The following is an 84,969-nucleotide window of genomic DNA, read 5'->3' as shown; positions in this document are numbered from 1 at the left end:
AGCGCACCGTGGCGCATGGCGGCGACGACGCGATCGGCCGCAGGGCCGGGGCCGGAGAGCCGGGCGCCCGTCAAGTATTCGGAAAGACCGGCCTCAACGGCGCGGGCGCAATCGGCACTGTCGGCGGAAAAGTCGTACATGGGTCGTTGCTAACCCGTTGGCATGAAGGCTTCAAGGGGACTTCCGGTCTTGGCCATAGGGCTGTCTGCCGCTATCACCATGCCATGGCACGAAAAGCATCCAAGGGTTTTTGGCGGGTACTGCGTTTCCTCGGCACCGCCATTGCGGTGCTGGTCGCCATTCCGCTGGTGCTGACGCCGGTTTATCTGGTGTTAGATCCGGTTTCGGTGCCGATGCTGGAGCGCTATCTGACGGGCCGACCGGTGGTGCGCACGTGGCGCGATATCGATGATATTTCTGACCGGTTGAAGGCTTCCATTATCCTCTCGGAGGATGGGCAGTTCTGTCGTCACTGGGGTGTCGATATCGGTGCCTTACAGGCCGAGGTCGATAACTTCATTGCCGGCGAACCGACACGCGGCGCTTCGACGCTGACCATGCAGGTGGCGCGAAATCTCTTTCTCTGGAACGATCCCGATCCTATCCGCAAGGCGCTGGAAGTGCCGCTGGCGATCTATGTCGATCTGATCCTGCCCAAGAAGCGGATCATGGAAATCTATCTCAACATTGCCGAATGGGGACCGTTGGGGGAGTTCGGCGTGGCGGCTGGGAGCGAGCGGGCTTTTGGGCGGGAGCCGCAGAATTTGGATTGGCGCACGGCGAGCCTTCTTGCTGTGACGCTGCCAAATCCGATCGTGAGGAATCCAGCGCGGCCGAATGCGGGGCTGCTCAGGGTTGCCGGGATTGTCGAGGAGCGGGCGCGCACTTATGGGGAGCGCGCCGCTTGCGTGGGGAACAACGGAAGGTTGGACCTCTAACGTTCCCGCCACTCCATCGTCATTGCCGGGCTTGTCCCGGCAATCCATCCCGCGGCCGGCATGGACCACCGGGACAAGCCCGGTGGTGACGACAACCTAAAGATTGGAGGACAGTTCAGGCGTCGTCGCCGCCGCCGTGTTCGCGGACGATGGTCGTTTCCGGCGCCGGCGGGGCTTCGTGCGGGCGGCCGAAGTCGGGCGCGGCGGTTTCCTGGCCGGCATTGATGATCGAGCGGCGGATGGCGCGGGTGCGGGTGAACATGGCTTCGAGCGCCTCGCCGTCGCCTGTGCGGACAGCGCGTTGCAGCACCGAAAGATCCTCGGAGAAGCGACCGAGCATTTCGAGGACGGCGTCGCGATTGGTCAGAAACACGTCGCGCCACATGACCGGGTCGGATGCGGCGATGCGGGTAAAGTCGCGAAACCCGGAGGCCGAGAATTTGATGACTTCGGACTGGGTCGCGGTTTCGAGATCGGCCACCGTGCCCACGATATTGTAGGCGACGAGATGCGGAATGTGGCTGGTGATGGCCAGCACCATGTCGTGGTGCGCGGCATCCATGCTCTCGACCTTGGAGCCCATGGCGGCCCAGAAGCTGGCGAGCTTTTCGGTCTCGGCCGCGGGTACTTCGGGGCCGGGGGTGAGGACGCACCAGCGGCCGGCGAAGAGTTCCGGGAAGCCGGCGGAGGGGCCGGAATGCTCGGTGCCGGCGATAGGGTGGCCGGGAATGAAATGCACATTGGCCGGCAGGTGCGGGCCGACGACCTTGACCACGTGCTCCTTGACCGAGCCGACATCGGAGACGATGGCGCCGGGTTCCAGCGCGGGCGCGATGGCCTTCGCGAGAGCATCATAGGCGCCGACGGGGGCGCAGAGGATGACGAGGTCGGCGCCGCGCACGGCTTCGGCGGGATCGAGCGTGTAGATGTCGCCGAGGCCCAGTTCGCGGGCTTCATCCAGCGTTTCCTGGCGGCGAGTCGAGATGGAGATGACATCAACCAGACCCTGGCGCCGGGCGGCGAGGGCGATGGAAGAGCCGATAAGGCCGATGCCGATCAGGGCAAGCTTACGAAAATGGGTGCTCATTGGGCTGGTCCCATGGATTTGAGAATTTTGGCGACGCCGCGCATGGCGTCTTCGGAGCCGATGGAAATGCGCAGGCCGTTGTGGATGTCGTAGGATTTTCCGACTTCGCGCACGACATAGCCGCCTGCCATCAGCGTCTCGAAGGCGCGGGTGGCGGTTTCTGCATCGGGGAAGAGCACGAGGATGAAATTGGCCTGGCTCGGCAGCACGCGCATGGCGTTGCCGCTGAGTTCGGACGTCAGCCATTCGCGCCACTTGGCATTGTGCTCGCGCAGTTTTTCGTTGAATTCGACGTCCCGCGTTGCGGCCGCGCCCGCCAGTTGAGCCGGCAGGTTGACGTTGAAGGGGCCACGAATGCGGTGGATGGCGTCGTTGACATGGTCGGGCGCAACCATCCAGCCGATGCGGGCGGCAGCGAGCCCCATCTTGGAGAAAGTGCGGACCATGACGACGTTTTCGGCTTCGCCGACAAGGTCGAGGCCGACAGAATAGTCGGCGGCGGTGACATATTCGGCATAGGCGCTGTCGATGACGAGCAGGATATCGGGGCGCAAGGCGGCATGCAGGCGGCGCACTTCGGCATCGCTGAGATAGGTGCCGGTCGGGTTATTGGGATTGGCGAGCCAGATCACCTTGGTTCGTTCGGTGACGGCGGCGAGGAGGGCGTCGACATCGGCCGTGTAGTCGGTCTCGTCGACCATAACGATTTTTGCGCCGGCGGCCATGGTGATGATCGGATAGACCGAAAATCCGTAGCGGTTCATCACCGCTTCGTCGCCTTCACCGAGATAGGTCTGGGCGAGGAGATGCAGGAGGTCGTCCGAGCCATTGCCGCAGATGATGCGGGCGGGGTCGATGCCATGCACTTCGCCAAGGGCCTCGCGCAGGAGGCGCGAGGAGCCTTCGGGGTAGATTTCGAGGTGCTGGGCAGCGGCGGCGAAGGCGGCGATCGCCTTGGGGCTGGCGCCGAGCGGGGATTCATTGGCCGAAAGCTTTACCGTCTTGCTACCCGGTGCGCCGGATTTGCCCGGCAGATAGGGCGCAATATCGAGAATTCCGGGCTGCGGGATCGGGCGAGTGGGAGCGGTCATGACGCACTTTTATGACAGGCAGGAAAGGCCGCGCGGACCATATGCAAAGCGGGGAATAAAGGAAAGGCTCTCTCAGCTTGAGCGAGCCGTGGCCGCGGAGAGGCCGGGCAGGCGGACATAGCGTTCGGCGCGCTTGCGGCGGGGAACGGCCGGAAAAGCTTCCTTGCGGGCCCTTACGCAGATGACGCCGCTCATCGGCGGGCCGAAGAGGCGGCCGACGCGCTCGAAAAAGCGGGCGGAACGTAGGACGATCGAGGACTGGATCGGCGGCATGAAGAGGCCGTCGCGCCAGGCTTCGGGCACGAAGCTGTGGTCGCGGAGGAGTTTTTCCAGTTGCCCGCCGGAATAGGGATTGCCCTGGCCGAAAGGTGTCGCGTCGCGCTGGGCCCAGATGCCGCGGCGGCGCGGGACGACGATGACCAGGTGGCCATTGGGGGCGGTGATGCGCCAGAGTTCGCGCATCAGCTCCTCGGCATCGGCGACGTGTTCGAGCGCATGGACGGCGATGGTGATGTCGATGGAGGCGTCGGCCAGCGGCATTTCGAGGGGATCGCAGAGGACGGTATGCGACGGGCCCTCGCGCGGCCAGGCGGATGCGCCCTGGCGCTCGGGCATGACGGCGAGGACGCGTTCGGCCGGTTCGAGAGCGAAGCGTAGGTAAGGCGTTGAAAAACCGAGGCCCAGCACGCGGCGGCCCTTGAGGTCGCCGGAGAGGGCAATGATCTGCTCGCGCACCAAAGCGCGGGAAATCCGCCCGAGGGGGGACTTGTAGTAGGAGATCAGGCGGGTGACATCGCTGGTCATGAATCAAGTCTAGACAAAGCTGCGTGGGTTGTCATCGCAGGGTGTCGGTCCTAGCCTGCCGCGACAGAAGAAGAGGAGTTTTAGATGGCCGTGATCGTTGATGTTTTTCCCGCCCGCCAGGATAATTTCGGCTATCTGATCCATGACGAGGCGACGGGCCGCACAGCGGCGCTCGACGCGCCGGAGGCGGCGGCGATCCGGACGGCGCTGCAGATGCGCGGCTGGACGCTCAGCGATATTTTCATCACCCATCATCACCTCGATCATGTTGAAGGCATTGGGGAATTGAAGGCGGCCTTCGGCAGCCGGGTGGTGGGGCCGCGGGCCGAGGCGGACAAGATCGAGGGGCTCGATGAACTCGTGGGCGATGGCGACCGGGTGACGCTGGGGGAAACGGCGTTCGATATTATCGCGACGCCGGGACATACGCTCGGGCATATCGTCTATCATGATGCTGAAAACAAACATCTTTTCTCGGCGGATGCGCTGTTCTCGCTGGGCGTGGGCAGGATGTTCGAGGGGACGCCTGGGCCGATGTGGGCGGGGCTCGAACGGTTGCGGGCGCTGCCGGATGAGACGCTGGTTTATTGTGGGCACGAATATACCGAGAGCAATGCGCGGTTTGCCTTGAGCGTTGATCCCGACAATCTGGCTCTGCAGGCGCGGGCGGCTGAGGTGAAGGCGCTGCGGCTGGCGGGGAGGGCGACGATTCCGTTCGAACTGGGCGAGGACAAGCGGGCCAATCCGTTCCTCCGCGCCGATGCGCCGGAGCTGGCGCGGTACTATGGGCTCACCGGAAAGCATCCGTCCGAAGTCTTTGCAGCGATCCGCAAGGGTAAGGATAATTTCTGACAACCAGTCACATTTTGGGATCCCAAATCGTTAACAGACTGTTAACGTCTGGCACGCGCCTTGCACCTTTACGTGCAGGGGCCAGTTGATCCGTCTCAAAGTGGAACAACTGGCCCTCGATGACACAGGCGAGGGACCAGAATGAGCGAGATTGAAACACAGCGGACGCAGCTTCCCGTACCGGTCACGGTAGCCGGCCCGCGACCCTCGCTTGCCTGGAGCGCACCGAGTGCCGCTTTCGTCAGCCAGCTCATTGCCGCGCGGGAGCATCTGCCGAGCCAGCGCGAGCGCCGGACGGCGAGTGTGGATCGGGCGGTTGGGGCCTATCGGCAGGGGGCCGGGGTTGCCGTCAAGCGGATGCCGGAGGGCTATCGCAAGACTGTCGTCGCCTGATCGGCATAAAAAATCCCCGCCCTTGAGAGCGGGGATTTTGTTTTTGGACTTGCTGTCTTCAGCTCATCGAGACGTCGCGGCTGGCGCTGGTGATCGAAACCGTAAAACCGGCGACGACGTCGATCAGGCTCATGACCATGAGCAGGAAGAAGACGGAGCTCGAAGCGGCGCCGACCAAAAGGAATTCAATCAGGAAGAGCACGAAGAGCAGCATGGAGAACATGTGCTCGAGAATGGAATTGCGTGCGGTCTGGGTCGATTTCAGCACTTCGAAAAAGAGCGCCAGAATGCCGACCACCAGCAGGAGATCGCCGGCGGTGATGGCCCAGGGCATGCCGGAGGGCATGGGGATGGAGAAAAGGCCCGCGCCCCAATTAACGGGATTGCCGCCGAAGAAGACGAACACGGCGATATTGTAGAGCACGAAGGGCACGACCAGCAGCGGCACGATAAAGGTGTTGCCGCGGCGCGGTACGCGTTGATTGGGCAGGACGACGGTTTCCGTCATAAGAGCCTCCGGTTGGTTTTCGGAAGATGCCAGAGGAATAAGGCGGGCGGAAGAGCGCTTAGCTCTATGCCTTTTCAATCCATGGCGCGCCGGAGGCGGCGAGGAGGGTGACCAGCACCTTGTTCATCGGCGTCGGGATGCCGTGCTTTTGCCCGAGGCGGACAATGACGCCATTGCGGGCATCGACTTCCATGGGGTGACCGGCGAGGCGGTCGGCATGGAGCGAGCCGGCTGAACTGCCTTCGGCCATATTGCGGGAATTTGCGATGGCCTGTTCGACGAAGTCTTGGGAAATGGTGGCGCCTTCGGCCCGGCCGACGGCGGCGCATTCTTCAACGACGCCGCGGACGATGGCTTCGAGGTCGGGGTTCCAGACAGGGCCGGTGGCGCGCAGGGTCAGCGAGGGTACTATGGCGATGGAATTGCCGGTGAGTTTCAGCCAGGCCTCGGAGATGAAATCGGCATGGGCCGATGCTTCGATTTCGGTCTTGGCAAAGAGGGTGGCAAACTCTTCGCCGTTTTGTCCGGCGGGCACGGCGATGATGCCGTGGCGGTGCTGGGCGATGCGGCCCGGGGCGCTGCGGGCGGCCGGCAGGTTGATGATGACGGGGACGATGCGGGAGGCGGGCACGAGGTGTGCGAAGAGGCGCTCGTGCTCGACCCCGTTCTGGATGATGGCGACGCGGGTGTGGTCGGCCACGAGGTGGTCGAGCCAGGGCTTTGTGGCGTCGGCGTCGTAGGTTTTGGTAGCGATGAGGACCCAGTCGACAGGGGTGGCGTCGGCGGGGTTGGTGATGATTTTGGGCGTGGCCGTGATCAGGCCCTGGGGTGTTTCGACTTGCAGGTCAGTAAAGGGCGTGCGCGCGCAGACGGTGACTTCAATGTTCGGGTCCTGGGCGAGCCAGGCTGCCACCGTGCCGCCAATGGCGCCGGGTCCGATGAGGGCGATGGTGGTCATGGGAAACTCCGGGGCGGGCTGTGGCGAGATCGGGATCAGTATGCCCGCTAAAGCTGACACTGCAATGCGCAATCCACTGAACGTCACCCTCGGGTGAGGCCCGAGGATGACGCCGATGGTGGGGCGAAGCGCCAAAGGGCGGTGAAATAGCTCGGCTGGAACGGTGCTCCCCGAGACCTCATGGTGAGCTTGTCGAACCACGAGGTTGCGGGAGTGGAGACTTGGGTGCCACGACCTCGTCCTTCGACAGGCTCAGGATGAGGTCTACTGGCGTTTCCGTTGGTTCGTAGAGCGCTTTAGAGTTTTACAGCCAGCCCAGTCCGCACGCTTTCGTCTGCAGCGAGGCAGATGTTGAGCGAGGTGACGGCGTCGTTCATGTGGCGGGTCAGGTCAAAATTTTCGGTGATGGCGCGGTAGACAAAATCCTGCTCGCGGTCGCAAAGGCCCTGGTGGTCGGGTTCGCCGTGCATATCGAGCCAGTCGTCGGGGCGGGCGGGCTTGTTGTTGGCGTCGAGCGCGCCGTGATGGACGAGGATGCGCGAGGTCTGGGTGTGGGCGTTGATATCGGCCGAGGCCGCGCCCTGGTCCATGACGATGGAAACCGAGCCGTTGGGCGAGATGACGTCTTTCACGAAGAAGGCGGTTTCCGACATCATCGGGCCCCAGCCGGCTTCGTACCAGCCGACGCTGCCGTCGTCGAACAGCACCTGGAAGTGGCCGTAATTATACATGCCCTGCGGCAGGCCCTTGGCGAGGTTGACACCCATGCCGCGCACTTCCACCGGCTTGGCGTCGGTGATCTGGCACATGACGTCGACATAGTGCACGCCGCAATCGACGATGGGCGATGTGGTCTGCATGATCGAGCGGTGGATGTCCCAGGCGGGGCCGGAGGACTGCTGATTGAGATTCATGCGGAAGACATAGGGACCGCCGAGGTTTCGCGATTCCTCGATCAGTTTTGTCCAGGAGGGGTGATGGCGGAGGATATAGCCGATGACCACTTTTTTGTTATTCGCCACGGCCGTGTCGACGACGCGCTGGGCATCGGCGACGGTGGCGGCAAGCGGCTTTTCGACGAAGACGTGGGCGCCTGATTCAAGGGCAGCCACGGCATAGTCTGCGTGGGTATTGGTGTGGGTCGCGATGGAGACGACGTCGGGTTTTAGTTCGGCGAGGGCTGCGGCAAAATCGTTGCGGATGGGGTAGCTGGCCAGTTCGGCCGGCAGGGTCGGCGCGGAACGATTGACGAGGCCGACGATCTCGAAGCCGGGATGGGTGTGATAGGCAATCGCGTGGCTCTTGCCCATCTGGCCAAGGCCGACGACCAGGACTTTCAGTTTCTTGTCGGTCATTGTTTTGGTCTCCTGGGTCAGGCGGTGCGGCGGGCTGCGGCGATCTGGCGGGCGCCGAAGGTGGCGAGAGCCGTCGAATAGAGGGTCGGATTGGTCGCGGTGACGGTGGGGATGACGCCATTGCCGGCGACATAGAGATTGTCAAAACCCCAGACGCGGCTGTTGCGATCGCAGACGCTGGTACCGTCGTCCTTTTCGCCCATGCGGACCGTGCCCTGATAGTGGAGGGAACTGCCGACGGGCTGCATGATGGTGGCAAAGCCCGGCGCCGGACGGCCGATAATATTGGCGACGCGGATGGCGACGGCCTTGGCCTCTTCGACGCGGGCCTTGTCGGCTTCGGACGGTTTCCATTTGATCGAGATGGAAGGCAGGCCGCGCCAGTCGGGCTTGGTTTCGTCGAAGACGACGCGATTGTCCCAATCGATATCGGTGGGGCAGAAAACGCCCATGCCGACGGGCTGGCCGGTGAAATCGGGCGTCTTTTCGATCGAAGAAAGGGTGGTGGCGTGGATGGTCACCGAGAAGGGGAATTCATTGGTGGCCGGAATCCAGTTCATGGCGCGCATCGGCGGATCGCTACGCATCTCGGCCATTTGCGAGATGATGAAATGGTCGTTGAGATTGCGGCCCAAAGCTTCGGGGCGGATGCCGGACGCGAAGAGCAGTTGCGGGGTATGCAGGGAATCGCAGGCGACAACGACAGTGCCGGCGGAGAGGAAGAAGGTTTCCGTTTCGCCGGCACGGACCAGGTCGACGCCCACGGCGTGGCCATCTTCATGGACGACGCGGCGGCAGATGGTTTCGGCGAGAATCTGGAAGGTTTCGGCGGGCTCGTTGACCAGCGGACCCAGAACCACGTCGGTGCCGTGATAGCGGAGGCCTTCCGGGCCGGGCGTGGCGGCCAGCGGCATGGCGCGAACCGTGCGGTCCGGGCTGCGGCCGGCATTGAAGGCCTCGCCGAGTTTTTCGCGCAGGGCAATGGCAGTGGTGTCGCCGGCGCGCGGGTCCTTGTTGGTGCCCAAGAGGCCTTCGGCAATGCCGATTGCCGCTTCGAATTCGTCGGCGGGAATGAAGGGAACGCGCTCGGCCTCAGATGGCGTCGGGGTGCCGGTCGACCACTTCGTGCCCATGCCGCCGACATTGGCGGCGGAGAAACCGGCAAAGAGATTTTCCGAGGGGTCGCTTTCATTGGCGATGTAGAGACCGGAGCGGCGCAGGAAAGACGCATCGAAGCCACCGGCGCGACGGGCTTCCCATTCTTCCTTGCTGATCGACAGGCGCGGAGAGCGATCGCCGCCCTGGGCCAGGATTTCGAGCTCGGCGCGCTTTTCGAGATCCAGCACATTGTCGAGATGGCCGCCGACTTCGGGCAGGATTTGCGGGCCTGCTTCCACCATGACGATGCGGGCTTCCGGCCAATCGCGGCGGATCATCCGCGCATAGGCGCTGCCGGTGGGGCCGCTGCCAATGATCACGACATCAGTTGAGGGGGAAGGCATCGCGATTTCCATCCAAAGTGCTGGTATGCAATTGGTATCAATGGTTCTAATTGGTATGTAAAGTCAGAATGCGACGTTGCAAAAAATTCTCATCCAATTGGACGCATGTCCTGGTCGCAAGATCGGTATCCGCTTTCGGCGGACATGTTTTTAGGAGCGCTCGAAATGAAGATTGGCCTGTCCTCTTATAGCTTCCGCCCCATGCTGACCGATGGCAGGCTGACCCTCGAAACCCTGTTCGACTGGCTCAAGGAGCATGGTGCCGAGCACCTTGAAATCGCGACCTTTTCCTTTGCCGGAGCGGGCACGGATGCTGGCTATGACCTGAGCACGGACAAAGCCGTGCTCAAGCGGCTGGAAGCGGCGGTGGCGCGGACGGGCGTGCCGATTTCCGGCTTTTGCCTGGGGGCGAGTTTTCTCGAGGGCGAGGAGCGGCGGGCGCAGATTGATCTCGTGAAGAGACATGTCGAGCTTTGCGCGCGGTTTGGCGCGGGTTTTCTGCGCCATGATGTCGTGCCGTGGGCCTTGCGGCCCAATGATGCGGGCGAGATCGAGGCGGCGTTTTCGTCCATCGTCGATGGCTGCCGGGAGGTGGCGGAATTCGGGGCGCAGCATGGCGTGGTCACGAGCGTCGAGGACCATGGTTTTTTCATGAACGGGGCAGAGCGGCTGTTGCGGCTCGTTCACGCGGTGGGTCATGACAATTTCAAGCTGACGGTGGATGTGGGCAATTTCCTTTGCGTCGATGACAATCCCTATGTCGCGACGCGGCGCACGCTGCCGCAGGCGAGCTTTGTGCATGTGAAGGATTTTTACACGCGTCGAGCGGAGCCGGGGCCGGGCTGGCTGAAGACGGCCGGCGGGGAGTTTATTCGCGGCTCGGTGTTTGGGTTTGGTGATCTTGATACGAAGGCGCTGCTCGAGAGCGTGGTGGCCTCGGGTTTTGATGGGTTCTTGTCGCTCGAATATGAGGGGGCGGAGCCGACGCTGTTCGGGTGCGAGGTGGGGCTCAATAATATCCGGCGGGTGCTCAAGGAGATTGAGGGCTGATCGTCGCCTCTCTCAGTAGCCCTCATGGTGAGGTGCTTTGCGCAGCAAAGCCTCGAACCACGGGGGCGTGGCGCCGAGGGGTCGGGGCACGCCCTCGCCCTTCGAGGCTCGCCTTTGGCGAGCACCTCAGGATGAGGGCTACTGGGAGGGGCGGTAGTGTGAGGGCTTAGAGCGCCACGATCCGATCGAGCCGCGCCTTGATATCTGCGAGGCGCTGGCGATTGCCGCCGGGGACTTCGACCGAGACCCAGCCATTGTAGCCTGACTTGGCGAGGGCGCGGTTGACCTCTGCCCAATCGATGTCGCCTTCGCCCAGCTCGACCTCAAAACCCTTCCAGGGACCTTCGGCGTTCATGCGGGCGAGGCTGTATTCCTTGATGTCGATGCGGAAGATGCGGCTGCCGAGGGCTTCGATCCAGTCCGTCGGGCTGCCATAGCGCATGACATTGCCGACGTCGAAATACCAGCCGAGGCGGGGGTTGTCGAAACCGTCGATGAGGTGGGCGGCTTCGAGGGGGCTCAGGAGGAAATTGTTCCAGACATTTTCGAGCGCGATGGAAATGCCGATTTCCTCGGCATGGGGCAGCAGGCGGTCGATGCCTTCGACGGCGCGGTCATAGGCGGTGGCATAGGAGGTCGTGGCGTTGACGACGCCGGGGACCAGCAGCATGGTTTCGGCGCCGTAGGTTTTTGCCTGCTTCATGGCTTCTATCGAGGCGGCGACGCAGGCTTCGCGCACGGCGGGGTCGGGGTCGGTGAGCGGGGTCTTCCAGTGCGCGGAATTGACGACGCCGGGAATGGCTAGGCCGGTCGCGTCGCGGGCGGCGAGGATTTCGGCCTGGTTCAGTTCGTTGGGCGAGTCGAGTTCAATGCCGTCAAAGCCGAGGTCGGCGATCAGCTTGAACTTGTCGAGGATGGAGAGGTCTTCTTCGATCATCGACCATTTGAGGCTCGTTTTGGCCATGGGCCGGGCGTTGGAATTGGTCATAACGGACATTCACCTCTCTTGTTGAGGGCGATGCTAGACCAGCGCCGTTGCCGGGGCCAAGGCGCGAAATGCCCCATCCCCCAAACAAAAATGCCGCCCGTTGGGGGCGGCATTTTCAGGAGGGGTCTAAAACTTACTTCTTGATCGTCAGCGGACCGACCATCTGTTCGGGCTTCACTTCGGCGTCGAATTCTTCGCCGGTGAGGAGGCCGAGTTCGATGGCGGTTTCGCGCAGGGTGGAGCCGTTCTTGTGCGCGGTCTTGGCGATCTTGGCGGCGTTGTCGTAGCCAATCTTGCGGTTGAGCGCGGTGACCAGCATCAGCGACTGATCGACGAGCTGCTTGATGCGCTTGCGGTCGGGCTGGATGCCGATGGCGCAATTGTCGTTGAACGATTTTGCGGCGTCGGCGAGGAGGCGGACGGACTGCAGGAAGTTGTAGGCGATGACGGGCTTGAAGACGTTGAGCTCGAAATTGCCCTGCGAAGCGGCAAAGCCGATGGCGGCGTCATTGCCCATGACATGGGCGACGACCATGGTCATAGCTTCGGACTGGGTCGGATTGACCTTGCCCGGCATGATCGAGGAGCCGGGTTCGTTTTCGGGAATGGTCAGTTCGCCGAGGCCCGAGCGGGGGCCGGAAGCGAGCCAGCGCACGTCATTGGCGATCTTCATGAAGGCGACGGCGAGCTGCTTTAGCGCGCCCGAAGTGCCGACAAAGGCGTCGTGGCCGGCCATGACGGCATACTTGTTCGGCGCGGTGATGAACTCGTGGCCGGAGAGGGTGGAAATTTCGGCGGCGACGGCGACGGCATAATCGGGATGGGCGTTAAGGCCCGTGCCGACGGCGGTGCCGCCAAGGGCGAGTTCGCGCAACTGCGGGAGGGTCGCTTCAATAGCCTTGATGGCGAGGTCGATCTGGGCGACCCAGCCGCTCATTTCCTGGCCGAGCGTCAGTGGCGTCGCGTCCTGAAGATGGGTGCGGCCGATCTTGACCACGTCCATGAATTCCTGGGCCTTGGCATCGAGCGTATCGCGCAGGATTTTGACGCGTGGGAAGAGGTAATTGACGACCGCCTCGACGGCGGCGATGTGCATGGCCGTGGGATAGGTGTCGTTGGACGACTGGCTCATATTGACGTGGTCATTGGGGTGCACCGGCTTTTTGGAGCCCATGGTGCCGCCTGATATTTCGATGGCGCGGTTGGAGATGACCTCGTTGACGTTCATGTTCGACTGGGTGCCCGAACCGGTCTGCCAGACGACGAGCGGGAAATGATTGTCGAGCTTGCCGTCGATGACTTCATCGGCTGCGGCGACGATGAGGTCGCGCAGGGCCGGGTCGAGAAGGCCAAGCTTGGTATTGGTGATTGCTGCAGCCTTCTTCAAAATGGCGAAGGCGGTGATGATTTCCTTGGGCATCTTTTCCCCGCCAATGTCGAAATTGGCGAGGCTGCGAGCCGTCTGAGCACCGTAATATTTGTCGGCGGGCACGTTGATGGTGCCCATCGTGTCCGATTCAATACGCATGGTCATTTAAGGCTCTCCGAGTTGCTGGCCGCTCTTATCGGCGGAATTCATGACGAAAAACAAAACGGCCGACCCTATGAAGGATCGGCCGCTTAAAAGTATCAGGTCGCGCGCATCAGCGCCGCAAGCCTTTCGGCTTAGCTCTTGACGGCGAGAATCTGCCGGCCGCGATACATGCCGGTCTTGAGGTCGACGTGATGCGGACGACGCAGCTCACCCGAATCCTTGTCTTCGACATAGGTCGGGTTGGCAATCGCGTCGTGCGAGCGGCGGAAGCCGCGCTTCATCGGCGAGGTCTTTCGTTTTGGCACTGCCATGGTCGGTACTCCGAATTCAAAATCGTTGCGCCGCCGAAAGCGGCCCAGAGACACGTCTCTGTTGGGATTGTGGGGCTCTATAGAGCAGTTGCGCGCGCTTGGCAACAAGGGGATGGGTGGATTCACCGGCGAGGTGAAAGTGACGCCGGTGAATGTGTTCGGAGCCTCAGAACAGCGGGGGCAGGGCGGTGATCGGGACCAGGCCCGAGGACAGCGTGCCACCGCGGAAATTGAGCTGGTTGGTGTGGCGACCATCGGCTCCTGGGACGCCGAGGACCAGGGTGCGCCAGGGTTCTTCGATCAGGGGACCGATGCGTTCGGCAACGCCCATGGAATCGATGGCGATGGTGCCGGTTGGAAAACCCTCAGCGTCGAGGGCCAGCTTGCCCGAGGCTTTTAGGTCGGCATTGGCGTCGCTCATGCTGATGCCGACGATGTTGAGTTCGCCGCCGGCGCGCTGCCAGGCGGGCAAAATGGGTTCGAGGCCGATGGCGGCGAGTTCATCGGGGATGTTGCTGACCTCGGCTTCGACCTCGAGGGCGGTGCCGGTCAGGGTGGCGACGGGGAGATTGAGGGCGTCGGCCTTGAGATAGAGCGCGAGCGAGGCAAGGTTGCGTTCGGCGTCATGGGCCTCGGGGATATCGAGCAGGTGCACCTCGGCATGGGCGGCCTTGGCGAGCGTGGTGTCGCCCAGCAGCAGATCGTTCCAGGAGAGTTCGTCGCCGACGACCGAGAGGCGGGCGATGCGATTGTCGGTCAGGCGGAGGCTGCCATTGAGCGCGGTCCAGGAAATGGCCGAGCGCTGGCCGGTAAAGGCGTCGGAAAGCTGGGCCGGGCCCTTGGCCGAGGCGATGACATGGTTGAAGTCATAGACCATGACGCTGAGGCGGAGGCCTGGCACTTCGGCCATGAGATCGCCCGAGACGACGACCGCGTCGGTGCATTCGATATCGAAGGCAAAGGGGAAGCCGCCGATATTGAGATTGGCGCAAGTCAGTTGCGGGCTCGTTTCGCCATCGGCAAAGGCGAGGCGTTCTACCTCCTGGCGCACGATGCCGGAGGCATAGAACCAGGCGGCGCTGACGCCAAGGATGACGAGCAGCACGACGGCGCCCAGAATGATGATTCGTTTCTTCATGGAACGGTTTTAACCTTGGACGGGGCAAAGGCAAAACCGGGTCGCGTCCCTCAGCCTTTGTTCATACAAGTTTTGCCTAAGCTGTGGTTGTGGCCATGGCGAGGCTGGGCCTAGGGTTTTGTGATGGGACGAAAACCGTGGCTCCCGCCCCCCCTCCCCAACCCTCCCCGCGAGGGGGAGGGTGCTGGCCTGGTGGTCGAAAAAGAATTGTGCCCCAAACGCGATGCGGCACCTCCCCCTTGACGGGGGAGGTTGGGAGGGGGTGGTGGTGGGGCAGGGAGCGAGCGGGCGACAGGAAATGCAGGACGAGAATTCGGAAAATCATTGGGTCTTTGGTTACGGATCGCTGATCTGGAATCCGGGCTTTCCGTTCGTCTCGACGCATCTGGGACGGCTCAAGGGTGCACATCGCTCGCTTTCGATCATTTCGCACCATCATCGTGGCACGGTGGAGCAGCCGGGGCTGGTCTTTGGGCTGACGCGGGGCGGTTCGGTGCGTGGCATGGTCTTCGAGGTCGCTGGTGCGGAATGGCCAGCGGTGCGTGCCTATCTTGAAGCGCGCGAGCAGGTGACCATGGTCTATCGCGACGTGATGCGGCCGGTGGTGCTCGATGATGGGCGAAAAGTTTCGGCGCTGACCTTTGTGGTCGACGAGCGGCACGAGCAATTTGCGGGAAACCTGACGCTTGACGAGCAATTGGCCATGGTGCGGGCGGGCGTCGGCATTTCGGGGCGTAATATCGACTATGTGGTCAACACCGCAAAGCATCTCGAAAGCCTCGGGATACGCGACCGGGTCTTGATGGACCTCTTGCGAAAACTCGAAGACGAGGGTCAAGCGGCCTGATATGTTCAGGCGGCCTGATCGAGGGGGGCGGGAACGGCGCCTTCGAGGTCGGCGATGATGGAGAGGCGTTCGCCATCCACGTCCGGGCGCGGCAGGCGGAAGACGCCGTCGGCGCGGCTGAGGGCCTTGCGGAATTTGAGGCGGATCGCTGGTTCGGCAACAAGGTCCAGGCCGCAGCCGACCCAGAGAACGGTATTGCCACGGGCGATGAGATAGAGATCGGCGCCTTCGAGAATGAAGTCACGCAGATTTTGGGTAGCCAGATGATAGGAGCGGCCGGAAAGGCCTATCCACTGGCTGAGCCGCTTCTGTCGCATTGCCGGCTCCAGGCCAGCCTCAATCCACGAAAGCATCAATGTTCCTCCCTGTACGGAGCAGAACAAAAATAGAACAAATGCCGCGAATCAGTCAAGTCGCGTCACGGGACTACAAGATGTGGTGCTTTGTGGCTTTGTTGCGTCAAGATGAGGGGGTGCGTAGACGCGCCGCAGCGATGCGGGCGGCCAGGGCGGGATCCACGGGACGGGAGAGACCCGAATCGACGGCAGCCAGGCTCAGTTCATCGGAGCGGGTCTCGATGGCGCGTTTGAGGCGCTCGGCGAAGACGTCCGGCGCAAGGCCGGGCTCGATGGCCGGGAGCAGCTCGCCGCGGGCGGTGCCGGGCCAGATGATCAATGAATTGCGGCCCCAGAAGAGGCCGGAATTGAGCGCCACGGGCACGACGGGCACATTGAGTTCGGTATAGAGGCGGACAATGCCCTGGCGATAATCGGCGGGGGCGAGGGCGGCCTTGCGGGTGCCTTCGGGGAAGATGACGATGCGGCAGCCGCGCTCAAGGGCCGCATGGGCCTGGCGCATCATTTGCGGAATGGCTTCGGCGCCCTTCTTGCGGTCGATCTCGATGCAATCGAGCGAGCGCGCGGCCCAGCCGAAGAAGGGGATGTTCATCAGCTCCTTCTTGACGATGTAGGCGGGGCGGCCGGTATGGGGGAAAATGGCAAAGACATCCCAATCGGACTGGTGTTTTGAGGCGATGATGCAGCCGCCGGGCGGGATGTTTTCGGTGCCTGATATTTCGGTGCGCACGCCCGTGATGAAGCGCAGGAACTGCACGTTCGACCAGCACCAGTATTTGGCCAGGGCCCAGGTGAAGGGCGTGCGGCCGGCGATGAGGGCGATGACGCCGATGATGATGGCGATGACAGCCGTCTGGCCGATGAAGATGGCGTAGAAAAGCGCCGTGCGGATCGCCTGGATCACGGTTTTCAACTTTATTCGTCCTCCCGCCCCTCAGATCATTGTCACGTTTTCAAACCGGAAAAGTGGCAGCCACTTTCCCGAAAACGCTTTGGGGCTTGCCTCCTCAATAAAGCGGAGAACGCGGAATGGCGAGATGGGTTACCTCAGGAGGCTTCGCTGAGGTAACGCCGGACGGTCAGGCGCGAGGTGATGGCGGTGAGCGCCGCGATAACCGGCACGACGAGGGCGATGAAGATGATGCCGTCCATGCCGAGAACGAAGCTGCCGAAGACATAGCCGACCTGGGCGGTGGCCTCGGTGGGGAGGACTGAGCCGGCGGCCGTGCCGATCAGGAGGAAAAAGAGTGCGGCGAGGAGGGCGCCGAGGAGGCCGCCCTGGAGGCCAATGGACAAAAAACGCCCCTGGAATTCACCGGCAATGAATTTGTTGGATGCTCCGATGAAATGGAGCACATCGACAATTTCGCGGTTGGAGGCCATGGCGCCGCGGGTCGCAAAGATGATGGCAAGGACCGTGGCGACGCCGATAAGGCCGAGGACGAGGAGGCCCGAGACGACGACGGTGCCGGCCATGGTATTGAGCTGTTGTCGCCAGGCGGCGTGGGTATCAAGGCTCGCGCCCTTGATCGCCTGGAGATTGCGCTGGAGCTGTTCGATATCGGCGTCGACGGGATCGGCCAATTGCACGACGACGAGGCGCGGAATTTCGATGGCCGAGAGGTCGAGCCCGGCGCCGAGCCAGGGTTCGAGCAGGGCCTGGCTTTCCTCGATGGTGAGGGCGCGAGCGCCGGCGACGCCGGGGGTGGCTTCGGCCAGCGAGACGGCGGTGCGGAGATTGCTGTCCATTACTTCGCCTTCGACCGGGCGGATCTGGATGGTCATTTCGCGGCCGACATCGGCCGACCAGGCAATGGCCGACTTTTGCACCAGCACCACGCCGCCGAGGGTGACGGCGGACAGGAAGCTCATGATGGTGATGAGGAGGAGCAGGGTGCGGCCGGCAACGGAATGCTCGGGCACGATGGGGGCGCCGCCGCCGCGACGCGGAAAGGGCAGCCAATGGGGCAGACGGGACAGGAGGCTCCTAGTCATGGATGGTCAGAGCCCCCTTGTTGAGCACCATGCGCGGATAGGAGAAGCGATCGAGCAGCGGCAATTCGTGCGTGGCGAGAATGATGGTCATGCCCAAAGTGCGGTTGAGCTCGGCAAAGAGATGGACGAGGCGGCTCGACAGGTCCGGATCGACATTGCCGGTGGGTTCGTCGGCGAGAAGAATTTTGGGGCGGGCGATGACGGCGCGGGCGATGGCGGCGCGCTGTTTTTCCCCGCCGGACAGGACGGTGGGGAGCGCATGCATGCGTTCGCCGAGGCCGACCCATTCGAGCAGCTCGGTGACGTTGGGGCGATATTCGCTTTCAGGCTGGCCGAGGACGCGCAGCGGCAGGGCGACGTTTTCAAAGGTCGTCAGGTGATCGAGCAGGCGAAATTCCTGAAAGACGATACCGATATGGCGGCGCATCTGCAGGAGGCTGTCCTGGTCGAGTTTTCCCACGTCCTCGTTGAACATCGTCACCTTGCCGCGGCTCGGTTTCAGCGAGAGCAGAAGCAAGCGCAGGAGGCTGGTCTTGCCCGAGCCCGAGGGGCCGGTGAGGAAATGGAAGGAGCCGGGCTCGATGGAAAAGGTGAGATCGCTGAGGATTTCAGGACCATTGCCATAGCGCAGGCCGACATCGGAAAAATCGATCAAGAACGGGTGCTCCCCAGCTCGTCCGGTGGTCTCAACGCAAAAAGCGAATCACGAGTGGGCCGCATCATAGCAGCGCTGGCACGCGTTCGCGGCATTGCTCCCCGCTATGCCGGGGGGAAAGCGGCACAATTGTGATTTCTCATGGGTTTGAGGAGTATTAACCCAAGCGGGGATAGGGTCATGGCAATACCCGACACGGTTGCCGGCGCGATGATCATTACCTGCCCCAATTGCCAGACGAAATACCAGGTGACCTATGAGGCCATCGGCTCGGCTGGCCGCAAGGTGCAGTGCGCCTCGTGCCACCAGTCCTGGCAGCAATCGGCGCTGCCCGACCCCAAGCCCGATCTGAAACTGGTGCCGCCGGCCGATCCCGAATCGGATCGGCTGTTTGAATCCATGGCCGAAGAGGCGCTCGATGCCGCCATCGAGGCCGAAGAAAAGACCATTGTCGATGTTGAGCCGCGGGTGATCGAACCGATCGAGCCAAGGCCGGCGAAAAAGCGTGAAACCGCCGCCGAAATGCGGGCGCGGCAAAAGGCGCTGTCGCGCCGGCAGACCGCCATGGTGTCGCGCCTGCCGCTGGCGCGCATGCGGCGCTATGCGAGGGTGGTGGGGGCCGTGGGGCTCGCCAGTATCCTCGCCATTGCCTATTTCGGGCGGGTGCAGATCGTCGAGCGCAATCCTGATCTCGCGGGCCTCTATGAGGCCGTGGGGCTGGGCGTGAATGTCGTCGGGCTCGAGCTGTCGCATCTGCAATCGACGCGCGGCCTTTCCGAAGGCAAGGAAGTGCTCGTGGTTTCGGCCCAGCTCGTGGGGCTGATGCCCAATCCCGTGCCGGTGCCGCCGGTGCTGGTGAGCCTCCTCGATGACACCGGGCACACGATCTATGAATGGAGCGTCACGCCGCGCATTCGCGACCTGATGGCTGGCGAACGCGCAACGCTCGATACGCGCCTGCCGCTGCCGCCGGGCGAAGCGGTCAAGGTGCGCCTGACCTTTGCCGGTAGTCGCTCTGCGGCGGGTGGCGGCGAACAGGCCGGCGCGACTCCAGGCAATAGCGTGCCGCCCGATCCGGCGCCGCCTCCGCCGGCACCACCTCCGGAGCCGCCACCGGCGCATCCGGCGGAATCGCCTGTTGAAGCTGCCGCGCCCGCTGTTCACCACTGATGGGATCGTTCCTATATTGAAGCGAGCGTGTGACCTGTCACCTTTGCCCCTGACAGGTCCGGTCGGTGCCGCAAGGCTGCCGATCCGCCGCCCGGAGACTGCCTATGGCCCGCATTCTTGTCGCTGAAGACGACCCATCCGTTCGAGCGTTCGTCGTGACCGCGCTCACCATGAAGGGCCATGAGGTCGTCGCCGAGGAAGATGGCGGGCTTGCCGCCGAGACCATGGAAGCGGAAGGCGGCCAGTTCGACCTGCTGCTTTCCGATATCAAGATGCCGGTGATGGACGGGATTGCGCTCGCCCTGCAGGTGGGCTCGGCTTTTCCCGATGTGACGATTGTCCTGATGACCGGCTTTGCCGACCAGCGCGAGCGCGCGCATGGGCTCGAGGCGCTGGTTTACGATGTGATCGTGAAGCCGTTTACGCTGGCGGAGCTGTTGGCGAAGGTGGAAGATGCGCTGGAGGGGCGGCCGGTCGAGGTGCTGTCGCTGGCAAGGCAGGCGCGGGAAGAGTAGACTCCAAAACCTTACTCTCAATCTGTCGTCATTGCCGGGCTTGTCCCGGCAATCCATCTCGCCTCCGCATGGACCACCGGGACAAGCCCGGTGGTGACGACAACTGTAAGATTCCGCCTTGCCAAAACGGAGGTTTCCGCTTTCGCGGGAATGACACCGTGGGTGCTAGACTAGGGCCTCACACCCAGTCCGGCACGCTATCCAGCGCCAGCAATTCTTCGATCGATTTTCGCGGGCGAATGACGTGCCAGCGGGGGCCGTCGACGAGGACTTCGGGGATCAGCGGGCGCGAATTGTAGGTGGAGGCCATGACGGCGCCATAGGCGCCGGCGCTCATGATGGAGAGCAGGTCGCCTTCCCTAACGCCTGGAATGGTGCGACCCTTGGCGAGATAGTCGCCGGTTTCGCATACGGGACCGACGATGTCGCCGGTGATCGGCGGCAGGTTGGACTGGTTGACCAGTTCGACATCGTGATGGGCTTCGTAGAGCGTCGGGCGGATCAGGTCATTCATCGCCGCGTCGACGATGATGAAGTTGGACGAGCCTTCCTTCACATATTCGACCTTGGTGATGAGCACGCCGGCATTGCCGACGAGGAGGCGGCCGGGTTCGATGACGAGAGTGCAGCCCAATTGGCCGACCTTGTCGCGGACGACGGCGGCATAGGCCTCCGGGTGCGGCGGGGCTTCCTGATCGTGGTGATAGGGAATGCCGAGACCGCCGCCGACATCGACATGGTGGATGTCGTGGCCATCGGCACGAAGCGCTTGCACTAGCTCGGCCATGAGGCCGAAGGCATTGCCGAAGGGTTCGAGATCGGTGATCTGGCTGCCGATATGCATGTCAACGCCGACGGCGACGATGTTCGGCAATTCGGCGATGCGCTGGTAGACTTCGCGGGCGCGCTTATAGGGGATGCCGAACTTGTTTTCGGACTTGCCGGTCGAGATTTTCGCATGGGTGCGCGCGTCGACATCGGGATTGACGCGGACGGAGACGCGGGCGGTGAGGCCCATGTCCGTGGCGATCATCGAGAGGCGTTCGAGCTCGGGTTCGCTCTCGACGTTGAAACACTTGATGCCGGCCGTAAGACCCTGGCGCATTTCGGCGACAGTCTTGGCGACGCCTGAGAAAACAATCTTCTCGGCGGGGATGCCGGCGGCCAAGGCGCGCTGGAGTTCGCCGCCCGAGACGACATCGGCGCCGCAGCCTTCGCGGGCCATCAGGGTGAGCACGGCCTGATTGGAATTGGCCTTCATGGCATAGGCCATCAGCGTCGGGATGCCTTCAAAGGCTTCGCGGACGACGCGGACATGGCGGCGCAGCGTCGCCGAGGAATAGACATAAAAGGGCGTGCCGACCTTTTCAGCCAGCTCGTTGATATTGACGTCCTCGGCATAGAGGGTGCCGTCGCGGTGGTTGAAGTGGTGGACCATTTTTGCCCTTTTGGTCCCCATCAGAGTGTCACCCCGGCGAAGGCCGGGGCCCATCTCGAGATATGGGACTTTGCTGCATCTCAGGATGGGTCCCGGCCTTCGCCGGGATGACAACCGAGTGTGTGGAAGAACTCGGGGGATGTCCTAAGCCAAGGACCAAAAAAACAAAAGTGAGACTTATCGATCCGTCTCATAAACGGCTTCGATGCGCTCGGCGACGAGGTGTTGCAGGCGCCAGAGATGGGGATCGTGGAGGCCCATCTGTTCGAGGTGTTCTACGGTCGAGAAGAGATACTCAGCCATGGAGCCGCGGCTGCCGACAGCCCTAGCGAGGACGTCGGCTATCTCTGCCTCGGAGAGGCCGGTGACATAGCGACCGGAATGGCGATCGATACAGAAAGTCAGGGCGCGAATGGTGCGCTCGCCGGAGCGGACCGTCACCATGCGCGGTGGGAAAGCGGTTGGCTTCCAGCCCATTTCGCGCTCGAAAAGTTTTATCAGGCTCTCGTCGCGCTTGTGGGGCGGCAGGCGGTAGAGCGCGCCTTTGCAGGCGCCGCCGCGATCGAGCGCCAGCATCAGGCCGGGATTGGCATCGCTGCCGCGAAAGCGATTGTTCCAGCCCAGGCAAAAGGCGCGGTGCCAGCCGTGGAGGAGGCCGGTCCGGATTTCGACGTAGTCGCAGGCCGGTTTCCAGATCAGCGAGCCATAGGCGAAAATCCAGGTCTCGTCGCGGTCGTCGGGTCCGAAGAATTTCGCGATGGTTTCGCGGTGGTCGGCCTCGGTTGCCTCCGTCATGCCTTCGGGAGGCGGCGGCAGGCCTTCAACCACGGTTTCGGGCTGGAGATAGGCGACATGGCGCGGGGTCAGGCGCATCTGTCGAAGAGGCATCGGGCAGGCTCCTTCTCCCCGTTGGGGGAGAAGGAAAAGATTGGGCTAGTTCGCCGCTTTATTCAACACCGCCATCGCCATGGCCGCCATGCTTCTTTGCGGTGAGGGCGCGGGGCTGGTGGTCTTCGCCGGTAAGGGCGGATTTCCAACGGGCGGCCTGGGCGAGGACATTGATCGGCGCGGTGCCGCCATAGGACTTTCGCGCAGCGACGGAGGCTTCGACGGTCAGCACCTTGTGGATGCGGCTATCGATGCGCTCGTCGACGCTCTTGAAATCCTCGATGGTGAGGCCTTCGAGGCCGCAATTTTTGGATTCGGCGAGGGCGACGACCTGGCCGGTGATGTGGTGGGCATCACGGAAGGGAATGTTCAGCTCGCGCACGAGCCAATCGGCGACGTCGGTGGCGGTGGAAAAACCAGCCGAGGCCGAGGCGTGCATTTTGGCGTGGTTCGGCTGCATGTCCGAAACCATGCCGGTCATGGCAGCCAGCGACAGGGAGAGCGCATCGAGAGCGTCGAAGGCGACTTCCTTGTCTTCCTGCATGTCCTTGGAATAGGCGAGCGGCAGGCCCTTCATGACGACGAGCAGGGAATTGAGCGAACCGAGGATGCGGCCGATTTTTGCACGCACGAGTTCAGCCGCGTCCGGATTGCGCTTCTGCGGCATGATGGACGAGCCGGTGGTGAACTTGTCCGACAGCTTGATGAAGCCGAACTGGGCCGAGGACCAGATGACCATTTCTTCGGCGAAGCGCGAAAGGTGCATGGCGCAGATGGCTGCGGCTGCCAGGGTTTCGAGAATGAAATCCCGGTCGGCGACGGCGTCGAGCGAATTGGCGGTGGGGCGGTCAAAGCCGAGGGCATTGGCCGTCATGTCGCGGTCGATTGGGTAGGGCGTGCCGGCGAGGGCAGCACTGCCGAGCGGGTTTTCGTTGAGGCGACGACGGGCGTCGGTCAGGCGACCGGCGTCGCGGCCGAGCATTTCGACATAGGCGAGGAGATGATGGCCGAAGGTTACCGGCTGGGCATTCTGCAGGTGGGTGAAACCCGGAAGAATGGTTTCGGCCTCTTCCTCGGCGCGCTTGACCAGAGCCAGCTGCAGCGTGTGGATCTGGGCGACGAGGTGGTCGATGGTGTCGCGGACATAAAGTTTAAAGTCGGTCGCGACCTGATCGTTGCGCGAACGGGCCGTGTGGAGGCGCCCGGCGGCATCGCCGATCTTTTCGCGCAGACGCGATTCGACATTCATATGGATGTCTTCGAGCGCCCGCGAGAATTTGAACGAGCCGTTCTCGATTTCCGCCAGCACCTCGTCTAGACCGGCAAGGATAGCGTCGCGATCACTCTGCGTCAGAATGCCCGTTGCGGCGAGCATTGTGGCGTGGGCCTTTGATCCGGCAATATCCTGGCGGAACAGGCGCTGGTCGAAACCGATCGAAGCGTTGATTTCTTCCATGATGGCGTCGGGGCCGGATGCAAACCGTCCACCCCACATCTTGTTGCTCATCTTATGCCTTTCGGGAGTAGCCCATGTCGGACACCAACGCAGCCAAGCCAGTAGCACCGCGGCGCTGGCAGCCTTATGCGGCGATGGGGGTTGCCGGATTGGGCGTAGCTATAGCTTCGTGGGTCTATCTCGGCAATGCTGCCTCGGCCAACTCGTGTCCCGTGCAGGCGGCACAGGCGCAGATCGTGGATGCCGCCGCGGTAGGCGAACTGGCGGCGGTCAATGGCACCGGCGAGGGGCGGGGTTATGCCGATCTGGCGTTCAAGAGCGCCGATGGTACGGAGATGACGCTGGGCGATTTTTCGGGCAAGGCGCTGCTGGTCAATTTCTGGGCGAGCTGGTGCGTGCCGTGCCGCGAAGAAATGCCGGCGCTCGATGCCATTGCGACGGAATACAATTCGGACAAGTTCCAAGTCGTGCCGATCAATCTCGATATTGGCGAGGGTGGATTGGCGAAGGCCGAGGAATTTTTGGCCGAGGGCAAGTTTGAAAACCTGCCGCTTTATGCCGACAACACTTTTGCCGCCTTTGACCGGCTGAAGCGCGAGGCGGTGGCCGTGGGTCTGCCGGCGACGCTGCTGCTTGATCCCGAAGGGTGTGAGCTTGCCGTGCTGCAGGGGCCGGCGGAGTGGCACAGCAAGGATGGCAGGGCGGTGGTCGAGGCGCTGATTGGGCTGAGGGGTTAGTTGTCAGTAGCCCTCATGGTGAGGTGCTTTGCAGGGCAAAGCCTCGAACCACGGGGGCGTGGCACTGGAACGTCGGTGGCACGACCCCGTCCTTCGAGGCTACGCTACGCTTCGCACCTCAGGATGAGGTCTACTGATAGTTTGGTGAGCTAAACTATCAGATCCACTTCCGCCCCATTGATAGGATTGCGCACGATGTCGGGCAGGGCTTCGGGCTTTGCCTTGCTTTGTGTGAGCGCCATTTCGCCGCGCATTTTTGCGACCTGCGCTAGAAGCGTGTTGGCCGAGGCGCCTTCGCGGGTGGCGATGCGGTTGATCATGACCGATGTGCTCGTGCCGAGGGCATTACTCATCGGGAAGGTCTCAGGCGGTCTTGTCGACCTGCGTGCCCTGGCCCGGCGGCAGAACGGCCTGGGCAGGCTGCAGGAGCATGTCGAGAAGCTGGGTCTGCATGTCGTGGGATTTTTTGAACACCGCCAACTGCACGGACTGCTGGGTCTGTGCGGTGCGGGCCACCATGAGGCTGGAGGCGAGATCGGTGTCCATAAGAGTCTTCCTGACGCAATACTATAAGACGCCAGGAGCCTAGCAGGGCAGGGTAAAGAAACCTTCTACCGACCGCCTAAAAGCATGACGCCGCGGCGACGCATCAGCGCGGCCAAGACGACACCCGCGACGAAGCCACCGATATGAGCCCACCAGGCGACGGATTCCTGCGATCCTATGACGACATAGAAGAGCTGCGTGGCGACCCAGAAGCCCAGCATCCAGAAGGCGGGAACCGGCAGCGGAATGGGGATGACGATGCGCGCGAGGACGAAGACGCGGGCATGGGGGAACAGAAGAATATAGGCGCCCATGACGCCGGCGACGGCGCCGGAGGCGCCGATGAGCGGGCCATTGCCGTCGAGATTGAAGGCGAGATGGGCGAGGGCGGCGAGCACGGCGCAGAGGAGATAGAAGACGAGGAAGCGCAGGTGCCCCATGGCGTCTTCGATATTGTCGCCAAATACCCAGAGGAACAGCATGTTCGAGAGAAGATGCAGCCAATCGGCGTGGAGGAAGGCGTAGGTGACGAGTGTTGCCCAATCGGGCAGCCAGGGGAGGGGTGCGGGATAGACGTCGCGCACCACGATGGGGATCATGCCGAAATAGATCGTTGCTTCATCAAAGGCTGCAGGCGGCAGCGTCGCCTGGATGATGAAGACCAGAATATTGAGCGCGATCAGCCCGTAAGTGACATAGGGAAATCTGACATGGCGATGCGGATTGACGTCATGCAGGGGCAGGAACAGGTTTCTTCTCCTCGGCGAGCCGAACCATCATAAATGAAGCCCGGCTACGGGATAGGCCCCTCCGTCGTCATTGCCGGGCTTGTCCCGGCAATCCATCTCGCCTCCGCATAGACTACCGGGACAAGCCCGCTGGTGACGAAAGAGCCGAAGGACGGTGTGGGGCCTGTTGGCTTAGCCGCGGCCACCGCCGAAGAAGAACAGCGCGCCGATCAACAAGAGAATGGCGACGGCCTGGCCCATGACGCGCAGGCGCATGAGGCGCTGGCTGGTATTGGCCGAGCCGCCCTTGGTCATGTTCCAGAGGCCCATGCCGAGGACCACGATGACGAACAGCAGGGCCAGCGCGATGCCGATATTGAGAAGAGTTTGCATGGGTTTGGCCTCCTTGCCGGTTCAGCTCTCAATATAGGCGAGAAGGCCACTCGCCAAGGCATCATAAACGGCGCGGATGCGGTGGGAGGTGTACAATTCCCTGTGCGTGGTGAGCCAGACCGGCAGAGGCGGGATGGCGATGTCGATGGGGAGGGCAACAAGGCCCGGCGTGCGGCGCACGAGATTGGCCTGGGCAAAGCCGATGCCGAGGCCGGCACGCAGCAATTCCCATAGGTGTGGCTGGTCGTCGGAGCGGATGATGAAGTTTTCGCGGTTGAGCGAATAGCCGAGTTTTTGTGCGTGGGTGACGATGGCGCTGGAGCGATCGAAGCCGAGCATGTCGTGCTGCCAGAGTTCGGCCAGCGTCGTCGGGCGGCCACGGCGGGAGAGGTAACGCTCATGGGCGGCGGGGACGAGAGGGATGTCCCCGAGGTGCTTTGTCACCAGTTCGAGCTGGGTGGGGCGGAACATGCGGATGGCGATATCGGCCTCGCGCATGAGGATGTTTTCGGCCGAATCCGACGGGACGCTTTCGAGCGCGATGCGCGGATGGAGGGCGCGGATGGGGACGAGGATTTCGGGCAGCACATAGTTGGAGATCATGGCGCTGGCGGTGATGCGCACCGTGCCGCCGGTTTCGTCCTGGGCGCCTTCGGCCATCATTGCTGCCTCGGCAAGGGCGGTTTGCGCCTGTGCTATGGGGCCATAGAGTTTTAGCGCCGTGCCGTTCGGCTTGAGGCCGGAAAGGCTGCGCTCGAAGAGCGGCAGGCCAAGCTGAGATTCGAGGAGTTCGATATGGCGGCCGATGGTCGGCTGGCTCGAATTGAGGGCGCGGGCGGCCGCGGAGAGCGAGCCGTGCTCGATGACACCGGCAAAGCTGCGCCAGAGGGACCAGTCAGGCTCTCTATTCATGATTGAATATCAAATCTCGAAATTTGGCCAATCGCTATAAAAATCTGTAGCGGGCATTTTGGTCTCCAGCAAGTCAAGGAGACGCAGAATGACCAAGGGTAAAGTGACGGTTTTGGGGAGCAATGGCCATATCGGCAATGCGGCAATGATCGCCTTTCGCGATGCGGGCTGGAGCGTAACGGGGCTGGGGCGGACGAACCGCAAGCCGGTCAGCGGCACGGCGTTTGTTGCCGGCGATGCGGATGATGTCGAGGTGGTGCGGGCGGCGATTGCCGATGCCGATGTGGTCGTGCATGCACTGCACCTGCCCTACCATCAGTGGGGCAATGGCGCCTCTGAACGGCAGTTGCAGGTGGTGATCGATGCGCTGGGTAATAGCGGCAAGACGCTGCTCTTTCCGGGGACGATCTACAATTATCGGGCTGGGGATCGGACCGTGTCGCCCGCAACGCGGCAGAGTGCCGAGGCGCCGCGCGGGGAAATCCGCATCCGGCTCGAAACCATGCTGCGCGAGGCTTCGGCGGCGGGGAAGTTCCAGACGATCATTCTGCGCGGTGGCGACTTCTTCGGGCCAGGCAATCGCGGGGAGTGGTTCGAGGCGGCGATGATGATGGATATCGCCAAGGGGAAACTCTACCACATGAGCGACCTGAAGCTGCGCCATAGCTGGGCTTATCTGCCAGACCTTGCGCGCGCCTTTGCGGTGCTGGCGGAGAAGCGGGAGACGCTTGGACGGTACGAAAATTTTCATTTTGCCGGACACTGGGTGTCGCACGGGCAGATGATGGGCGCGATCCAGACGGCATTGCCGGGCAAGGTTGCGGTGTCGCCGCTGCAATGGTGGATGATCCGGGCGGTGGGGCTGTTCAATCCGGTCATGCGGGACATTTATCGCATGCGGTATCTGTGGCTCAACGAGATGGAACTGGTCGATCCACGGCTCGATGCGCTGCTGGGGCTGGATTTCGGGACACCGTTTGAGGAGGCGGTCCGGGCGACGGTGGAGGAGTTGGTGGGTGCGAAAAAGCTCGCGGCCTAACGGCCACTGGGGTCCCGGTTCTTTCGCCTTCTCCCCTTGCGGGAGAAGGTGCCCGAAGGGCGGATGAGGGGTATGGGATTTGTCCCCCACTCCTATGCGGAGGAGGGATACCCCTCACCCTGACCAATTTGCTGAACGCAAAGTTGGTCTGTCCCTCTCCCTCAAGGGGCGAGGGGAGGCCGGTGGGTGGGGCGGGTAACTAGAAGCCCACTGCTCTTCTCACATCATCGGCAGTCCAGCCCTCGCTGCGCAAGTCGGCGAGGGTTTTGCTGTTTTTGGATTTGGCGAGTTTTTGTCCGTCGTCGCCGAGGAGGAGGCGATGGAAGTGGTAGATGGGTGTCGAAAAGCCCAGCAGCATTTGCAGGAGGACGTGGATATCGGTTGCCGCTTCCATGTCGCGGCCCCTAGTGATGTGCGTCACGTTCTGCGCAGCGTCGTCGACGACGACGCTGAGGTGGTAGCTGGTGCCGATATCCTTGCGTTGCAGCACGACATCGCCCCAGCGCTGGGGGCGGGCATAGCGGATTTGCGGGCGATCGCTGAGGGTGGGGCCAATGACGGTGAAGGTCAGCATGCCGGCCTCTTCCACGGCGCGATCGGTATGGAGGCGAAACTGGACGGGATCGCCGCGTTCGAGACGCTCGATGCGTTCTTGATTGGAGAGATGCTTGCAGGTGCGGGGGTAGATGGGCGCGCCATCGGGGTCGGTGTCTTCGGCCTTGGAAGCAATATCGGAGCGGGAGCAGTAGCAGGGATAGATGAGATCGCGCTGGCGCAGGCGATTGGCGGCTTCAGCGTAAATCTCGAAGCGTTCGGACTGGATGAGGACTGGTTCGGGCCAAGAGAGGCCGAGCCAATTGAGGTCCTCGAAAATGGCTTCGGTAAATTCGGGTTTACAGCGCGTGATGTCGATGTCTTCGATGCGCAAAAGCGTCGTGCCGCCGAAAATTTCGGCTGCCTGCCAGGTCACGAGCGCCGAAAGCGCGTGGCCGAGATGCAGGCGCCCATTGGGGCTCGGGGCGAAACGAAGAATTGGTTCTTTCATGATTTTACCGACTAGCACTTTTGCGCCCGGAGCGTCACCGCGGATCGATACGGCCGAGGGCGTCGCGGTGCATCTCGACCATCTGATCGCCATGGTGCCGCAATTGCTGCCGATGCGGGAGCGCGTCGGGGCAGTGTTGCCGCGGGTTAATCCCAAGGGATTTGCCGGCATGGCCAAGGTGATCTGCGGGCAGCAACTTTCGGTACAGAGCGCTGCCGCCATCTGGGGGCGGTTCGAAAAATTGCCGGGAGCGCTGGAACCGGAATCTTATCTTTTGCTCGACGAGGAGACGGTGCGCGGCGTTGGGTTTTCGCGCGGGAAATTTCTGGCGGTACGGACGATTGCCGAGGCGGTTGGGGCGGGGGAGCTCAACTTTGCCGAGGTCGATGCTCTGCCGGCCGAAGAGGCGATCAAGGCGCTGGTGGCGCTAAAAGGGATTGGGCCCTGGACGGCCGAAGTCTATCTGCTCTTCTGTGCTGCACATCCCGATATTTTCCCGGCAGGGGACCTGGCTTTGCTGAAAGCGGCGCATCATGGGCTCGGCCTTGACGTCCGGCCGACGATCAAGGAGATGATCGGCATGGCCGAAAACTGGTCGCCGCATCGGTCGGCCGCGGCGCTGCTGTTCTGGCGATATTTCGCCATTCTGCGCGACAAGGAAGGAATTTTGCTGTGACCAAGCTTTCGGGGCCGATGATGCCGCCAGCCAATGGGCAAGCGCCCGACGCTGCGGTGGTTCTGCTCCATGGCTATGGCAGCGACGGCAATGATCTCATCGGCCTCGCGCCGCATTGGCGGCACCTCCTTCCAGGTGCGCTGTTCGTGTCGCCCAATGCGCCGATCGGCACGGAAATGGGCGGGTTTCAGTGGTTTCCGATAGACTGGACGGGGGATCGGCTGGCGAGCCGGCAAACTGGCGTCATCGAGGCGCGGCCCGTGCTCGAAGGGTTCTTGCGCGACCTCTGGGCGCAGACGGGAATCACGCCGGAGCGGACGATCCTCGCCGGGTTCAGCCAGGGCGCGATGATGGCGTTGCATGTGGGCACGGCTCTGCCCGAAAAGCTCATGGGAATCATCGGTTTTTCCGGTGCCTTTTTGCCGCCCGAGGGATTTGGCAGGGACGCACTCGCGAAGCCGCCGGTCTGCCTCGTTCACGGCGATATGGACGATGTGGTCGATCCCAATCTTTCGAGCGACGCCAATGCTTTGCTCGATGAGGCGGGCTTTGATGTCAGCTATCACGTGAGCCGCGGCGTGGGGCATGGAATTGCCCCGGATGGGCTCGGCTTTGCCGCTGAATTTATCGGGCGTGTCGCAGCGAAATAAGTCCTTCATCCCCGCTTCACAGCCCTGACACAAAGGGCTTATTATAAAGGGGCTATGGACTTAACAGATTCCCGCTTCGGGAGACTCTCGTGACCATCCATGTGTCGCCTGAGGCCTGTCCCGCTCTCGTGCTGAACGCCGATTTCCGGCCGCTCAGCTATTATCCCTTATCGTTGTGGTCGTGGCAGGACGCGATCAAGGCGGTGTTCCTCGAGCGAGTGAACATCGTTTCGCACTACGACACGGTGATCCATTCACCGAGCTTCGAAATGCGTCTGCCGAGCGTGGTTTCGCTCAAGGACTATGTGCGACCGGCGCGGCATCCTGCCTTTACCCGCTTCAACGTTTTTCTCCGCGATCGCTTCCAGTGCCAGTATTGCGGATCGCGCGATGATCTCACCTTCGACCACGTTATTCCGCGCTCGAAGGGCGGTTTGACGACGTGGGAGAACGTGGTGGCTGCCTGTGCGCCGTGTAATCTCAGGAAAGCCAATCGGCTGCCGAGCGAGATAAAAATGTTCCCGCATCAGGCGCCGTTCGCGCCGACTGTGCATGACCTGCACAATAATGGCCGGGCGTTTCCGCCCAACCACCTGCACAAGAGCTGGCTCGACTATCTCTATTGGGACATCGAGCTCGAGCCGTGATCTGTTCGTAGTCGTCCGGACTTGCTGTTGGGTCATCCAATAACTATTATTGGATGAGCTTTGCAGGAGATGGTGACATGGCGATCAGTGCGGATCTGGGTGCGACGCTCGAAAAGGTCGTGAACGATCTTGTCGAGAACGGGCGATATAATTCCAAGAGTGAAGTTTTGCGCGAAGGCGTGCGGCTGGTGCAGGAGCGCGAGGCCAGGCTGCGGGAGCTGGATGCGATGCTTGCCGCGGGGCAGGCCGATATCGACGCTGGCAGGACTAAATCGTTGGAAGAGGTAATGGCTAACGTCCAGCGGCACATCGCTGCAATTGCCGCGAAGAAAGCCTCTTGATGCGAGTCCGGCTTTCCGATCTCGCTGAACAGGATTTGCTGGACATCGCCACTTTCATCGCCGCCGACAGTGTCCTTCAGGCGGAGATCTATACCGATAGACTCTTGCAGGCCTGCGCCGGACTGGCCGAGAGCGCAGAACGTTATGCGCTCATCCCGAGATACGAAGGCCGCGGATATCGGCGGCGGCCATTCGAGAATTACGCGATCATCTATGTCGTGAACCCCGATGAGGTGGTCGTCGTCAGGATAACGTCCTCAGCTCGAGATCTTGATACATTGCTTGACGACTAGCGCTTCCGCTTTGCCTGAAACACGATCGCGCCAATCAGCAGCACAACAATCGCCAGCGAAATCAGTGCGTTATAGCCGGCGAGCGAAATACCGAGGAAGCGGAACTGGACGACGTCGCAGCCGATGACCGGGGTCATGCTGTTGAGCTGGTCGAAGCTGAAACTGTCGCCAACGCCGGTGCAGGCGGTGGGGCCGGGCCAGAAGCCCCATTCGACGCCGGCATGGTAGGAGCCCATATAGGTGCCCCAGGCGAAAATGCCCGTGACGATGACCATGCCCAGATACCAGACTGGCAGCGGCAGACGGTTCCAGAGCACCAGGATCAGCGCCAGAAGCGGCAGGCCCCAATAATAGGCCATGCGCTGTTCGAGGCAGAGTTCGCAGGGGTAGAGCCCGCCGATATATTGGCTGCCGAGCGCCGCGGCGATGGTGGCAAAGCCGAGGAGGAAGGCTGCGCCGGCGGCGAGCTTGTCGAGGGGGGCGCGGGACGCAATGGCCATGGAAATTCTCGAGTGACGCTTGATGGGGCAGGGGCTTAGCGCCGCTTTATGGCAAAAGCCAGCAGGGCACGGTGTCGTGATCAGGCAGAAGGTTTGACGCCGAGTTTTTCCGCCAGGGCCATGGCATGGGCGGGGGCGTGCAGTTTGTCCTCGTGGACGAAATAGGCATAGGTGTCGACGCCCGCATCGCGCCAACCGGAGAGGGTTTTGGCGAGACCGGTCATATCAGCATCTTCATAGCCCGTGGCGCCCGGGCGGGCGGGGCCCTGCAGGCGGCAATAGGCGAAATCGGCGGTGAGGTCGAAGCGCGGGTTTTCCGCGGTGTCGGCGATCACGCGGGCGACGTTGTGCTCGCGGAGCAGGACGTCGACTTCGGGCTTGTTGAAGCTCTCGTGGCGCATTTCCACGGCGTGGCGGAAGGTCTTGTTGCCATTGGCTTCGAGATAGGGCGGGGCCTTGGCGCCGTCGGCTTTGCTCGCGAGCGTGAGGTAGGTGTCGATGTCGTGGGGGAGTTGGGCGAGGAAAGCGGAAAAGCTCGTTGCGTCAAAAGCCAGGTTTGGCGGCAATTGCCAAATGAAGGGGCCGAGGCGATCTCCGAGGGCGAGGGGGCCCGAGGCGAAAAAGCCGGCTAGTGCGTCCTCGCAGTTTTTGAGCCGCTTGATATGGGTGACGAGTTGCGGGCCCTTGATCGAGAACTGAAAGCCTTCGGGCGTTTCGCCGGCCCATTTGGCAAAGCTTTCCGGCTTCTGATTGCCGCGAAAGGTGGCATTGATCTCGATGCTGGTCAGTTGGCGGCTGGCATAGTTGAGCTCTTTCTTCTGGACGAGGTCTGTCGGAAAGAAGGTGCCGCGCCAGGGTTCAAAAACCCAGCCGGCCGTGCCTGTGCGGATTGTTCCAGTCTTGCTCATTGCCGCTCTCCCTCAGGCGCTCAACTTGGCTCTCCCCGATCAAATTGGCAATCTCTCTTGCCTGTGATCGGCTTAGGTCAGCTTCTGGTAATGCTTTTTTGCCTTAATCGTCCCTATGGTGAACGAAGTGTTGCGGGGGCAGATTCTTGCGCGGGACCACGCTGATATCGACGGCCGCCTTTGCCTTGCTCGCCAGCGCCACGCTGGCCTGCGAGGATTTGCGCATGGCGCCGGGCGGTATGGTGGTCGAAGTGACCGATGGCGATACGGTCGTTCTCAATGACGGGCGCAAGATCCGGATGATTGGCACGCAGGCCCCGAAACTGCCGCTCGGGCGGGACGATTTCGAGACCTGGCCGCTGGCGCCCGAGGCGCAGAAGGTGCTTTCCGACCTGGTGCTGAATAGACACGTTCGCCTGGGATTCGGCGGCGAAGAGATCGACCGGCACGAGCGGGTTCTGGCGCATGTCTTCGTCGAAACCGACGAAGGCGAAGTCTGGACGCAGCTTTTCATGGTGAGCGCGGGCTTGGCGCGGGTCTATTCCTTCCCGGATAACCGGCAATGCCTTGAGCCACTTTTTGCGGCGGAAGCGCGCGCACGTGCGGATCGGCTTGGCATTTGGGCCAATCCCTATTACAGCGTGCGTGCGGCGGACCGACCGGGCGAATTGCTGGATCGTGTGGGACATTATGAACTGGTGGAAGGCAGGGTGCTCCTCGCCGACCGCAGTGGCTCCCGCATTTTCCTCAATTTTGGCCGGTTCTGGAAAGAAGACTTCACCGCCGTGATCGAAGCGCCGGCCTTGCGGCTCTTCGAGACTGCTGGACTAGACCCGCTGGTGCTTGAGGGGGCACTGGTGCGCATTCGTGGATGGGTGGACGACCGGGATGGTCCGCGCATCGAAATTACCCATCCCGAACAGATTGAGGTTTTGGCGACGCGATGACGGCGCTTTCTCTGTCCAAAAAAACAATGCGCCTCGGCGCTCTGGCCGTTTCGCTCCTGGCTCTGGGGGCTTGCTCGTCGCTGACCGGGTCGTCGGTGGCGGTGAGCCGCACTGGCGATACGCCCGCACCCATGGTCGTGCCGGAAGGCACCGAGCCCGATGACGTGGTCATCGGCCGTCGCGAGCATCCGCGCATCATCGCCGCCTATGGCGGGGTCTATTCCGACCGCGAAGCCGAAATCATGGTGGCGCGCATCGTCGGGCGCCTCTTGGCCGCAGCCGACCAGCCTAACGCGCAGTTCCAGGTGACGATCCTTGATACGTCCGAGGTCAATGCCTTCGCGCTGCCGGGCGGCTATATCTATGTGACGCGCGGTATTCTGGCGCTGGCTTCGGATACGAGCGAGCTGGCAGCGGTGCTGGCGCACGAAATTGCTCACGTGACGCTGCGCCATGCGCGTGCGCGCACCGACAAGACGCGGACGACGCAGATCGTCGATCGCGTCATCACCGGCATCTTTGGTGGCGACACGTCCACCGACGCGACGGCCAACCGCACCCGCGAATCGCTGGCGGCTTTTGGGCAGAGCCAGGAGCTGGAAGCGGACCGCGAAGGCATCAAGTTTGCCGGCAAGGCGGGCTTTGATCCGCAAGCTGCGGCGCGCTTCCTTGGCGTGATGAGCCGCTTTGCGGCATTCTCAGCGGGCGACCAGGCGGGCGATGACGGGTTCCTGTCCTCGCATCCGTCGACGCCGGCCCGCATCCAGAAAGCCATGGACACGGCCCGGCAGATGTTCGGCAGTTCCAGCGTCGGCGAGACCGATCGCGACGGCTATATGGCGGCGATCTCGGGCATGGCCTTTGGCGACAGCCCGGCGCAGGGTTCCATCGTCGGCAATCGCTTCATCCATTCGGGCTCGAAATTCACCTTCACCGTGCCGCAAGGCTATGCGCTGCAGACGGCGCAGAGCGCCGTTGTCGGCGTGGCGGGTGATGGCGAGGCCGTGCGCTTCGACAGCGCCGATGTGCAGGCCAATATGGCGCTGACCGATTACCTCAAATCGGGCTGGATCGCCGGGCTCAAGGCCGACACGGTCACCTCGCACAATTTCAACGGCATCGAAATGGCCTCGGGCCTGGCGCAGACGGACCAGTGGTTCTTCCGCGTTGCCGTCATGCGGCTCGATGGCTCGGTCTATCGCTTCATCTTCGCGGCCAAGGCGGATAGCCCGCGCTTTGCGGCTGGCGCCGATGCAACGATCAAGAGTTTTAAGCGCGCCGAAGCGGCCGATCTCAACCAGATCCGAAAACTCTCCATGCGTGTCGTCACCGCCAAGGCGGGGGATACGGCGGACAAGCTCGCTGCGCAGATGGCCAATATTCCTGGCGGTCGCGATCTGTTCTTCATCCTCAACAATCTCTATCCGGGCGATGCGGTGAGAGTTGGGGCGAAGTACAAGATTGTCGGGCTGAATTAGGCCAACCACGCCTTCCACTCCATCGTCACTACCGGGCTTGTCCCGGTAGTCCATGCGGAGGCGAGATGGATTGCCGGGACGAGCCCGGCAATGACGGTGACTGCGGTTACAGCGCTAGACCGCCTATAGAAGATCACACAGCGCCGCGATCAGCGGTTCGTCGGCCGGTGGCATGGCGTAGTCGCGCAGGTTTTGCGGGCGGACCCACTTCAATGCCTGATGTTCCTTGGCGACGGGCGTGCCCTGCCAGCGGCGGCAGACATAGAGCGGCATCAAGAGATGCATGTGCTCATAGGTGTGGCTGGCGAAAGAAAGCGGGGCAAGGCAGGCTTCCTTGGTCTCGACATCGAGCTCTTCGCGCAGTTCGCGGATGAGGGCTGCTTCCGGGGTTTCGCCGGGATCGATCTTGCCGCCGGGAAATTCCCACATATTGGCCATGTGCTTGCCCTCGGGGCGCTGGGCGATCAGCACCCGGCGGTCGGTATCGACGAGGGCACAGGCGACGACGAGCAGGATTGGTTTGTCGCTCATTTGGGCGCCCCGGGAATGCGGTAGGAATAGTCGTATTGGTGCTGGTAGCCGAGGCCGGAATAGAGGGCCTTGGCGGCGGGGTTATCCGCCTGGACGTTGAGGGCGGCTATTGTTGCGCCTTTTTCGTGGGCCCAGTTGAGGCCGGTGCGCATCATGGCGGCGGCAAGGCCCTGGCGGCGGCGGCTGGGGTCGGTGATGACATTGCCGGTGATGACGATGCCATTGGAAATGGCCATCAGGCCCGAGGCGACGGGTTCGCCATCGCGCTCGATGACGATGCCGGTGGCCGGTACGGACATGACGGCGAGCAAGGCCTTCATGCGGACCATCATGGCGTCGTCATGGCCCTGCAGCTTCTGCTGGGCAGCGAGGAAGGCGGGATCGAGGAGTGGCAGGAGTTTTCCCTGCGCATCGGGTTCCTGCGCTTCGAGCTTCATGGCGTAGAGATGGGACTGGTCGATCTCGTCCCAGCCGGCGTCATCCAGCGCTTCGTTGAGCGCCGGGGCGGAAAGGGGCGTGATGCGGAAGACGGGCTTTACGCCGCGTACGACGAGCCAGGAGCTGGCGCCGATGATGCGGTCTTCCACATCCTCATCGTCATTGGGGTCAAAGCACTGGGCCGAATTGGCGCGCTTGGTATAGCCGCCCGCAGCCCGTCGGACCCAGTTGCCATCCCACTTCACTTCGATGCCGGGCCAGGCCTCGAGGCCGGCGCGCTCAAAGGTTTCGACGTCTGGGAGGGAGATGGCTTGTTCTGGCATGGTGCTGTCGCTTTACCCGGTGTCATCCCTGCTAAAGCGGGGACCTCCGTTTCCATCCAACAGAGGTTCCCGCTTTCGCGGGAATGACACTGTGGTCGGAACGAGTTTTCCGGCAGGACTATCGGAGCTTTAGCTCCGATAGTCGCCGTTGATGGTGATGTAGCCGTGGGTGAGGTCGCAGGTATAGACCGTGGCCGAGCCCTCGCCGAGGCCGAGGGAGACGGTTACTTCCAGCTCTTCGCCCTTCATATAGGCCGAAGTCGCGGCTTCATCGTAGACCGTGGCGCGTTCGCCGTTTTCGGCGACGAGCAGGTCACCGAAGCGGATGGCGAGGCGGTCGCGGTCGGCGGGTTCGCCGGCCTTGCCGACGGCCATGACGACGCGGCCCCAATTGGCGTCCTCGCCGGCAATGGCGGTCTTCACCAGCGGCGAGTCGGCGATGGCCTTGGCGATGCGGAAGGCCGAGGCGTCCGAAGTGGCGCCTTCGACATTGACGGCAACCTGCTTGGTGGCGCCTTCGCCGTCGCGAACCGTCAGGATGGCGAGTTCGAAGAGAACATCGAACAGGGCTTCGCCGAAGAAGGCTGCGCGCGGATCGGAGAGGCTGGTGATCGGTTCCACTTTGGCCTTGCCGGTGGCGAAGGCGAGAAGCGTGTCCGAAGTCGAGGTGTCGCTGTCGACCGTGATGGAATTGAAGCTCTTCTGCACGTGCTCGCTGAGGAGAGCCTGGAGCACGTCGGCAGCGATGGGCATGTCGGTGACGACGAAGGAGAGCATGGTGGCCATGTCGGGCGCGATCATGCCCGAACCCTTGGCGATGCCATTGATGCGGACTTCGACATCGTCGAATTCAAGCACCGCACCCGCAAGCTTGGGGAAGGTGTCCGTGGTCATGATGGCCTTGGCCGGCTCGATCCACGGCGTTTCGGCAAGGCGCGTGGCGGCTTCGTCGAGGACGCCAGCGAACTTGCTGGCCGGGAGCGGTTCGCCGATGACGCCGGTCGAGGCGAGGAAGATTTCGCTCGTGGAACAGCCGAGGGCCTTGGCGGCGTATTCGGCGGTCAGTTGAACGCTTTCCTTGCCCTTGGCGCCGGTAAAGGCATTGGCATTGCCCGAATTGACGACGAGGCCGCGGGCCTTTCCGCCCGGGAGATTGGCTCGGCACCAGTCGACGGCGGCCGAAGAACACTTCGAGCGCGTCAGAACGCCGGCAGCGGTTGTGCCTTCGTCAAAGGCCATGAGCAGCACGTCGGTGCGGTTCTTGTACTTGATGCCGGCTTCGGCCGTGGCATAGCGCACGCCGTCAATAGCCGGCAGGTCCGGATAGGATTTCGGGGCAAGCGGGGAAACCGGATGGGCAGCCATGGCGCAAAACCTTGAACGGGCAAACGAGGAATTTGGTGTGCCTCAAAGGTGTGGCGGGCGCAAGACGTTGCGCTTTTTCTCCTGATTAAAAGGAAATCCCCGCTCGCGCGGGGATCACAGGGTCTTCTTCCGGCCGTCAGAAGTGGATCAGGCGACGGACTTCTTCTTGCCGGCGATAAAGGCGCCGAAGCGGGTGGTGATGAATGGCACGATGAAGAAGACGATGGTCGACGCCATGAAGGGCACGAGGATCAGGCTGCGCTGCCAGAATTCCCAACCGGGAGTGAGAGCGCCGATGATGGTCGCGTAGACGACGACCACGGGATAGACCGCGAAGGTCATGAGGAAGGCCATACGGGCACGAGCGGAGAAGGGCATGTGAACCTCTAATGAAACGGTACGTTTCGTTATGTATCGAAACGAGCCGTTTCGTTCAAGTCTTTTCTTTGGGAATCTTTTGACCCATATTGTGGGCATGGAAACGAGCACTGAAGACACAGACAACGGCGCCCGGCGCTCTATCGGCGCGCGGCGCAATCCGGCGAGCCAGGAAGCCATTCTCGATGCGGCCGAGGACGTGTTGCGCGAAAGCGGCATTGGCGGCTTTTCGATCGAGGCGGTGGCGCGGCGCGCGCGGGCGGGGAAGCCGACCATCTATCGTTGGTGGCCCAATCGCACCGCGCTGATGCTCGATGTCTATAAGCGCTTCAAGAATGCGCGCGGTTTTCCCGATACGGGCAGCTTGCGCGGCGATCTGGTTTCGCTACTCGAAAACCACCTGCTGGGTTTCTGGAAGGATAGCCTTTGCGGCGTGGTCTATCGGGCGATCATCGCCGAGGCGCAGAGCGATCCGGACGCGGCTGCGGTACTGTTCGCCTATCAGGCCGAGCGCAAGCAGGCGACGGCGGTGATCGTGGACCGCGCCAAGGCGCGCGGCGAGGTGGCTGAGGAAGTCGATGGAGATTTGATCGTCGACATGATCGTGTCCTTCGCCTGGCACCAGCTTCTGATTGGGCGGGTCGATGAGGCGATGAAGGTTATCGATGGCGTGGTCGATGGGGTGTTGATGGGGTGTGCGGGGTATAAGGCAACCCCAGTCCGTCACCCTCGGGCTTGACCCGAGGGCCCTGAACTTACCGTGCCATTTCCAAGTGAAGTGTCCTCGGGTCAAGCCCGAGGATGACGTTCCGTGGCGGGCCAAAACAAAAAGGCCACCCGATCGAAACCGGGTGGCTCAAAAATCCAAAAAGCCCAAAAAGCTTACTGCTGGGCCGCTTCGCCTTCGGCGGGGGCTGCCTGGGCAGCGTCCTGGGCGTCCATGGTGGCCTTGAGTTCGGGGTCGGTGACGTCGATGGTCACGCCGGCCATCAGTTCCTCGACCTTTTCGTTGAAGACGCGCATCAGCACCTGCTGCTGAATCTGCGGGGCAACCTGCTCGAAGGCAGGCGGGGACGACTCGCGCTTTTCTTCGAGCTTGATGATGTGCCAGCCGAACTGGGACTGGACCGGCGCCGAAACGTCGCCCGGATTGGCGAGGGCAAAGGCGGCGGTTTCGAATTCTGGGACCATCATGCCCTTGGCGAAGAAACCGAGGTCGCCGCCATTGGCGCCTGAACCCGGATCGATCGACTTTTCCTGGGCGATAGCGGCGAAATCGCCGCCGGCATCGAGCTCGGCCTTGATGGCGTCAGCCTCTTCCTGGGTTTCGACCAGGATGTGGCGGGCGTGAACTTCTTCCTGCGGCTGGAACTCGGCCACGAACTTGTCGTAGTCGGCGCGGATGGCTTCCTCGGTCACCTGGCCGGCAATGGCATCGGCAAAATAGGCGCGGCGCAGGGCGCGTTCCTTGAGATAGTTGAGGCGCTGGGCGAAGAGCTCGGTCTGGTCCATGCCGGCCGCTTCGGCGGCACCAGCCATGACCTTCATGTCGATGAGGACGCGCAGCAGGAAGGCGCGGCGTTCCTGGGCCGGCATCTGGGCGAGATCCTGGGCGAGGTCCTCGGCGGCAAAGCTGAGATCAGCTTCGGTGATCTCTTCGCCGCCAACGGTCGCGACGACGGTTTCAGGCGCGACGGCAGCCGGTGCTGCAGCTTCCGGGGCCGGAGCCTCCTGAGCGAAGCTGCCGATGGCAGGCGCAGCACCCAAAAGCGCAGCGAGACAGATGGTGCGCAACAGGCGCGAGGAAAGCTTCATCATGAACGTCCTGGATCTCCTTGGCCGGTCCGGGAGGGCCGGGCATGATCAAACGGGGCGGCGGGCCCGGAAAGTGCCGTGCCTCACACAATAAGGGGGCCAAATTGTGCCGGTTTCCGGCAGGTTTCGGTGGGCCTTCGGGAAGGCCTCATCCGCCGTGCGCGCAAGGTGTCGCCCATTTCGCCAACATTGACAAGACACCCCCTCACTCTTACATCTCAGCCGCTTTTTCAAAGCGTGGAGCATGGTTGCCGTATCGGCCCAATGTCCTCCACGGATCAATCCACACGGGGAGCCAAAGGGCTCTCTAGAAGTTGTGACGAGGCGAGATGGGCCGCTGGCGCCCCCAGCGTTTTCGAAAAGTGGTCAACACTTCTTCTTGAAAACGTTCTAGTGCAAGCCGCCCGCCCTTTTCGCCACGCCACTGAATGCAAAAGGATGACACGAATGGCTCTAGCTGCGCTCGCCCGGCGGATTTTCGGATCGCCGTCGGATCGGCAGGTCAAGCGCTACCAGGGCAAGGTCGCCGCGATCAATGCGCTGGAGCCGGAACTGGCCAAGCTCACCGACGACGAGCTCAAAGCCCGCACCGCCGACTTCAAGGCGCAGATCGAAAAGGGCGCCACGGTCGACGATATCCTGGTACCGGCCTTTGCAACTGTGCGTGAAGCATCCAAGCGCGTGCTCGGCATGCGCCACTTCGACGTGCAGCTCATCGGCGGCATGGTGCTCAATGATCGCGCCATTGCTGAAATGCGTACCGGCGAAGGCAAGACCCTGGTCGCGACCCTCGCCGTCTATCTCAATGCGCTGACGGGGCGCGGCGTGCATGTCGTGACCGTCAACGACTACCTCGCCCGCCGCGACGCCGGCTGGATGGGGCAGATCTACAACTTCCTCGGTCTTTCCACTGGCATTATCGTGCACGGCCTGACCGACCAGCAGCGCCGCGACAGCTATGCTGCCGACATCACCTACGGCACCAATAACGAATTCGGCTTCGACTATCTGCGCGACAATATGAAATATTCGCGCGCCCAGATGGTGCAGCGCGGCCATGCCTTCGCCATCGTCGACGAAGTGGACTCCATCCTTGTCGACGAAGCGCGCACGCCGCTGATCATTTCCGGCCCGTCCGAAGACCGGTCCGAACTCTATATCAAGATCAACTCCTTCATGCCGCTGATCGGCGAGGGTGATTTCGAGCTCGACGAAAAGCACCGCGCGGCGACCTTTACCGATCAGGGCGTCGAAAAGCTCGAAGCCGCGCTTTCGGAAGCCGGGCTCCTCAAGAGCGCGTCCATGTATGACGTGGAAAACGTGGCGCTGGTGCATCACGCCAATTCTGCGCTGCGCGCCCACAAGCTCTTCCGCAAGGACAAGGACTACATCACCCGCGATACGCCCGAGGGTGGCGAGGTCGTCATCATCGACGAATTCTCCGGCCGCATGATGCCGGGCCGCCGTTATTCGGAAGGTCTGCACCAGGCGCTGGAAGCCAAGGAAGGCGTAAAGATCCAGTCTGAAAACCAGACGCTGGCGTCCATTACCTTCCAGAACTATTTCCGCCTCTACGAAAAGCTCGCCGGCATGACCGGTACGGCGGCGACGGAAGCGGAAGAGTTTGCCGACATCTATAATCTGGGCGTCGTCACCATCCCGACCAATCTGCCGGTTCAGCGTATCGACGAAGACGATGCGATCTATCGCACGGCGGCCGAAAAATTCGACGCCATTGCCGAACTGATCAAAGAATGCCAGGAGCGCGGTCAGCCGGTGCTCGTCGGCACCACCTCAATCGAAAAGTCGGAAATGCTGGCGGACATCCTTCGCAAGAAGAATGTGGGGCAGATGAACGTGCTCAATGCCCGTCACCACGAGCAGGAAGCTTTCATCGTCGCCGATGCGGGCCTGCCGGGCGCGATCACCATTGCGACCAATATGGCCGGTCGCGGTACCGACATTCAGCTCGGCGGCAACCTTGAAATGCGCATCGAGCGCGAAGCCAAGGAACTCGAGGGCGAGGCCCGCGAAGCCAAGATCGCCGAGATCAAGGCCAAGATCGCCGACGAAAAGAAGAAGGCGCTGGCTGCCGGCGGCTTGATGGTCATCGGCACCGAACGCCATGAATCGCGCCGCATCGACAATCAGTTGCGTGGCCGTTCCGGTCGCCAGGGCGACCCCGGCCACTCAAAGTTCTACCTGTCGCTACAGGACGACCTGATGCGCATCTTCCCGGTGGATTCGATGGATTCCATGCTGGGCAAGCTCGGGCTCGAGCAGGGCGAGAGCATCACCCATCCGTGGGTGACCAAGGCCATCGAACGCGCCCAGGGCAAGGTCGAGTCGCGCAACTTCGATATCCGCAAGAACATCCTCAAATACGATGACGTGATGAACGATCAGCGCAAGGTGATCTTCGAACAGCGTCTCGAATTCATGGATGCCGAAGACGTCAGCGAGACCATTGCCGAGATGCGTCATGACGTGGTCGACAATATCGTCGGCAAGGCCATTCCGGCGCGCTCTTATCCCGAGCAGTGGAAGACCGAGCAGCTCGAAGCCGCTGCCAAGACCTATCTCAACGTCACGGCACCCGTGAGCGAATGGGCCAAGGAAGAGGGAATCGACGCCGAAGTGGTCGAGACCCGCATCCGCGAGGCGGCCGATGCCGTCATCGAGGCCAAATCGGACCGGTATGGCCCAGTGATGCGTCAGGTGGAAAAGTCCATCCTGCTGCAGTCGATCGACGGGCTCTGGCGCGAGCATCTTGTCATGCTCGATCACTTGTCCAAGGTCGTCGGCTGGCGCGGCATCGCCCAGCGCGATCCGCTCAATGAATATAAGCAAGAAGCCTATGAGCTGTTCCAGGCTCTCCTCGGGAATCTCCGCGAACTCGTGACCACGCAGATGGGTCATATCGAAATCCAGATGCGCCAGCCCGAGCCGGCCCCGGCCATCGATCCGGCGCAGTTGGCGACCACGCATATCGACCCGGTGACGGGCGAGAATGATGCGGTGGGCGATGATTCCGACGAGGGCGCCCTGGCCCCGCTCGATCCGAAACTGCTGGTGGGCCTGTCGCGCAACGCGCCGTGCCCCTGCGGCTCGGGCAAAAAGGTCAAGCATTGCCACGGCGCGTTTGTCTGATCTTTTTGGGTTTTTGGAATTTGCGGGCTCCGGGAAACCGGGGCCCTTTTTTGTTTTCATGCTGCCCCCCACTCGATCCCCCTTCTCCCCTTGCGGGAGAAGGTGCCCGAAGGGCGGATGAGGGGTATACGATCTCATTGCAGGCTGCTCTGCGGAGGATAGACACCCCTCACCCTGACCAATTTGCTGAACGCAAAGTTGGTCTGTCCCTCTCCCGCAAGGGGCGAGGGCCACCGAATTCGCTATGGCGAATTCGGTTGGGGCCGGTGAGTGGGGCGCCCTATTCCACCAGCGCAAACTCCAGCAGCAACTGCCGCTGCCAGTCATTAAAGTTGTTGTCCGAGCCGATGAGGATCCGCGTCTCGCCACCCGGCGTCGTGTGCACCATGATCGACTCCATATTGTCGATCTCGGCACCCTCGGCTGACAGCAAAAGTTCGCCTTGCATGAGATTGCCCGGCCTCACCTGATCGGCCGGAACACGGCGCAGGTTCATGACGAAGCTGAAGAGCGCCACGCCGCGTTCGAGCACCAGCAGGTCGCCATTGGGCAGGAAGGCACAGTCCGTCGGGTTGACCACGGGCGAATTGACATAGGTCACCGGACCCTTGTCGTTCTGCCCCAGAAAATGGCCGCGGTGATTGCCGTTTTCGTCGAGTGCTTCTTCGGTGAGCAGCAGGGTCGAGCCGGCAATGGGCGAGGCGGGCGGGGCGATGCAGATGGCTTCAAGGGACTTGTTGGTCCGCAAATCCGTCAGCCAATCGGGAATGGTGATTTCGCGCGCCGGACCGCCGGGGCGGCCATCGGTGATGGCGAAATCGGCGACGCGGGTGAGGTTTTCAAAACTCACGCGGACGGCCGCGGCCACCCCATCACGAAAGACGGTGTCCATGCCCTCGGCGTCCCTTGCATATTGGCGGGGCAGGGGGGCGCCGCCGGAATTCTGGATGGGGTCCATGGTGACCCCGATGAGGCTGAGGAGACGATCATCCTGGTCATAAGCGAGCTTGCCGGAGACGAACTGGCCGCGGTCGGTGACGAAGGCGATGTTCTGGTCGGGGCCGGTGGTGGTGACGCTCGAAAGGCCGCCGAACATATCGTCCTGCGACTGCAGCGTCAGGCCGCCGCGGAAGATCAGTTTCCCCACGGGCTCATCGAGCCCGACGCCCTTGAAGCGCGTGACCTGGGCCGACGTCACCGTGACGTCGACCGCCAGAGCGGGCTGGGCCAATAGCGCAAGGCAGGCTATCGGGGCCCAGCGCCGCAGCATCAGCGACCGCGCCGCCTTGCGGGCCCGGGCATTTCTTCGTCGAAGAGTGCGGCCAATTCGTCGGTCAGGGCGCCGGCCAGTTCCTCGGCATCGAGGAGGGTCACGGCGCGGCGATAATAGCGCGTCACGTCGTGGCCAATGCCGACGGCGACGAGCTGGATCGGCGAGCGGGTTTCGATGTCCTCGATGACCTGCCGCAGGTGCGCTTCGAGATAGTTGCCGGCATTGACCGACTGGGTCGAATCGTCGACCGGCGCGCCGTCCGAGATCACCATCATGATGCGGCGTTGCTCGGGGCGGGCCATCAAGCGCTTGCGCGCCCATTCCAATGCCTCGCCGTCGATGTTTTCCTTGAGGAGGCCTTCGCGCATCATCAGGCCCAGATTGCGCCTTGCATGGCGCCACGGCTCGTCGGCAGCCTTGTAGATGATGTGGCGCACGTCGTTGACGCGGCCGGGATTGGCCGGGCGATTGGCTTCGAGCCAGGCTTCGCGGCTCTTGCCGCCCTTCCAGGCACGGGTGGTGAAGCCGAGGATTTCCACCTTCACGCCGCAACGCTCCAGCGTGCGCGCGAGGATGTCGCCGCAGATGGCTGCAATGGTGATCGGGCGGCCGCGCATGGAGCCGGAATTGTCGATCAACAGCGTGACGACGGTGTCGCGGAAATCGGTGTCGTTCTCGACCTTGAAGCTCAGGGCCTGCATGGGGTCGGTCACGACGCGGGTGAGGCGTGCGGTATCGAGGAGGCCCTCTTCGAGGTCGAACTGCCAGGAGCGGTTTTGCTTGGCCATCAGGCGGCGCTGCAGCTTGTTGGCAAGGCGCGCCACGGCACCGGCGAGGTTTTCGAGCTGCTTGTCCAAAAGGCCGCGCAACTGGTCCAGTTCGTCGGGTGGGCAGAGCTCGGCCGCTTTCACCACTTCGTCGAATTTTGTGGTGAAAACCTTGTACTGGAACTGGTTCGACAGCCGCTCGCCACCGTCCTTGGCGGGCGGGGGCATGGGCGCATCTTCACCGGATTCCGCCTCGGCATCGTCGTCGACATCGGCCATGTCGGCTTCCATGCCTTCGACGTCGCCGGTTTCTTCGCTTTCGCCGGCCTGCTGGTCTTCTTCGCTTTCAGCCTGCTCGTTTTCGCCTTCGCCCTGTTCGGGCGATTGGTCGGAGCCCTGGGCCTGTTCGGGCTGGCTCTCGTCGGCATTGTCCTCGTCGGACGCGTCGGGATCTTCCATATCGCTTTCCGCGATCAGGTTGAGATCGCGCAGCACGGCCCGAACAGCCTTCGAAAAATCTTCCTGGCTTTCATAGGTCGAAAGCAGCTTGTCGATGGACGTGGACGCCTTGGCTTCCACTTCCTTGCGCCAGAGATCGACCAGCGCATGGCCCGAGGGGGGCACGGGGACGCCGGCGAGCTTTTCGCGCAGCATCAGGCCGAGGGCCTCGGCAAGCGGGGCCTCGTTCTTGTCGTCAACTTCGGCGAAATTGGCGCGGAAGAGCCGGTCTTCCAGCATTTCGTGGATGTTTCCACTCATGCCCGGCATGCGGATAACGCCGAGGGATTCCACCCGCGCCTGTTCGAGCGCATCGAAAGCGGCGCGGGCCTGCGGGTCCATCGGCGAACGCTTGCGGTGCGTATCGGGGTCGTGGCTGGCGAGCCGCATGGCCATGGCATCGCCCTGGCCGCGGGCAATGGCGATATCGCGCTTGGTGGGCAGGCGCGGCAGGTTGGCAAGCCGCGCCTTGTCTGATGTCAGCAGCGGCCGGTCGGCGGTAAAGGTAACCTCAAGCTCGGCCTTGGCACCGATGGCGCGGACCGTTGCGCCCATGGCCGATTTGAAGGCCTGGGTCTGGTCGGGCTTGTTGGGCTTGCTGCGCGGGGGCTGTGCCATGGTCAGGTCCGGTGGGTAGAGGCGGCCACATGGGTCGCGAAAAGCAGGAACATCGGTTCGTAGCGCTCTTTTTCCCATTCGGGATGCGCTGCGATGTCGGCGTCGGTGGCGGCCCACTCGTCAATGGCATCGAGCGCGAAACCGGCGCGCTTGAGGGCCATGATGGTGGTCGAGATCAGGCGATGATGTTTTATCACGCCTTCGGCGATCCAGTTGGTGCGACGTTCGCCCTCGCGCAGATATTCGGCGACGGCTGCAACCTGGCGGCCTTCCGCATCCTGAGTGAACTCAGGATTGGCGCGGGCGGCAAAGACCGGGTGTTCCATCGAGAAGACGAAGCGGCCGTCGTTCTTCACGGCCTTGCGGACGCGCGCGAGGAAGGCGTCGAAATCAGCGATGTAGTGGACGGCGAGCGAGGAGAAGACGAGGTCGAATTCGGCCGTGCCGAAATCATCCGTGTCGAGATCGGCGCGGGCCAGGGTTACCGGCAGGCCGGCGCAGGTCTTGGCGGCCTCGGCCAGCATTTTTTCCGAGAGGTCGAGGCCGGTGACATGGGCGGCGCCCTGTTCCACGGCCCAGCGGGCGAAATAGCCAAAGCCGCAACCGAGGTCGAGAACGCGAAGTCCTGTCATATCAGGCAGCATGGCGCGCAAAGCCGGCCATTCGGCAGCGGCGCCAAGTCCCTGCGCCGAGCGCGGGAACTGGCTGTAGCCTTCGAAGAAGGCCGCATCATCATAGATGTTCTGGGCCATGGGATTTTGTCCCCGTTGCGAGAAAGGCCCCCTCACCCGGCCCTCCGGGCCTGCCATTCGAGCATAGCTCTCATGGCCTTCTCACTTCAAATCGCTCCACCGGAGCGATTTGCCCAACGGGACAGTTCGAAGTCCCCCGAGGGGGAGAGGTCGCCGCAAAGCGGCGGGTGAGGGGGCCTTGTATTTACGCCGTCACGGCAAGGTTGGCCGAGGATTCCGGCAGATCTTCGCCGAACACGCGCTGGTAGAACTCGGCAACCACAGGGCGTTCGAGTTCGTCGCACTTGTTGAGGAAGGTCAAGCGGAATGCAAAGCCGACATCGCCGCCAAAAATCTGGGTGTTTTCGCCCCAGGTGATGACCGAGCGCGGCGACATGACGGTCGAGAGATCGCCATTGATGAAGGCCGAACGGGTCAGATCCGCCAGGCGCACCATGTTTGAGACCAGCTTCTTGCCCTTTTCGGTTTCGGTGAAGGCTTTGTTCTTGGCCAGAACAATGCCGACTTCCTTGTCGTGGGGCAGGTAGTTGAGCGTCGTGACGAGGCTCCAGCGGTCCATCTGACCCTGGTTGATCTGCTGGGTGCCGTGATAGAGGCCCGAAGTGTCACCCAGACCAATGGTATTGGTGGTGGAGAACAGGCGGAAGGCCGGGTGGGGCACGATCACGCGGTTCTGGTCGAGGAGCGTCAGGCGGCCCGACTGCTCGAGAACGCGCTGGATCACGAACATCACGTCCGGACGGCCGGCGTCGTATTCGTCGAAGACGAGGGCGATATTGTTCTGCACGGCCCAGGGCAGGATGCCGTCGCGGAATTCGGTGATCTGCTTGCCGTCCTTGAGGACGATGGCGTCCTTGCCGACGAGGTCGATACGCGACACATGGCTATCGAGATTGACGCGGACCAGCGGCCAGTTAAGGCGCGCCGCGACCTGCTCGATATGGGTCGACTTGCCCGTGCCGTGATAGCCCTGGACCATGACGCGGCGGTTATAGGCAAAGCCGGCCAGGATCGCGAGCGTGGTGTTTCGGTCGAAGAGATAATCCGGATCGATCGGCGGCACGTGGTCGGTGCGCTCTTTGTAACCCTTGACCACCATATCGGTATCGATGCCGAAAAGGTCGCGTGCCTTGTATTCGGTGTCGGGCAGATTGGTGAACTCGGTCATGGCAAGGGCTCGTGGATCAGGAGATTTTTCTTGTGTCAGAGGCGCATTGGCCCGTGGCTCTATAGCAGCATTGCTGACGTGCTGGTAGCCAAACTGTCACGATAGCAAGACGCATCGCTTCGCGGAAAACCGGTTCCCACTTTTCCGCGCTATGCTCCGGTCATCGGGCAACGAAGCCCATTTTCTTCAGGTGCGAATAGGCCGCAATGATGGTGCGGAGCTTTTCTTCCGAGGAGCGATCGCCGCCGTTTACGTCTGGATGGTGGATTTTTACCAGGTTCTTGTAGGCCGCTTTGATGTCGTCGGATTTGGCGTGGCCCGAAAAGCCCAGGGACTCGAAGGCACGCCGATCGTTCTCGTTCAGCGGCTTTACGCGCTCGGCGGCGGGGCGCTGGGCCTGGCGGTGCCGGTAGCGGGCAAAGACGCCGAAGGGGTCGCCATATTTGTCGCCGGGGCGAGTGCTGGCCGTCCGGCCGGCAGCGTGTGCATTTTGCGGATTGCCGGTCGCAAAGCTCGAACGCGACTCCGCCTTGGGCGGGGTCGTCAGGGCTTCGTCCAGTTCTTCTTGGCTCATGCCGGCGAAGAAATTGAAGGCCTTGTTGTAGTGGCGAACGTGCTCGAGGCAGAAATGGTGATACTGCCCCTCGCTGCGCGGCCCTTTGGGGGCGCGGTATTCGCCGGCTTCTTCGCAGCCTTCCCATTCGCAGGAAAATTCGGCCGGCTCGGGCTTTTCTTCCCGGCGCGGTCGGATGCGGATTGAATCGAAAAGCTTGGATTGCTGTTTCATAGCACCTAGTTAAGTCTTCAAATCTTCAAGCGGAGCCCGCCCCATGTCCGTCAGGGACACAATGATAGCAAAGCTCACCGAGCGGTTCTCGCCTCTCCATCTCGAGGTGATCGACGAATCGAACAAGCATCGAGGCCATGCCGGATGGCGCGAAGGGGGCGAGACCCATTTCCGAGTCAGAATCGCGACCCGCGATTTTGACGGCTTGAGCCGCGTGGCGCAACACCGCGCGGTATTCGAAACGCTGGACGCGGAGCTGAAAGATCGCGTCCATGCGCTCAATATTGAGGTTTTGCCGGCCAATTAAGCTGGCAATCACCGCTGTGTCATCCCCGCGAAAGCGGGGACCTCCGTTTCCGAACAGGGGTTCCCGCTTTCGCGGGAATGACACTGTGGATGAAGAAGTTTACTGGGATCGCATCTCCTCCAAAAATGCCGAAACCTTGGCGGGATCGACATTTTTTTCGATGAAGGCCTGGCCGATGCCACGGGTGAGAATGAAAGTCAGCGCCCCGCGCGAGACTTTTTTGTCCTGCGCGATGGCGGCCATCAGGGTTTCGGTCGAGCCCAAAATTCCGGGGATGTCGGCCAATGTGGTGGGCAGACCCGATTTGCGCAAGTGCGCGGCAATGCGCCCGCTGTCCTGACCCGGCGCTAGGCCAAGGCGGTTGGAGAAGGTATGGGCCAGCACCATGCCGATGGATACGCCCTCGCCATGCAGCAGCCGATCGGAATAGCCGGTGTCCTTTTCGAGCGCATGCCCAAAAGTGTGGCCGAGATTGAGCAGGGCGCGGACGCCGATTTCCTTTTCATCCTCGATGACCACGCGCGCCTTGTGGGCGCAGCAGCGGGCGATGGCTTCGCCGCGGGCCGGGCCGCCGGCAAAGATTTCGGCATGGTTGGCTTCGAGCCATTCGAAGAAGTCGGGATCGTCGATCAGGCCATATTTGACCACTTCGGCATAGCCGGCGGCGAACTGGCGCGGGGGCAGGGTGTCGAGGGCCGAGAGATCGGCCAGAACCAGTCTTGGCTGGTGGAAGGCGCCGACGAGGTTCTTGCCGTGCGGCGAATTGATGCCGGTCTTGCCGCCGACCGAGGAATCCACCTGCGCCAGCAGCGAAGTCGGGATCTGCACGAAATCCATGCCGCGGCGGGTGATCGAGGCGGCAAAGCCGGCGAGATCGCCGATGACGCCGCCGCCGAGCGCGATGACGAGGTCATTGCGTTCGAGCTTTGCCGCGAGGAGGCCTTCCACGACCGTTTGCAGGTGCTCCCAGCTCTTGGTGCTTTCGCCCGAGGGCAGGGTGATGGTCGAAAAGGTCAGGCCCGAAAATTCGAGGCTCGCGACCAGACGCGGCAATTGCGCCTTGGCGACGTCGGTATCGGTGACGATGCCGAAGCGGCGGCCGGGGAATTTTTCAGCCAGGATCGCGCCGGCATCGTCGATCAGGTTGGGGCCGATGAGGATGTCATAGGCGCGCTCGCCCAGGGCGACGTGCACTGTGTGGGAAATGTCGGCCATGGCGAAAACTTTCAGCGCAGGTGATGCAGAAGGGCGGAGATAACGTCGGCGGCAACGCTGTCCTGGGGCACATCGCGGCTCAAGACCGTGATGTCGGCCTCGGCATAGATGGGATAGCGATCCGCGATCAGTTTTTCGAGCGTCCCCTTGGGGTCGGCGGTCTTGAGCAGGGGCCGATTGGAACGGCGCGAAACGCGTTCGAACAGCACGTCGAGATCGGCCTTGAGCCAGACCGAGACGGCAGAGGATTTGACCAGCGCGCGGGTTTCGGGATTGACGAAGGCGCCGCCGCCGGTTGCGAGAACGATGTCGTTTTCCTTGAGCAGGCGCGAAATGACGCGGGTTTCGCCGGCGCGAAATTCGGGCTCGCCGCGCTGCGCAAAGATTTCCGGAATGGTCATCTGCGCGGCCTTTTCGATTTCCTCGTCGCTATCGAGGAAACGCCGACCGAGGCGCGCCGCCAGGCGTCGGCCGACCGTGGTCTTGCCCGCGCCCATCATGCCCACGAGAATGAGCGGCCTGCCGCCCAACCGCTCGGTGAGGGCCTTGGCGCGCGCCGATCGCGCGGGACTATCCGTTTTGCTCAAGAAGGCGCCCTCCGAACTTAAGGCCGGTTGAAGCGATACGGGTCAAAGCTGTCAAGCGCAACGCGATTTTGCCTACCGGATGGAAACCTTTCTGTGGCAAAGTTTCTCGCGAAAACGCCGGAAAGCCCATGCCGACACTCTTTCGCCTCTTGATCACCATCCTGTTCCTGGCTGGCCTCGTCTATGCCGGGATGTTTGCGCTCGTGTCTTTCGTCGAGCCCAATCCCAAGGATGTCACGCTGCGTATTCCGACGCGCGAACTGCTTGGCGAAGCCGCGCCGACCCGGCCGGTCGGCATGCCGACGCCCAATGTCACCAGCACCCCTGCCGCGACGCCGGGCCAATGAGCCACCTCGTCGGCGCATTTCTGGAAATGATGAGCGCCGAGCGCGGCGCGGCGGCAAACACGATTGCGGCTTATCGGCGCGATCTCACCAATTATGCCGGCTTTGTCGCGGGCAAGAAGCAGACCCTCCTCGATTGTCCGCGCGAAACGGTGAACGCCTATCTCGATGGGCTCAAGGCCGATGGGCTTTCGGCCTCATCGAGCGCGCGGCATCTCTCTGCCATCCGGCAGTTTCACAAGTTTTTATGCGCGGATGGCCTGCGCGGCGACGATCCGACGCGGATTGTTGCGAGCCCCAAGACGCGGCGGCCGCTGCCAAAAGTGTTGTCGGTCGCAGAGGTCGACAAGCTGCTCAACACAGCCGAGCAGTCCGCCAACAAGCCAGCGAAACCGGCCAAGGAAGAGGTGGCGCGACGGACCTATTGCCTCCTCGAGCTGCTCTATGCAACGGGGTTGCGCGTCTCCGAACTCGTCACCTTGAAGCGTCCGGCCGTGATGCGGGAAGGCAGTTTTATTACCGTCACGGGCAAGGGCAACAAGGACCGGATCGTCCCGATGAACGACAGGGCGCGCGACGCGGTGCGCGCCTGGGTGAAGACCCTGCCGGAGGACGCCAAATGGCTCTTTCCGGCCAAGGGCGAAAGCGGACATCTGGAGCGGCAGGTTTTTGCGCGGGATTTGAAAGACGTGGCGAAGGATGCGGGCATCTCGGTGGATCGCGTCGCTCCCCACGTCCTGCGCCATGCCTTTGCCAGCCATCTCCTCGCCGGTGGCGCGGACCTGCGCGTCGTACAAATGCTGCTCGGGCATTCCGATATTTCGACGACGCAAATTTATACCCATGTGCTCGACGAAAAATTGCGCAATCTCGTCGAAACGCACCATCCGCTGGCCGGTGGATAGGGTCGAGCCTGTGGGAACGGGGGGAAATCCCGTGCATTTCCTTTCCGAAACTTGACTCGGCATTGAACGATCGCCACTTTCCGGCCACTTTAGAGCGCAAGAGCCGTGGCCCAGAACAATCCGGGTCAATAACAACGACCCTTACTGGCGGGTGGGATGCTGTCTTATCTCGATTTTGAAAAGCCGGTCGCCGATCTTGAAGCGAAGATCGCCGAACTGAAATCCCTCGCCGCGACCGATCAGGCCGTGTCCATCGACGAGGAAGTGAACCGGCTTTCTGCCCGCGCCGAAGAGGCGCTGGTGGAAATCTACAAAAGGCTGACGCCCTGGCAAAAGACGCAGGTGGCCCGCCATCCGCAGCGTCCGCATTTTTCCGATTATGTGTCGACGCTGATCACCGAATGGACGCCGCTGGCCGGCGACCGCAAGTTCGGCGAAGACGCGGCGCTGCAGGCCGGCTTCGGTCGCTTCAACGGGCAGTCCGTGGCCCTTCTCGGCCAGGAAAAGGGTAATTCCACCGAGACCCGCCTGAAACACAATTTCGGCATGGCCAATCCCGAGGGCTATCGCAAGGCCGTCCGCATCATGGACATGGCCGACCGGTTCAATATCCCGGTCATTTCCTTTGTCGATACGGCAGGTGCCTATCCCGGCATTGGCGCGGAAGAGCGCGGTCAGGCGGAAGCCATTGCCCGTTCGACCGAAAAAGGCCTTGAACTGGGCGTGCCCAACATCGCCATCATCATCGGTGAAGGCGGTTCGGGCGGCGCTATTGCCATTGCCACGGCCAATCGCGTGTTGATGCTCGAAAACGCCATCTATTCGGTGATTTCGCCCGAAGCCGGCGCCTCGATCCTTTTCCGCGACGCCGCCAAGGCGCAGGATATGGCGACGGCCCAAAAAATCACGGCGCAGGACCTGCTCTCGTTCAAGGTGATCGACGGCATCATTCCCGAACCGACCGGCGGCGCGCATCGCCACCATGGTCAGGTGATGGATTCGACCCGCGTGGCCATTTCCGACTTTTTGGCCGAATTCGCTGGCAAGTCGCGCCTGGAAACCCGCGAACACCGCCGCGAAAAATTCCTGGCGATCGGCACCAATATCTAGGCCGAGGCTTTTTCGAGCCAAAAGATCAGAACGCGGCTTGCACATGCGAGCCGCGTTTTTTGTTGCCTTGGCGGCGGACAAGGATGTGCAAAACGCAGCGGCAACAAAAAACCCGGCACAAAGGCCGGGTTTTCCAATTCTGTCGCCAGAACCGTTTCTTAGAGGCCGAGGCCCTTGAAACGTTCCTTGAAGCGGCTGACGCGGCCACCGCGGTCCATGAGCTGGCCCGTACCGCCGGTCCATGCCGGATGGGTCTTGGGGTCGATGTCCAACTGCAGCGTGTCGCCTTCCTTGCCATAGGTGGAACGGGTGACATAGCTGGTGCCATCGGTCATGACGACGTTGATGGTGTGGTAGTCAGGATGGATGTCGGCCTTCATGGTCTTCGCCTCAAATCAAACGGGCGCCGCGGCGCCCGGAGAGCTGGAAACTGGTTGTTGGCGGGCTTCTTACATAATGGAGCCCCAATAGGCAAGGGCAGGGGAGCGGCAATTTTACCCGTTTCCCGGCTGTTGCTCCCATGAAGAGGGGAGCCTATATCCAACCAGCCGTCTCGAGGCGGCTTTGCGCAATCGGAATGCGGCCCCCAATATGACCGATCAAGCCGCCCCGGCGGAAAACACCACCGACAAGGTGATCTCCGTCGCCAAGCTGCAGCGACGCTTTTCGCCGCTGCGCCAGCTCCTGCCATTCGTCCTCGCCTATCCGGTGCGGCTGACCCTGACGGTGCTGTTCCTCCTCATTTCCACCATTACCTCGCTCGCCATTCCCGCCATGCTCGGCGGCGTGGTCGATCAGGGGTTTGTGGCGCAGAACCTCGACAAGGTGAGCCAGTATGGCCTGCTTATTATCGCCATTGCCGCGGTGATGGCGGTAGCGAGCGGGGCGCGCTTCTATTTCATCTCCGTTATTGGCGAGCGCGTCCTCGCTGACCTGCGGCAGGCAGCGTTCAGCCATCTCCTCCGCCTCGACGCGCGCTATTTCGATACGACGCGCGTCGGCGAATTGACGAGCCGCCTCAATAATGACGTCGCCATCATCCGCAGCGCCGTGGGGTCGAGTTTCTCGTTGGCCCTGAGGTCCATGGTCACCATTATCGGCGCGCTGATCATGATGATCCTGACGAGCCCGATCCTGACCCTGGCCGTGGTCATCGCCGCGCCGCTGATCCTGATCCCGGTCGTGGGCTATTCGCGGCGCCTGCGCGGCATGTCGAGCAAGACCCAGGATGCGCTGGCCGAACTCTCCGCCATGGCAACGGAAATGCTTGGCGCGACCCGAACGGTAAAGGCCTTCACCCAGGAAAGGGTGCAGACCGGAATTTACGATAGCCGCAGCGAAGAAAGCTACCGGGCCGAAGTGCGCCGGCTCGGCGCGCGCGCCATCCTCGTTGCGCTGGTGATTTTTCTCGGCACGGCCGCGCTTGTCGGCCTCGTCTGGTGGGGCGCCAGCGCCGTCTTCGAAGGTTCGGTCACGGCCGGGCAGCTTGCGCAGTTCATGATCTATGCGCTGATGGCTTCCGGTGCCCTCACCAATGTCTCCGAAGTCATGGGCGCCTTGCAGACCGTTGCCGGCTGCACCGAGCGCCTGATGGAAATCCTCGCCACCAAGGCGACGATCGAAGACCCCGAAAACCCCGTCGCCCTGCCGGTGCCGTCGCTCGGGACCGTTGCCTTCGAGAATGTCGCCTTCCGCTACGATCCGACCCAGCCCGGCCGCGTGCTCGACGGCGTGAGTTTTTCCGTCGCCAAGGGCGAGACCGTGGCGCTGGTCGGTCCCTCGGGCTCGGGCAAGTCGACCACACTTTCGCTGCTGCAGCGCTTCTACGACGTCACCGGCGGCACCATTCGCGTCGATGGCGTCGATATCCGCGACACCAGACTTTTTGACCTGCGGCAGCGCTTTGCCTATGTCGAGCAGGAGCCGACCATTTTTGCCGGCACGATCGCGGAGAACATCCGCTTCGGCAAACCCGACGCGACCGATGCGGAAGTGGAAGCGGCGGCCAAGGCGGCGTTGGTGCATGATTTCGTCGTCGACCTGCCCTCGGGCTATGACACGATCGTGGGCGAGCGCGGCGTCATGCTTTCGGGCGGCCAGAAGCAGCGCCTTGCCATTGCGCGCGCCATCCTGAAAAATGCGCCGATCCTCTTGCTCGATGAAGCGACCTCCGCCCTCGACGCTCAGAGCGAGCGGCTGGTGCAAATGGCGCTCGAACACCTGATGCAGGGCCGCACGACGCTGGTCATCGCCCATCGCCTCGCCACCATCCGCGACGCCAACAAAATCCTCGTGATGGAAGCGGGTAAAATTATCGACCAGGGCACGCATGAAGAACTGGTCGCCAAGGGCGGGCGCTATGCGGAACTGGCAAAATTGCAGTTCCGCGGGGACGGCTGGCAGTAAGGCCTGCTATCCCCGGTGTCATTCCCGCGAGAGCGGGAATCTCTGTTTGCGAAGACGCTGGCCCGGGGTCTCGCATGGCTCGACCCGTGATTTCCTCAAATCGCTCCACTGGAGCGATTTGACCCGCTGAAGCGGGTCGGAAATCACCCTTCCGTCAGCTTGAACTCGATCCGTCGATTGCGCCTGAACGCCTCTTCCGTCGTGCCGGGATCAAGCGGGGCGAATTCGCCAAAGCCTGCCGCGACGAGCCGCGCCGGGGCAACGCCCTTGCCGACGAGATATTGCGCCACCGAAATGGCGCGTGCCGCCGAAAGCTCCCAGTTGGACGGGAAGCGGGCATTGGAAATCGGGCGGCTGTCGGTATGGCCATCGATGCGCAGCACCCAGTTGATATCGGCCGGAATTTCGTTCTCGAGCTGCAGAATGGCTTCGGCCAGCGCGTCGAGTTGCGGCGAAGCTGCCTCGGTCAGGTCGGCCTGGCCGGGATCGAACAGCACTTCGGACTGGAAGACGAAGCGATCGCCGACAACGCGTACATCGGCGCGGCCTTCGAGGATTTCGCGCAGGCGCCCGAAGAAGTCGGAGCGATAGCGCGACAGGTCCTGCACACGCTGGGCGAGGGCGAGATTGAGACGCCGGCCGAGATCGGCGATCTGGGTGCGCGATTCCGTGTCGCGGGTTTCCGAGGCCTCCAACGCCGATTCCAGCGCCGCGATCTGGGTGCGCAGCGCGGCCAATTGCTGGTTGAGCAGGGTCACCTGCGCATTGGCCTCGTCCGAGAGCTTTTCGGCATCGATAAGGTCTTCCTGGAGACCCGCAATGGTGTCGTCGCGATCGCCGAGACCGGCGCCGATGCCGGCAAGCTGGCTCGTCAGGCTCTGGTTCTGCGCATCGGCTGTGGCGAGGGTCGCGGTCAGCGTTGCCAGTTGCGAGGTCAGATCGTCGGAATTGGCGCGTTCGAGCTGCAGGAGTTCGGTCAATTCGGCGATCTGGCTATTGAGCCGCGATAGCGCGGTATCCCGTCCCTGGATTTCCTGCCCCAGGAAAAACTGGGTGAGCATGAAGAGGCTCAAAAGAAAAATAATGACGAGCAGCAGGCTCGACAGGGCGTCGACGAAGCCCGGCCAGTAATTGGCCTCTACCCTGCGGCGTGAGCGGCTCGATGCCATGGTCTAGTCCCGGCGCCCGGAAGTGTCGCTCTCGTTGAGCATGGCTTCGATGAGGTCGCGCAGTTTCCGGTTGGTCTCGCTCTGCTCGGTAATATAGGCGCGCAGGTCTTCCTGCTCGGTGCGGATGTGTTTCACCAGCCCATCGATGCCGCGGGCGAGTTCCGCCATGGCGCGGATGGCGTTCTGGGAGGAACTCTGGTTCTGCATGGTGGCGCCGATGCTGTCGATCATGGCCTGCATGTCGGGGCCGCCGGCATTGGCCTGCATGGCGCTGACCGGGTGGTCGAGCTCGGTCATGGAGGTCATCCAGTCTTCGAGATCGGTATAGAATGCGTTCTGGGCCTGGCTCGTCTGCAGGTCGAGGAAGCCAAGGATCAGCGAACCGGCGAGACCGAAAAGCGAGGACGAGAAGGCGGTGCCCATGCCCGCCAGCGGGGCGGCAAGGCCTTCCTTGAGATTGGTGAAAAGCGAGGCGCTATCGGCCGAGGTCACATCGAGCGCGTTGATGACGCCGGCGACCGAGCCCACGGTTTCGAGGAGGCCGTAAAAGGTACCCATGAGGCCGAGGAAAACCAGGAGGCCCGTCAGGTAGCGCGACGTGTCCTTGGCCTCATCGAGGCGATTGCCCACGGAATCGAGGATCGAGCGCATGGAGGTCGGCGTGATCACCGCCTCGCCGATGCGCTCGCGCAAAAGCCCGGCGACGGGGGCCAGGAGGACCGGCGGTCGCACCTGGGTCGAATTGCCGTCCTGGAGCGAATTGACCCACTTCACCTCCGGAAACAGCCGGAAGAGCTGCCGGAACGAGAGGAAAATGCCGATGAAGAGGGCGAAGAAAATCATCGAATTGATGAAGGGGTTCGCCCAGAAGAAGGTCACGATATTGGTGAACAGGATCGCCGCGACGAGGGCGACCAGCACCAGGAAAATGACGATTTTGACGAGGTAAACGGTGGGACTGGCGAGGTGATAGGGATCGTAACCTTGCGTCATCGTGCCTGACCTTTGCCCCGCGCACAGCAAATCAACTGCGCCGAAGAGTAGTGGCGGCAGAATGGCGTGACAATGGAAAAGGTTAACGGCAGAGCGTCATGAAGCGGCTTTGCGTCGTCCCCGCGAAAGCGGCAATCTCCCTGCCCGGAAACAGAGATCCCCGCTTTCGCGGGGATGACACCGAGTTTTTCGACGCTTTCGGCAGTTCCGGATTCATATCCCTCTGTGGTGAGGAATGCGTTGGACTTACTGAACCGAACGAAGCTGCTTGAACAAAGCCCCGTGCAGGGTCTCGTTGCCGGCGACGATCTGGCCGTTCCAGACCGAGCCGGGCTGGCCGGCATAGTCGGTGACGAGGCCGCCGGCTTCCTTGACCATGAGAAGACCTGGCGCAACGTCCCAGGGCTTCAAGCCCGCTTCCCAGAGCGCGTCAAAGCGGCCCGAGGCGAGCCAGGCCATGTCGACCGCAATCGAGCCCGAGCGGCGAATGCCGGCAACGGCGGGATTGATATGGCTCAACTGGCGCAATTGCAGCCCGTCATTGGACGTGCCCTGGGTCTTGATGCCGGTGGCGACCACGGCGTCCGAAAGGTGCCGGCGTTCGGCGACGCGCAGGCGCTTGCGGTCGGCGAGCCAGGCGCCGCCGCCCTTTTCGGCAGTGTAGAGTTCGTCCAGGATCGGATTGTAGATCACCGAGGCAACGATCTCGTCGCCGCGCTGCAAGGCGATGGCCACGGCAAAGAGCGGGATCGAGTGGAGGAAATTGGTGGTGCCGTCGAGCGGGTCGATGATCCAGCTGTGCTGGCCGTCGGTGCCGGCGACTTCGCCGCCTTCTTCCATCAGGAAGGCATAGGTCGGGCGGGCCTTGCGCAGTTCGTCATAGACGATCTGTTCGGCGCGGAGATCGGCCTTCGAGACGAAATCGGCCGGGCCCTTGCGGGACACCTGCAGGTTTTCCACCTCGTTGAAATCGCGCGACAGTGACTTGCCGGCCTTGATGGCGGCATTGACCATGACGGTTAGGAGGGCGGAACGCGCCATTGTGTACTCGCTTGGCTCAAGCGGTTCATTGAGCGCCGCCGGAATTTTCATCCCGACGCGGCGCAAGTGGGGCCAGTGCCCTGCCGCTTCAATTGAAAGTTTGGCGGGCTTATTGCCTCAGAACTTGGCCGGGTTCAAGGGTCTTGCGCCGGTTCGGTGGTGGCCGGATCAGCCGGTTCGGTCTCGACCGGCGCGGCGGCAGGCGCCGGAGCGGGCGGCTTGGCATTGGTCACGCCATTGGGCAGCACGACGCGGCTCGGGGCATTTTCCATGTCGGTCGGTGCCGGCAGGGGCGGGCCAAAGACCTTTGGCGTCGTCGGAATTTCGGCGACGGTCTCGATGCTGGGCGGGGTCGAAGGCCAGAAGCGGGCGCGCTCTTCGGCCCGGGCCAAAGCATCAGGGGGAATGGAAACCAGCAATCGGTCGAGCGAGGGATCGGAAAGCCCCTGGCGCCGGGCCAGCGCGCGCCACATGGCTGCGGTTTCGAGGTCGAGCGCCGTGCCCTCGCCGACGGCCATGAGTTTTGCGAGGCGGTTCTGCGCCACGGGATTGCCGCCTTCGGCCGCCTGTTCGTACCAGCCGGCCGCGGCTTCGATATCGCGCGCAATGCCCTGGCCGAGATAAAGGAGGGTGGCGTAGTCGATCTGGGCGGCGGTCAGGTCCTGTTCGGCGGCAAGGCCGATATAGCGGGCGCCTTCGGCGGCATCGGGGGCGACGCCAGCGCCTTCGATCAGCATGGAGCCATAGTCATATTGAGCCTCGGCGAGATCGGCGTCGGCCGCTTCCTTCATCAGCCGCGCGGCTGTCGTCAGGCTGGGATCGGCATAGATGCCTTCGACATGGAGCAGAGCCAGATTATACTTGGCTGGCGCATAGCCCTTGTCGGCGGCTTCCTTGAAAAGCTCGGCCGCCCTTTCGCGGTCCTGCGCCACGCCGGTGCCGTCCTGGTAGAACATGCCCAGCTCAAAGATGGCCAGCTTGTCACCATTCTTGGCAGCAAGCTGATACCAGCCGGCGGCCCGTTCGACATTCTGGGCCACGCCAAGACCCTTGGAGTAGATTTCGGCAATCAGGGTCTGCGCTGCGCCATCGCCCTGTTCGGCGCGCGGCAGGGCCAGTTCCAGCGCGGTCAGAAAGTAGCCACGCTGGAAGGCGCCGAAGGCGTAGTCGGCCGGTTCGGTGGGGCCGAAAATGGCATTGGAAATGTTCGCGGCTTCTTCCGCATCCGCCTGCGAGCGGGTCTGGGCGAAAGCCGGGACGGCAAGGGCCGTGGCAAGGGTCAGCGCCAGCAGCGGCGCGCGCCAGCTCATGCTTTGGCCTTTTCGGCTTTGGCAAAGGCGGCCAGCGAAGCCACCGGATCTGCCTTGGTCCAGACGCAATCGGAGAGCGCGAGGAATTCGGCACCCGTTTCGTCCCCCGCATCAGGCGCGGCGGCCGGATTTGAGTGAACGGCCGGGACCTCAAAGGTCTCGGCCCACCATTGCGCCAGTTCCGCCGCCTGCGGATCCACGGGCCCGCCGAGTGGGCCGAACATCACATAGTCGACATCGAGCTCGCCAAAGCTCATCGCATCATGGCGCGTGCGCACATTGCCCACCCCGACAATGCCGTCGGGCTTGAGCGCCGAAACCGCGGCGCGAATGGCCTTGGTGCCGCCCGTCGTCACGTGCACGCCATCGGCGCCGATCGAGCGGGCGAGGGCCACATCGTCTTCGACGAGCACTGCGGCGCCGGCCGCCTGGCCGATCTGCACCAGCCGCTCGGCCAATTCGGCATAGGCGGCATCATCGAGCGAACCGCGGCGCACCAAGAGGGCGGCGATTTCAGGACCCGTCAGCACGCTCATCAACTGGCGCGGAAACTGCGCAAGATCCGGATCGGCTGGAGTGATGAGATAGAGCTGAGGGGCCATGGAGGTTCCGGAGATGACGCTGCGTGTCCGTAAGGTGCCATTTTGGCAAGAAAGGGACCGGCCTCCAATAGGGTATGGGCCAAGGGGTGGCAATGTGTGCGGCGTTTGCGGAGATTTATCCACGGTCACCGACCCGCACCGATTTCGCCATAGCGAATTCGGTGGCACCTCCCCCTTGACGGGGGAGGATGGGAGGGGGTGCGGGAGCCACGGTTTTCAGAGGGCGTGAACACCCCTCCCCAGCCCTCCCCGTTAAGGGGAGGGTGTCGCGTCGAGTTCGCGGGGCGTTAGTGAGAAAGACCGAAAAAGAAAAGGCGCGCTCCGGGAGAAGAGCGCGCCAGTCGTGACGTTGGGACGTCAATAAGAGATCAAGCAGCCTGATCGAGACGATCAAGCGGCCCGGTCGAGCTCGTTGGTCCATTCGCCGAGAGCGGCGAGCGAGTTCATATGGGCGCGGTGGGTGAAGGCGGCTTGCGCCGCCGGGAAATTCTCGCGGCGGCCGGCCCAGGTGCGCAGCGCCACGTTCTGCAGGGCCCGACCATAGGAGAAGGTCATCGGCCAGGGCTTGAACGGAATGCGGTTCATGGCCGAGAGATGGGCGGTCGCTTCTTCGTCGGTCTGGCCGCCCGAAAGGAAGGCAATGCCCGGCACGGCGGCGGGAACATGTTCCTTCAAGACTTCCACCGTGCGCTTGGCCACTTCCTCGACGGAGGGCCGATCGCGCGAATTGACCCCGGGCAGCACCATATTGGGCTTCAGGAGCATGCCCGAGAGATCGACGCCGGCAAGGCGCAGTTCCTTGAAAGTGTTTTCGAGCACTTCGCCGGTTACCTGGGCGCAGCGTTCGAGCGAATGGTTGCCGGGATCGCCATCGCCGACGACTTCGGGCTCGACCACCGGCACGATGCCGGCTTCCTGGCAGAGGATGGCATAGCGGGCCAGCGCATGGGCATTGGCGCGAATATTGTTGCGGGTCGGGGCCACGTCATTGATGGTGATGACGGCCCGCCACTTGGCAAAGCCGGCGCCGAGCGAGGCATAGCGTTCGAGGCGCTGGCGCAGGCCGTCGAGACCCTCGGTGATCTTTTCGCCGCTATCGCCGGGCATGGGAAAGGCGCCGCGGTCGACCTTGATGCCGGGAATGGTGTCGACATCGGCGAGAATGGCGCGGAACGGGGTGCCGTCGGCAGCGGATTGTTCCAGCGTCTCTTCGGTGAGGATGACACCCGAGATATAGTTGCGCATCGCATCGGTCGAGCGGAACAGCATCTCGCGATAGTCGCGCCGAAGGTCGAGGGAATTGGGCAGGTTGATCTTGGCGAAGCGCTTGGCAATCGTGCCTTCGGATTCGTCCGCGGCGAGAATGCCCTGGCCTTGTGTCATCAGCTTCTGAGCGATGGCATTGAGCGACTTGGTCATCTTCTGTCTGGCGCCTTGGTGTGGGAACGGGGATGCCAGAAGCTTAGACTTTCGGATCGTGCCGTCGATTAGACCTTGGGTTATCAGACGAAAGGATGATCTTGTATGGTAGATTCTTTTGGAACTTGGCAGCACGGTTCTTTCATCGTAATAAGACGATGAAGCTGAGTCCTTCGGCGCAATTCTCCCTAGCAATGGATAACAAGATGAGCACGCAACCCCACGTGACCTTCCACGACGGCCGTTCCATTCCCCAGATCGGGCTCGGCGTCTGGCAGACACCCAATGACGTCGCCGTCACCGCCGTCGATGCAGCACTCAAGGCCGGCTATCGCCACATCGATACCGCCGCCGTTTATCAGAACGAAGAAGGCGTGGGGCAGGGCATCGCCAAGTCCGGCGTCGCCCGCGGCGACATCTTCCTCACCACCAAGGTCTGGAACGACGACCAGGGTTTTGACGAAACCCTGCGTGCCATGGATGCCAGCTTGAAGCGTCTTGGCACCGACTATGTCGATCTCTATCTCATCCACTGGCCCTCGGCCTATCGCGGCAAATATGTCGAAACCTGGAAAGCGCTGATCCGCCTCAAGGAAGAAGGCAAGGCGCGCTCCATCGGCGTCTCGAATTTCGAGGGCACCTATATCGACGACCTCGCCGATGCGACCGGCATTTTGCCTGTGATCAACCAGGTCCAGCTCCATCCGCGCTTCCAGCAGCGCAAGCTCCGCGCCGCCTATGAGCCCAAAAAGATCATCACCGAAAGCTGGAGCCCGCTCGGCCAGGGGACGCTGCTCGCCGATCCGGCGATATCAGCCATCGCCCAGCGCCACGGCAAGAGCCCGGCCCAGGTCATCATCCGCTGGCACATCGAAGAAGGCCTTGTCGTCATCCCGAAATCGGTGACCCCGAGCCGCATCGTCGAGAATTTCGATGTTTTCGATTTCTCGCTGAGTGCCGAGGATAAGGCCGCGATCAACGGGCTGGATAGCGCCGATGGTCGTATCGGGTCTGATCCGGTGACGGCGCAGTTCTAAGCGGGATTTTCCGCGATCTCGATTCTTCCCTCGCCCCTTGAGGGAGAGGGACAGATTTTTTGCGTTCAGCAGAAAATCAGGGTGAGGGGTATTCTCACCTCCGCAGAGGAGCGAGTGGTGAGAATACCCCTCATCCGCCCTTCGGGCACCTTCTCCCTCAAGGGGAGAAGGAGGTCCGGTGAGTGGGGTAGCTACCCCTGCAACGTCGCCGTCTCGTCCAGCACGCCGGCAATCGACTCGATCACCCTGCTCGCCTCATCGAGTTTCCCCGCAAAAGCCTTTTCCGTCGCTTCCAGTTCATCGGCGATCTGGTGCCCCGCCTGGGTGAGGTTCTCGACCTCGGCTTCCAGCGCCGCAATCCTCCGATTTGCCTCGGTCAATTCATCAAGCACCGCAATGCCGGCCATCACCGTCAACCGGTTGTCGCCGATTTCGCCCACGGCGCCTTTGAGGCCTTCGACCTGGGCATTGAACCGCTCGGCCAAAGCAATCAGATGCCCCTGCTGGCCCTCCTCGCAGGCCATGCGATATTTGCGTCCGTTGATTTCGACATTGACCTCGGGCATCGGCTACTCCGTTTTCGCCAAGACAGAACGCACGGTTTCCATGGCCTCAACAAGGCGGCGGGAAACTTCGTGGGCGCTGTCGTCGAGCCGCTTGGCACGTGCCGAGGTCTTGTCGAGCTCGGTCGCCAGCCGCGCGCGCTCCTGCACCAGGCGCTGCGTATCGACCTCGATGCGCTTCAACCGCTGCAGGCGGCCGGTCATATCCTGAAGGCTCTGGTCGAGCCGCGCCATGGCGCCGTCGAAGCGCTTTGCCGCTGCGGCGAGGCCGTCTTCATCCTGTCCGTCACTCATTGGCCGCAACTACCCCTAACGCAACGTCGATTCAAGCGCACAGACCCTGCCCCAAGCCCGGCCCCATTGCAATCGCAGACCGGCAAATCGCAAGCAAAACTGGACGCCTCGGGCCTTTGGCGACATTGACAGAAGGGCCGAACCTGTTATGCCTCAACCCGCCTTTGGGAGGAGGGCCACGAGGCCTTCTATCCCCTTACTCCCTGCCTTCCTCAGCATTAGAGAGCGGCCCGCCAGATGACGAACACAGCCCAGCAGAACGAATTGGCCAATGCGATCCGGTCGCTGTCCATGGACGCGGTCGAAAAAGCCAATTCCGGTCACCCCGGCCTGCCCATGGGCTGCGCCGATATCGCCACCGTGCTCTTTACCAAGGTGATGAAGTTCGATCCCGCCGACAGCCACTGGGCCGATCGCGACCGCTTCATCCTCTCGGCCGGCCACGGCTCGATGCTGCTTTATTCCTCGCTCTATCTCCTCGGCTACAAGGAGATGAGCATCGAGGACATCAAGAATTTCCGCCAGCTCGGTTCCAAGACCGCCGGCCACCCCGAATTCGGCCATGCCGAAGGCATTGAAACCACGACCGGCCCGCTCGGCCAGGGTCTTGCCAATTCGGTCGGCTTTGCCGTTGCCGAAGCCAAGCTCGCCGCCGAATTCGGCTCCGACATCGTCGATCACTACACCTGGGTTCTCGCCGGCGACGGTTGCCTCATGGAAGGCATTTCACAGGAAGCGATCTCGCTCGCCGGCCACCTCAAGCTCAACAAGCTCGTGGTGATCTGGGACAACAACAACATCACCATCGACGGCAAGGTTTCCAATGCCGACTCGACCGACCAGATCGCCCGCTTCAAGGCTGTCGGCTGGAACACGATCGAGATCGACGGCCACGACCAAGACGCCATCGAAAAGGCCCTCAACGACGCGAAGAAGTCGACCGACAAGCCGACCCTGATCGCGGCGAAAACCACGATCGGTTTCGGCGCGCCCAAGAAGGCTGGCACGGAAAAGGTCCACGGCGCTCCGCTCGGCGCCGAAGAACTGGCCGGCGCCAAGGCCGCCCTCGGCATCGACTACCCGGCCTTCGAAATCCCGGCCCACATTCTCAACGCCTGGCGCGCCGCCGCCACCCGCTCGCAGAATGTTCGTGGCGAATGGGAAGCCCGGCTGGCCAAGTCGGACAAGAAAGCCGAATTCACCCGCCGCATGTCCGGCAAGCTGCCGTCCGACTTCGCCGCCGTCATGGCCGCCTATAAGGAAAAGCTCGTCGCCGACAAGCCCAAGGTCGCCTCGCGCAAGTCGAGCCAGATGGCCCTCGAAGTCATCAACAAGAACGTGCCGGAAACCCTGGCCGGTTCTGCCGACCTGACCCATTCGAACCTCACCAACACGCCCGAGACGCTGCCCTTCCAGGCTGACAACCGTCTTGGCCGCTACATGATGTACGGCATCCGCGAGCACGAAATGGGCGCCGCCATGAATGGCGTGGCGCTCCATGGCGGTCTCATCCCCTATGGCGGCACGTTCATGGTCTTTACCGACTATGCCCGCCCGGCCATCCGCCTCTCGGCCCTGATGGAACAGCGCGTCATCTATGTCATGACCCACGACTCCATCGGCCTCGGCGAAGACGGCCCGACCCACCAGCCGGTGGAACACCTCTCCGCCCTCCGCGCCATTCCGAACCTGCTGGTTTTCCGTCCGGCCGATGCGGTCGAAACCGCGGAATGCTGGGAACTGGCCATGACCTCGGAAAAGGCCCCGTCGATCCTCGCGCTCTCGCGCCAGAATCTTCCCGCCGTCCGCACCGAAAACTCGACCGAAAACAAGTCGGCCAAGGGCGCCTATACCCTCGTCGGCCCCGCCGATGCCGATGCGATCATTTTCGCGACCGGTTCGGAAGTCGCCATCGCCGTCGAAGCCCAGAAGGCGCTCACCGAGCAGGGCGTAAAGGCCCGCGTCGTCTCCGTGCCGTCCATGGAGCTCTTTGCCAAGCAGTCCGACGCCTACAAGGCCGAAGTGTTGGGCACGGCCAAGGCCCGCGTTGCCGTCGAAGCCGGTATCGAAATGAGCTGGAACAAGCTGCTGGGCGACAAGGGTCGTTTCGTCGGCATGCACTCGTTCGGCGCTTCCGGTCCGATCGATGCGCTCTATGCCCACTTTGGGATTACGTCCAAGGCGGTTGTTGAAGCCGTCACCGCACAGTTGTAAGAGAGCCGCGCCTCCCTTTCTCCTTTCTCCCCTCTAGGAGCGTTAAAACATGGCAGTTCGCGTCGCCATCAATGGTTTTGGCCGTATCGGCCGTAATGTCCTGCGTGCCATCATCGAATCCGGCCGCACCGATATCGAAGTCGTTGCCATCAACGACCTCGGCCCGGTCGAGACCAATGCGCATCTCCTGCGCTTCGATTCCGTCCATGGCCGCTTCCCGCATACCGTGACGGTTGCTGGCGATACCATCGATGTCGGCCGCGGCCCGATCAAGGTGACCGCCGAGCGCGATCCGGCGAACCTGCCGCATGCCGCCATGAACGTCGACATCGCGCTCGAATGCACCGGCATCTTCACCTCGAAGGAAAAGGCCTCGGCCCATCTCAAGGCCGGCGCCAAGAAGGTGATCATCTCGGCTCCCGGCGACGGCGCCGACAAGACCATCGTTTTCGGCATCAACCACGCCTCCTTGACCAAGGAAGACGTGGTTATCTCCAACGCCTCATGCACGACCAATTGCCTCGCGCCGCTCGCCTATGTGCTGCACAAGGAATTCGGCATCGAGAAGGGGATGATGACCACCATCCATTCCTATACCGGTGACCAGCCGACCCTCGACACCATGCACAAGGATCTCTATCGCGGCCGCGCTGCGGCCCTCTCGCAGATCCCGACCTCGACCGGCGCGGCCAAGGCCATCGGCCTCGTGCTGCCCGAACTCAAGGGCAAGCTCGACGGCGTCTCGATCCGCGTGCCGACCCCGAACGTCTCCTGCGTCGACTTCAAGTTCATTTCCAAGCGCAACGTCACCGCGCAGGAAATCAACGACGCAGTCAAGCGCTATGCCGACGGCGAACTCAAGGGCGTGCTGGGCTATACCGATCAGCCCAACGTTTCCATCGACTTCAACCACGACCCGCATTCCTCGACCCTGGCGCTCGACCAGACCAAGGTGATGGACGGCAATTTCGTGTCTGTCCTCTCCTGGTACGATAACGAATGGGGTTTTTCGAACCGCATGGCCGACACGGCTGTGGCCCTGGGCAAGACGCTCTAGGCGACTTTCGCCAACTGGTATTGAAAGGGGCGCCGCAAGGCGCCCTTTTTGTTTTGGTTCACCCACAAACCTCACCACAAACACGATTGTCACCCCGGCGAAGGCCGGGGCCCATCCCGAAATCTCAAGTTGGGCCCCGGCCTGCGCCGGGGTGACATGCGGTGGGTGTTTGAGGGGGCGTTGTAAGGGCGACCATTTGGCCAATCGCCTTGCCCGCCCTCTCGGCATAGGTTCAGACCAAACCGCCATCCGAGCTTTGCCATGCGTCTTGTCCCTATCCTCCTCCTGCTGCTCGCTACCCCGGCCCTTGCCGCCGAAGACACCGAAACCGGGCTCGGCGTAAACCTCCCGGACACCTTCGTGGTCGAAGCCGCCGAATCCCCGCCGCCCTACAATGTCACCTTCGGCGTCAAATCCGCCTCGGACGAACCGGCGCCGCTAACCGGCGAAAAATACCTCTGCCAGGTCAGCTTCCAGTCCGTGCCGGCCAATGCCGGGTTGACCATGGAAAATATCAACGAACAGATCGGCTCGCCCGGCTGGATCGCCATGGCCAAGGACGGCATGGAGTCGATTTTCGATTTCGTGTCCGACGCCTCGTTCGAGCTCGACGGCTACAAGGGCCATGAATTCATCGGCAAGCCCAAGCAGAAGAATGCCGAGCATGTTCGCCTCGTGCTCTCCATGGTCGAGACAGCTAGAGGCCGCACCGCCATTTCCTGCGTCACCGATGCAGACCGGCTCGACGCTGTGCTGCCTGCCTTCCACACCATCCGCGACGGCGTCACACCGCCGGTCTGACGCCGCGCTTGCTTTCCCCGCGCGCATTTGCTGCAAATGCGATGCGTGTCGGGAGAAGCGTCTTGAGCCTCAATCAGTCCTATCGGTGGCGTGGTCTTGATCTCAAGACGCTGGAGCATTGCCACGTCATCGCCAATGGCCGGGACACCCGCATTCGCGGCGCCATCATCGGCGACGATTTCGGGCTCTTTTACCGCATCAAGCTCGACGAAAACGGCCATACCCGCACGCTAAAAATCGAGCGGGCCGATGGCAAGGCGCTGGAACTCTTTTGCGACGGGCAAGGCGGCTGGTCGGACGATCGCGCCGAGCCGATCTCGGGCTTAAAGGGCTGCGTCGACGTCGATATCTGGCCCACGCCCATGACCAATTCCCTGCCCATCTGGCGCAGCGAGTGGCAGGACGGAAAGCCGCAGAAATTCGCCATGGTCTGGATCGACGCGACGACCATGGAAGTCCGCCGCGCTGAGCAGGTCTATACCCGGCTTGATAGCGGCCACTTCCGCTTCCAATCGGATGATTTCGAGGCCGTGCTGGCGGTGGATGCAGATGGGCTAGTGACGGACTATCCGGGGCTGTTTGCACGGGCCTGAGCTCACCACCGGCCGTCATCCTCGGGCTTGACCCGAGGACACTTCACTTAGGGATGTTGGCGCAAGTACAGGGCTCTCGGTTCGAGCCCGAGGGTGACGAGATCAGGTCAGCTCATCCGCACAACCATGCCCGCCGTCCGCGCCCGCGCCTCCGGCGTTCCCAGGCAATTGCTGACGCTCTCATAGCCCGGCGATCCCGCCACGGCCAAAACCTCGAAAGGCACGCTGTGATTGGGCGGACAAAAGAGGATCGCGTGACCGGCGCTCACCGCTTCGAGATCGAGCACCGCATTCGACCGCGTCATCACCACCAGCGGCATATCGCCCTCGCTCCGCCGCTGCAGCCAACCGCCGAGCGCCAGTTGCGTCGCTTCGTCCAAACCCTCCTCGACGAGATCGATTGTCCCCACCCGCTCATCATCGCGGACCATGCTTGCCAGCACGGCGCGAAGGGCAGGGCTATCCGTGGCCCCGTCCTCCAGCAGCCATTGCAGCTCATGCGCCACCCCGGCGGACATAGCCTCCGGCGCAACCCGATCGAGACCCGCAAATGCTCCACCCAGTGCCTCCGCCAGCGCCATGGCCAGCCGCGTCTTGCCGCTGCCGAGCGGCCCGACGAGATAGGTCACCGGCGCGAGCCGCTTCAGTGCAAAAGTCTCGCCATTCCACGGCCAGGGTAGTGTCAGCGACACGGCAGGCTGCCCTGCCGCCAGATCGGTAAGATCAGGCGCCCGGCCTTCGCTGAGATCATTGCGCCAGACACGCACCCGCTCGATGGCATCGAGGAGACCCGTCAGGCTGCCTTCAAGACGGGTCTGGTGTTCGGCAAGGGCCTTGTCGAGGTCGTGGCTTCTGCCCGAGAGCACCGCGGCAATCTGGGCAAGGCTCAGCCCGAGCGTGCGCAGCGCCACGATCTCACGGAGCCGCGCCATCTGCTCGCGCCCATAATGCCGCCAGCCATTGGCACCGCGGATGGGCGTAACAAGGCCGCGCTGCTCATAAAGCCGCAGCGCCTTTGCCGAAATGCCGAGCGCGCGGGCCGCCTCGCTAGGCGAAAAAACTTGGTCGGAACGGGTCAAGGGGAATCACCTCCAGATTTGACCCTTACTCTCATCAGGGCGGTCCCAGGGGACGGGTCAAGCCCCCGTCAACGCCCTGTCACCAAATCGGCCTAGAATCTGATTTGTCAGCAAGGCTTGGAGCGAACAATGTTCCATCTCACCCGTCGCTTTCATTCGGCCCTGCCACTGGCCTGGCTCGGCGCAGGGTTTTTGGACAGCCTGATGCTCCTGGCGCTGCCGGCCCTGGTGATGCTGGCCCATCTCGTCAGGCGCCACCAGCGCATTGTCGGTCTCGTCGGCACTGCGCCTTGGGCCAGCCTCGGTTTTGCCCGCCATGTCATGGTCGACGATCTCGTACGCCTGGCCGCCTGGACCGCGCTGAGCCCGTTCGTCTTCCTTTTCGGCCATCAGTTGCGCCGCGTTCTCATTGGGAGCTGACGAGAATCTTCGTCACAGTGCTTTTCCGATCCGTCTGCCTCTGATAGGCCAAGGCCCAAGTTTCGTATCTCTTCGGAGCCTGGCCATGACCGCGCAATTCAAGACTCTCGACGAACTCGACCTCAGCAAGAAGGTCGTGCTCCTCAGAGCCGACCTCAATGTTCCCGTGGCCGATGGCAAGGTGAGTGACGCGACGCGCATCGAGCGCCTCGTTCCCACCATCCGCGAAATCGTCAAGCACGACGCCAAGGTCGTGCTGCTTTCCCATTTCGGCCGGCCCAAGGGCAAGGTCGATCCCGAATTCTCGCTCGAACAGGTCTGCTCGGCCGTTGCCGACGTCACCGGCCACCCCGTCGGATTCGTCGCCACCGACTGGACCGATGTGAGCGCTGCCAAGCAGGCGATCGCCGAAGCGCCGGCCGGCTCGGTCCTCGTCCTTGAAAACACCCGCTTCCATCCGGGCGAAGAAGCCAATGATGTCGAGCTTGCCAAGCGCATGGCGAGCCTCGGCGATGTCTATGTCAACGACGCCTTCTCGGCCGCGCACCGCGCCCACGCTTCTACGGAAGCCCTGGCCCATCTCCTCCCCGCTGCCGCCGGCCTTGCCATGCAGGGCGAGCTCGAAGCGCTCGAAAAAGGCCTTGGCAAGCCCAAGAAGCCGGTCGTCGCCATCGTTGGTGGCGCCAAGGTGTCGTCCAAGATCGACCTTCTCGAAAACCTCGTCACCAAGGTCGATGGCCTCGTCATCGGCGGCGGCATGGCTAATACGTTCCTCTTTGCCCAGGGTTTTGGGGTCGGCAAATCGCTCTGCGAGAAGGATCTTGCCGATACCGCCCGCCGCATCATGGACAAGGCCGACAAGGCCAATTGCGCCATCATCCTGCCCGTGGACGCCGTGGTCTCCTGGCATTTCAAGGCCAATTCGCCGACCCGTCTCTATGGCGTCGATGCCGTCGATCCCGACGGCATGATTTTGGATATCGGCCCCTCCTCGATCGAGCGCATCAATGGCGCCATCGACGATGCCCATACCGTCATCTGGAACGGCCCGGTCGGCGCCTTCGAAATGGAGCCTTTTGACGCTGGCACCGTGGCCATTGCCAAGCACGTTGCCAAGCGCACCCATGACGGGCACCTGATCTCGGTCGCCGGTGGCGGCGATACGGTCAGCGCGCTCGCCCATGCCGGCGTCAAGGATGCCCTGACCTATGTGTCGACCGCCGGCGGTGCCTTCCTCGAATGGATGGAAGGCAAGCCCCTGCCGGGCGTGCAGGCGCTCAAGAAGTAAAGTTTCCATCTTCGGAAACTTTCTCTTGCATCATATCGGGCTGCCAGATAGTTTCTTTATATCGAAACTATCTGGCAGCCTTTGATGTCTCTGACGCTCTACGTCCACCCGCTTGCCTCCTTCTGCCACAAGGTGATGATCGCGCTCGAAGAGGCGCAATTGCCCTATCGCGCCGTTACCGTGGATTTTTCGGATCCTCTATCGGCCAGACAGGTTTCCGACCATTGGCCTGTCGGCAAAATCCCGCTGCTTCACGACGAAGCGACCGGCCGGCATGTGGCCGAAACCACCATCATCCTCGAATATCTCGCGCAGCGTCATCCGGGCATTGCGAAACTCTGGCCAAACGACCCGGAAACACTCCTCGAAGCGCGGCTCTGGGACCGCTTCTTCGATCTCTATGTGCAACAGCCCATGCAAAAGATCGTCACTGACCGCATTAGGCCCGCAGGCGCCAATGACCCCCATGGCGTCGCTGAAGCGCGCGAAAACCTGCGCCTGGCCTATGGCATGATCGAGAAGCACATGACCGGTCGCGAATGGGCTGTGAGCGACGACTTCTCCATCGCCGATTGCGCCGCGTTTCCGGGCCTCTTCTTCGCCGGTATCGTCGAGCCATTCCCAGCTTCCGCCACGGCGCTCAGCGCTTATATCGAGCGTCTCCTTTCGCGCCCGTCCGTCGCTTCCGTGCTTGCTCAAGCCCAGCCTTATTTTACAATGTTCCCCTATCGCGGCGCCATGCCGGCGCGCTTCCTGCCGGGGTCCTGATGTCAGCCGAACTCGATACCGTCTTCCAGGCCCTCGCCGATCCCTATCGCCGCGCCATGGTTTCGCGCCTCGTCGAAGCCGGCCCGACCTCGATGAAGGAACTGGCCGCGCCCTTCGATCTCGGCCTGCCGTCCACCCTGAAGCACCTCAAAGTGCTGGAGAATGGCGGCATCATCACCTCGAAGAAAGAGGGCAGGGTGCGCACCTTTTCCATCTGCGAGGAAGGCCTAAATCCCCTCCGCACCTGGCTCGACGCGCATCAGCGCCATCTCGAAACCGGTTTCGATCGCCTCGCCGCCGCCATGGCGGCTAATCCCGAGGACAAGTCCGATGGCCAGTGATCCCGCCCATTCGCGCTTCACGCTCGATCGTGTCCTGCCCGGCTCCCCCGCCCATGCCTTTCGCTTCTGGTCCGATCCAAAACTGAAAAATCTCTGGGCCGGCTGCCATCCCGATTGGACCGAGCGTGAGGTCCGCCACGATTTCCGCATCGGCGGCCACGATTTCAGCCGTCTCGCCGATCCCATGGGCGTCGAGCACGAGGTCGACATTGCCTATCTCGACATCGCGGTGCCGGATCGCGTCGTCTATAGCTACGCCATGCGCGTCGACGGAAAGCCGCTGTCCGCCTCGCTCGTCACCCTGCTCTTCCGCCCACACAATTGCGGCAGCCTGATGCGCTATGACGAACATCTGCTGCTGCTCGACGGCAGCGACGGCGCCGCAGCGCGGGAAATCGGCACCGGCCATGGTTTTGACCGGCTGGAAGCCGTCATGGCCGAGAGCCTTGCCGCCATGTCATAAAAGCGCATTGGCGCACACACATTCTTGTGGGTTGCCGTTTGCGCGGGGCAGGGGAAGCGCCTATATCTCTTGGGCTGCCCGGTACGTGAGGACACACATATCCCCGGGGCCTTAATCGATCCTAAGGGAGCTGTCCCTGACCAGGCCCGTGGGCTTGGACATACGGCGCCCACCTACGTGAGTAGGTTCCCGGGATCGCTCGTCCCACGGCCAGGGCGGCACCTATTCTTCAGAGATCCCAGAGACAGGCGCGTATGGTGGAAGACGGAATCGAGGCCGAAAAGGCCCTCCTGCGCAAAACTGCACGGGCGCGCCGCGAGGCGCTTTCTCCCGAATTCCGCGCCGAAGCCTCCAGTGCCATTTCCTTCCACTTCTTCGACAAGATCGCCTTCGGGCCCGAAGACGCCATTGCCGGCTATTGGCGCATTCGCGACGAGGCCGATTGCCAGCCCATCCTGGTGCGCCTGATGGATGGCGGACAGACCGTCATTCTGCCTGTCGTCAACGGCCCCGAAGAACCGCTCGAATTTCGCATCTGGGGCGCCGATGCGCCGCTTTACGAAGCCGGCTTCGGTACGCTCGCGCCCTCCGATCTCGCGCCCCGCTCCGAGCCCGATCTCATTCTCATGCCGCTCCTCGGCTTTGACAAAGCCGGTACGCGGCTCGGCTATGGCGGGGGCTATTATGACCGGACCCTCGCCTCGCTGCGCAAAAGGCCGATGCTGATCGGTCTCGCTTTCTCGGCGCAGGCCTTCGACCATATTCCGCGCCAAGCCCACGATATTCCGCTCGATGCTGTTGTCACCGAAAACGGGGTCGAATTCTTCGAGGCCAATTTATGAAATTGCTTTTTCTGGGTGACGTGGTCGGCAAGTCCGGCCGCGACGCCGTCGCCGAACGCCTGCCCGGCATTATCGCCACCTATGGCTTCGATTTCGTCGTCATCAATGGCGAGAATGCCAGCCATGGCCGCGGCCTCACCGAATCTCATTTCAAGGGTCTGCGCGATGCCGGCGCCGATATCGTGACCCTCGGCGATCACGCCTTCGACCAGCGCGAGGCGCTGAGCTATATCGAACGCGAAAATACCCTGCTCCGCCCCATCAATTTTGCCCCCGGCGCCCCCGGACGCGGCGCCATGATGGTCGAAGGCCGCAATGGCCACCGGGTTCTCGTCGTCAATGCGATTGGCCGTGTCTTCATGCAGCCCATGGACGACCCCTTCCGCGCCGTCGAAGCCGCTCTCGCCGCCGCGCCTCTGGGCGAAGTCGTCGATGCCGTGATCGTGGATTTCCACACCGAGGCGACCTCGGAAATCCAGGGCATGGGTTTCTTCCTCGATGGCAAGGCAACGCTGGTCGTCGGCACGCATACCCATATCCCGACCTCCGACCATCGCATCCTCAGGGGCGGCACCGCCCTGATGGCTGATGCCGGCATGTGCGGGGACTTTGACTCCATCATCGGCGTCGATGCCGAAGAGCCGCTCAACCGCTTTCTCACCGGCATTCCCAATGGCCGCTTCACCCCAGCCGAGGGCGAAGCGACGCTTTGCGGCGTGGCGGTGGAGACCGATCCCCGGACAGGTCTGGCGAAAAAGGTCCTTCCGGTGCGGATCGGTGGCACCCTCGCTCAGGCTCTTCCGGATTTTTGATCTTTTTGGGTCTAGCAATCCCCCACCCTTGATCCCTCCCCACAAGGGGAGGGAGACGATGGAACCGAGAAGACTGAGGCTTGCGCCTCCCTCCCCCTTGTGGGGAGGGAATGAGGGTGGGGGTAGCGGCTGCCATAGAAGCTGCAATAGCGCACACCCTTCCATTTTCCCCCGTCGCCCCCTATAAGCACCGCCAAAATTCAGAAAATCCGAGGTACCGAATGGCAGGCCATTCACACGCCAAGAACATCATGCACCGCAAGGGCAAGAGCGATGCCGTTCGCTCGAAGATCTTCTCCAAGCTCGCCCGCGAAATCACCGTGGCCGCAAAAATGGGCATGCCGGACCCGGCCTTTAATGCCCGCCTGCGCCTGGCCGTCGCCAATGCCCGCGCCCAGTCCATGCCCAAGGACAATATCGACCGAGCCATCAAGAAGGCGCAGGGCAGCGATGGCGAGAACTATGATGAAATCCGCTACGAAGGTTACGGCCCCGGTGGCGTCGCCGTCATCGTCGAGGCGCTGACCGACAATCGCAACCGCACCGCCTCCAACGTGCGCTCCTACTTCTCCAAGAACGGTGGCGCCCTGGGTGAAACCGGTTCGGTCGGCTTCATGTTCGATCGCGTTGGCGAAATCACCTATCCGCGTTCCGCCGGCTCGGATGACAAGGTCATGGAAGCCGCCATCGAGGCTGGCGCCGACGATGTCGAGAGCGACGAAGACGGCCACTATATCTACACCTCGTTCGAAGCCATGGTCGAAGTTTCGTCCGCCCTCGAAAAGGTGCTGGGCGAAGCAGAAGCGGTAAAGGCCATCTGGAGGCCGCAGAACGAGACCCCGATCGACGCAGAAAAGGGCGCGACGCTGATGAAGCTGATCGCCACGCTCGAAGAAGACGACGACGTGCAGAACGTCTATTCCAACTTCGACATCAGCGAAGAAGACGCAGCGAAGATCGCGGGCTGACGCACGGCCGTAAGGCAAAATCGCTCCAGTGGAGCGATTTTAGTAAGTCAGGCCATTCGAGCTACGCTCGAATGGCGGGGTACTGAAATACAAAGGGCGGTTCACACCGCCCTTTTTCACGCCGATCTCCTAAAATCCACCGGCGGCTGATCGAGCGTATGCACGATTGCCGCCTGGTTGCGCCCCGAATGCTTGGCGCCGTAAAGCCGCTGGTCGGCAATATGGAACAGCTCGGTGAAATTGGTCATCCCATCGAAGACCGCGCCGCCAATGCTTACGGTCAGCGCATAGGCCTGGCCGCGCGGCGAAAACTGGGCCAGTTGCACGGCCCGCCGCACGCGCTCGGCCATCTCTTCGGCATTGTCCTGGTCGACACCGGGCAGGAAAACGCCGAACTCTTCCCCACCCATGCGCCCGATAAGGTCGCCGGCGCGCAAGACCGAGCGGATGGAGCGCGCCAATATGGTCAGGGCTTCGTCGCCCGCATCGTGGCCATGCAGGTCATTGATGGCCTTAAAGTTGTCGGCGTCGATGATGAGCAGCGCGCCGGTCTGCGGCCCGACACTGCTCGAAAGGTGGGTCTCCACCTTGGCGGTGAAGGCACCGCGATTGAGGCAGGCGGTCAGGCTGTCGGTGCGCGCGACGAGGCCGAGCCGCCGGTTCATGATGGCGAGCGAGCGGATGCGCATCGAGAGAAAGAAAAATAGCGGCACGGCCAGCAGCAGCGGCAACACCATGGCCGAAAGCATGGCCCGGTGCAGCGCCGCGGGGCCGAGATCGGCAAAGGTCACCGCATTATAGATCAGCGCGACGACGACGCAGGCCAAGGGACCAAAGAGGGTCCAGCGGGCAACGCTGGACCAGCTTTGCAAACCGTTGACCGCGCGCGGTGACATCATGCTGACAACCCCCTTGGTTCTTGATCGGTGACCGGAAGAAATAAAGAGAAAGGCGACCCTCAGGCCGCCTGGGGCAGGGCGACGCGATCGCGGCCACTCTGTTTGGCGCTATAGAGACGTGCGTCGGCCTCTCGATAAAGGGCTCTGAACGCAATGGGCTTTTCGTGCGCCGCGCCTCCGATGCTGACGGAAAGCGGGCAGGCGACGCCCTCGGGCGTAAAATCGATATCGGCAACGGCCCGACGTACCTCGTTGGCTATGCCTTCGGCGCCGGCGAGATCCATATCGGGCAGGTAGATGCCAAATTCCTCGCCGCCCAGGCGCCCGACAAGACCGGGCTGGGGAATAGTCAGGCTCAGGGCATGGGCAATGTCGCGCAGTGCTTCGTCGCCGTGGTCATGGCCGAAGCGATCATTGACGGATTTGAAGTGGTCGGCATCGATCACCAGCAGCACGCCACGGCGGTGCGGCGCGGTGCAGTATTTTTCGACGGCTGCCGAAAAGGCGCGGCGGTTGAGAATATTGGTAAGGCCGTCGATGGTGGCGAGCCGGGTCAGTTGCGCATTGGCATGGCGCATGCGCTCGGTGCCGATGGCAAAGGTCAGGATCATCGGCCCGCCGAGGCAGATCGGCATGACGATGGAAATGAGCAGGCCGGGCATGTTCACGCCGGCAGAAAAGGTCGCCATGAAAACCACGGTCGCTATCACGGAGATAACGACCGAAAGCCCCATCATCAGAAATGTCTTACGGAAAATCCAAAGCCACGCCTGCTTCGGTAGCGCCGTTGCTAGCCCCGTCATCGTGAATCAGTGTCCCTGCGTCCCTCACCGACACTAGGACCCCGTTTCTGAATTCCCCGTTTCTCCAATGAGTAAATTTTGAGCTATCACAGCTTCTTGGTATCCTGAAGTTTCTGTTTTGTTCACTAGGGCCTTGGTAGGTTCGCTGAAACTGCTAGAAGGATGGCCATGAGCAAGAGTGTTCGAATCATTGGCATCGACCCGGGGCTGCGCCGCTGTGGCTGGGGCATTGTCGATGCGCTCGACAATCGGCTGAGCTTCGTGGCGGCCGGAACGGTGACCCCGCCGATCGATGGCATGCTGGCCGATCGCCTCGCCATGCTGGCTGCCGGCCTCAAGGAAGTGCTGACCCAGCACCAGCCCGAGGAAGCGGCGGTCGAAGAAACCTTCGTCAATGCCGGCGCCCGTTCGGCACTGATCCTGGGCCAGGCGCGCGGCGTGGCGCTCGTCACCCCGGCCCAACATGGGCTGTTCGTTGCCGAATATGCCACCAATCTCGTCAAGAAATCCGTGGTCGGTACCGGTCACGCGGAAAAGAAACAGGTGGAGTTGATGGTGCGCACCTTGCTGCCGACGGCCAATTTCAAGGGCGCCGACGCTTCGGACGCTCTGGCCGTCGCCATCTGCCACGCCCATCATCGGGTTTCCGCACGTCGCATGGGAGCGCTTCTATGATCGGCAAGCTCAAGGGCCTGGTCGATAGTTTTGGGGACGATTGGGTTCTCATCGATTGCGGCGGCGTCTGCTACGAGGTGCATTGCTCCACCCGCACGCTGCAATCCCTGCCGCGCGTCGGCGAGGCCACGGTGGTCTTCATCGAGACCATTTTGCGCGAAGACTTGATCCGTCTCTTCGGCTTTGCCAGCGAAGCGGAAAAATCCTGGTTCCTGCTGCTGACCACCGTGCAGGGGGTCGGCGCCCGCGTGGCGCTCGCCATTCTCTCCGTGCTCTCGCCTTCCGAGCTTTCGAGCGCCATTGCCCTCCAGGACAAGGCCATGGTCGGCCGCGCCAATGGCGTCGGCCCGAAACTGGCCGTGCGCATCGTCACCGAACTCAAAGGCAAGGTTCCGGCCATCGGCGGCATCGACGCCGGCACGCTGGGCCTGCAGACGGCTTTGGGCGAAGGCGTCGCCAAGTCCAATGTCGCCGACGCCGTCTCCGCCCTCACCAATCTCGGCTATTCCAGCGCCCAGGCTTCGGCCGCGCTGGCGCGGGTGGTGGCCAAAGAGGGTGAGGACACGGCCACGGAAAAGCTCATTCGCCTTGGGCTCAGGGAATTGAGCCAATAGTCGCCTTGTTTTTGATCCTTTTCCTTACTATTTTGTCCGGGTAAGGAATCCGAGGATTGGCCATGAATTCTCAGCAGAAGCTGGTGGGGCGTTCTATTGCTACCAGCAAGGGGCAGACGACCATTCCAAAACCCTTGAGGGATGCCGTCGGCATAAAGGACGGGACGCCCCTCACCTGGATTTTGGAAAATGGCGCCATCCGCGTTGTGGCCAAGACCCTGAATGCAGCCGATTTGGCTGGCTTTCTGGGGCCGCCGCCAAGCGGCGTGCATCTGACGATCGAGGACATGGACAAGGCGATAGGCGAGGCTGTTGCCGAGCGATACGAGCGAAAGACGCGACGGTGATTGCTCTCGATACCAATGTCCTCGCTCGTCTGCTGGTTGGTGACGATGAAAAGCAAGCGCGTGCCGCTCAGCACTTGATCGCGCAGCACGACAGCACCGATCCGATTTTCGTGGGCCGGGAGGTCATCATCGAACTCGTTTGGCTGCTGACAGCTCGATACGAGTATCCGGTCGACGCCGTTCGTGCCGCACTGGACGGGCTTTTCATGAGCGCCAATCTGGCGATCGAAGACGAAGAGATGATCAAGGCTGCTGTCTACCTGGCGGAGCGGACCGGGGCAGACATTGCGGATGCGATCATCTCGGCAATAGCTGCTCAAGAGGGGTGCGCGAAAATCATGACCTTCGACAAAGATGCCGCCAAACGCATCTCCGGAATGGAACTGCTCGCGTGACCGACTTTACTTCCCCCGCCGCTGGCCGCGACGACAATCTCGACGTTTCCCTGCGTCCGTCCGGCTTTTCCGATTTCGTCGGCCAGGCCGATGCGCGGGCCAATCTCGAGGTCTTCATCGAAGCCGCCAAGAAGCGCGGCTCGGCGCTCGATCACGTGCTTTTCGTCGGCCCGCCGGGTCTGGGCAAAACCACGCTCGCCCAGATCATCGCCAAGGAACTCGGCGTCGGTTTCCGCGCCACCTCCGGCCCGGTCATCGCCAAGGCCGGCGATCTCGCCGCGCTCCTGACTAATCTCGAAGAGCGCGATGTGCTCTTCATCGACGAAATCCACCGCCTCAATCCGGCGATCGAAGAAGTCCTCTATCCCGCGATGGAGGATTTTCAGCTCGACCTCATCATCGGCGAAGGTCCTGCCGCCCGCTCAGTGCGTATCGATCTCGCCAAATTCACCCTCGTCGGCGCCACCACCCGCGCGGGCCTTCTCACCACGCCGCTGCGCGATCGCTTCGGCATTCCCGTCCGGCTCAATTTTTATACCCCGCAGGAATTGGTCCAGATCGTTACCCGCGGCGCCCGCCTCATGGGTACGCCCATGTCGCCCGACGGCGCTCTGGAGATCGCGCGGCGTTCACGCGGCACCCCGCGCATTGCTGGCCGCCTGCTGCGACGCGTCATTGACTTTGCCCTCGTCGATGGGGCGTCAGAAGTGAACAGTGTGCTAGCCGATAAGGCTCTCTTGCGCCTCGATGTTGACGCACGCGGGCTCGATCAATTGGACCGCCGCTACCTCACCACCATCGCCGATTTCTACAATGGCGGCCCGGTCGGCATCGAAACCATCGCCGCGGCATTGAGCGAGCCGCGCGATGCCATCGAGGAAATCGTCGAGCCCTATTTGCTGCAACAGGGCTTTATCCAGCGCACCCCGCGCGGCCGCATGCTCACCGCTATCGCCTTCCAGCACTTGGGAAAAACCGTGCCGCAGGGCTTTGTCGGCATGCAGGCCAGCCTCTTCGAGGAAGCCGGAGACGAGGACTGAGCATGGCGCCACTCCTGCAGCGCCTTTTTAGTCTTTTCGGTGCCCATAGCTGGATCGGCGGCGATGATATCATCGTCCGTCGCTATGCGCCCCGGCCACCCAACTGGCCGCAGGACCTGAAACTGCGCATCGCCATGCTCAGCGATTTTCATTTTTCTGAGCCGTGGATCGGGCTACAAGCCCTTGACGGGATTGTCGAAAAGACCAATGCGCTAGAGCCCGATATCATCCTGCTGGTGGGTGATTTCGACGATGGTCCACACTTCAGCCGGCCGGTCCCGCGCGACGATTGGGCCCGCGGCCTGGCGCGCCTGAAGGCGTCGCTCGGCGTTCACGCCGTGCTCGGCAATCATGACTATCCCCGCCTCATCGAGAAGCGGCACCGTTTTCTGACCGAGCCTGGGGCAAAGGCGGCTCTCGAAAAGGTGGGCATTCCCGTCCACATCAATGACGCTATCCCATTGATCTGGAACGGTAAAAACTTCTGGCTCGCTGGTCTCGGCGATCAATGCACGGAATTCGAAGACGGCACGCCTTTGGCCGATCTCGATGGCACGCTGGGCAAGGTAACGGACGATGGCCCCATCATCCTCATGGCCCATGAGCCCGATATTTTCCCGAAAGTCCCTAACCGCGTCGCGCTGACCCTCTCGGGTCATGTCCATCGTGGGCAAATCCGGTTCTTCGGATTTGCTCCGGTCGTGCCATCACGCTATGGCCGGCGCTATCTCCATGGCCATATCGTTGAAAACACCAGGCATCTCATCGTCGGTGCGGGTCTCGGCCATTCCGGCCTGCCGCTGCGTTTCGATGCGGCGCCCGAAATCCTTCTCATTGAGCTTGGAGGTCAAGCGTGACCGCTCGCCATGTCCTGAGCTTTCCCATGAAGGAAGGCCGCTTCAATTTTCGTGTCGCGGGAATCATCATCGCCGACGGTCACCTGCTGATCTGCCGGGAGGACGATGACGACTATGCCATGCTGCCCGGTGGCCGCGTCGAGCTGGGCGAGGATAGTCTTCTAAGTTTGAAGCGAGAAATCGCTGAAGAAATCGCCCTGCCGGCCGAAATCGGTCCGATGGTTGCGACCTCGGAAAGCTTTTATCGCCGTGAAGGCGAGGATTTTCACGAGCTTGGTTTTTTCTATGTCGTGACGCTGTTGGGGCAGGGGCCGAATGGCAATTCGCCCTGGCTCGAACGGCAGGATGAAGGCCATGACCTGCAATTCCACTGGGTGCCGCTGGCCGGCGACGGTCTGGAAAAATTCAACCTGCTGCCGCGCTGGTTGCCAAATTTCCTCCGCGATCTGCCAAAAACCCACGCCCATGTGATCCATGACGAGCGCGGCGCATGAGCACGCATAAATTTCCCGTCCGCATCTATTACGAAGACACTGACTTTTCCGGTTATGTCTATCATGCGGCATACCTTAAATTCTTCGAGCGGGGCCGCACCGAATTTCTGCGCGATCTCGGTATTCATCATTTCGAGCTGATCGAAGACGGCATTGCCTTTGCCGTGCGCAAGATGGAGATCGACTTTCTCGGCGCCGCGAGGATTGACGATCTTCTTAGCGTCGAGACCAGAGTTGCCGAGGCGACGCCGGTTCGCCTCGTGCTCGAACAGACAATTCTGCGTGAAGATGCGGTGCTGACGAAGGCCCGCGTTCTGGTCGTGGCCATCAAGACGACAGGCGGGCCTGTGCGGCTACCGGCTGGGTTGCGGGCCCTGTTGCAAGGCGAAACTTGAGCGCGAGCGCTTGGGGAATCGCTTTGTTAACCACTTGGTCACCATAATCGAGTCAAAGGAGCGATTGCGCTATGGGGCGGGCCGAGAGGCCCGGTTTGCAGGGCATTTCTCTTAATTTTGACAGATTCCGCCCCCATCGACCAAAGCATGGGGCCGGGCGCTTGGGCCGGGCCGAAAGGATCACTTCATGGAAGTCATGGATGCAGTGGGAGCGGCCGCTCCACATGCCGACCTGTCCATTTGGGGACTGTTCTGGGCGGCCGACATCGTCGTCAAATCGGTGATGCTGGGCCTCTTGGGCGCCTCCGTCTGGTGCTGGGCCATCATTGTGGACAAGACCATCGCCTATCGCCGCGTCAGCGCCGAGATGAACAATTTCGAAAAGACCTTCTGGTCCGGCCAGTCGCTTGAAGAGCTTTACAAGCAGCAGTCCGAAAAAGCCTCCGGTGGCATGGGCGCCGTCTTCGTCGCCGCCATGAAGGAGTGGAAGCGCAGCCACGAACAGAACGCGGCGAGCTTTGTCGGCATGCAGCAGCGCCTCGACAAGGTGCTCGATGTCGCCATTTCGCGCGAAAGCGAATTTTTGGAAAAGCGCCTGGGCTTCCTCGCCACCGTCGGTTCGGCCGGTCCCTTCATCGGCCTTTTTGGCACGGTCTGGGGCATTATGAACGCCTTCACCAATATCGCGGCTTCGTCCTCGACCAATCTCGCGGTTGTCGCCGGCCCGATCGCCGAAGCGCTGTTCGCGACCGCCATCGGCCTTGTCGCCGCTATTCCGGCCGTTATCGCCTACAACAAGCTTTCGGCCGACTCGGCCAAGATGATCGGGCGCCTTGAAGGCTTTGCCGACGAGTTCTCGACCATTCTCAGCCGCCAGCTCGAAGCCCGGAGCCGCTGATATGGGCATGGGAGCAGCAGGCGGTGGAGGCGGGGGCGGCGGACGCCGCCGTCGCGGTCGCCGGAAAGCGGTGATGAGCGAAATCAACATCACGCCCATGGTGGACGTGATGCTGGTGCTGCTGATCATCTTCATGGTCGCCGCGCCGATGATGACGGCCGGCGTGCCGGTCGACCTGCCGCAATCGGCCGCTGCCGACATGCCGAGCCAGACCCAGCCCATCACCGTCGCGGTAACGCCCGAAGGCGCCATCTTCGTCGATGAGACGCCAGTGGACGAAGCCAATCTCGTGACAACCGTTGCGGGCCTCGCTACGCCGGAAGACCGGATTTTCCTGCGCGGCGACACGACCGCCAATTACGGCAGCGTGATGCGCGTCATGGGCCTCTTGTCGGCCGCCGGCTATTCCAAGATCGGGCTCGTTACCGAGCGCGAGCAATAGGCCCGCCGATGCGTACAGGCGTCGCGGTTTCAGTTTCAGCGCATGTGTTGCTGATCGTGCTTGGTTTGATCAATCTGGGATCGACCGAGCCGCTGACGCCTGTCACCGCGTCGATCTCGGTCGATCTCGTGCCGATTGAAGAATATTCCAATATCCGCGCCGGTCAGCTCGACTCGACCGTTGTCGAGACCGATACGCCGTCCGTGGTCGAAAGCGACGATCCGGCCGAACTCGCCCAGCCCACCGGCAATACGCAGGAAGACCAGCCGACCCCGTCGCCTGCCGATGTGCCGACACCGCAGCCGGTGACGCAAACAGCGCCTGCCCCTGAACCTGCGCCGCAGCCCGAGCCGGTGCCTGAACCCACGCCAGAACCAGAACCGGCTCCTGAACCGGAGCCGGCACCCGAGCCCGCTCCTGCTCCGGAACCCGCACCGCAGCCTGCTCCGACGCCGACACCCACTCCGCCGACGCCGCAGACGCGTCCGCAGCCCGCTCCCACGCCGGAGCCGACCCCAGAGCCCGAACCGGCTCCGGAACCAACGCCCACGCCCGCTCCGACGCCCGAGCCCACCCCTGAGCCGACGCCGGAACCCGAGCCCACGACGCCTGCCGTCGCGGCGCCGACCC

General features: G+C 62.3%; 96 protein-coding genes, 1 other RNA gene and 1 pseudogene. 48 read left to right on the top strand and 50 right to left on the bottom strand.

The window, feature by feature from the left end; genetic code table 11:
- The first annotated feature begins 224 nt into the window (after positions 1-224).
- Positions 225-938 (top strand): biosynthetic peptidoglycan transglycosylase, encoded by a 714-nt coding sequence (locus tag JP75_RS21675; protein ID WP_051961102.1) that lies wholly within the window; start codon positions 225-227, stop codon positions 936-938.
- Positions 939-1,053: 115 nt separating this feature from the next.
- Here the strand turns inward: JP75_RS21675 and JP75_RS21670 are convergent, their stop codons facing one another.
- The 3 genes from JP75_RS21670 to JP75_RS21660 all read right to left on the bottom strand — a co-directional run bounded on the left by JP75_RS21670 (position 1,054) and on the right by JP75_RS21660 (position 3,920).
- Positions 1,054-2,025, bottom strand: coding sequence for a prephenate/arogenate dehydrogenase family protein (locus tag JP75_RS21670; protein ID WP_051961100.1), 972 nt, complete (start codon positions 2,023-2,025; stop codon positions 1,054-1,056).
- Positions 2,022-3,116 (bottom strand): histidinol-phosphate transaminase, encoded by a 1,095-nt coding sequence (gene hisC / locus JP75_RS21665; protein WP_035086826.1) that lies wholly within the window; start codon positions 3,114-3,116, stop codon positions 2,022-2,024. Before hisC ends, JP75_RS21670 begins: the two co-directional genes overlap by 4 nt.
- 72 nt (positions 3,117-3,188) lie before the next feature.
- Positions 3,189-3,920 (bottom strand): class I SAM-dependent methyltransferase, encoded by a 732-nt coding sequence (locus JP75_RS21660; protein WP_035086825.1) that lies wholly within the window; start codon positions 3,918-3,920, stop codon positions 3,189-3,191.
- Between the two features lie 84 nt (positions 3,921-4,004).
- On the opposite strand from JP75_RS21660, the gene gloB reads away from it, so the two are divergent.
- Together gloB and JP75_RS21650 are read left to right on the top strand one after the other, a co-directional pair.
- The gene (gene gloB / locus JP75_RS21655) at positions 4,005-4,772 is read left to right on the top strand and encodes a hydroxyacylglutathione hydrolase (RefSeq protein ID WP_035086824.1); all 768 of its coding nucleotides are present in this window, start codon (positions 4,005-4,007) and stop codon (positions 4,770-4,772) included.
- Between the two features lie 141 nt (positions 4,773-4,913).
- Positions 4,914-5,165: a hypothetical protein gene (locus JP75_RS21650; protein WP_035086823.1), complete on the top strand. Its 252-nt coding sequence runs from the start codon at positions 4,914-4,916 to the stop codon at positions 5,163-5,165.
- Positions 5,166-5,223: 58 nt separating this feature from the next.
- Here the strand turns inward: JP75_RS21650 and JP75_RS21645 are convergent, their stop codons facing one another.
- From JP75_RS21645 to JP75_RS21630, 4 genes are all read right to left on the bottom strand, one after another.
- On the bottom strand, positions 5,224-5,673 hold the full coding sequence (locus JP75_RS21645) for a hypothetical protein (protein WP_051961098.1): 450 nt from the start codon (positions 5,671-5,673) through the stop codon (positions 5,224-5,226).
- A 64-nt stretch (positions 5,674-5,737) separates the two neighbouring features.
- Positions 5,738-6,631 (bottom strand): 2-dehydropantoate 2-reductase, encoded by an 894-nt coding sequence (locus JP75_RS21640; protein WP_035086822.1) that lies wholly within the window; start codon positions 6,629-6,631, stop codon positions 5,738-5,740.
- A gap of 296 nt (positions 6,632-6,927) precedes the next feature.
- Positions 6,928-7,986 (bottom strand): Gfo/Idh/MocA family protein, encoded by a 1,059-nt coding sequence (locus JP75_RS21635; RefSeq protein WP_035086820.1) that lies wholly within the window; start codon positions 7,984-7,986, stop codon positions 6,928-6,930.
- A gap of 17 nt (positions 7,987-8,003) precedes the next feature.
- The gene (locus tag JP75_RS21630) at positions 8,004-9,488 is read right to left on the bottom strand and encodes a GMC oxidoreductase (RefSeq protein ID WP_035086819.1); all 1,485 of its coding nucleotides are present in this window, start codon (positions 9,486-9,488) and stop codon (positions 8,004-8,006) included.
- A 165-nt stretch (positions 9,489-9,653) separates the two neighbouring features.
- On the opposite strand from JP75_RS21630, the gene JP75_RS21625 reads away from it, so the two are divergent.
- Entirely contained in the window at positions 9,654-10,538 is an 885-nt protein-coding gene (locus JP75_RS21625) for a sugar phosphate isomerase/epimerase family protein (RefSeq protein WP_035086818.1), read from the top strand.
- Positions 10,539-10,704: 166 nt separating this feature from the next.
- Here the strand turns inward: JP75_RS21625 and JP75_RS21620 are convergent, their stop codons facing one another.
- The 4 genes from JP75_RS21620 to JP75_RS21605 form a co-directional block, all read right to left on the bottom strand.
- On the bottom strand, positions 10,705-11,535 hold the full coding sequence (locus tag JP75_RS21620) for a sugar phosphate isomerase/epimerase family protein (protein WP_244446383.1): 831 nt from the start codon (positions 11,533-11,535) through the stop codon (positions 10,705-10,707).
- Between the two features lie 124 nt (positions 11,536-11,659).
- Positions 11,660-13,060: a class II fumarate hydratase gene (fumC, locus tag JP75_RS21615; RefSeq protein ID WP_035086816.1), complete on the bottom strand. Its 1,401-nt coding sequence runs from the start codon at positions 13,058-13,060 to the stop codon at positions 11,660-11,662.
- Between the two features lie 131 nt (positions 13,061-13,191).
- Positions 13,192-13,371, bottom strand: coding sequence for a 50S ribosomal protein L32 (gene rpmF / locus JP75_RS21610; protein WP_035086813.1), 180 nt, complete (start codon positions 13,369-13,371; stop codon positions 13,192-13,194).
- A 166-nt stretch (positions 13,372-13,537) separates the two neighbouring features.
- Positions 13,538-14,509 (bottom strand): DUF2125 domain-containing protein, encoded by a 972-nt coding sequence (locus tag JP75_RS21605; RefSeq protein ID WP_035086811.1) that lies wholly within the window; start codon positions 14,507-14,509, stop codon positions 13,538-13,540.
- Positions 14,510-14,807: 298 nt separating this feature from the next.
- Here JP75_RS21605 and JP75_RS21600 point away from each other — a divergent pair, with 298 nt between their 5' ends.
- Positions 14,808-15,356, top strand: coding sequence for a gamma-glutamylcyclotransferase (locus tag JP75_RS21600; RefSeq protein WP_035086809.1), 549 nt, complete (start codon positions 14,808-14,810; stop codon positions 15,354-15,356).
- Positions 15,357-15,361: 5 nt separating this feature from the next.
- Here the strand turns inward: JP75_RS21600 and JP75_RS21595 are convergent, their stop codons facing one another.
- The 4 genes from JP75_RS21595 to JP75_RS21580 all read right to left on the bottom strand — a co-directional run bounded on the left by JP75_RS21595 (position 15,362) and on the right by JP75_RS21580 (position 18,362).
- Complete coding sequence (locus JP75_RS21595; RefSeq protein ID WP_152565945.1) at positions 15,362-15,673, bottom strand: hypothetical protein; 312 nt, start codon at positions 15,671-15,673, stop codon at positions 15,362-15,364.
- 142 nt (positions 15,674-15,815) lie between these two features.
- A complete protein-coding gene (locus JP75_RS21590; protein WP_244446384.1) occupies positions 15,816-16,616 on the bottom strand; it encodes a lysophospholipid acyltransferase family protein in 801 nt (266 codons plus the stop codon).
- Between the two features lie 143 nt (positions 16,617-16,759).
- Entirely contained in the window at positions 16,760-17,707 is a 948-nt protein-coding gene (locus JP75_RS21585; protein WP_244446382.1) for a cell division protein FtsX, read from the bottom strand.
- Complete coding sequence (locus JP75_RS21580; protein WP_035086807.1) at positions 17,700-18,362, bottom strand: cell division ATP-binding protein FtsE; 663 nt, start codon at positions 18,360-18,362, stop codon at positions 17,700-17,702. Before JP75_RS21580 ends, JP75_RS21585 begins: the two co-directional genes overlap by 8 nt.
- A gap of 180 nt (positions 18,363-18,542) precedes the next feature.
- On the opposite strand from JP75_RS21580, the gene JP75_RS21575 reads away from it, so the two are divergent.
- Both JP75_RS21575 and JP75_RS21570 read left to right on the top strand, forming a co-directional pair.
- Positions 18,543-19,532, top strand: a complete 990-nt coding sequence (locus tag JP75_RS21575; protein WP_035086806.1) for a zinc-ribbon domain-containing protein — start codon at positions 18,543-18,545, stop codon at positions 19,530-19,532.
- Positions 19,533-19,636: 104 nt separating this feature from the next.
- Positions 19,637-20,047: a response regulator gene (locus JP75_RS21570; RefSeq protein WP_035086805.1), complete on the top strand. Its 411-nt coding sequence runs from the start codon at positions 19,637-19,639 to the stop codon at positions 20,045-20,047.
- Between the two features lie 178 nt (positions 20,048-20,225).
- Here JP75_RS21570 and lysA read toward each other — a convergent pair whose 3' ends face one another.
- From lysA to argH, 3 genes are all read right to left on the bottom strand, one after another.
- On the bottom strand, positions 20,226-21,506 hold the full coding sequence (gene lysA, locus JP75_RS21565; RefSeq protein WP_244446381.1) for a diaminopimelate decarboxylase: 1,281 nt from the start codon (positions 21,504-21,506) through the stop codon (positions 20,226-20,228).
- Between the two features lie 156 nt (positions 21,507-21,662).
- Positions 21,663-22,373 carry a gamma-glutamylcyclotransferase gene (locus JP75_RS21560; protein WP_035086803.1) on the bottom strand — a complete coding sequence of 237 codons (711 nt, stop codon included), beginning with the start codon at positions 22,371-22,373 and terminating at the stop codon, positions 21,663-21,665.
- A gap of 58 nt (positions 22,374-22,431) precedes the next feature.
- Positions 22,432-23,880 (bottom strand): argininosuccinate lyase, encoded by a 1,449-nt coding sequence (argH, locus tag JP75_RS21555; RefSeq protein WP_084587852.1) that lies wholly within the window; start codon positions 23,878-23,880, stop codon positions 22,432-22,434.
- Between the two features lie 23 nt (positions 23,881-23,903).
- On the opposite strand from argH, the gene JP75_RS21550 reads away from it, so the two are divergent.
- Positions 23,904-24,566 (top strand): TlpA disulfide reductase family protein, encoded by a 663-nt coding sequence (locus JP75_RS21550; RefSeq protein WP_244446380.1) that lies wholly within the window; start codon positions 23,904-23,906, stop codon positions 24,564-24,566.
- Between the two features lie 149 nt (positions 24,567-24,715).
- On the opposite strand, the gene JP75_RS21545 is transcribed toward JP75_RS21550, so the two are convergent.
- From JP75_RS21545 to JP75_RS21525, 5 genes are all read right to left on the bottom strand, one after another.
- Entirely contained in the window at positions 24,716-24,919 is a 204-nt protein-coding gene (locus JP75_RS21545) for a hypothetical protein (RefSeq protein WP_035086802.1), read from the bottom strand.
- 10 nt (positions 24,920-24,929) lie between these two features.
- Positions 24,930-25,112: a putative motility protein gene (locus tag JP75_RS21540; protein WP_035086801.1), complete on the bottom strand. Its 183-nt coding sequence runs from the start codon at positions 25,110-25,112 to the stop codon at positions 24,930-24,932.
- A gap of 65 nt (positions 25,113-25,177) precedes the next feature.
- Complete coding sequence (locus JP75_RS21535) at positions 25,178-25,711, bottom strand: rhomboid family intramembrane serine protease (protein ID WP_244446379.1); 534 nt, start codon at positions 25,709-25,711, stop codon at positions 25,178-25,180.
- 321 nt (positions 25,712-26,032) lie between these two features.
- Positions 26,033-26,233, bottom strand: coding sequence for a twin transmembrane helix small protein (locus JP75_RS21530; RefSeq protein ID WP_035086799.1), 201 nt, complete (start codon positions 26,231-26,233; stop codon positions 26,033-26,035).
- Positions 26,234-26,254: 21 nt separating this feature from the next.
- The gene (locus tag JP75_RS21525) at positions 26,255-27,145 is read right to left on the bottom strand and encodes a LysR family transcriptional regulator (RefSeq protein WP_035086798.1); all 891 of its coding nucleotides are present in this window, start codon (positions 27,143-27,145) and stop codon (positions 26,255-26,257) included.
- A gap of 88 nt (positions 27,146-27,233) precedes the next feature.
- Here JP75_RS21525 and JP75_RS21520 point away from each other — a divergent pair, with 88 nt between their 5' ends.
- Complete coding sequence (locus tag JP75_RS21520; RefSeq protein WP_035086797.1) at positions 27,234-28,184, top strand: NAD-dependent epimerase/dehydratase family protein; 951 nt, start codon at positions 27,234-27,236, stop codon at positions 28,182-28,184.
- Positions 28,185-28,383: 199 nt separating this feature from the next.
- Here JP75_RS21520 and gluQRS read toward each other — a convergent pair whose 3' ends face one another.
- A complete protein-coding gene (gluQRS, locus tag JP75_RS21515; RefSeq protein WP_035086796.1) occupies positions 28,384-29,229 on the bottom strand; it encodes a tRNA glutamyl-Q(34) synthetase GluQRS in 846 nt (281 codons plus the stop codon).
- On the opposite strand from gluQRS, the gene JP75_RS21510 reads away from it, so the two are divergent.
- From JP75_RS21510 to JP75_RS21490, 5 genes are all read left to right on the top strand, one after another.
- Positions 29,228-29,905, top strand: a complete 678-nt coding sequence (locus tag JP75_RS21510; protein ID WP_051961090.1) for a DNA-3-methyladenine glycosylase family protein — start codon at positions 29,228-29,230, stop codon at positions 29,903-29,905. The two genes, gluQRS and JP75_RS21510, sit on opposite strands and share 2 nt — an antisense overlap.
- Complete coding sequence (locus JP75_RS21505; protein WP_035086794.1) at positions 29,902-30,555, top strand: alpha/beta hydrolase; 654 nt, start codon at positions 29,902-29,904, stop codon at positions 30,553-30,555. Before JP75_RS21510 ends, JP75_RS21505 begins: the two co-directional genes overlap by 4 nt.
- 89 nt (positions 30,556-30,644) lie before the next feature.
- Positions 30,645-31,202, top strand: coding sequence for an HNH endonuclease (locus JP75_RS21500; protein WP_035086793.1), 558 nt, complete (start codon positions 30,645-30,647; stop codon positions 31,200-31,202).
- A 77-nt stretch (positions 31,203-31,279) separates the two neighbouring features.
- Entirely contained in the window at positions 31,280-31,543 is a 264-nt protein-coding gene (locus JP75_RS21495) for a type II toxin-antitoxin system ParD family antitoxin (protein ID WP_035086791.1), read from the top strand.
- A complete protein-coding gene (locus JP75_RS21490) occupies positions 31,543-31,836 on the top strand; it encodes a type II toxin-antitoxin system RelE/ParE family toxin (RefSeq protein WP_035086790.1) in 294 nt (97 codons plus the stop codon). Before JP75_RS21495 ends, JP75_RS21490 begins: the two co-directional genes overlap by 1 nt.
- Here JP75_RS21490 and JP75_RS21485 read toward each other — a convergent pair.
- Complete coding sequence (locus JP75_RS21485) at positions 31,833-32,336, bottom strand: disulfide bond formation protein B (protein ID WP_035086788.1); 504 nt, start codon at positions 32,334-32,336, stop codon at positions 31,833-31,835. The two genes, JP75_RS21490 and JP75_RS21485, sit on opposite strands and share 4 nt — an antisense overlap.
- Before the next feature lie 80 nt (positions 32,337-32,416).
- Entirely contained in the window at positions 32,417-33,244 is an 828-nt protein-coding gene (locus JP75_RS21480) for a DUF72 domain-containing protein (RefSeq protein ID WP_035086786.1), read from the bottom strand.
- A gap of 146 nt (positions 33,245-33,390) precedes the next feature.
- Between JP75_RS21480 and JP75_RS21475 the strand changes: the two genes are divergently transcribed.
- Both JP75_RS21475 and JP75_RS21470 read left to right on the top strand, forming a co-directional pair.
- Positions 33,391-34,191 (top strand): thermonuclease family protein, encoded by an 801-nt coding sequence (locus tag JP75_RS21475; RefSeq protein ID WP_244446378.1) that lies wholly within the window; start codon positions 33,391-33,393, stop codon positions 34,189-34,191.
- Complete coding sequence (locus tag JP75_RS21470) at positions 34,188-35,669, top strand: M48 family metalloprotease (RefSeq protein WP_051961088.1); 1,482 nt, start codon at positions 34,188-34,190, stop codon at positions 35,667-35,669. Before JP75_RS21475 ends, JP75_RS21470 begins: the two co-directional genes overlap by 4 nt.
- Positions 35,670-35,792: 123 nt before the next feature.
- Here the strand turns inward: JP75_RS21470 and mutT are convergent, their stop codons facing one another.
- The 4 genes from mutT to JP75_RS21450 form a co-directional block, all read right to left on the bottom strand.
- Positions 35,793-36,200, bottom strand: a complete 408-nt coding sequence (gene mutT / locus JP75_RS21465) for an 8-oxo-dGTP diphosphatase MutT (RefSeq protein ID WP_035086785.1) — start codon at positions 36,198-36,200, stop codon at positions 35,793-35,795.
- The gene (locus JP75_RS21460) at positions 36,197-36,961 is read right to left on the bottom strand and encodes a GNAT family N-acetyltransferase (RefSeq protein WP_035086783.1); all 765 of its coding nucleotides are present in this window, start codon (positions 36,959-36,961) and stop codon (positions 36,197-36,199) included. Before JP75_RS21460 ends, mutT begins: the two co-directional genes overlap by 4 nt.
- A 129-nt stretch (positions 36,962-37,090) precedes the next feature.
- Positions 37,091-38,326, bottom strand: a complete 1,236-nt coding sequence (argJ, locus tag JP75_RS21455; RefSeq protein ID WP_035086781.1) for a bifunctional glutamate N-acetyltransferase/amino-acid acetyltransferase ArgJ — start codon at positions 38,324-38,326, stop codon at positions 37,091-37,093.
- A gap of 147 nt (positions 38,327-38,473) precedes the next feature.
- Positions 38,474-38,704 carry a hypothetical protein gene (locus tag JP75_RS21450; protein ID WP_035086777.1) on the bottom strand — a complete coding sequence of 77 codons (231 nt, stop codon included), beginning with the start codon at positions 38,702-38,704 and terminating at the stop codon, positions 38,474-38,476.
- Positions 38,705-38,783: 79 nt separating this feature from the next.
- On the opposite strand from JP75_RS21450, the gene JP75_RS21445 reads away from it, so the two are divergent.
- Entirely contained in the window at positions 38,784-39,443 is a 660-nt protein-coding gene (locus JP75_RS21445) for a TetR/AcrR family transcriptional regulator (protein ID WP_244446377.1), read from the top strand.
- A 143-nt stretch (positions 39,444-39,586) separates the two neighbouring features.
- Here the strand turns inward: JP75_RS21445 and JP75_RS21440 are convergent, their stop codons facing one another.
- Complete coding sequence (locus tag JP75_RS21440) at positions 39,587-40,522, bottom strand: peptidylprolyl isomerase (protein WP_035086775.1); 936 nt, start codon at positions 40,520-40,522, stop codon at positions 39,587-39,589.
- Positions 40,523-40,966: 444 nt separating this feature from the next.
- Between JP75_RS21440 and secA the strand changes: the two genes are divergently transcribed.
- A complete protein-coding gene (gene secA / locus JP75_RS21435) occupies positions 40,967-43,669 on the top strand; it encodes a preprotein translocase subunit SecA (RefSeq protein WP_035086773.1) in 2,703 nt (900 codons plus the stop codon).
- Between the two features lie 280 nt (positions 43,670-43,949).
- Here the strand turns inward: secA and JP75_RS21430 are convergent, their stop codons facing one another.
- From JP75_RS21430 to JP75_RS21410, 5 genes are all read right to left on the bottom strand, one after another.
- A complete protein-coding gene (locus JP75_RS21430; protein ID WP_035086771.1) occupies positions 43,950-44,939 on the bottom strand; it encodes an esterase-like activity of phytase family protein in 990 nt (329 codons plus the stop codon).
- Positions 44,939-46,825: a cobaltochelatase subunit CobT gene (gene cobT / locus JP75_RS21425; protein ID WP_035086769.1), complete on the bottom strand. Its 1,887-nt coding sequence runs from the start codon at positions 46,823-46,825 to the stop codon at positions 44,939-44,941. Before cobT ends, JP75_RS21430 begins: the two co-directional genes overlap by 1 nt.
- 2 nt (positions 46,826-46,827) lie before the next feature.
- Positions 46,828-47,577, bottom strand: a complete 750-nt coding sequence (locus JP75_RS21420; RefSeq protein WP_035086768.1) for a class I SAM-dependent methyltransferase — start codon at positions 47,575-47,577, stop codon at positions 46,828-46,830.
- A 184-nt stretch (positions 47,578-47,761) separates the two neighbouring features.
- Positions 47,762-48,745: a cobaltochelatase subunit CobS gene (gene cobS / locus JP75_RS21415; protein WP_035086765.1), complete on the bottom strand. Its 984-nt coding sequence runs from the start codon at positions 48,743-48,745 to the stop codon at positions 47,762-47,764.
- 160 nt (positions 48,746-48,905) lie between these two features.
- Complete coding sequence (locus tag JP75_RS21410; protein WP_035086763.1) at positions 48,906-49,532, bottom strand: J domain-containing protein; 627 nt, start codon at positions 49,530-49,532, stop codon at positions 48,906-48,908.
- A gap of 43 nt (positions 49,533-49,575) precedes the next feature.
- Between JP75_RS21410 and JP75_RS21405 the strand changes: the two genes are divergently transcribed.
- A complete protein-coding gene (locus JP75_RS21405; protein WP_035086762.1) occupies positions 49,576-49,839 on the top strand; it encodes a BolA family protein in 264 nt (87 codons plus the stop codon).
- Between the two features lie 99 nt (positions 49,840-49,938).
- Here JP75_RS21405 and aroB read toward each other — a convergent pair whose 3' ends face one another.
- On the bottom strand, positions 49,939-51,054 hold the full coding sequence (aroB, locus tag JP75_RS21400) for a 3-dehydroquinate synthase (RefSeq protein WP_035086761.1): 1,116 nt from the start codon (positions 51,052-51,054) through the stop codon (positions 49,939-49,941).
- A gap of 11 nt (positions 51,055-51,065) precedes the next feature.
- Complete coding sequence (locus tag JP75_RS21395; RefSeq protein WP_035086760.1) at positions 51,066-51,641, bottom strand: shikimate kinase; 576 nt, start codon at positions 51,639-51,641, stop codon at positions 51,066-51,068.
- 128 nt (positions 51,642-51,769) lie between these two features.
- Here JP75_RS21395 and JP75_RS27435 point away from each other — a divergent pair, with 128 nt between their 5' ends.
- From JP75_RS27435 to JP75_RS21380, 3 genes are all read left to right on the top strand, one after another.
- Positions 51,770-51,988: a hypothetical protein gene (locus tag JP75_RS27435; protein WP_035086759.1), complete on the top strand. Its 219-nt coding sequence runs from the start codon at positions 51,770-51,772 to the stop codon at positions 51,986-51,988.
- Positions 51,985-52,890, top strand: coding sequence for a site-specific tyrosine recombinase XerD (locus tag JP75_RS21385; RefSeq protein ID WP_035086757.1), 906 nt, complete (start codon positions 51,985-51,987; stop codon positions 52,888-52,890). Before JP75_RS27435 ends, JP75_RS21385 begins: the two co-directional genes overlap by 4 nt.
- A gap of 156 nt (positions 52,891-53,046) precedes the next feature.
- Positions 53,047-54,000 (top strand): acetyl-CoA carboxylase carboxyltransferase subunit alpha, encoded by a 954-nt coding sequence (locus JP75_RS21380; RefSeq protein WP_035086755.1) that lies wholly within the window; start codon positions 53,047-53,049, stop codon positions 53,998-54,000.
- Positions 54,001-54,158: 158 nt separating this feature from the next.
- Here JP75_RS21380 and rpmE read toward each other — a convergent pair whose 3' ends face one another.
- Positions 54,159-54,380, bottom strand: a complete 222-nt coding sequence (rpmE, locus tag JP75_RS21375; RefSeq protein ID WP_035086754.1) for a 50S ribosomal protein L31 — start codon at positions 54,378-54,380, stop codon at positions 54,159-54,161.
- 211 nt (positions 54,381-54,591) lie between these two features.
- Here rpmE and JP75_RS21370 point away from each other — a divergent pair, with 211 nt between their 5' ends.
- Entirely contained in the window at positions 54,592-56,406 is a 1,815-nt protein-coding gene (locus tag JP75_RS21370) for an ABC transporter transmembrane domain-containing protein (protein WP_051961107.1), read from the top strand.
- A 143-nt stretch (positions 56,407-56,549) separates the two neighbouring features.
- Here the strand turns inward: JP75_RS21370 and JP75_RS21365 are convergent, their stop codons facing one another.
- The 6 genes from JP75_RS21365 to JP75_RS21340 all read right to left on the bottom strand — a co-directional run bounded on the left by JP75_RS21365 (position 56,550) and on the right by JP75_RS21340 (position 62,940).
- Complete coding sequence (locus JP75_RS21365; RefSeq protein ID WP_035086752.1) at positions 56,550-57,575, bottom strand: peptidoglycan -binding protein; 1,026 nt, start codon at positions 57,573-57,575, stop codon at positions 56,550-56,552.
- Between the two features lie 3 nt (positions 57,576-57,578).
- Positions 57,579-58,568: a hypothetical protein gene (locus JP75_RS21360; RefSeq protein ID WP_035086751.1), complete on the bottom strand. Its 990-nt coding sequence runs from the start codon at positions 58,566-58,568 to the stop codon at positions 57,579-57,581.
- A 246-nt stretch (positions 58,569-58,814) separates the two neighbouring features.
- Positions 58,815-59,609 carry an inositol monophosphatase family protein gene (locus tag JP75_RS21355; protein ID WP_035086839.1) on the bottom strand — a complete coding sequence of 265 codons (795 nt, stop codon included), beginning with the start codon at positions 59,607-59,609 and terminating at the stop codon, positions 58,815-58,817.
- 134 nt (positions 59,610-59,743) lie between these two features.
- Positions 59,744-60,919: a tetratricopeptide repeat protein gene (locus JP75_RS21350; RefSeq protein ID WP_051961084.1), complete on the bottom strand. Its 1,176-nt coding sequence runs from the start codon at positions 60,917-60,919 to the stop codon at positions 59,744-59,746.
- Positions 60,916-61,521 (bottom strand): thiamine phosphate synthase, encoded by a 606-nt coding sequence (locus JP75_RS21345; protein ID WP_035086750.1) that lies wholly within the window; start codon positions 61,519-61,521, stop codon positions 60,916-60,918. Before JP75_RS21345 ends, JP75_RS21350 begins: the two co-directional genes overlap by 4 nt.
- A gap of 390 nt (positions 61,522-61,911) precedes the next feature.
- The gene (locus JP75_RS21340) at positions 61,912-62,940 is read right to left on the bottom strand and encodes a class I fructose-bisphosphate aldolase (protein WP_035086749.1); all 1,029 of its coding nucleotides are present in this window, start codon (positions 62,938-62,940) and stop codon (positions 61,912-61,914) included.
- Positions 62,941-63,146: 206 nt separating this feature from the next.
- Between JP75_RS21340 and JP75_RS21335 the strand changes: the two genes are divergently transcribed.
- Positions 63,147-63,977: an aldo/keto reductase gene (locus tag JP75_RS21335; protein WP_035086836.1), complete on the top strand. Its 831-nt coding sequence runs from the start codon at positions 63,147-63,149 to the stop codon at positions 63,975-63,977.
- Between the two features lie 191 nt (positions 63,978-64,168).
- On the opposite strand, the gene JP75_RS21330 is transcribed toward JP75_RS21335, so the two are convergent.
- Positions 64,169-64,543 (bottom strand): cell division protein ZapA, encoded by a 375-nt coding sequence (locus JP75_RS21330; RefSeq protein WP_035086748.1) that lies wholly within the window; start codon positions 64,541-64,543, stop codon positions 64,169-64,171.
- Positions 64,544-64,546: 3 nt separating this feature from the next.
- The gene (locus JP75_RS21325) at positions 64,547-64,834 is read right to left on the bottom strand and encodes a DUF4164 family protein (RefSeq protein WP_035086747.1); all 288 of its coding nucleotides are present in this window, start codon (positions 64,832-64,834) and stop codon (positions 64,547-64,549) included.
- A 237-nt stretch (positions 64,835-65,071) separates the two neighbouring features.
- Between JP75_RS21325 and tkt the strand changes: the two genes are divergently transcribed.
- The 4 genes from tkt to JP75_RS21305 all read left to right on the top strand — a co-directional run bounded on the left by tkt (position 65,072) and on the right by JP75_RS21305 (position 69,499).
- Positions 65,072-67,048, top strand: coding sequence for a transketolase (gene tkt, locus JP75_RS21320; protein ID WP_035086745.1), 1,977 nt, complete (start codon positions 65,072-65,074; stop codon positions 67,046-67,048).
- 49 nt (positions 67,049-67,097) lie between these two features.
- Positions 67,098-68,105: a type I glyceraldehyde-3-phosphate dehydrogenase gene (gene gap, locus JP75_RS21315; RefSeq protein WP_035086743.1), complete on the top strand. Its 1,008-nt coding sequence runs from the start codon at positions 67,098-67,100 to the stop codon at positions 68,103-68,105.
- Positions 68,106-68,366: 261 nt separating this feature from the next.
- Entirely contained in the window at positions 68,367-68,906 is a 540-nt protein-coding gene (locus JP75_RS21310) for a hypothetical protein (RefSeq protein WP_035086740.1), read from the top strand.
- A 62-nt stretch (positions 68,907-68,968) separates the two neighbouring features.
- Positions 68,969-69,499: a putative glycolipid-binding domain-containing protein gene (locus tag JP75_RS21305; RefSeq protein WP_051961082.1), complete on the top strand. Its 531-nt coding sequence runs from the start codon at positions 68,969-68,971 to the stop codon at positions 69,497-69,499.
- Positions 69,500-69,606: 107 nt separating this feature from the next.
- On the opposite strand, the gene JP75_RS21300 is transcribed toward JP75_RS21305, so the two are convergent.
- Entirely contained in the window at positions 69,607-70,578 is a 972-nt protein-coding gene (locus tag JP75_RS21300) for a MerR family transcriptional regulator (RefSeq protein ID WP_035086738.1), read from the bottom strand.
- Between the two features lie 129 nt (positions 70,579-70,707).
- Here JP75_RS21300 and JP75_RS21295 point away from each other — a divergent pair, with 129 nt between their 5' ends.
- From JP75_RS21295 to JP75_RS21260, 9 genes are all read left to right on the top strand, one after another.
- A complete protein-coding gene (locus tag JP75_RS21295) occupies positions 70,708-70,998 on the top strand; it encodes a hypothetical protein (protein ID WP_035086735.1) in 291 nt (96 codons plus the stop codon).
- Positions 70,999-71,083: 85 nt separating this feature from the next.
- Positions 71,084-72,286 carry a phosphoglycerate kinase gene (locus JP75_RS21290; RefSeq protein ID WP_035086734.1) on the top strand — a complete coding sequence of 401 codons (1,203 nt, stop codon included), beginning with the start codon at positions 71,084-71,086 and terminating at the stop codon, positions 72,284-72,286.
- Positions 72,287-72,370: 84 nt separating this feature from the next.
- Positions 72,371-73,054, top strand: a complete 684-nt coding sequence (locus tag JP75_RS21285) for a glutathione S-transferase family protein (protein WP_035086732.1) — start codon at positions 72,371-72,373, stop codon at positions 73,052-73,054.
- Complete coding sequence (locus tag JP75_RS21280; protein ID WP_035086731.1) at positions 73,054-73,395, top strand: ArsR/SmtB family transcription factor; 342 nt, start codon at positions 73,054-73,056, stop codon at positions 73,393-73,395. Before JP75_RS21285 ends, JP75_RS21280 begins: the two co-directional genes overlap by 1 nt.
- On the top strand, positions 73,385-73,858 hold the full coding sequence (locus JP75_RS21275) for an SRPBCC domain-containing protein (RefSeq protein WP_035086730.1): 474 nt from the start codon (positions 73,385-73,387) through the stop codon (positions 73,856-73,858). Before JP75_RS21280 ends, JP75_RS21275 begins: the two co-directional genes overlap by 11 nt.
- A gap of 68 nt (positions 73,859-73,926) precedes the next feature.
- Positions 73,927-74,084, top strand: a non-coding RNA gene (ssrS, locus tag JP75_RS26045) — 6S RNA.
- A gap of 28 nt (positions 74,085-74,112) precedes the next feature.
- Positions 74,113-74,700, top strand: a complete 588-nt coding sequence (locus JP75_RS21270) for a 5-formyltetrahydrofolate cyclo-ligase (RefSeq protein WP_035086729.1) — start codon at positions 74,113-74,115, stop codon at positions 74,698-74,700.
- The gene (locus JP75_RS21265; protein WP_035086728.1) at positions 74,697-75,512 is read left to right on the top strand and encodes a TIGR00282 family metallophosphoesterase; all 816 of its coding nucleotides are present in this window, start codon (positions 74,697-74,699) and stop codon (positions 75,510-75,512) included. Before JP75_RS21270 ends, JP75_RS21265 begins: the two co-directional genes overlap by 4 nt.
- 221 nt (positions 75,513-75,733) lie before the next feature.
- Positions 75,734-76,480, top strand: a complete 747-nt coding sequence (locus JP75_RS21260; RefSeq protein WP_035086726.1) for a YebC/PmpR family DNA-binding transcriptional regulator — start codon at positions 75,734-75,736, stop codon at positions 76,478-76,480.
- A gap of 116 nt (positions 76,481-76,596) precedes the next feature.
- Here the strand turns inward: JP75_RS21260 and JP75_RS21255 are convergent, their stop codons facing one another.
- A complete protein-coding gene (locus JP75_RS21255) occupies positions 76,597-77,379 on the bottom strand; it encodes a GGDEF domain-containing protein (RefSeq protein ID WP_051961080.1) in 783 nt (260 codons plus the stop codon).
- Between the two features lie 59 nt (positions 77,380-77,438).
- Positions 77,439-78,116 (bottom strand): GGDEF domain-containing protein, encoded by a 678-nt coding sequence (locus JP75_RS21250; RefSeq protein WP_051961078.1) that lies wholly within the window; start codon positions 78,114-78,116, stop codon positions 77,439-77,441.
- A gap of 234 nt (positions 78,117-78,350) precedes the next feature.
- On the opposite strand from JP75_RS21250, the gene ruvC reads away from it, so the two are divergent.
- From ruvC to JP75_RS26895, 11 genes and pseudogenes are all read left to right on the top strand, one after another.
- A complete protein-coding gene (ruvC, locus tag JP75_RS21245; RefSeq protein ID WP_035086831.1) occupies positions 78,351-78,857 on the top strand; it encodes a crossover junction endodeoxyribonuclease RuvC in 507 nt (168 codons plus the stop codon).
- Positions 78,854-79,471 carry a Holliday junction branch migration protein RuvA gene (gene ruvA / locus JP75_RS21240; RefSeq protein WP_035086725.1) on the top strand — a complete coding sequence of 206 codons (618 nt, stop codon included), beginning with the start codon at positions 78,854-78,856 and terminating at the stop codon, positions 79,469-79,471. The genes ruvC and ruvA overlap by 4 nt, the downstream gene beginning before the upstream one ends.
- A 62-nt stretch (positions 79,472-79,533) precedes the next feature.
- Positions 79,534-79,818, top strand: coding sequence for an AbrB/MazE/SpoVT family DNA-binding domain-containing protein (locus JP75_RS21235; RefSeq protein ID WP_051961104.1), 285 nt, complete (start codon positions 79,534-79,536; stop codon positions 79,816-79,818).
- Positions 79,815-80,213, top strand: a complete 399-nt coding sequence (locus tag JP75_RS21230; protein ID WP_035086724.1) for a PIN domain-containing protein — start codon at positions 79,815-79,817, stop codon at positions 80,211-80,213. Before JP75_RS21235 ends, JP75_RS21230 begins: the two co-directional genes overlap by 4 nt.
- Positions 80,210-81,253 (top strand): Holliday junction branch migration DNA helicase RuvB, encoded by a 1,044-nt coding sequence (gene ruvB, locus JP75_RS21225; RefSeq protein ID WP_035086723.1) that lies wholly within the window; start codon positions 80,210-80,212, stop codon positions 81,251-81,253. The genes JP75_RS21230 and ruvB overlap by 4 nt, the downstream gene beginning before the upstream one ends.
- 2 nt (positions 81,254-81,255) lie before the next feature.
- Positions 81,256-82,110 carry a metallophosphoesterase gene (locus JP75_RS21220; RefSeq protein ID WP_051961076.1) on the top strand — a complete coding sequence of 285 codons (855 nt, stop codon included), beginning with the start codon at positions 81,256-81,258 and terminating at the stop codon, positions 82,108-82,110.
- On the top strand, positions 82,107-82,604 hold the full coding sequence (locus JP75_RS21215) for an NUDIX hydrolase (protein WP_051961074.1): 498 nt from the start codon (positions 82,107-82,109) through the stop codon (positions 82,602-82,604). Before JP75_RS21220 ends, JP75_RS21215 begins: the two co-directional genes overlap by 4 nt.
- Positions 82,601-82,999, top strand: a complete 399-nt coding sequence (gene ybgC / locus JP75_RS21210; RefSeq protein ID WP_035086719.1) for a tol-pal system-associated acyl-CoA thioesterase — start codon at positions 82,601-82,603, stop codon at positions 82,997-82,999. The genes JP75_RS21215 and ybgC overlap by 4 nt, the downstream gene beginning before the upstream one ends.
- Positions 83,000-83,195: 196 nt before the next feature.
- Positions 83,196-83,897 (top strand): protein TolQ, encoded by a 702-nt coding sequence (tolQ, locus tag JP75_RS21205; protein WP_035086716.1) that lies wholly within the window; start codon positions 83,196-83,198, stop codon positions 83,895-83,897.
- A 1-nt stretch (position 83,898) separates the two neighbouring features.
- Positions 83,899-84,339 (top strand): protein TolR, encoded by a 441-nt coding sequence (tolR, locus tag JP75_RS21200; protein WP_035086714.1) that lies wholly within the window; start codon positions 83,899-83,901, stop codon positions 84,337-84,339.
- An 8-nt stretch (positions 84,340-84,347) separates the two neighbouring features.
- Positions 84,348-84,969, top strand: a pseudogene (locus JP75_RS26895) (hypothetical protein); the annotation flags it as partial.

Origin of the sequence: Devosia riboflavina (assembly GCF_000743575.1) — a bacterium.
Lineage (GTDB): Bacteria > Pseudomonadota > Alphaproteobacteria > Rhizobiales > Devosiaceae > Devosia > Devosia riboflavina.
Note: the sequence above shows the minus strand (reverse complement) of the source record. Positions and strands in the feature narration are given on the sequence as shown.

Excerpts from the sequence above, each read along its gene's own strand:
- JP75_RS21255 (WP_051961080.1), bottom strand. The coding sequence starts at position 77,379 with ATGATGTCACCGCGCGCGGTCAACGGTTTGCAAAGCTGGTCCAGCGTT.
- gluQRS (WP_035086796.1), bottom strand. The coding sequence starts at position 29,229 with ATGAAAGAACCAATTCTTCGTTTCGCCCCGAGCCCCAATGGGCGCCTG.
- JP75_RS21285 (WP_035086732.1), top strand. The coding sequence starts at position 72,371 with ATGTCTCTGACGCTCTACGTCCACCCGCTTGCCTCCTTCTGCCACAAG.
- JP75_RS21670 (WP_051961100.1), bottom strand. The coding sequence starts at position 2,025 with ATGAGCACCCATTTTCGTAAGCTTGCCCTGATCGGCATCGGCCTTATC.
- JP75_RS21310 (WP_035086740.1), top strand. The coding sequence starts at position 68,367 with ATGCGTCTTGTCCCTATCCTCCTCCTGCTGCTCGCTACCCCGGCCCTT.
- JP75_RS21350 (WP_051961084.1), bottom strand. The coding sequence starts at position 60,919 with ATGAGCTGGCGCGCGCCGCTGCTGGCGCTGACCCTTGCCACGGCCCTT.
- JP75_RS21385 (WP_035086757.1), top strand. The coding sequence starts at position 51,985 with ATGAGCCACCTCGTCGGCGCATTTCTGGAAATGATGAGCGCCGAGCGC.
- JP75_RS21675 (WP_051961102.1), top strand. The coding sequence starts at position 225 with ATGGCACGAAAAGCATCCAAGGGTTTTTGGCGGGTACTGCGTTTCCTC.
- JP75_RS21360 (WP_035086751.1), bottom strand. The coding sequence starts at position 58,568 with ATGACGCAAGGTTACGATCCCTATCACCTCGCCAGTCCCACCGTTTAC.
- JP75_RS21420 (WP_035086768.1), bottom strand. The coding sequence starts at position 47,577 with ATGGCCCAGAACATCTATGATGATGCGGCCTTCTTCGAAGGCTACAGC.
- JP75_RS21355 (WP_035086839.1), bottom strand. The coding sequence starts at position 59,609 with ATGGCGCGTTCCGCCCTCCTAACCGTCATGGTCAATGCCGCCATCAAG.
- JP75_RS21365 (WP_035086752.1), bottom strand. The coding sequence starts at position 57,575 with ATGGCATCGAGCCGCTCACGCCGCAGGGTAGAGGCCAATTACTGGCCG.
- JP75_RS21470 (WP_051961088.1), top strand. The coding sequence starts at position 34,188 with ATGACGGCGCTTTCTCTGTCCAAAAAAACAATGCGCCTCGGCGCTCTG.
- JP75_RS27435 (WP_035086759.1), top strand. The coding sequence starts at position 51,770 with ATGCCGACACTCTTTCGCCTCTTGATCACCATCCTGTTCCTGGCTGGC.
- JP75_RS21525 (WP_035086798.1), bottom strand. The coding sequence starts at position 27,145 with ATGAATAGAGAGCCTGACTGGTCCCTCTGGCGCAGCTTTGCCGGTGTC.
- JP75_RS21330 (WP_035086748.1), bottom strand. The coding sequence starts at position 64,543 with ATGCCCGAGGTCAATGTCGAAATCAACGGACGCAAATATCGCATGGCC.
- JP75_RS21410 (WP_035086763.1), bottom strand. The coding sequence starts at position 49,532 with ATGAAACAGCAATCCAAGCTTTTCGATTCAATCCGCATCCGACCGCGC.
- JP75_RS21640 (WP_035086822.1), bottom strand. The coding sequence starts at position 6,631 with ATGACCACCATCGCCCTCATCGGACCCGGCGCCATTGGCGGCACGGTG.
- cobT (WP_035086769.1), bottom strand. The coding sequence starts at position 46,825 with ATGGCACAGCCCCCGCGCAGCAAGCCCAACAAGCCCGACCAGACCCAG.
- rpmF (WP_035086813.1), bottom strand. The coding sequence starts at position 13,371 with ATGGCAGTGCCAAAACGAAAGACCTCGCCGATGAAGCGCGGCTTCCGC.
- hisC (WP_035086826.1), bottom strand. The coding sequence starts at position 3,116 with ATGACCGCTCCCACTCGCCCGATCCCGCAGCCCGGAATTCTCGATATT.
- JP75_RS21325 (WP_035086747.1), bottom strand. The coding sequence starts at position 64,834 with ATGAGTGACGGACAGGATGAAGACGGCCTCGCCGCAGCGGCAAAGCGC.
- ybgC (WP_035086719.1), top strand. The coding sequence starts at position 82,601 with ATGAGCACGCATAAATTTCCCGTCCGCATCTATTACGAAGACACTGAC.
- JP75_RS21660 (WP_035086825.1), bottom strand. The coding sequence starts at position 3,920 with ATGACCAGCGATGTCACCCGCCTGATCTCCTACTACAAGTCCCCCCTC.
- JP75_RS21280 (WP_035086731.1), top strand. The coding sequence starts at position 73,054 with ATGTCAGCCGAACTCGATACCGTCTTCCAGGCCCTCGCCGATCCCTAT.
- JP75_RS21570 (WP_035086805.1), top strand. The coding sequence starts at position 19,637 with ATGGCCCGCATTCTTGTCGCTGAAGACGACCCATCCGTTCGAGCGTTC.
- tolR (WP_035086714.1), top strand. The coding sequence starts at position 83,899 with ATGGGCATGGGAGCAGCAGGCGGTGGAGGCGGGGGCGGCGGACGCCGC.
- lysA (WP_244446381.1), bottom strand. The coding sequence starts at position 21,506 with ATGGGGACCAAAAGGGCAAAAATGGTCCACCACTTCAACCACCGCGAC.
- secA (WP_035086773.1), top strand. The coding sequence starts at position 40,967 with ATGGCTCTAGCTGCGCTCGCCCGGCGGATTTTCGGATCGCCGTCGGAT.
- JP75_RS21595 (WP_152565945.1), bottom strand. The coding sequence starts at position 15,673 with ATGCGACAGAAGCGGCTCAGCCAGTGGATAGGCCTTTCCGGCCGCTCC.
- JP75_RS21345 (WP_035086750.1), bottom strand. The coding sequence starts at position 61,521 with ATGGCCCCTCAGCTCTATCTCATCACTCCAGCCGATCCGGATCTTGCG.
- JP75_RS21495 (WP_035086791.1), top strand. The coding sequence starts at position 31,280 with ATGGCGATCAGTGCGGATCTGGGTGCGACGCTCGAAAAGGTCGTGAAC.
- JP75_RS21220 (WP_051961076.1), top strand. The coding sequence starts at position 81,256 with ATGGCGCCACTCCTGCAGCGCCTTTTTAGTCTTTTCGGTGCCCATAGC.
- fumC (WP_035086816.1), bottom strand. The coding sequence starts at position 13,060 with ATGACCATGCGTATTGAATCGGACACGATGGGCACCATCAACGTGCCC.
- JP75_RS21605 (WP_035086811.1), bottom strand. The coding sequence starts at position 14,509 with ATGAAGAAACGAATCATCATTCTGGGCGCCGTCGTGCTGCTCGTCATC.
- JP75_RS21550 (WP_244446380.1), top strand. The coding sequence starts at position 23,904 with ATGTCGGACACCAACGCAGCCAAGCCAGTAGCACCGCGGCGCTGGCAG.
- ruvC (WP_035086831.1), top strand. The coding sequence starts at position 78,351 with ATGAGCAAGAGTGTTCGAATCATTGGCATCGACCCGGGGCTGCGCCGC.
- rpmE (WP_035086754.1), bottom strand. The coding sequence starts at position 54,380 with ATGAAGGCCGACATCCATCCTGACTACCACACCATCAACGTCGTCATG.
- JP75_RS21270 (WP_035086729.1), top strand. The coding sequence starts at position 74,113 with ATGGTGGAAGACGGAATCGAGGCCGAAAAGGCCCTCCTGCGCAAAACT.
- cobS (WP_035086765.1), bottom strand. The coding sequence starts at position 48,745 with ATGACCGAGTTCACCAATCTGCCCGACACCGAATACAAGGCACGCGAC.
- JP75_RS21450 (WP_035086777.1), bottom strand. The coding sequence starts at position 38,704 with ATGCCCTTCTCCGCTCGTGCCCGTATGGCCTTCCTCATGACCTTCGCG.
- JP75_RS21620 (WP_244446383.1), bottom strand. The coding sequence starts at position 11,535 with ATGTCCGTTATGACCAATTCCAACGCCCGGCCCATGGCCAAAACGAGC.
- JP75_RS21600 (WP_035086809.1), top strand. The coding sequence starts at position 14,808 with ATGCAGGACGAGAATTCGGAAAATCATTGGGTCTTTGGTTACGGATCG.
- JP75_RS21510 (WP_051961090.1), top strand. The coding sequence starts at position 29,228 with ATGATTTTACCGACTAGCACTTTTGCGCCCGGAGCGTCACCGCGGATC.
- JP75_RS21645 (WP_051961098.1), bottom strand. The coding sequence starts at position 5,673 with ATGACGGAAACCGTCGTCCTGCCCAATCAACGCGTACCGCGCCGCGGC.
- JP75_RS21585 (WP_244446382.1), bottom strand. The coding sequence starts at position 17,707 with ATGACTAGGAGCCTCCTGTCCCGTCTGCCCCATTGGCTGCCCTTTCCG.
- JP75_RS21520 (WP_035086797.1), top strand. The coding sequence starts at position 27,234 with ATGACCAAGGGTAAAGTGACGGTTTTGGGGAGCAATGGCCATATCGGC.
- mutT (WP_035086785.1), bottom strand. The coding sequence starts at position 36,200 with ATGAGCGACAAACCAATCCTGCTCGTCGTCGCCTGTGCCCTCGTCGAT.
- argJ (WP_035086781.1), bottom strand. The coding sequence starts at position 38,326 with ATGGCTGCCCATCCGGTTTCCCCGCTTGCCCCGAAATCCTATCCGGAC.
- JP75_RS21260 (WP_035086726.1), top strand. The coding sequence starts at position 75,734 with ATGGCAGGCCATTCACACGCCAAGAACATCATGCACCGCAAGGGCAAG.
- JP75_RS21335 (WP_035086836.1), top strand. The coding sequence starts at position 63,147 with ATGAGCACGCAACCCCACGTGACCTTCCACGACGGCCGTTCCATTCCC.
- JP75_RS21380 (WP_035086755.1), top strand. The coding sequence starts at position 53,047 with ATGCTGTCTTATCTCGATTTTGAAAAGCCGGTCGCCGATCTTGAAGCG.
- JP75_RS21265 (WP_035086728.1), top strand. The coding sequence starts at position 74,697 with ATGAAATTGCTTTTTCTGGGTGACGTGGTCGGCAAGTCCGGCCGCGAC.
- JP75_RS21295 (WP_035086735.1), top strand. The coding sequence starts at position 70,708 with ATGTTCCATCTCACCCGTCGCTTTCATTCGGCCCTGCCACTGGCCTGG.
- JP75_RS21635 (WP_035086820.1), bottom strand. The coding sequence starts at position 7,986 with ATGACCGACAAGAAACTGAAAGTCCTGGTCGTCGGCCTTGGCCAGATG.
- JP75_RS21480 (WP_035086786.1), bottom strand. The coding sequence starts at position 33,244 with ATGAGCAAGACTGGAACAATCCGCACAGGCACGGCCGGCTGGGTTTTT.
- JP75_RS21625 (WP_035086818.1), top strand. The coding sequence starts at position 9,654 with ATGAAGATTGGCCTGTCCTCTTATAGCTTCCGCCCCATGCTGACCGAT.
- JP75_RS21545 (WP_035086802.1), bottom strand. The coding sequence starts at position 24,919 with ATGAGTAATGCCCTCGGCACGAGCACATCGGTCATGATCAACCGCATC.
- argH (WP_084587852.1), bottom strand. The coding sequence starts at position 23,880 with ATGAGCAACAAGATGTGGGGTGGACGGTTTGCATCCGGCCCCGACGCC.
- JP75_RS21250 (WP_051961078.1), bottom strand. The coding sequence starts at position 78,116 with ATGATGGGGCTTTCGGTCGTTATCTCCGTGATAGCGACCGTGGTTTTC.
- JP75_RS21490 (WP_035086790.1), top strand. The coding sequence starts at position 31,543 with ATGCGAGTCCGGCTTTCCGATCTCGCTGAACAGGATTTGCTGGACATC.
- JP75_RS21430 (WP_035086771.1), bottom strand. The coding sequence starts at position 44,939 with ATGCTGCGGCGCTGGGCCCCGATAGCCTGCCTTGCGCTATTGGCCCAG.
- JP75_RS21235 (WP_051961104.1), top strand. The coding sequence starts at position 79,534 with ATGAATTCTCAGCAGAAGCTGGTGGGGCGTTCTATTGCTACCAGCAAG.
- aroB (WP_035086761.1), bottom strand. The coding sequence starts at position 51,054 with ATGGCCGACATTTCCCACACAGTGCACGTCGCCCTGGGCGAGCGCGCC.
- JP75_RS21460 (WP_035086783.1), bottom strand. The coding sequence starts at position 36,961 with ATGCCAGAACAAGCCATCTCCCTCCCAGACGTCGAAACCTTTGAGCGC.
- JP75_RS21535 (WP_244446379.1), bottom strand. The coding sequence starts at position 25,711 with ATGATCCCCATCGTGGTGCGCGACGTCTATCCCGCACCCCTCCCCTGG.
- JP75_RS21370 (WP_051961107.1), top strand. The coding sequence starts at position 54,592 with ATGACCGATCAAGCCGCCCCGGCGGAAAACACCACCGACAAGGTGATC.
- tkt (WP_035086745.1), top strand. The coding sequence starts at position 65,072 with ATGACGAACACAGCCCAGCAGAACGAATTGGCCAATGCGATCCGGTCG.
- JP75_RS21630 (WP_035086819.1), bottom strand. The coding sequence starts at position 9,488 with ATGCCTTCCCCCTCAACTGATGTCGTGATCATTGGCAGCGGCCCCACC.
- JP75_RS21440 (WP_035086775.1), bottom strand. The coding sequence starts at position 40,522 with ATGATGAAGCTTTCCTCGCGCCTGTTGCGCACCATCTGTCTCGCTGCG.
- JP75_RS21290 (WP_035086734.1), top strand. The coding sequence starts at position 71,084 with ATGACCGCGCAATTCAAGACTCTCGACGAACTCGACCTCAGCAAGAAG.
- gloB (WP_035086824.1), top strand. The coding sequence starts at position 4,005 with ATGGCCGTGATCGTTGATGTTTTTCCCGCCCGCCAGGATAATTTCGGC.
- JP75_RS21575 (WP_035086806.1), top strand. The coding sequence starts at position 18,543 with ATGGCAATACCCGACACGGTTGCCGGCGCGATGATCATTACCTGCCCC.
- JP75_RS21540 (WP_035086801.1), bottom strand. The coding sequence starts at position 25,112 with ATGGACACCGATCTCGCCTCCAGCCTCATGGTGGCCCGCACCGCACAG.
- JP75_RS21650 (WP_035086823.1), top strand. The coding sequence starts at position 4,914 with ATGAGCGAGATTGAAACACAGCGGACGCAGCTTCCCGTACCGGTCACG.
- JP75_RS21405 (WP_035086762.1), top strand. The coding sequence starts at position 49,576 with ATGTCCGTCAGGGACACAATGATAGCAAAGCTCACCGAGCGGTTCTCG.
- tolQ (WP_035086716.1), top strand. The coding sequence starts at position 83,196 with ATGGATGCAGTGGGAGCGGCCGCTCCACATGCCGACCTGTCCATTTGG.
- JP75_RS21560 (WP_035086803.1), bottom strand. The coding sequence starts at position 22,373 with ATGCCTCTTCGACAGATGCGCCTGACCCCGCGCCATGTCGCCTATCTC.
- JP75_RS21485 (WP_035086788.1), bottom strand. The coding sequence starts at position 32,336 with ATGGCCATTGCGTCCCGCGCCCCCCTCGACAAGCTCGCCGCCGGCGCA.
- ruvA (WP_035086725.1), top strand. The coding sequence starts at position 78,854 with ATGATCGGCAAGCTCAAGGGCCTGGTCGATAGTTTTGGGGACGATTGG.
- JP75_RS21530 (WP_035086799.1), bottom strand. The coding sequence starts at position 26,233 with ATGCAAACTCTTCTCAATATCGGCATCGCGCTGGCCCTGCTGTTCGTC.
- gap (WP_035086743.1), top strand. The coding sequence starts at position 67,098 with ATGGCAGTTCGCGTCGCCATCAATGGTTTTGGCCGTATCGGCCGTAAT.
- JP75_RS21340 (WP_035086749.1), bottom strand. The coding sequence starts at position 62,940 with ATGACCAAGTCGCTCAATGCCATCGCTCAGAAGCTGATGACACAAGGC.
- JP75_RS21275 (WP_035086730.1), top strand. The coding sequence starts at position 73,385 with ATGGCCAGTGATCCCGCCCATTCGCGCTTCACGCTCGATCGTGTCCTG.